Annotated in this window: 112 protein-coding genes (1 of these 112 running past the window's edge); 59 read left to right on the top strand and 53 right to left on the bottom strand. The window is 65.5% G+C overall.

What is annotated here, in order from left to right:
* The 3 genes in view from glmU to gor are tightly spaced (at most 47 nt apart) and all read left to right on the top strand, a layout consistent with a single transcriptional unit that may run on beyond the window.
* Positions 1 to 400 carry the final stretch of a bifunctional UDP-N-acetylglucosamine diphosphorylase/glucosamine-1-phosphate N-acetyltransferase GlmU gene (glmU, locus tag IPK75_00825; protein ID MBK8196881.1) on the top strand. Its footprint begins 974 nt before the window's first position, so the window shows 400 of its 1374 coding nt (coding positions 975-1374); its start codon lies off the left edge, out of view; its stop codon occupies positions 398 to 400.
* A 5-nt stretch (positions 401 to 405) separates the two neighbouring features.
* Positions 406 to 1107, top strand: a complete 702-nt coding sequence (gene rpiA / locus IPK75_00820) for a ribose-5-phosphate isomerase RpiA (GenBank protein ID MBK8196880.1) — start codon at positions 406 to 408, stop codon at positions 1105 to 1107.
* Between the two features lie 47 nt (positions 1108 to 1154).
* Positions 1155 to 2540, top strand: coding sequence for a glutathione-disulfide reductase (gene gor, locus IPK75_00815; GenBank protein MBK8196879.1), 1386 nt, complete (start codon positions 1155 to 1157; stop codon positions 2538 to 2540).
* A gap of 3 nt (positions 2541 to 2543) precedes the next feature.
* On the opposite strand, the gene IPK75_00810 is transcribed toward gor, so the two are convergent.
* Positions 2544 to 3854, bottom strand: coding sequence for an AAA family ATPase (locus IPK75_00810; GenBank protein MBK8196878.1), 1311 nt, complete (start codon positions 3852 to 3854; stop codon positions 2544 to 2546).
* A 153-nt stretch (positions 3855 to 4007) separates the two neighbouring features.
* On the opposite strand from IPK75_00810, the gene IPK75_00805 reads away from it, so the two are divergent.
* From IPK75_00805 to IPK75_00795, 3 genes are all read left to right on the top strand, one after another.
* On the top strand, positions 4008 to 5384 hold the full coding sequence (locus IPK75_00805) for a 3-deoxy-7-phosphoheptulonate synthase class II (protein ID MBK8196877.1): 1377 nt from the start codon (positions 4008 to 4010) through the stop codon (positions 5382 to 5384).
* A 75-nt stretch (positions 5385 to 5459) separates the two neighbouring features.
* Positions 5460 to 6176, top strand: a complete 717-nt coding sequence (locus tag IPK75_00800; GenBank protein MBK8196876.1) for a CPBP family intramembrane metalloprotease — start codon at positions 5460 to 5462, stop codon at positions 6174 to 6176.
* 87 nt (positions 6177 to 6263) lie between these two features.
* Positions 6264 to 8684 (top strand): serine/threonine protein kinase, encoded by a 2421-nt coding sequence (locus tag IPK75_00795; GenBank protein MBK8196875.1) that lies wholly within the window; start codon positions 6264 to 6266, stop codon positions 8682 to 8684.
* Here IPK75_00795 and IPK75_00790 read toward each other — a convergent pair.
* Entirely contained in the window at positions 8681 to 9232 is a 552-nt protein-coding gene (locus tag IPK75_00790; protein ID MBK8196874.1) for a sigma-70 family RNA polymerase sigma factor, read from the bottom strand. The two genes, IPK75_00795 and IPK75_00790, sit on opposite strands and share 4 nt — an antisense overlap.
* Here IPK75_00790 and IPK75_00785 point away from each other — a divergent pair.
* The 5 genes from IPK75_00785 (at position 9231) to IPK75_00765 (ending at position 12940) form a co-directional block, all read left to right on the top strand.
* Complete coding sequence (locus tag IPK75_00785; protein ID MBK8196873.1) at positions 9231 to 9410, top strand: hypothetical protein; 180 nt, start codon at positions 9231 to 9233, stop codon at positions 9408 to 9410. The two genes, IPK75_00790 and IPK75_00785, sit on opposite strands and share 2 nt — an antisense overlap.
* A gap of 41 nt (positions 9411 to 9451) precedes the next feature.
* The gene (locus IPK75_00780) at positions 9452 to 10057 is read left to right on the top strand and encodes a hypothetical protein (protein ID MBK8196872.1); all 606 of its coding nucleotides are present in this window, start codon (positions 9452 to 9454) and stop codon (positions 10055 to 10057) included.
* A 161-nt stretch (positions 10058 to 10218) separates the two neighbouring features.
* Positions 10219 to 11037, top strand: coding sequence for a hypothetical protein (locus IPK75_00775; protein ID MBK8196871.1), 819 nt, complete (start codon positions 10219 to 10221; stop codon positions 11035 to 11037).
* Positions 11038 to 11084: 47 nt separating this feature from the next.
* Positions 11085 to 11429, top strand: a complete 345-nt coding sequence (locus IPK75_00770) for a hypothetical protein (GenBank protein ID MBK8196870.1) — start codon at positions 11085 to 11087, stop codon at positions 11427 to 11429.
* Between the two features lie 77 nt (positions 11430 to 11506).
* A complete protein-coding gene (locus IPK75_00765; GenBank protein MBK8196869.1) occupies positions 11507 to 12940 on the top strand; it encodes a multidrug transporter in 1434 nt (477 codons plus the stop codon).
* 12 nt (positions 12941 to 12952) lie between these two features.
* Here IPK75_00765 and IPK75_00760 read toward each other — a convergent pair whose 3' ends face one another.
* From IPK75_00760 to IPK75_00750, 3 genes are all read right to left on the bottom strand, one after another.
* Positions 12953 to 13219, bottom strand: a complete 267-nt coding sequence (locus tag IPK75_00760; protein MBK8196868.1) for an HU family DNA-binding protein — start codon at positions 13217 to 13219, stop codon at positions 12953 to 12955.
* A gap of 99 nt (positions 13220 to 13318) precedes the next feature.
* Entirely contained in the window at positions 13319 to 14239 is a 921-nt protein-coding gene (locus IPK75_00755; GenBank protein MBK8196867.1) for a hypothetical protein, read from the bottom strand.
* A 4-nt stretch (positions 14240 to 14243) separates the two neighbouring features.
* The gene (locus IPK75_00750; GenBank protein ID MBK8196866.1) at positions 14244 to 15266 is read right to left on the bottom strand and encodes an NADP-dependent oxidoreductase; all 1023 of its coding nucleotides are present in this window, start codon (positions 15264 to 15266) and stop codon (positions 14244 to 14246) included.
* A gap of 156 nt (positions 15267 to 15422) precedes the next feature.
* On the opposite strand from IPK75_00750, the gene IPK75_00745 reads away from it, so the two are divergent.
* Together IPK75_00745 and IPK75_00740 are read left to right on the top strand one after the other, a co-directional pair.
* A complete protein-coding gene (locus IPK75_00745; GenBank protein ID MBK8196865.1) occupies positions 15423 to 16391 on the top strand; it encodes an alpha/beta hydrolase in 969 nt (322 codons plus the stop codon).
* 67 nt (positions 16392 to 16458) lie between these two features.
* Complete coding sequence (locus IPK75_00740; GenBank protein MBK8196864.1) at positions 16459 to 17379, top strand: Gfo/Idh/MocA family oxidoreductase; 921 nt, start codon at positions 16459 to 16461, stop codon at positions 17377 to 17379.
* Here IPK75_00740 and IPK75_00735 read toward each other — a convergent pair.
* The 7 genes from IPK75_00735 to radA form a co-directional block, all read right to left on the bottom strand.
* Positions 17376 to 18146 (bottom strand): hypothetical protein, encoded by a 771-nt coding sequence (locus IPK75_00735; GenBank protein ID MBK8196863.1) that lies wholly within the window; start codon positions 18144 to 18146, stop codon positions 17376 to 17378. The genes IPK75_00740 and IPK75_00735 overlap by 4 nt on opposite strands.
* Positions 18147 to 18221: 75 nt before the next feature.
* Positions 18222 to 18938: an SDR family NAD(P)-dependent oxidoreductase gene (locus IPK75_00730; protein ID MBK8196862.1), complete on the bottom strand. Its 717-nt coding sequence runs from the start codon at positions 18936 to 18938 to the stop codon at positions 18222 to 18224.
* 22 nt (positions 18939 to 18960) lie between these two features.
* Positions 18961 to 20412, bottom strand: coding sequence for an amidophosphoribosyltransferase (locus IPK75_00725; protein MBK8196861.1), 1452 nt, complete (start codon positions 20410 to 20412; stop codon positions 18961 to 18963).
* A 95-nt stretch (positions 20413 to 20507) separates the two neighbouring features.
* Positions 20508 to 21143 (bottom strand): hypothetical protein, encoded by a 636-nt coding sequence (locus IPK75_00720; GenBank protein MBK8196860.1) that lies wholly within the window; start codon positions 21141 to 21143, stop codon positions 20508 to 20510.
* Positions 21144 to 21225: 82 nt separating this feature from the next.
* Entirely contained in the window at positions 21226 to 22587 is a 1362-nt protein-coding gene (locus IPK75_00715) for an erythromycin esterase family protein (protein MBK8196859.1), read from the bottom strand.
* A 62-nt stretch (positions 22588 to 22649) separates the two neighbouring features.
* Positions 22650 to 23186 (bottom strand): CvpA family protein, encoded by a 537-nt coding sequence (locus IPK75_00710; protein MBK8196858.1) that lies wholly within the window; start codon positions 23184 to 23186, stop codon positions 22650 to 22652.
* Positions 23179 to 24564: a DNA repair protein RadA gene (gene radA, locus IPK75_00705; protein ID MBK8196857.1), complete on the bottom strand. Its 1386-nt coding sequence runs from the start codon at positions 24562 to 24564 to the stop codon at positions 23179 to 23181. Before radA ends, IPK75_00710 begins: the two co-directional genes overlap by 8 nt.
* A gap of 65 nt (positions 24565 to 24629) precedes the next feature.
* On the opposite strand from radA, the gene IPK75_00700 reads away from it, so the two are divergent.
* Positions 24630 to 25820, top strand: a complete 1191-nt coding sequence (locus IPK75_00700; protein MBK8196856.1) for a TIGR03862 family flavoprotein — start codon at positions 24630 to 24632, stop codon at positions 25818 to 25820.
* Here IPK75_00700 and IPK75_00695 read toward each other — a convergent pair.
* The 8 genes from IPK75_00695 to IPK75_00660 form a co-directional block, all read right to left on the bottom strand.
* Entirely contained in the window at positions 25817 to 26368 is a 552-nt protein-coding gene (locus tag IPK75_00695) for a HutD family protein (GenBank protein MBK8196855.1), read from the bottom strand. The two genes, IPK75_00700 and IPK75_00695, sit on opposite strands and share 4 nt — an antisense overlap.
* A 51-nt stretch (positions 26369 to 26419) precedes the next feature.
* On the bottom strand, positions 26420 to 26692 hold the full coding sequence (locus IPK75_00690; protein ID MBK8196854.1) for a Txe/YoeB family addiction module toxin: 273 nt from the start codon (positions 26690 to 26692) through the stop codon (positions 26420 to 26422).
* Positions 26676 to 27002 carry a type II toxin-antitoxin system Phd/YefM family antitoxin gene (locus IPK75_00685; GenBank protein MBK8196853.1) on the bottom strand — a complete coding sequence of 109 codons (327 nt, stop codon included), beginning with the start codon at positions 27000 to 27002 and terminating at the stop codon, positions 26676 to 26678. Before IPK75_00685 ends, IPK75_00690 begins: the two co-directional genes overlap by 17 nt.
* 183 nt (positions 27003 to 27185) lie before the next feature.
* Positions 27186 to 27629 carry a hypothetical protein gene (locus IPK75_00680; protein MBK8196852.1) on the bottom strand — a complete coding sequence of 148 codons (444 nt, stop codon included), beginning with the start codon at positions 27627 to 27629 and terminating at the stop codon, positions 27186 to 27188.
* Complete coding sequence (locus tag IPK75_00675) at positions 27626 to 28390, bottom strand: ATP-binding cassette domain-containing protein (protein MBK8196851.1); 765 nt, start codon at positions 28388 to 28390, stop codon at positions 27626 to 27628. Before IPK75_00675 ends, IPK75_00680 begins: the two co-directional genes overlap by 4 nt.
* On the bottom strand, positions 28387 to 29169 hold the full coding sequence (locus tag IPK75_00670; protein ID MBK8196850.1) for an ABC transporter permease: 783 nt from the start codon (positions 29167 to 29169) through the stop codon (positions 28387 to 28389). The genes IPK75_00675 and IPK75_00670 overlap by 4 nt, the downstream gene beginning before the upstream one ends.
* 7 nt (positions 29170 to 29176) lie before the next feature.
* On the bottom strand, positions 29177 to 30232 hold the full coding sequence (alr, locus tag IPK75_00665; protein MBK8196849.1) for an alanine racemase: 1056 nt from the start codon (positions 30230 to 30232) through the stop codon (positions 29177 to 29179).
* Positions 30233 to 30274: 42 nt separating this feature from the next.
* The gene (locus IPK75_00660) at positions 30275 to 31729 is read right to left on the bottom strand and encodes an MFS transporter (protein MBK8196848.1); all 1455 of its coding nucleotides are present in this window, start codon (positions 31727 to 31729) and stop codon (positions 30275 to 30277) included.
* 184 nt (positions 31730 to 31913) lie between these two features.
* On the opposite strand from IPK75_00660, the gene IPK75_00655 reads away from it, so the two are divergent.
* The 15 genes from IPK75_00655 (at position 31914) to IPK75_00585 (ending at position 44663) form a co-directional block, all read left to right on the top strand.
* Complete coding sequence (locus IPK75_00655; GenBank protein MBK8196847.1) at positions 31914 to 32345, top strand: hypothetical protein; 432 nt, start codon at positions 31914 to 31916, stop codon at positions 32343 to 32345.
* A 105-nt stretch (positions 32346 to 32450) separates the two neighbouring features.
* Positions 32451 to 33653: a DUF2336 domain-containing protein gene (locus IPK75_00650; GenBank protein ID MBK8196846.1), complete on the top strand. Its 1203-nt coding sequence runs from the start codon at positions 32451 to 32453 to the stop codon at positions 33651 to 33653.
* A gap of 91 nt (positions 33654 to 33744) precedes the next feature.
* Positions 33745 to 34233 carry a Na+/H+ antiporter subunit E gene (locus tag IPK75_00645; protein MBK8196845.1) on the top strand — a complete coding sequence of 163 codons (489 nt, stop codon included), beginning with the start codon at positions 33745 to 33747 and terminating at the stop codon, positions 34231 to 34233.
* Complete coding sequence (locus IPK75_00640) at positions 34230 to 34532, top strand: cation:proton antiporter (protein ID MBK8196844.1); 303 nt, start codon at positions 34230 to 34232, stop codon at positions 34530 to 34532. The genes IPK75_00645 and IPK75_00640 overlap by 4 nt, the downstream gene beginning before the upstream one ends.
* A complete protein-coding gene (locus IPK75_00635) occupies positions 34532 to 34912 on the top strand; it encodes a monovalent cation/H+ antiporter subunit G (protein ID MBK8196843.1) in 381 nt (126 codons plus the stop codon). The genes IPK75_00640 and IPK75_00635 overlap by 1 nt, the downstream gene beginning before the upstream one ends.
* An 8-nt stretch (positions 34913 to 34920) precedes the next feature.
* Complete coding sequence (locus IPK75_00630) at positions 34921 to 35541, top strand: DUF4040 domain-containing protein (GenBank protein MBK8196842.1); 621 nt, start codon at positions 34921 to 34923, stop codon at positions 35539 to 35541.
* Complete coding sequence (locus IPK75_00625; GenBank protein ID MBK8196841.1) at positions 35538 to 35990, top strand: Na(+)/H(+) antiporter subunit B; 453 nt, start codon at positions 35538 to 35540, stop codon at positions 35988 to 35990. Before IPK75_00630 ends, IPK75_00625 begins: the two co-directional genes overlap by 4 nt.
* Position 35991: 1 nt before the next feature.
* Positions 35992 to 36492, top strand: coding sequence for a cation:proton antiporter subunit C (locus tag IPK75_00620; protein ID MBK8196840.1), 501 nt, complete (start codon positions 35992 to 35994; stop codon positions 36490 to 36492).
* Positions 36489 to 38024 carry a monovalent cation/H+ antiporter subunit D family protein gene (locus IPK75_00615; GenBank protein ID MBK8196839.1) on the top strand — a complete coding sequence of 512 codons (1536 nt, stop codon included), beginning with the start codon at positions 36489 to 36491 and terminating at the stop codon, positions 38022 to 38024. Before IPK75_00620 ends, IPK75_00615 begins: the two co-directional genes overlap by 4 nt.
* Entirely contained in the window at positions 38021 to 39526 is a 1506-nt protein-coding gene (locus IPK75_00610) for a monovalent cation/H+ antiporter subunit D family protein (protein ID MBK8196838.1), read from the top strand. The genes IPK75_00615 and IPK75_00610 overlap by 4 nt, the downstream gene beginning before the upstream one ends.
* Entirely contained in the window at positions 39523 to 39963 is a 441-nt protein-coding gene (locus IPK75_00605; protein MBK8196837.1) for a hypothetical protein, read from the top strand. The genes IPK75_00610 and IPK75_00605 overlap by 4 nt, the downstream gene beginning before the upstream one ends.
* Positions 39963 to 41708 (top strand): Na(+)/H(+) antiporter subunit D, encoded by a 1746-nt coding sequence (locus IPK75_00600; GenBank protein MBK8196836.1) that lies wholly within the window; start codon positions 39963 to 39965, stop codon positions 41706 to 41708. Before IPK75_00605 ends, IPK75_00600 begins: the two co-directional genes overlap by 1 nt.
* A gap of 109 nt (positions 41709 to 41817) precedes the next feature.
* Positions 41818 to 42243 carry a MucR family transcriptional regulator gene (locus tag IPK75_00595; protein ID MBK8196835.1) on the top strand — a complete coding sequence of 142 codons (426 nt, stop codon included), beginning with the start codon at positions 41818 to 41820 and terminating at the stop codon, positions 42241 to 42243.
* Between the two features lie 241 nt (positions 42244 to 42484).
* Complete coding sequence (locus tag IPK75_00590) at positions 42485 to 42979, top strand: PAS domain-containing protein (protein MBK8196834.1); 495 nt, start codon at positions 42485 to 42487, stop codon at positions 42977 to 42979.
* Between the two features lie 58 nt (positions 42980 to 43037).
* Positions 43038 to 44663: an NAD(P)/FAD-dependent oxidoreductase gene (locus tag IPK75_00585; GenBank protein MBK8196833.1), complete on the top strand. Its 1626-nt coding sequence runs from the start codon at positions 43038 to 43040 to the stop codon at positions 44661 to 44663.
* Between the two features lie 311 nt (positions 44664 to 44974).
* On the opposite strand, the gene IPK75_00580 is transcribed toward IPK75_00585, so the two are convergent.
* Entirely contained in the window at positions 44975 to 45502 is a 528-nt protein-coding gene (locus IPK75_00580) for a PIN domain-containing protein (GenBank protein ID MBK8196832.1), read from the bottom strand.
* Entirely contained in the window at positions 45495 to 46352 is an 858-nt protein-coding gene (locus IPK75_00575) for a hypothetical protein (GenBank protein ID MBK8196831.1), read from the bottom strand. Before IPK75_00575 ends, IPK75_00580 begins: the two co-directional genes overlap by 8 nt.
* A gap of 368 nt (positions 46353 to 46720) precedes the next feature.
* On the opposite strand from IPK75_00575, the gene IPK75_00570 reads away from it, so the two are divergent.
* The 5 genes from IPK75_00570 (at position 46721) to IPK75_00550 (ending at position 49611) form a co-directional block, all read left to right on the top strand.
* A complete protein-coding gene (locus IPK75_00570) occupies positions 46721 to 47725 on the top strand; it encodes an IS1595 family transposase (GenBank protein MBK8196830.1) in 1005 nt (334 codons plus the stop codon).
* Positions 47726 to 47805: 80 nt separating this feature from the next.
* Positions 47806 to 48120 (top strand): hypothetical protein, encoded by a 315-nt coding sequence (locus IPK75_00565; GenBank protein MBK8196829.1) that lies wholly within the window; start codon positions 47806 to 47808, stop codon positions 48118 to 48120.
* A gap of 126 nt (positions 48121 to 48246) precedes the next feature.
* The gene (locus IPK75_00560) at positions 48247 to 48873 is read left to right on the top strand and encodes a hypothetical protein (GenBank protein ID MBK8196828.1); all 627 of its coding nucleotides are present in this window, start codon (positions 48247 to 48249) and stop codon (positions 48871 to 48873) included.
* Positions 48874 to 49024: 151 nt separating this feature from the next.
* Positions 49025 to 49369 carry a chromosomal replication initiator DnaA gene (locus IPK75_00555; GenBank protein MBK8196827.1) on the top strand — a complete coding sequence of 115 codons (345 nt, stop codon included), beginning with the start codon at positions 49025 to 49027 and terminating at the stop codon, positions 49367 to 49369.
* The gene (locus IPK75_00550) at positions 49366 to 49611 is read left to right on the top strand and encodes a hypothetical protein (protein ID MBK8196826.1); all 246 of its coding nucleotides are present in this window, start codon (positions 49366 to 49368) and stop codon (positions 49609 to 49611) included. Before IPK75_00555 ends, IPK75_00550 begins: the two co-directional genes overlap by 4 nt.
* Here IPK75_00550 and IPK75_00545 read toward each other — a convergent pair.
* Entirely contained in the window at positions 49602 to 50027 is a 426-nt protein-coding gene (locus tag IPK75_00545) for a SufE family protein (protein ID MBK8196825.1), read from the bottom strand. The two genes, IPK75_00550 and IPK75_00545, sit on opposite strands and share 10 nt — an antisense overlap.
* A gap of 95 nt (positions 50028 to 50122) precedes the next feature.
* On the bottom strand, positions 50123 to 51088 hold the full coding sequence (locus IPK75_00540) for a hypothetical protein (protein ID MBK8196824.1): 966 nt from the start codon (positions 51086 to 51088) through the stop codon (positions 50123 to 50125).
* Between the two features lie 151 nt (positions 51089 to 51239).
* On the opposite strand from IPK75_00540, the gene IPK75_00535 reads away from it, so the two are divergent.
* The 4 genes from IPK75_00535 to IPK75_00520 all read left to right on the top strand — a co-directional run bounded on the left by IPK75_00535 (position 51240) and on the right by IPK75_00520 (position 54060).
* Positions 51240 to 52829: a HAMP domain-containing histidine kinase gene (locus tag IPK75_00535; GenBank protein ID MBK8196823.1), complete on the top strand. Its 1590-nt coding sequence runs from the start codon at positions 51240 to 51242 to the stop codon at positions 52827 to 52829.
* An 81-nt stretch (positions 52830 to 52910) separates the two neighbouring features.
* A complete protein-coding gene (locus IPK75_00530; GenBank protein MBK8196822.1) occupies positions 52911 to 53231 on the top strand; it encodes a hypothetical protein in 321 nt (106 codons plus the stop codon).
* A gap of 46 nt (positions 53232 to 53277) precedes the next feature.
* Complete coding sequence (locus IPK75_00525) at positions 53278 to 53616, top strand: DUF1491 family protein (protein ID MBK8196821.1); 339 nt, start codon at positions 53278 to 53280, stop codon at positions 53614 to 53616.
* A gap of 84 nt (positions 53617 to 53700) precedes the next feature.
* Complete coding sequence (locus tag IPK75_00520; GenBank protein ID MBK8196820.1) at positions 53701 to 54060, top strand: hypothetical protein; 360 nt, start codon at positions 53701 to 53703, stop codon at positions 54058 to 54060.
* Positions 54061 to 54093: 33 nt separating this feature from the next.
* Here the strand turns inward: IPK75_00520 and IPK75_00515 are convergent, their stop codons facing one another.
* Positions 54094 to 54588 carry an SRPBCC domain-containing protein gene (locus IPK75_00515; protein ID MBK8196819.1) on the bottom strand — a complete coding sequence of 165 codons (495 nt, stop codon included), beginning with the start codon at positions 54586 to 54588 and terminating at the stop codon, positions 54094 to 54096.
* Positions 54569 to 54931 (bottom strand): winged helix-turn-helix transcriptional regulator, encoded by a 363-nt coding sequence (locus IPK75_00510; protein MBK8196818.1) that lies wholly within the window; start codon positions 54929 to 54931, stop codon positions 54569 to 54571. The genes IPK75_00515 and IPK75_00510 overlap by 20 nt, the downstream gene beginning before the upstream one ends.
* A gap of 147 nt (positions 54932 to 55078) precedes the next feature.
* On the opposite strand from IPK75_00510, the gene IPK75_00505 reads away from it, so the two are divergent.
* Positions 55079 to 56677, top strand: a complete 1599-nt coding sequence (locus IPK75_00505; GenBank protein MBK8196817.1) for a peptide chain release factor 3 — start codon at positions 55079 to 55081, stop codon at positions 56675 to 56677.
* On the opposite strand, the gene IPK75_00500 is transcribed toward IPK75_00505, so the two are convergent.
* Both IPK75_00500 and IPK75_00495 read right to left on the bottom strand, forming a co-directional pair.
* Positions 56674 to 57150: a hypothetical protein gene (locus tag IPK75_00500; GenBank protein MBK8196816.1), complete on the bottom strand. Its 477-nt coding sequence runs from the start codon at positions 57148 to 57150 to the stop codon at positions 56674 to 56676. The genes IPK75_00505 and IPK75_00500 overlap by 4 nt on opposite strands.
* Before the next feature lie 71 nt (positions 57151 to 57221).
* Positions 57222 to 59045 (bottom strand): ABC-F family ATP-binding cassette domain-containing protein, encoded by a 1824-nt coding sequence (locus IPK75_00495; protein MBK8196815.1) that lies wholly within the window; start codon positions 59043 to 59045, stop codon positions 57222 to 57224.
* 94 nt (positions 59046 to 59139) lie between these two features.
* Between IPK75_00495 and IPK75_00490 the strand changes: the two genes are divergently transcribed.
* The 3 genes from IPK75_00490 to IPK75_00480 all read left to right on the top strand — a co-directional run bounded on the left by IPK75_00490 (position 59140) and on the right by IPK75_00480 (position 62209).
* Positions 59140 to 59583, top strand: coding sequence for a PaaI family thioesterase (locus tag IPK75_00490; protein MBK8196814.1), 444 nt, complete (start codon positions 59140 to 59142; stop codon positions 59581 to 59583).
* Between the two features lie 105 nt (positions 59584 to 59688).
* On the top strand, positions 59689 to 60720 hold the full coding sequence (locus IPK75_00485) for a glycosyltransferase family 4 protein (protein MBK8196813.1): 1032 nt from the start codon (positions 59689 to 59691) through the stop codon (positions 60718 to 60720).
* A gap of 13 nt (positions 60721 to 60733) precedes the next feature.
* Complete coding sequence (locus IPK75_00480; GenBank protein ID MBK8196812.1) at positions 60734 to 62209, top strand: lipopolysaccharide biosynthesis protein; 1476 nt, start codon at positions 60734 to 60736, stop codon at positions 62207 to 62209.
* On the opposite strand, the gene IPK75_00475 is transcribed toward IPK75_00480, so the two are convergent.
* The 3 genes from IPK75_00475 to IPK75_00465 form a co-directional block, all read right to left on the bottom strand.
* Complete coding sequence (locus IPK75_00475; GenBank protein MBK8196811.1) at positions 62124 to 63092, bottom strand: hypothetical protein; 969 nt, start codon at positions 63090 to 63092, stop codon at positions 62124 to 62126. The genes IPK75_00480 and IPK75_00475 overlap by 86 nt on opposite strands.
* Positions 63093 to 63209: 117 nt before the next feature.
* Positions 63210 to 63884: a pseudouridine synthase gene (locus IPK75_00470; protein MBK8196810.1), complete on the bottom strand. Its 675-nt coding sequence runs from the start codon at positions 63882 to 63884 to the stop codon at positions 63210 to 63212.
* Entirely contained in the window at positions 63881 to 64924 is a 1044-nt protein-coding gene (locus tag IPK75_00465) for a class I SAM-dependent methyltransferase (GenBank protein MBK8196809.1), read from the bottom strand. The genes IPK75_00470 and IPK75_00465 overlap by 4 nt, the downstream gene beginning before the upstream one ends.
* A gap of 125 nt (positions 64925 to 65049) precedes the next feature.
* On the opposite strand from IPK75_00465, the gene IPK75_00460 reads away from it, so the two are divergent.
* Positions 65050 to 65640 carry a hypothetical protein gene (locus tag IPK75_00460; protein ID MBK8196808.1) on the top strand — a complete coding sequence of 197 codons (591 nt, stop codon included), beginning with the start codon at positions 65050 to 65052 and terminating at the stop codon, positions 65638 to 65640.
* A 6-nt stretch (positions 65641 to 65646) separates the two neighbouring features.
* Here IPK75_00460 and IPK75_00455 read toward each other — a convergent pair whose 3' ends face one another.
* Positions 65647 to 66549 carry an alpha/beta fold hydrolase gene (locus tag IPK75_00455; protein ID MBK8196807.1) on the bottom strand — a complete coding sequence of 301 codons (903 nt, stop codon included), beginning with the start codon at positions 66547 to 66549 and terminating at the stop codon, positions 65647 to 65649.
* 113 nt (positions 66550 to 66662) lie between these two features.
* Positions 66663 to 67913, bottom strand: a complete 1251-nt coding sequence (locus tag IPK75_00450; protein ID MBK8196806.1) for an acetyl-CoA C-acetyltransferase — start codon at positions 67911 to 67913, stop codon at positions 66663 to 66665.
* A gap of 167 nt (positions 67914 to 68080) precedes the next feature.
* Between IPK75_00450 and IPK75_00445 the strand changes: the two genes are divergently transcribed.
* Complete coding sequence (locus tag IPK75_00445) at positions 68081 to 69052, top strand: retropepsin-like domain-containing protein (protein ID MBK8196805.1); 972 nt, start codon at positions 68081 to 68083, stop codon at positions 69050 to 69052.
* Here the strand turns inward: IPK75_00445 and IPK75_00440 are convergent.
* From IPK75_00440 to IPK75_00430, 3 genes are all read right to left on the bottom strand, one after another.
* On the bottom strand, positions 69049 to 71877 hold the full coding sequence (locus IPK75_00440; GenBank protein ID MBK8196804.1) for a phosphoenolpyruvate carboxylase: 2829 nt from the start codon (positions 71875 to 71877) through the stop codon (positions 69049 to 69051). The two genes, IPK75_00445 and IPK75_00440, sit on opposite strands and share 4 nt — an antisense overlap.
* A 225-nt stretch (positions 71878 to 72102) precedes the next feature.
* The gene (gene dnaJ, locus IPK75_00435) at positions 72103 to 73263 is read right to left on the bottom strand and encodes a molecular chaperone DnaJ (GenBank protein MBK8196803.1); all 1161 of its coding nucleotides are present in this window, start codon (positions 73261 to 73263) and stop codon (positions 72103 to 72105) included.
* Between the two features lie 100 nt (positions 73264 to 73363).
* Positions 73364 to 74653, bottom strand: coding sequence for a penicillin-binding protein activator (locus IPK75_00430; GenBank protein ID MBK8196802.1), 1290 nt, complete (start codon positions 74651 to 74653; stop codon positions 73364 to 73366).
* A 47-nt stretch (positions 74654 to 74700) separates the two neighbouring features.
* On the opposite strand from IPK75_00430, the gene rsmI reads away from it, so the two are divergent.
* Together rsmI and IPK75_00420 are read left to right on the top strand one after the other, a co-directional pair.
* A complete protein-coding gene (gene rsmI / locus IPK75_00425; GenBank protein MBK8196801.1) occupies positions 74701 to 75576 on the top strand; it encodes a 16S rRNA (cytidine(1402)-2'-O)-methyltransferase in 876 nt (291 codons plus the stop codon).
* Positions 75563 to 75928: a YraN family protein gene (locus tag IPK75_00420; protein ID MBK8196800.1), complete on the top strand. Its 366-nt coding sequence runs from the start codon at positions 75563 to 75565 to the stop codon at positions 75926 to 75928. Before rsmI ends, IPK75_00420 begins: the two co-directional genes overlap by 14 nt.
* Before the next feature lie 3 nt (positions 75929 to 75931).
* On the opposite strand, the gene IPK75_00415 is transcribed toward IPK75_00420, so the two are convergent.
* A complete protein-coding gene (locus IPK75_00415) occupies positions 75932 to 76363 on the bottom strand; it encodes a hypothetical protein (GenBank protein ID MBK8196799.1) in 432 nt (143 codons plus the stop codon).
* A gap of 169 nt (positions 76364 to 76532) precedes the next feature.
* On the opposite strand from IPK75_00415, the gene IPK75_00410 reads away from it, so the two are divergent.
* From IPK75_00410 to IPK75_00400, 3 genes are all read left to right on the top strand, one after another.
* Positions 76533 to 78551 carry a PBP1A family penicillin-binding protein gene (locus IPK75_00410; GenBank protein MBK8196798.1) on the top strand — a complete coding sequence of 673 codons (2019 nt, stop codon included), beginning with the start codon at positions 76533 to 76535 and terminating at the stop codon, positions 78549 to 78551.
* Positions 78552 to 78673: 122 nt separating this feature from the next.
* Positions 78674 to 79078: a hypothetical protein gene (locus IPK75_00405; GenBank protein MBK8196797.1), complete on the top strand. Its 405-nt coding sequence runs from the start codon at positions 78674 to 78676 to the stop codon at positions 79076 to 79078.
* Between the two features lie 292 nt (positions 79079 to 79370).
* Complete coding sequence (locus IPK75_00400) at positions 79371 to 79952, top strand: NnrU family protein (GenBank protein MBK8196796.1); 582 nt, start codon at positions 79371 to 79373, stop codon at positions 79950 to 79952.
* 4 nt (positions 79953 to 79956) lie between these two features.
* Here IPK75_00400 and IPK75_00395 read toward each other — a convergent pair whose 3' ends face one another.
* The gene (locus tag IPK75_00395) at positions 79957 to 80337 is read right to left on the bottom strand and encodes a hypothetical protein (protein ID MBK8196795.1); all 381 of its coding nucleotides are present in this window, start codon (positions 80335 to 80337) and stop codon (positions 79957 to 79959) included.
* A 58-nt stretch (positions 80338 to 80395) separates the two neighbouring features.
* Here IPK75_00395 and panB point away from each other — a divergent pair, with 58 nt between their 5' ends.
* The 4 genes from panB to der all read left to right on the top strand — a co-directional run bounded on the left by panB (position 80396) and on the right by der (position 84959).
* Positions 80396 to 81223 carry a 3-methyl-2-oxobutanoate hydroxymethyltransferase gene (panB, locus tag IPK75_00390; protein ID MBK8196794.1) on the top strand — a complete coding sequence of 276 codons (828 nt, stop codon included), beginning with the start codon at positions 80396 to 80398 and terminating at the stop codon, positions 81221 to 81223.
* A gap of 80 nt (positions 81224 to 81303) precedes the next feature.
* A complete protein-coding gene (locus IPK75_00385; protein MBK8196793.1) occupies positions 81304 to 82032 on the top strand; it encodes a hypothetical protein in 729 nt (242 codons plus the stop codon).
* Complete coding sequence (locus IPK75_00380; protein ID MBK8196792.1) at positions 82029 to 83378, top strand: PQQ-binding-like beta-propeller repeat protein; 1350 nt, start codon at positions 82029 to 82031, stop codon at positions 83376 to 83378. Before IPK75_00385 ends, IPK75_00380 begins: the two co-directional genes overlap by 4 nt.
* 54 nt (positions 83379 to 83432) lie before the next feature.
* Entirely contained in the window at positions 83433 to 84959 is a 1527-nt protein-coding gene (gene der, locus IPK75_00375; GenBank protein ID MBK8196791.1) for a ribosome biogenesis GTPase Der, read from the top strand.
* 40 nt (positions 84960 to 84999) lie between these two features.
* On the opposite strand, the gene IPK75_00370 is transcribed toward der, so the two are convergent.
* From IPK75_00370 to IPK75_00330, 9 genes are all read right to left on the bottom strand, one after another.
* Positions 85000 to 86079: an NADP-dependent oxidoreductase gene (locus IPK75_00370; protein ID MBK8196790.1), complete on the bottom strand. Its 1080-nt coding sequence runs from the start codon at positions 86077 to 86079 to the stop codon at positions 85000 to 85002.
* Between the two features lie 16 nt (positions 86080 to 86095).
* Positions 86096 to 86479 (bottom strand): YbaN family protein, encoded by a 384-nt coding sequence (locus IPK75_00365; protein ID MBK8196789.1) that lies wholly within the window; start codon positions 86477 to 86479, stop codon positions 86096 to 86098.
* Between the two features lie 50 nt (positions 86480 to 86529).
* Positions 86530 to 87819 (bottom strand): MBL fold metallo-hydrolase, encoded by a 1290-nt coding sequence (locus IPK75_00360; protein MBK8196788.1) that lies wholly within the window; start codon positions 87817 to 87819, stop codon positions 86530 to 86532.
* Positions 87820 to 87897: 78 nt separating this feature from the next.
* On the bottom strand, positions 87898 to 89508 hold the full coding sequence (locus IPK75_00355; protein ID MBK8196787.1) for a GMC family oxidoreductase N-terminal domain-containing protein: 1611 nt from the start codon (positions 89506 to 89508) through the stop codon (positions 87898 to 87900).
* A complete protein-coding gene (locus IPK75_00350; protein MBK8196786.1) occupies positions 89505 to 90788 on the bottom strand; it encodes a 3-hydroxyacyl-CoA dehydrogenase in 1284 nt (427 codons plus the stop codon). The genes IPK75_00355 and IPK75_00350 overlap by 4 nt, the downstream gene beginning before the upstream one ends.
* A 121-nt stretch (positions 90789 to 90909) precedes the next feature.
* Positions 90910 to 92232, bottom strand: a complete 1323-nt coding sequence (locus IPK75_00345; protein MBK8196785.1) for an HlyD family type I secretion periplasmic adaptor subunit — start codon at positions 92230 to 92232, stop codon at positions 90910 to 90912.
* Positions 92225 to 93958: a type I secretion system permease/ATPase gene (locus tag IPK75_00340; protein ID MBK8196784.1), complete on the bottom strand. Its 1734-nt coding sequence runs from the start codon at positions 93956 to 93958 to the stop codon at positions 92225 to 92227. Before IPK75_00340 ends, IPK75_00345 begins: the two co-directional genes overlap by 8 nt.
* Before the next feature lie 54 nt (positions 93959 to 94012).
* Positions 94013 to 95077: a mannose-1-phosphate guanyltransferase gene (locus IPK75_00335; GenBank protein MBK8196783.1), complete on the bottom strand. Its 1065-nt coding sequence runs from the start codon at positions 95075 to 95077 to the stop codon at positions 94013 to 94015.
* Positions 95078 to 95205: 128 nt separating this feature from the next.
* Positions 95206 to 95712 (bottom strand): helix-turn-helix transcriptional regulator, encoded by a 507-nt coding sequence (locus IPK75_00330; protein ID MBK8196782.1) that lies wholly within the window; start codon positions 95710 to 95712, stop codon positions 95206 to 95208.
* A gap of 95 nt (positions 95713 to 95807) precedes the next feature.
* Here IPK75_00330 and IPK75_00325 point away from each other — a divergent pair, with 95 nt between their 5' ends.
* Positions 95808 to 96467 (top strand): glutathione S-transferase family protein, encoded by a 660-nt coding sequence (locus IPK75_00325; GenBank protein MBK8196781.1) that lies wholly within the window; start codon positions 95808 to 95810, stop codon positions 96465 to 96467.
* A 26-nt stretch (positions 96468 to 96493) separates the two neighbouring features.
* The gene (locus IPK75_00320) at positions 96494 to 97060 is read left to right on the top strand and encodes a DUF1993 domain-containing protein (protein ID MBK8196780.1); all 567 of its coding nucleotides are present in this window, start codon (positions 96494 to 96496) and stop codon (positions 97058 to 97060) included.
* On the opposite strand, the gene cysN is transcribed toward IPK75_00320, so the two are convergent.
* Both cysN and cysD read right to left on the bottom strand, forming a co-directional pair.
* On the bottom strand, positions 97057 to 98964 hold the full coding sequence (gene cysN, locus IPK75_00315) for a sulfate adenylyltransferase subunit CysN (protein MBK8196779.1): 1908 nt from the start codon (positions 98962 to 98964) through the stop codon (positions 97057 to 97059). The two genes, IPK75_00320 and cysN, sit on opposite strands and share 4 nt — an antisense overlap.
* A complete protein-coding gene (gene cysD, locus IPK75_00310; protein ID MBK8196778.1) occupies positions 98964 to 99866 on the bottom strand; it encodes a sulfate adenylyltransferase subunit CysD in 903 nt (300 codons plus the stop codon). The genes cysN and cysD overlap by 1 nt, the downstream gene beginning before the upstream one ends.
* Positions 99867 to 100109: 243 nt before the next feature.
* On the opposite strand from cysD, the gene glmS reads away from it, so the two are divergent.
* The 4 genes from glmS to IPK75_00290 are packed head-to-tail and all read left to right on the top strand — an operon-like array spanning position 100110 to position 104392.
* Positions 100110 to 101936: a glutamine--fructose-6-phosphate transaminase (isomerizing) gene (glmS, locus tag IPK75_00305; GenBank protein MBK8196777.1), complete on the top strand. Its 1827-nt coding sequence runs from the start codon at positions 100110 to 100112 to the stop codon at positions 101934 to 101936.
* Between the two features lie 47 nt (positions 101937 to 101983).
* Positions 101984 to 102565, top strand: coding sequence for a dTDP-4-dehydrorhamnose 3,5-epimerase (gene rfbC, locus IPK75_00300; protein ID MBK8196776.1), 582 nt, complete (start codon positions 101984 to 101986; stop codon positions 102563 to 102565).
* Complete coding sequence (gene rfbD / locus IPK75_00295) at positions 102562 to 103464, top strand: dTDP-4-dehydrorhamnose reductase (GenBank protein ID MBK8196775.1); 903 nt, start codon at positions 102562 to 102564, stop codon at positions 103462 to 103464. The genes rfbC and rfbD overlap by 4 nt, the downstream gene beginning before the upstream one ends.
* A 4-nt stretch (positions 103465 to 103468) precedes the next feature.
* Positions 103469 to 104392 carry a hypothetical protein gene (locus tag IPK75_00290; protein MBK8196774.1) on the top strand — a complete coding sequence of 308 codons (924 nt, stop codon included), beginning with the start codon at positions 103469 to 103471 and terminating at the stop codon, positions 104390 to 104392.
* Positions 104393 to 104408: 16 nt separating this feature from the next.
* On the opposite strand, the gene IPK75_00285 is transcribed toward IPK75_00290, so the two are convergent.
* The 4 genes from IPK75_00285 to IPK75_00270 all read right to left on the bottom strand — a co-directional run bounded on the left by IPK75_00285 (position 104409) and on the right by IPK75_00270 (position 111968).
* Positions 104409 to 108275 (bottom strand): M10 family metallopeptidase C-terminal domain-containing protein, encoded by a 3867-nt coding sequence (locus IPK75_00285; GenBank protein MBK8196773.1) that lies wholly within the window; start codon positions 108273 to 108275, stop codon positions 104409 to 104411.
* 195 nt (positions 108276 to 108470) lie between these two features.
* Positions 108471 to 109652 (bottom strand): methionine adenosyltransferase, encoded by a 1182-nt coding sequence (locus IPK75_00280; GenBank protein MBK8196772.1) that lies wholly within the window; start codon positions 109650 to 109652, stop codon positions 108471 to 108473.
* Between the two features lie 27 nt (positions 109653 to 109679).
* Entirely contained in the window at positions 109680 to 110540 is an 861-nt protein-coding gene (purU, locus tag IPK75_00275) for a formyltetrahydrofolate deformylase (GenBank protein ID MBK8196771.1), read from the bottom strand.
* An 18-nt stretch (positions 110541 to 110558) separates the two neighbouring features.
* The gene (locus tag IPK75_00270; protein MBK8196770.1) at positions 110559 to 111968 is read right to left on the bottom strand and encodes an adenosylhomocysteinase; all 1410 of its coding nucleotides are present in this window, start codon (positions 111966 to 111968) and stop codon (positions 110559 to 110561) included.
* Between the last annotated feature and the right edge of the window lie 44 nt (positions 111969 to 112012).

The raw sequence follows: 112012 nt of genomic DNA, 5'->3' as shown, positions 1-112012 counted from the left end.
GGTGCTGGCGGCGGGCGTGAAGATCGGCAACTTCGTCGAGACCAAGAATACGGCGATGGGCGAGGGCGCGAAGGCGAACCACCTGGCCTATCTGGGCGACGGGGCAATCGGGGCGGGCGCCAATATCGGCGCGGGCACGATCTTCTGCAATTATGACGGCTACCTGAAGCATCAGACGACCATCGGCGAGGGCGCCTTCATCGGATCGAACTCGGCGCTGGTGGCGCCGGTCAGCATCGGCGACGGGGCCTATGTCGGCTCCGGCAGCATCATCACCAAGGATGTGCCGGCCGACGCACTGGCCGTGGCGCGGGCGCACCAGATGACGCGCGAAGGCTGGGCGAAATCCTTCCGTACAAAGAAGGCTGCCGAGAAGGCCTCCAAGGGCAAGAAGGGCTGACGCGGATGGCGAGCGACATCGAGAAGCAGAATGCGGCGGCCGCTGCGATGGACTATGTCGAGGACGGCATGACCATCGGCCTCGGCACGGGATCGACGGCGAAATACTTCGTGGAACTGCTGGTGGACGAGATCGCTGATGGCCTGCTCGTGCGCTGCATCGAGACGAGCGTGCAGACGCGCGACCTGGCGCGCAGCCTGGGCGTGCCGTTGATCCCGTTCGAGCAGGTGGACCGGATCCACCTGACTGTTGACGGCGCCGACGAGGCGGGCCCGGGCGGCGTACTGATCAAGGGCGGCGGCGCGGCGCTGCTGCGCGAGAAGATCATCGCCAATGCGTCCGATCACATGGTCGTGATTGCGGATGCCTCGAAGGATGTTCAGGCGATCGGCGCGTTTCCGCTGCCGGTCGAGGTGACGCAGTTCGGCTATACGATTACGGCGAAGAAGGTGCATGACGCGTTGGTGGCGGCCGGCGTCGAGCGGCCGCGCGTCGAGCTGCGCCGGGCGAAGCAGAGCATGGACCTGCTGGTGACGGATGGGGGAAACTATATCCTCGATTGCCATTGCGGCCTGATCCCGGACCCGCCGAAAGCGGCGGCTTTCCTGTCGGGCACGCCGGGGGTGGTGGAGCATGGCCTGTTCATCGGGATTGCCCGCACCGTGATTTTCGGGACCGCCACGGGCGCCCGCATCATTGAATACTGAGGCCCGGCGCCTCACATTTAGGGGCCAGAATTCACAAGGATAATTCCATGACCGAGCGCGCCCATGACTTCGACCTGTTCGTGATCGGAGGCGGCTCCGGCGGCGTGCGTGCGGCGCGGATTGCGGCGCAGGCGGGCGCCAGGGTGGGCGTGGCCGAGGAATACCGGATGGGCGGCACCTGCGTGGTGCGAGGCTGCGTGCCGAAGAAGTTCATGGTGTACACCAGCAAGTACGGCAAGGATATCGAGCATTCTGCCGGGTACGGATGGTCTGTCGGAGACGTGTCTTACGACCACGGCAAGTTCATGATGGGCCTGCACGCGGAAGTCGACCGTCTGTCGGCAATCTATGACCGCAACCTCAAATCGGCGGGCGCCGAGGTGTTCCATGAGCGCGCCGAGTTCGTGGACAAGCACACGCTGCGCCTGACGACGAGCGGCAAGACGGTGACGGCGGCGAAGATCCTGATCGCGGTCGGCGGGCGCCCGTGGCGTCCGTCTGCGGAGGAACTGCCGGGCGTCGAGCATACCATCAGCTCGAACGAGGTGTTCGAGATGGAAGCGCTGCCGAAGCGGATGCTGGTGGCGGGCGGCGGGTATATCGCGGTCGAGTTCGCGCACGTGTTCGCCGGGCTCGGCGTCGAGGTGAGCCTCGTCTATCGCGGTGAGACGGTGCTGCGCGGCTTCGACGAGGACGTGCGTATTGCCGTGCATGAGGGTCTCAAGGAAGCGGGCGTGCGTGTCGTCACCAATACGGTCTTTGAACGGATCGAAAAGAACGATGACGGGCTCTGCGCGCACATGTCGAACGGCCACAGCGTGACGGCGGATGTGATCCTGATGGCGGTTGGGCGCGAGGCGAACACGGCCGGGCTCGGCCTCGACAAGGTGGGCGTGAAGACCGGCAAGCGCGGCGAAGTGATCGTCGACGAGTGGTCGCGCACCAATGTCGAGAATATCTGGGCGGTCGGCGACGTGACGGACCGTGTGAACCTGACGCCGGTGGCGATCCGCGAGGGCCATGCCTTTGCCGACACGGAGTTCGGCGGCAAGCCGTGGAAGATGGACCATGCGGACATTCCGACGGCGGTGTTCTCGCAGCCGGAAGTCGGCACAGTCGGCATCAGCGAGAGCCAGGCGCGCAAGGAACACGGCGAGATCGACATCTACAAGACGAAGTTCCGTCCGATGAAGAACATGCTGAACGGCGACCAGACGCGCACCTTCATGAAGATCATCGTGCGCGCCTCAGACCAGCGCGTGCTGGGCGTGCATGTCGTCGGCGATGACGCCGCCGAGATGATCCAGATGGCCGGCATTGCCGTGAAGATGGGCGCAACAAAACAGGACTTCGACCGCACCTGCGCGCTGCACCCGTCGGCGGCGGAAGAACTCGTCACGATGCGGACGAAATGGGTGCCGGAGGTGGTGTGAGGCCTAGTGCGCCTCGCCGCCGCCTTCGCTTAGGGTCTTCAGTTCCAGCGCAACCTGTTTAAGGCTGTCGCGGATGGCTTTGAGGCCGCCGCCGCGACCGGCATGGGCGAGGAGCTGGCGCCAGGCGGGCTGGTCTTCCTGCGGCGCTTTCACAGCGAAGTGGGCCGAGCGCGGCAGGGCGGCCGTCATCAGGCGTTTCGACAGCGGGAAGCCCGCGATCTGGTCGTAGACGCCGTTGCGGGCATCGCCTTCGAAGGTCGACTGCTCGTTGCGGTTCACGGCGTTGAAGAGCACCGAGAGCGAGGGGCGTTTGCCCGCTTCGACCTGGTCCTTGATGACGAGGTTCAGGAGGCGCACGCCGCGCAGGGAATAGATGTCGGCATGCATCGGCGCGATGACACGGTCTGCCGCTTCGAGCGCGCAGCGCGTCAGGAAGGTCGCGTTCGGGTTCGTGTCGAAGATGATGAGATCGTATTCGCTGCGATAGTGATCGATGGAGCGCAGGAAGTGCTGCTTGATCGCGGCGAGCGCGTCGCGGTCATTCGCGAAGGCGTATTTAGAAATCTCGAACTGGCCGGAGATCAGGTCGAGCCGGCCGGGCGGGCCGTCCGTACCCAGAATTTCGTGGACGTAGCTGTCGCGTGCCGCCGGCGTGAACGGCGCGATGGTGAGGCTGAGCCAGTTCTCGGCGGGCGAGGCGGCGTCCTTCGCGTGCAGGCGCGAGCGCTCGAACAGCGAGATGACCGAGCGGTCGACGCCAGAGGAGGCATCTGCGTCTTCCATCGAGAAGAAGGTCTGGGTGAGGTTGTATTGGGGGTCGAGATCGACCAGCAGCACGCGGCCGCCGAACTGTTCCTGCCAGGCACCGGAGAGCTGGGCGGTGACGGTGGTTTTGCCGACGCCGCCCTTGAGGTTCATGACGGCGACGACCGGGCATTTCTTGCGGTAGGCCTGCTGCGTCTCGGCGACGAGCTGTTCGAGACCGTCCGGCATGGCGGAGGAGAGGCGCAGGGCCGGCTGGACCTCGGTCTTGAAGAAGCCGGTGAGGCGGGCCTTGTCGATCTGGTAGGGGATGACCGGCACGCCGACGGCCTTGGCCGTCTCGATGTCCTGACGGACCGTTTTCGAGCGCACGGCGGCGGCCGAGACCAGCACGATGACAGCGAAGGCGGAGCTGATTTCGGCGTCTGCGGCGGCCCGGTCAGGCTCGCCCACAGCGTAGCGATCTGCAATAGCCGCAACGCGCAGCGCCTCGTGCAGCTGCAGCAAGGCATCGGGATCGGCGCCCGAATGGCTGATATAGACATGCGGCATGGCGCATCAGTCCCCGTCTTGAGCCCTTGATTCCCCAGCGCCTTTTACGCACCGGAACCCCCTCTGGGCCAGCTTTCTGCTGTGAAATTATGGTGAAACTTGAGCATCCGCCTGCCATGTGATTTATGCCCCGCAGATTGGAGCACACATAATATGGCCTGGACCCCCTCTGACTGGCGCAAACTGCCGGCGCTGCACATCCCGCAGGATTATCCTGATGCGGGCGCGCTGGCGGCTGTCGAAAACCGTCTCAGGAGCTATCCGCCGCTGGTGTTTGCGGGCGAAGCGCGCCGCCTGAAGGCGCGGCTGGCCGAGGTGGCCGCCGGCAATGCGTTCCTGCTGCAGGGCGGGGACTGCGCCGAGAGCTTCAAGGAATTCCACCCGGACAATATCCGCGACACGTTCCGCGTGATCCTGCAGATGGCGGTGGTGCTGACCTTTGCGGCGGCCAAGCCCGTGGTCAAAGTGGGCCGGATTGCGGGCCAGTTTGGCAAACCGCGTTCGGAGCCGACCGAGACCATCGACGGGGTGACGCTGCCTTCCTACCGGGGCGACAATATCAACGGCATGGAATTCACGCCGGAGAGCCGGATTCCGGATCCCGAGCGCCTCGTGCAGGCCTATTCGCAGTCGGCGGCGACGCTGAACCTGCTGCGCGCGTTCAGCCAGGGCGGCTATGCGAGCCTTGCCAACGTGCAGCGCTGGATGCTCGGCTTCGTCGACCGCTCGCCGCAGGGCGAACGCTACCAGAAACTGGCGGACCAGATTTCGGCCTCGCTGCGCTTCATGCAGGCGGTGGGGCTCAACGCCGAAACCGTGCCGCAGATGGCGCAGGTGGAATTCTACACGAGCCACGAGGCACTGCTGCTCGGCTATGAGGAAGCGATGACGCGCATCGATTCCACCAGCGGCGACTGGTACGACACCTCGGCGCACATGCTGTGGATTGGTCACCGCACGCGGCAGGTTGACCACGCACATGTGAACTTCTGCAAGGGCGTGAAGAACCCCATCGGCATCAAGTGCGGCCCGGGCATGGGTACGGACGAGCTGCTGCGCCTGATCGATGTTCTGAACCCGGCAGACGAACCCGGCCGCATCACGCTCATCTCGCGTTTCGGGTCGGAAGGCGTGGCCAAGGGCCTGCCGCCGCTGGCGCGCGCGATCAAGAAATCCGGCCGCACCGTCGTGTGGTCGTGCGATCCCATGCACGGCAATACGCTGAAGACGGGCACCGGCTTCAAGACGCGCCCGGTCGACCGTGTACTGAGCGAAGTGCGCCAGTTCATCGACATCCTGCCATCGGAAGGCTGCTATCCGGGCGGCGTCCACTTCGAGATGACCGGCCAGAACGTCACCGAGTGTATCGGCGGCGCGCAGGCGATCTCCGAGGAAGACCTCTCGAGCCGCTACCACACGCACTGCGACCCACGCCTGAACGGCGAGCAGGCGCTGGAACTCGCCTTCCTCGTGGCGGAAAAGCTGCAGGCGGTGGAAGCCGGCGGCGAGAGCACGCGCAAGGCGGGGTGAGCTAACTTTATTCGGCGGCGCCGCATCCGCAGGCCGTCCTGACTGCATCTGGGCAATGCAGCAGGCGGAGTGCGCATGGACGAATTTGTAAGGACACTGATCGAGACCGGCATTCTTGCTGGTCTCGGATTGATCGGCGCGCTGGTTTTCCGTAATGGGTTTCGCGCGCACTGGCTTGTCGCCGCACTGGTGATGAACCTTGCCTATCAGGCCCTGCTGACGCGCGGGTTCTGGACGATATCGGATCCATTTCCGGATGCGGACTGGAACTGGGCGGGCAAGCTGGCGGCTTTTGCGGGCACGCTCGTTGTGATGTCGCTCCCGGCATTTGGATGGGCGAGGTCGGGCGCGCGGCTGGAGCAGGGGCCGCGATGGCGCGGCTCGCTGCTGATGTTCGCTGCGCTCGCGGCGCTGTTCTTCTGGATGGCGATCAGCGGGGCGGACGGCGTGCCGGACAACGCCGAGACCATCGCCTTCCAGTGGACGATGCCGGGGCTCGACGAGGAATTCTTCTATCGCGGCACGCTGCTTCTGGCCTTGAACGAGGCGTTCCGGCCGAAACTGAACGTGCTCGGCGCGCCCATCGGCTATGGCGGCCTGCTGACGTCGGTTCTGTTCGGGCTGACGCATGCGCTCAGCTATGAGGCGGGGGCCATCGACGTCGACGCCCTGACGTTTGCGATGACCGGCGGGCCGGCGCTGTTGCTGCTCTGGCTGCGCGAGCGGACCGGTAGCCTGCTGCTGCCGGTGATCGCGCACAACATCGCCAACGGGGTCTCGACCCTGTTCTGAGGTCCGGGCGGGCGAATCCGCTTTGACCCGTTTTGCGCGCGGGATACGCCTAGGGCCGGACATGGACCTATCCGGGACCCGGGACAGATGCTGACACCAGACCGCGAGCGCACGGCGTTGCAGCTGTTTGCCGACGTGTTCGAACTCGACCACGAGGCGCGGCTCGACTGGCTGGTGGAGGCGTGCGGGGGCGATCCGGAGCTGCTGGGCCGGGTGATTGAGCTGATGGAGGCCGACAGCGAAGTCACCTCGCTGGCCGGCGAGATCGAAGGGCCGCCGCTGGAGCTGCCGCCGGACGAGATCGGCGTCTACAAGCTGGACGCGCTGATCGGGGCGGGCGGCATGGGCTCGGTCTACCGCGCGCACCGGGCCGACGGGCTGTTCGACCAGACGGTAGCAATCAAGTTCATGCGTGCGCGGCAGGGGGCGTTCGATCTCGGACCGCTGATCGATGCGGAACGCCGGGCGCTGGCGCGCATGGATCATGAATCGATTGCCCGCATCCTCGATGGCGGCGTGACGGGCGGCGGGCTGAGCTACCTGGTCATGGAATATGTGGCGGGTGAGCCGCTGGATGATGATTGCGAGGCAAGGGCGCTCAGTGTCGAGGCGCGCGTGGCGCTGGTGCGGCAGGTGGCGGGCGCGCTCGCGCATGCGCACCAGTCGCGCATCGTCCACTGCGATGTGAAGCCGTCGAACATTCTCGTGACGCCCGGCGGACGCGCGAAGCTGATCGATTTCGGTATCGCGCGGCTGCAGGAAGTCGTGGCGGCCGACGTGATTGACGGCGTGACACGCGCATATGCGAGCCCGGAGCGCAACCGCAAGCAGCCGGCGACGCTGGCGGACGATGTCTATTCGCTGGCGGTGACGCTCTACCAGCTGCTGGCCGGGCGGCTGCCCTGGCCCGATCCGGGACGGGCGGACCTCGATGCGCCCGCCGAACCTCTGGTGATCCAGGGCGCGGCCCGCAATCCGGAAGACCTTGCCGCGATCCTTGCCACCGCCTTGTCGCTTGATCCGGCGAAGCGCTATCGCAGCATCGAGGCGTTCGACGCTGACCTTGCCCGCTGGCAGGGCCTGCAGGCGGTCAGCGCGGTGCCGCGCACGTTTGCCTATCTAGCGAAGCGTTTCTCGCAGCGCCGGCCGGTCGTGCTGGCCTCGATTGCGGGCGGGGTCGGGGCGACGTTTGCGGCGCTCGGCATCATCACGCACCTCTACCTTGCGGCCGAGGAGTCGCGGCGCAACGCCGACCAGCGCTTTACCGAACTGCGCACGCTTGCGGGCTTCATGATCTTTGACCTCAACAGCCAGCTGGAACAGGTGCCGGGATCGACCCCGGCGCGGCTGGCGATGTCGGAGAAGGCGCAGGTCTATCTCGACACGCTCGGCGCATCGGCCGGCGACAATGCCGCGCTGCAGGCCGAGGCGGCCACGGGGCTCGTGCGGCTGGCAGAAGTGCAGGGCGTGCCCAGCCGGCCAAACCTCGGGCTGGGTGAACAGGCGGCCGCCAACCTCGAGCGTGCGATCGCCTCGCTGGACACGCTGCTGGCGCAGGCGCCGGAGGATGCGGGACTGCGCCTGTCGCGCGGGCGGGCGCTGTATTTCCAGGCGGTCCTGAAAGGCGCGATGGGGCAGGATACGGCGGCGCAGCTGGAGCTGGCGCGCAAGGCCGAGCCCGACGTGCTGGCGGCGCTGGCCGCGCCGGGTGAGACGCCCGTGGGGCAGATCAACTCGCTGCTGCTGGGTGTGCGCCTGACGGTGGCGGATGCGATCCAGACGCAGGGCGACCTCGAAGGCGCGCTCGCCATCCGCGAGGCCGAGGAGGCCCGCATCCGCAGCCTCGACGAGGACGGGCGCGCGGGCATGGATTTCGACTATGAGGCCGGCCGGATCGCGGCACTTCTCGGCGACAGCAATTACTATCTCGGGCGCATCACCGACTCGCAGGCGGCCTATGCGCGCTCTGCGGAGTTTTTCAGCGCCGGTCTGAAAGCGGCTCCGCTGAACCGCCGCCTGCTGACCGGGCTGCACTATGCGCACTATTCGCTGTCGAGCACGCGCGCCGACCTGGGCGACCTGCAGGGCGGACTGCGCGAGGCGGAAGAGTCGCTGACGGTCGCCCGCCGCCTGCTCGACTGGGACCCGACCGACCGGTTGGCACAGCGCCTGCTGGACATCTCCGAGGGCCAGATTGCGCTGATGCTCAAGTCGAATGGCCGGCCGGAAGAAGCGCTCGCGATCGTGGAGCGGCAGCTCGAAGGCTACCGCGCTTTCGCCGCGGCGCATCCGGAAGACGGCGACGCCTACAGGCGCGTGGCGGTGCCGATGCGCGGGCGCGCGGAAATGATGTTCGATGCACGCGGCAAGGCTGCGGGCTGCAAGGCGGCGGCGGAGGCGCAGGCGGCCTGGGACGCGGTGGAGGCGAAGTGGGGCCTTTCGGATTTCGACCGGCACAATGACCTCGACCAGATCGCCGAGATGCGCCGGATCATGGCCTGCCGCTAGCCGGCCTTCAGCGCATCATGCAGCCAGGCGCGCGCGACACGCCATTGGCGCTTGACGGTGGAGAGTGAGGTGCCCTCGGCTTCGGCAATTTCCTCCAGCGTCAGGCCGGAGAAGTAGCGCTTCTCCACCAGCGCCGCGAGGGCGGGATCGGCTTCGGCCAGCTTGTTGAGCGCTTCGTGGATCGCTTCGACATCAACCGCTTCCGACTGGGGCGCCGCGTTCTCGGCGATCTCCGTGATCAGCGTGACTTTCGGGCCGCCGCGCTTGCCGGCGTGTTCGCGGCGCACCTCGTCGATGAGGACCTGGCGCATGATATGCGCGGAGTAGGCGAAGAAATGCGTGCGTTCCTTCGCCGAGACCTGCCGCTGGCCGATGATCTTGATGGCGGCGCCGTGGACGAGTTCGGTGGGCGCTATGTGCTGGCGCGCCCGGTCGCCGGCGAGGATCTTGCGGGCAAGGATGCGCAGCTCGTCATACACTTCGGCGAGCAGGCGGTCGCGGTCACGGCTGGACAGGGCCGAGATGGCCAGTTCCGGTTCATCGCTCATGGGTCCCCGCGCCTCGTGTGCCGCGAAGCCGATTGGTGCCACAGGCGGCGGCGAATGCAAGCGGCTGCGCGTGGCAGGGGAACGACGCTATCAAGATGCTGATTTTATTGGAATTATGGATGAGATCGAAAAAATGCGCGATTTCCTGAACCGTTTTCCTTCGGGTCCGCGCCGGTGAAGGCAAGCGGGATGATCCGCCCAGACCAAAGGAACCGAACCATGAAAACGCTTCGCCTCTTCGCCGCCGCTGCCGCTCTGATGGCTGCCGCAGGCGCAGCTTCCGCGCAGGACTTCACCCAGATGGACATCACCGGCGCCTACAATAACTGGGCCGCCGGCCAGAACTACCAGATGCAGTCCGGCCTGAACGACATCATCTCGCAGAACATGCAGAACCCGCAGGTGATCGCGATGTACAACCAGTCGGTCGCCTCCGGCCAGTTCAGCGGCTCGCTGGAACAGTTCGCCTACAACTACGCCGCTACCGGCGGGTTCCAGAACGTGCAGGGCTACTACAACACCTCGAACGACATCGTGAACAAGGAGAAGAATGCCTGGGCGGGCTACCAGGGCGCGGTGACCAACTACAACAACGCCTACGGCGCCTATACCGGCGGCTTCTCGAACAACATGACCGAGGCCGGCAACGGCCTGATGGGCAACTCGACCTACTACGGCTACGGCAACGGCCAGACGCTGCCGCACACCTGGGGCTACGACACCTACAACTCCTACCAGGGCAACAGCTACTACGTCGACCAGTCGGGCAACTACTGGATGGCTGACCCGAACGGTTCGGGTAACTGGTATCCGCTGCAGCGCTAAGCTGAACCGGATTGCGCGAGGGGACCGCGCGGGCGCCGCTTCCGGAAGGGGGCGGCGCCTTTCATTTTGCCGGAATATCCGCAAGCGGATGACCCGGTTTGCCTCGCAAGCCCGCCTAGGAAAGTGGCGGCCGGGACTGCGCCGCACCGATGGAGAAAGCCATGACGATTACGAAGATGCTGAAACTGCTCTGTGCAGGGACGATCCTTGCCGCGAGCGTGCTGCCGGCAATGGCTGGGCCGCCGGATGCGGGCGATGTCGACATGGACGACATTCTCGCCCGAACTGCGGCGGTGCAGGAAAAGATGCTGGATGATTTCCATGCCAGCTATGGGCCGATCCGCTATCCGGCCGAAACGGCGCGGGCCTATGTCCGCATGGACGAAAGGTTTGGGGAATTGATGGACCGGATGGCTGTCTACTTTCTTGCAGATCCGGCGCAGCAGCAGGCCTACCGGGACGCGGTGGCAAAGGGGCGCTTTGAAGGCAGCGCCGAAGACCATGCGCGCTACCGCGCCCTCGCCTGGCTGATGGAGCCACGGTATGGCTACAATGCGCAGATTTACTCGCCGCCTAATATCCCGAACGCCGATGCGCTGATGGAAGTCTGGCGCGCGGCCTCAACGCGCGGTCCGCTGGCCTCCGATGCGCCGTGTACGAACAGGTGGACCGACCGCGCGAGCGTCCCGGAACTCGCAGCCGACTTCGAGCGCGCCGTGAACACCTATATGGGCTGGTACTTCGCTGATGCAGATATCTACACGGCGTTCAACATGGACGGGCAGCAGTTCATCGACCGGGCCAGCGAAAGCGCCTACGTGCGCGACCAGGTCGCCCGCTGGCTCGCCTCGGCCGATGCCACGCTGCAATACCCGGAGACCTGCGTGTTCACGGTCACGAATTTCGACGCCTGGTCGGTCTGGGACGCACAATACGGCGCGCAGCGTGAACCGTTTTCCGGCGGCCTTGCGCCGAAATAGTTAAAGGGCAGCGTGGGGCTGCCTTACCGACCCTCAGGAGACTGAACATGAAAGTCCGCACCGTCCTTGCTTCGCTTTTCATCACGTCGTTCGGCGCAGCGCCGGCGCTGGCGCAGGTCTGCGATCCGCCGTTTGATCCGTATGCGGGCTATGAAGTGGTGGTGCTGCCGCCGGCTGCTTCATATCCGCCGACCGCGTATGGCAATCCGTGTGCGCCTTATGCCTGGTGCGGGCCGCGCGATGCCTGGGGCCGTCCGGTCTACGCTGTGCCGGGCTACAGCGCCTATCCGGCCCCGCCCGCCCGCGAGCTGGTGGTGCCGCAGGTGAACGGCTGGACGGGCGCCGTCGAGATGCGGCCCTTGTCTTCGGCCGATATTCTGGTCGCCTATTGAGACCTGCCTTGATCCGGGCGTGATTTTGAGCCATCACGCCCGGCTGCTCAGAAACCGGGTCAAACAGGGAGGGCAGGATGACGACGTCACGGCTGCCCGCCTGGGCTCGCCCATCCGATATTGCGGACCTTCTGCGCCTGTCGGTGCCGATTGCGGTCAGCCGCATGGCGATGATGCTGATGGGCCTCACCGATGCGATCGTGCTCGGCCAGTTCGCGCCGCAGGAGCTTGCTTATGTGCTCTCCAGCTGGCTGCCGATCGGCGTGTCGCTGGGGCTCGGCCTTGGCATCCTGCTCGGCGTTCAGGTGCTGACTTCGGAAATGCTGGGTGTCGGCCGCGAGGCAGGCTCCGGCCGTGTCTTCCGTCGCGGCCTTGTCTGGGCCGTCCTGCTCGGGGCGGCGCTGACCGCGCTGCTGCTGCCGACCGCAGGCGCGCTGTTCCACTGGCTGTTCGTGACGATTGCCCCGGCCAGCGAGGCTGAGCGCGCGGCGACGCCGGAAGTCGTTGCGAGCTCCACTGCCTCGGTGACGCGCATTCTCGCCATCGGCCTGACCGGCCACATGATCACGCAGGCCTGCAGCTACTATCTCGAGGCGCTGCGGCGCCCGCTGATGGTGACGCTGGTGATGTATGGCGGCGTGCTGATCAACCTGTTCGTCGATCTCGCGCTGGTGGGCGGCTACTGGGGCTTCCCGCAGATGGGCGCCGACGGCGTCGCCTGGGCGACGACCGGCACGCGCTGGCTGATGGTGATCGTGTTCCTGGTGCTCGTCGCGCTGGTGACGCCGGCCTTCCGGCCTTCGCCGCCGGCCGCCGAGGGCGAAGCACGCCGGCAGTTCGATGTCGGCACGGGCACCGCCGTCTCGAACGTCGCCGAATGGGGCGGGTTCAACATCACCTTCATCATCGCGACCTGGGTCTCGATCGCAGCCAACGCGGTCTATGGCTATTCGGTGCAGATGATGGGCCTCTGCTTCATGTTCTACCTCGGCATCGCCTCGGCGACGTCTGTGCGGGTGGCGGAAGCGATGGGGCGCGGCAATGTGCAGGAAGTGCGTAATGCGGGGCGCCTGGGCGTGGTCGCCACCATCGTCATGGGCATCATCCTCGGCATCGTGCTGGTGGCATTTGCCGGGCCGATCTCGAAATTGCTGGTGCGCGAGGATGCCATCATCGGCGGCATTGCGCTCGCCCCGGCGATCGCGGGCCTGCTCTGGCTGGCAGCGATTGCGACCGTGTTCGACGGCCTGCAGGCGACGGCGTCCTTCGCGCTGCGGGCGCAGGGCATGGTCTGGCTGCCGAGCGCCATCCATCTGGGCAGCTTCTTCGTCGTGATGATCCCGGCCTGCTACTGGTTCGGCATCGTGCTGCAACTCGGCGCCTTCGGCGTGCTCATCGGCGCGGTGATCGGTGTGTTCGTCGCCGGCGTGCTGCAGGTGGCATTGCTGGAATGGAAAGCGGCGCGCCCCCTTGAGGAACGCGCCGCCGGATCGGTCTTGATGCCCCACTAGGGGGCGGAAAGATCAGATATCCTTGAGGACCGAAGCCGGCTTGAAAGCCACCGACGTCTTTTCCGGAATCTTGATCACTTCCTTGGTGGCCGGGTTACGGCCTTCACGGGCATTGCGCGTCTTGGCGACGAACGTGCCGAAACCAGCGATTGCAACCTGCTCGCGACCCTTCACAGAGCCTGCGATGGTGTCAAAGACAGCGTCCACAGCCTTGCCGGCGTCGCTCTGCGACATGCCGCAAGCGTTGGCGACTGCTTTGGTCAGTTCACCCTTGTTCATAGGGGTTCTCCTCTAGATTAAATGACGCTTGCACGCCATTGGGCCGACTTACCCACGATTCGAATCCCTTGGATACGCCGGAATCCCAATAGACACAGGCTATACGCCGAGAATCCAGCCCTCTTCGGAGGTAATGGTCCCGATCTGTTCCGGGGAAAACGATTTGCCTGTGGAAAAAGCGGCGCCAAGTGTCCCTTTTTCGTCCAGATCTGCGTAGTGGCGGGCAATCTGGCGGACCTGGGCCTCGTCGGCCACTTCTCCCTTTTCGGGCTTCGGCTTGACCAGGGAGGGGTAGATCTCGGCGATCACTACGTCGATTCCGTCGAGCATTTCCGCGGTCACCGGGCCGCCTTCACCCAGTTCGAACGGCCAGATGCGGGTGTTCGGCAGGGACTGGCGAAGCGCATGCACGTGCGGGATGCCGGTGAGGCTCTGGCTGCCGACCGAGCCTGCACCGTAAAGTTGCCAGCAGGACTTTGGCGACGCGCCCGGAAGCGCGCGCAGCTGTGCTTCGGCGAGGCGGTATTCGGCGACCGGCTTGTCGGGCGTGAACTCGGTCTTGGTCGTCGACAGCGTCGTCGCCTTGTCCGCCGGCGGCGTACCCCAGAACGGAAACGGACCCTTCGAGATCGTATAGTTGAGCCCCGCCGCGATGGCGAAGCGCGGGCGCGAATTGTTGTCCGGCTTGTCCTTGTAGCGCGAAGCGAGGAGCGCGTGCATGGCCGCCCACGGCGCCAGCGTGTCGGTCTTCAGGCCGAGCGCCTTCGCCGTGCCGGCCGGATAGCCGAGCGAGAAGTCGAACCCGAGCAGCACCTTGTCGCCGCGCTTCGTCAGCTTGGCGATCATGTCTTCGAGGAAGGCACGGGCATTCAGGCGCGTGTCGATGTTGACCGCCTTGAACTGCAGCTTCAGCCGCGCGTCCTTGACCAGCATGCCGATCCAGATCGAGTTCGGGCCGAGCGCCGGCTTCGAGGCCGCGCTCCAGTCCACCATGATGTATGCGTCAAACAGGGCAGCCATGGCGTCAGGCGAGCTTGACCAGCATCTTGCCGGTGTTGGCGCCGGTGAACAGGCCGAGGAAGGCGTCCGGCGCTTTCTCGATACCGTTCATCACCGTCTCCTCGAACTTCATCTGGCCACCGGCGATCCACTTGGCCATGTCGGCCAGGAAGGCGGGCTGAAGGTCGGCATGGCTGGATACGATGAAGCCTTGCAGCTTCAGCTGCTTGCCGACCGCCTGGATGATGTTGTGCGGGCCTTCCGGCTTGCCGGTCTCGTTGTACTGCGCGATCATTCCGCACAGCGCGAAGCGGGCGAGCGGGCGAGCGGCTTCGATCGCAGCCGTCAGGTGATCACCGCCGACATTGTCGAAATACACGTCGATGCCTTTCGGCGCAGCGGCGCGCAGCGCGGCGACGAGGCCGTCAAAGCCTTTTGCCTGCTTGTAATCGATCACATGGTCAGCGCCGAGCGACTTGACCAGCGCACACTTCTCCGCGCCGCCGGCCGAGCCGATCACGGTCGCGCCCTTGAGTTTCGCGATCTGCACAACGGTGGAGCCCACCGCGCCGGCCGCGCCGGACACGAACACTGTGTCGGATGGCTTGAACTCCGCAACGCGCAGGAGGCCCGCATAGGCCGTGAGGCCCGGCATGCCCGCCACGCCGAGGAAGGCGCTTTCCGGAAGGCCGGTGGCCGGCAGTTTCTGGACGGCCGCCGCTTCCGGCTTCGCCGTCCAGGCAGTGCGCCAGCCGAGGAAGGAGGAGACGAGGTCGCCGACCTTGTAGTCCGGGTGGGCCGATGCCGTCACGCGGCCCACGGCGCCGCCCTGCAGCGTCTCGCCGATCTGGAACGGCGGCACGTAGCTTTCGCGGTCATACATGCGCCCGCGCATGTAGGGATCAACCGACATCCAGGTATTCATGACCTGGATCTCGCCGTTGGCCGGCGCAGGCACGGGCACTGATTTCGACTGGAAGTCCGACAGTTTGGGCATGCCCACCGGGCGCGCCGCGAGAGACCATTCGGTTGAAGTCAGCTGGGTCATGTCCGTCACCTTTGCATTCTCTTGTCTGCGGTTCACATGAACCGTGAGACGCGCCGTGTGAAGGGGGCGCGGCGCGATTATCGGGCGCGGCGTCAATGCTTGTCGCGCGGGAATGGCGGGTTAGGATGCCCGAAAACCATGCCCGGGAGGCTTTCCATGAAATCGCGTCACCTCGTCGACCCCGAACTGCTCGGTGTTGCGGAAGCCTTTCCGCCGCTAAATCTCAGCCCGGCAACGCTGCCCGGCATGCGCGAGATGTCGAAGTCGATGGCGGTGATGGGCGATGCAGCGGCGCTCGGCGTGACGCGACGCGAGGTGAGCGTGCCCGGCCTCGCCGGCGCGCCGCCGGTGCGCTGCCTCGTCTACGAGCCGAAGGGCAAGGCTGCGGGCCGCGCCGCGTTCCTGCAGATCCATGGCGGCGGCTACGTGGCCGGTACGCCGGAGGGCTCTGACATCCGCAATCTCGGCGTCTGTTCGAAGCTCGGCATCGTGGTTGTCTCGCCTGACTATCGGCTGGCGCCTGAACACCCGTACCCTGCGCCGGTGGGTGATTGCATGGCAGCGCTCGACTGGATGGTGGCGAATGCGGCGACGCTCGGCATCGATCCGGCCCGCATCGCGGTTGGCGGTGACAGTGCCGGCGGCGGGCTCGCAGCGGCGACCGTGCTGCGCGCCCGCGACGAGGGGCGGCACAGGATCGCCTTCCAGCATCTCGTCTATCCGATGCTCGACGACCGGACGACCGGGCCGGGAGCCAAGCCCGATCCGCTGATCGGCGAATATGTCTGGACGCCGGACTGCAACGTGTTCGGATGGGGCGCCTATCTCGGCGGCGCTGCGCCGGCAGCGCCCGCTGTGCCCGCGCGCGCCACCTCGCTGGCAGGGCTGCCGCCCACCTGGATCAGCGTCGGCGCGCTCGACCTCTTCCTCGACGAGAACATCGCCTATGCGCGCCGGATCATGGCCGAAGGCGGCCTTGCCGAGCTGCACATCTATCCGGGCGCTTACCACGCCTTCCAGTGGGCGACCGAGGCGCGCGTCGCGAAGCGGTTCGAGGCCGACTATCTCGAAAGCCTCGCCACCGGGCTCGGCGTTCACGCCGCGCGCGCTGCCGAACCGGCTTGACGGCGGGGCGTGCTTGGCGCCCTTGCGGGGGCGGAAACGGGACTGACAGGACAAGGGCAGAGCGGACATGACCAAGCTGAAGGTGGGCGTCGCGGGCGCCGGCGTGTTCGGGAACTACCACGCGCAAAAGGCGGCGGCCTCGGCCCGCGCGGACCTGATGGGCATCTTTGACGTGGACCTCGCCCGGGCGGAGAAGATCGCCGAAACATTCGGCGCCAAGGGATACGACAACTACGCAGAGTTCCTGAAGGTCTGCGACGCGGTGGTGATTGCCGTGCCCGCCACCTGGCACGAGAAACTGACGCGCGAGGCGATCGAGGCGCATTGCCATGTGCTGGTCGAGAAGCCGCTGGCCCTGTCCGGCCTCGCGGCGCGCGACCTTGCGGACGAAGCCGCGGCGCGCGGGCGTATCCTGCAGGTCGGTCATCAGGAGCGGTTCGTTGCGAAGGCGATGGGCGTGCTGGCCATTCCGGAAACGCCGCTGCTGGTGGAGTCCGTGCGCTCCGGCCCGCCGGCGCCGGGCGGGCGCGCGGGCGACGTCTCGGTGATCTGGGACCTGATGATCCACGATCTCGACCTTGCCGCGATGATGCTGGGCCGGGAGTTCACCGGTGTCGAGGCGAACGGGCGGCGCGTCCACTCCAGCCATATCGACGAAGCCGAAGCCGTCTTCACCTATGCGAGCGGCGGCAAGGCGAAGCTGCGCGCCAGCCGCGCGGCGGAAATCCGTGAACGGACGATGCGTGTGGTCTATCCGTCAGGCGAGATCGACATCGACTTCCTGACGCGCAAGCTGAAGAACACGACGCCGTATGAAGTGAAGGTCGACATCGCCGCCGACCTGCCGGATCCGCTCGGCGCCGCGGACGAAGGCTTCTACGCCGCCTGCCTCGGCCTCGCGCGCAGCCCGGTTCCGGCACATGGCACGGTGGCGGCTGTGGCGATGGCGGAGGCGGCAGAAGCAGCTGTGCTGGCAGGCGTGGACTAGCGCCAGGCTTCCAGCGAGCGCGTCCAGTCGCCGAGCGGCTCGATCAGCAAGACCCAGTCGACGATCGAGAAAGTGACGAAGAGAATGAGGAATCCTCCGGCCACGGACACCGGGTGGAACCTGCGGGCACTTGTCCAGTCGTGGATCAGGATCGCCGCCCAGGCGATCCACACCAGCGCGATTTCCGGCGGAAAGGTCACCGGGAAGTAAGGCGCGATGATCGAGCCGAGCGTGCGCACCGGGGTGACGGCCGGCCCCATCGTTACGACGAAAGCCCAGAAGAAGAGGCGGCTGTGGGCAGCGCTGTTGCGGCGAAAGTGGATCGCGGCGGCGACAAGGCTGCCGAACAGGAGGAAGCCGAGCAGGTTGGGAATCACGAGCGGCTCAAGCGGGAAGGGCAGTTCGATGGCCCGCGCCGCGTAGAAGCCGGGTTGGCGAAGCGTTGCATAGACGCCAGCGATGACCACAAGTGCAGCCAGTGCAGCACCTGCGACGCCGAGCTGGCGGTGGAGACGGGTGTTGCGCCGGGCAATCAATGTCGTCTGTATAAGGAACATCGACTGCCAAGCCGTCATGATCAGGCCGTGCAGGATGAGGTAGGCCGGAAGGGGGGTGTCCCGGAAATATGGCCGGGCATAGAAGCTCGGCAGGAAGCCGAGGAAGACAATGGCCGTCATCACGGCGGAAGCGGCAAGGAAGAAGCGGCTGCGGGCCGGCCGTTTGCGGGCAGCGGGACGGTCCGGCAATTCCGTGTCGGCAGGCTGCATGCGGATGTCCCCCCAGCGGAGAGTATCCCGGAGGCGGTAAGCGGCGTCAATCCGGGCGAAATCGCCCCCGGCGGATCAGTTCGAAACGACTTCGCGGTAGACGATACGGGCGCCGGTGCGCGTCTCGCCAGCGCTGACGAGCTTGACGAGTTCCCTCGCGACCTCGTCAGGCGTCGGCAGTGTCATCGGGTCTTCGCCGGGCATCGCTTCGGCGCGCATGCCGGTGCGCACGGCGCCGGGGTCGAACAGGTTGACGCGTAGCGCCATCTTCTCGTTCTCGTCCGCCCAGGCTTTCACCAGCGCTTCGAGGCCGGCCTTGGACGCCTGGTACGGCCCCCAGAACGCACGCGGACGCGGCACGACGCCGGAAGTGACGAACACTGCGCGCGGCGCGCCCGACTGGTGCAGCAGTGGGCCGAGCGCGCGGATCAGGTGCGCGTTGGCGGTGAGGTTCACGTGGATCGTCTCCTCAAGGCTGCGCGGCCCGCAGGTCTCGAGCGGGCCGAGCGTGCCGAGCAGGCCCGCATTCGCGACGAATCCGTCGAGGCGGCCAAAGCGTTCGCCGAGCACCTTGCCGAGCGTTTCGATCCCTTTGGTGTCCTTCAGGTCCATCGGCACCAGCAGCGCCTCGGAACCCAGCGCGCGGATCTCGTCGTCGAGCTTCTCGAGCGCCGCTTTCGAGCGGGCAATGGCGATCACGAGGTCGCCTTGCCGGGCGAGTGCTAGCGCGGCGGCGCGGCCGATGCCGCGCGAAGCGCCGGTGACGAGAACGAGGCGGGGCGAATGGGTCATGGCGCGCCGTGTAGCGCGCGGCTTACACGTCGTCCAGCAAGGAGAGCTGGCGTTCCTTGTCGGCCTGGTCCTGCTGGTAGTCGACCAGCGGGGTCGGGTATTCGCCGGTGAAGCAATGGTCGGCAAATTGCGGGAGCATGGTGTTGCGCACCGGCTCGCCGATGGCCTTGTAAAGGCCCGGCACCGACAGGAAGCCGAGGCTTTCGACCTTCAGCTCCTTGACCATTTCCTCATGCGTGTGGTTCGCGGCGAACAACTCGGACTTGCCGGCCATGTCGATGCCGTAGAAGTCCGGGTTCAGGATCGGCGGCGAGGCGGAGCGGAAATGGATCTCGCGGGCGCCGGCCTCGCGCACCATCTGGACGATCTTTTTCGAGGTGTTGCCGCGCACGATGGAGTCGTCGACCAGGATCACGCGCTTGCCTTCGAGCACCGCTCGGTTCGGGCTGTGCTTCTTGGAAATCGCGGTCTGTCGGCCGGTCTGCGTCGGCTGGATGAAGGTACGCCCCACATAGTGGTTGCGAATGATGCCCATCTGGAACGGGATGCCGGACGCTTCGGAGAAGCCGAGCGCGGCCGGCACGCCGGAGTCCGGCACCGGCACGATCACGTCGGCCTCTGCAGGCGTCTCGGCGGCGAGCTGATGACCCATCCGGCGGCGCACTTCGTAAACCGAGCGGCCCTGGATGAAGCTGTCCGGCCGCGCGAAGTAGACATACTCGAAGGCGCACGGGCTCGGCGGGCGAGGCGCAAAGGCACGGAAGCTCTCGATACCGTTTTCGGAAATGACGACCACTTCGCCATTCTCGATCTCGCGCACGAATTCGGCGCCGATGATGTCGAGCGCGCAGGTCTCCGAGGCGAGCACGTAGCCGGTGCCGAGGCGGCCGAGCACCAGCGGGCGCAGGCCGATGGGATCGCGCGCGCCGATCAGCTTCTTGCCGGTCAGGCCGACGAGCGCGTAGCCGCCCTCGATCTGGTGCAGCGCGTCGATCAGGCGGTCGACAAAACGTTTCTTGGGGCTGCGGGCCACGAGGTGGAGAATGACTTCGGTGTCCATGGTGGACTGGAAGATCGAGCCGTTGCGCACGAGCTGCTGGCGCACGTCGCGGGCGTTGGTCAGGTTGCCGTTGTGGGCCACCGCAAAGCCGCCGAGCGCGAGGTCGGCAAAGACCGGCTGGATATTGCGCAGCATCGGCCGGCCCTGCGTGGAGTACCGGTTGTGGCCGATGGCGGCATGGCCGGGCAGGCGCGTGCGCAGGTCGCCGCCGAAATGCTCACCCACCAGGCCCATGTGGCGCTCGGAGTTGAAGCGCTTGCCGTCAAAGCTGACGATGCCGCAGGCTTCCTGTCCGCGGTGCTGCAGGGCGTGCAGGCCGAGCGCTGTCAGCAGGCTCGCTTCCTTGTTGCCGAACACACCAATAACGCCGCACTCTTCGCGTGGCTTGTCGTCATCATTGTCGAAATAGGCCATCGGAATTCCCGATTCGCTGTGGGGCGGCGCTGCCCGAGCGGGATATAGTTGGGTTTCCGCGGATGCGAAAGGGCAGACCGGCGATGTTCTTGCAGTCAGGCGGGGATCGGCTGTCCGTAGATCACCATCCGGCGCGCCTTGATCCCGACGGGCGGCTCGCACAGGGGCTGCGGCTCAAAACACGTCTCGGGCAGGTCCGCTGGATCAAACTGGAACACCAGCAGGCCGCCAGTCAGGAAGGTCGCATAGCGGCCTTCCTCAAGGCCGTACGCCAGACGGCCTTCGGGGTAGGCCTGCTGCACTTCTTCCAACGTCGAGCCGGCGCCGGTGCCGTGATTGTCGCGAATCTCGAGTGAGGCAATCTCAAGGCTATAGAGCTTGTCCTCAAGGTCGAACGTCGCGGTGACGACTGCGCCCGGCGCCAGTTCGACGTCTGCGGTCTCGTATTCTTCACCTTCAAGGCTGCGCGTGCCCCACGTCATGGGCGTGTCGTGAGCCTTCAGCTCTTCAGCGGTCATGCCGATCTGCAGGAAGCGCAATCCCGGCAAAGCGGCGTTCACTTCAAGCGGTGCTTCTTCGACGGGCTCGCCGATCGTCTCGACCGGCTCCGGCGAGGCCACACTTTCCGGTACGTCGCTGAGGCCGGCTGTGCCGTCCGGAGCGCTGCCGGGCTCGCCGCAGGCGGCGGCCATCAGCAGGGCCATCGTTGCCATTGGAATACGCAGCCGCATGACGGGAACTCCTCGGGTCGCCGGCCGGACCTGGCGCGGCGTTCGACGAAACAACCCGATGGCCGGCCAGCGGGTTCCCGTTTTAGAGCATGCGCGAGGCGGTCAGCTTGGGATGGTACACCACGAGGTCGAACAGCCGGGCGGGCGGAACGTGCGAGATATCGCTGTCGAGCGGCGTCTCGCTGGCCTTGGCGCCGTACCAGTCGAGGCCGATCTCCGTGCTGCGCCACTGCGCCGTCAGCGGGGAATCCGGCAGGTTGGCGAGGTCGAACCAGGCGGTTGTTCTGCTCGCCTCTGCCGTCAGGGCGTTCAGCGTGTCCGGCCGGGCGCGGCGGCGGATAAAGGCGAGGGGCGCATCCGGTCCGAAATCCTCTCCGGCCGGCAGCGCCAGGAAGGTTGCCTCCCCGAACTCCTGCACCAGCGCCGCATAGCGTTTGCCGAGCGCGTCGCGCAGGGCGCCGCCGGTCGGCTCGTAGCCGGCGCTGCCGCCGCCGGGCCGGCCGCCCGCCACATGCGCGTTGTGCGCCCACAGCACGGCCGGCTTTCCGCCGGCCAGCGCCAGCGCATTGTCTGCCATGAACACGTCGCGGCGGCTCCAGTATTCGGGCGTCGCGAGCGTGATGTCGGCGTCCGAGGTTTCCAGCTCGAACGCATTCAGCCCCTGCCAGGCACGGCGGGCGGTGAACGCCGCGTCCGGCAACCCGACGCGCTTCAGTTCGGCCTCCAGCATCAGGCAGGCCGCTTCGGCCTCGACGCGCTGGGCCGATGCAATCTGGTTGAGCATCCGGTCGTGGCGCAGGCTCCGGGCTTCTTCGGTCAGGATGGGCGCAAGCGAGGCGGCCAGCGCGTCGGCAGCTCCCGAGTCGACCTTCGACAGCGCAGCCAGCGCATCGCCCGCGTCTGCGCTGCTGGCTTGGCAATCGATGCCCAGCACCTGCACGCGCTGGTCGGGGTTGACCGCGTTCCAGCCGCGCAGCCAGGTCAGCAGGTCGGCCATAACTTCGGTCTTGAGGATCCGGAACAGCGGCGCTTCCCGAACTGCGTCTGCGGCAAGCAGCCCCGTGGGGGCGCCGGACGCGTAGGCATCGAACTGCGCGGCGCCGGTGCGGTTCGCTTCCAGCAGCACGACGCGCAGGTCATGATCCTCCACCATCCGCTGGATCAGCACGGCTTTCAGCAGGGCGTCCTCGTGCGAGCCGTGCGTCGCTTCACCCAGCCCGGCGATCTGCGCCGTGGAAAGACGCTTGGCCAGCGCCTTGATGCCGGGATCGGTCGATGTGAGGTTCCGGATGGTGACGGCCTGGGCCGCCAGCAGGTCGGCCATAGTCGGTGCGTGCCCGGCCGGCACCTCGCCGGTTTTCGTGGCACAGGCGCTCAGCAGCGCAGCCGACGCCGAAGCGAGCAGGAAATTGCGGCGCGACAGGCGGTCAGGGCTTGGCAGCAAGGTCTTCCTCCCCGTGGATCGGTGGACGCCTCAACCTAGCCAGTGCAGGCGCAGCATCAAGTTCAGTCGCCTGAGGCGGGTGTACCGGCTTGTCCGTGCTCGCTGACTTCCCGCGCCTCGCCGGTGACCGCGTCCGCCGCGCGGGCCAGGATCGGGTAGCTGATACTGTTCTGGATGAAGGGCGGCACGCGGTCGACACGGAAGCCGGCGTTCAGCAACACGGCAAAGAACACGAGCGCCACGCCGCCCCGGATGATCCCGAATACCAGCCCGGCGATGTGGTCGAACATGCCGATATCGCCATTGGTCATGATCGATTTGGACAGGCCATGGCCCAGCCAGGCGACGATGACATAGACGATCAGGAAGGCGCTGATGACCAAGATGATGTCCGGCGCGAGCGGATGGCTGCCGGGCGGCAGCAGGTCGGCAACCACACCGTGAAGCAGTTTCCGCGCGTAGTAGGCAGCGGCCAGCGCGCCGATGAACGCCCCCAGCGTGGCGAGTTCGCGCAGGAAGCCGCGCGCGAACGCCATGATGGCCGAAACGATGATGATGCCCAGCGCAATGCCGTCAAAAGCGGAAATGTTTTCAAGCATTTGCTGCGTCCGGGGCGAGAAGGTCGACGAGCGCGATAAGCCGCGCAATCGGCGCGAGCGTCAAGCCGCCGTCTGCCGCTGGGCTGCTGTCCGGCGCGAACGCCCGCTGGAAGCCCAGCCGTGCCGCTTCCTTGAGCCGCTGGTCCATACGCGGCGCTGCACGCACTGCGCCGGAAAGCGCAATCTCGCCGAAGAACACGCTGCGCGCGGGCACCGGATTGCCCGCCAGCGAAGACAGGAGGGCGGCAGCAGCGGCAAGGTCGCCGGCGGGCTCGTTGATCCGGTAGCCGCCCGCCACCGAGAGATACACGTCCATGCCGGCGAAATTCACGCCGCAACGCGCCTCCAGTACGGCCATGATCATAGCGAGACGCCCGGAATCGAAGCCGATCACGCTGCGCCGGGGCGTGCCGAACGGGCTCTTGGCGACGAGGGCCTGCACTTCGGCGAGCACCGGGCGCGAACCTTCCATGGCCGCAAACACAGCCGTACCGCCGCCGGGTTCGGCCTCGGCGGAGAGGAACAGTGCAGACGGCTCCTTCGCCGGGGTAAGGCCGAGGGCGTGCATCTCGAAGATGCCGATTTCGTCGGTCGGACCGAACCGGTTCTTCACGGCGCGCAGGATGCGGAACTGGTGGCCGCGCTCGCCTTCGAAATAGAACACCGCGTCGACCATGTGCTCGACGACGCGGGGGCCGGCGATGGTGCCCTCCTTGGTGACGTGCCCGACCAGCACCAGCGCCGCGCCGGACTTCTTGGCCCAGCGCACCAGCTCCTGCGCGCAGGCGCGGACTTGCGCGACCGATCCGGGCGCGGCCTCGAGGCTGTCCGACCAGAGCGTCTGGATCGAGTCGATCACCACGAAACCGGGATTGGCTTCCTTCAGCGCGGCAAGGATGCGGCGCAGGTCGGTTTCGGTCGCAAGCTGCACGGGCGAGTTTGCCACTTTCAGCCGCTTGGCCCGCTCCTGGATCTGCGCGGCGGCTTCCTCGCCCGAGACATAGACCGTCTTCACGCCGTTGCGGGCGAGGCGCGCAGCGGCCTGCAGCAGCAGCGTCGACTTGCCGATGCCGGGATCGCCGCCGATCAGCGTGGCCGAGGCTGGCACCAGGCCGCCGCCGAACACCCGGTCCAGTTCCTCGACGCCGATGACGATGCGCGGAGGCGTGTCGGTTTCGGCGTTCAGCGCTATGAACTCGGTCTTCGGTCCGCGCTTGGCGGTGGGCGTCTTCTCGGCCTTGAGGGCGCCGGGCGGGGCACTGACAGTCTCCTCGACCAGCGTATTCCACTCTCCGCAAGCCTCGCACCGGCCCGCCCACTTGGCGTGCACGGCGCCGCAGGACTGGCAGACGAAGGCGGATGTGGAGGCTTTGGCCATGCCGGAGGGTTATGCGGCTTCGGCCCGCACTGGCAAGGGCGGTGCGGCAGGGATAAAGGGGAGGGATGAAACACGTCGCGATCATAGGCGCGGGACCAGCGGGCCTGATGGCGGCCGAGGCGGCGCTGGAAGCCGGCGCGCGGGTCGACATCTACGACGCAATGCCGAGCGCGGGGCGCAAGTTCCTGATGGCCGGCAAGAGCGGGCTCAACATCACGCACTCGGAAGACGAAGCCTCGTTCCGCACGCGCTACGACGCGCCCGACGCGCGGCTTGCGAAAATGGTCGAGGCATTCGGGCCGGGCGAGATCGTCAAATGGATGGCGGGGCTCGGCATCGAGACGCATGTCGGCTCGTCTGGCCGGGTGTTCCCGGGCGGCGGCAAGGCGTCGCCGCTGCTGCGCCGCTGGCTGGCCCGGCTCGGCGAGCGGGGCGCGGCGCTGCACACGCGCCACCGCTGGACGGGGTGGGACGCGGACGGGGCCCTGGTCTTCGACACAATGACTGGGCGCGCCGCCGTGAAGGCGGATGCAGTTGTGCTCGCGCTCGGCGGGGCAAGCTGGAAAAGGCTCGGATCGGACGGCACGTGGGCCACGCTGCTGGAAGGCAAGGGCGTGGCGCTGGAGCCATTCGCGCCGTCGAATTGCGGCTTCATCGCCGGTTGGTCCGAAAAGATGCGCGCCCATGAAGGGGCGCCGGTCAAGAACGTCACCTTGTCCGCAGGCGGACAATCCGTGCGGGGCGACTTCGTGATCACACGCGTCGGCATCGAAAGCGGCGCGGTCTATCCGCTCGCCGCCGGGCTGCGCCGCGACCTCGCCGCTGACGGGCGCGCCGTGCTGCAAATCGACCTTCTTCCGGATGCGGATGAAGCAGCGCTCGCGGCACGCCTTGCGGCGGCGCACCCGAAGGACTCGGTTTCGAACCGGTTGCGTAAGGCGGCGCGGCTGGATGCCGCCAAGATCGCGCTCTTGAATGAAGTGATGACGGGCAAGCTTCCGAAAGAGCCCGAAGCCCTCGCGCGCCTGATCAAGGCACTGCCCCTTGTGCTCACGGGCACAGCGCCGATGGACAGCGCGATCTCGACGGCCGGCGGTGTGTCATGGGCGGCCCTTGATGACGGGCTTCAACTGACAGCCTTGCCCGGCGTCTTCTGTGCGGGCGAGATGATCGCCTGGGACGCGCCGACCGGCGGCTACCTGCTCACCGCGTGCCTCGCGACCGGGCGGGCGGCAGGGCAGGCCGCGGCACGCTAGACCCTGAAAATCCGTATCAGGAGTACCGGGCCGCCGGTTGCGTGGAGCTGCGTGTTTTCGACATCTTCAATCCGCAGCACGTCGTGGGCGGCGAGCGTCTGGCCTGCCACCTTCGCGGGCGCCAGGGCGAAGATGAAACAGGTGCCTGCGCCGCAGGTCACAGGGCCGCCCGGCGCAATTTCCGCGACCTCTGCAGCGAATGCGCCGCGCCGCGTCATGATGTTGAGATCGGTGGCATGCGTGCCCGCCGGGTCGCCCCGAACGGGCACGTCACCTGCAAACCGCACGCTCTCGCCCGGGCATAGGTCCCGCCGCACGCCGTTTATGTCGAGACGCAGGCTGCCACTCAGCAAGGTCAGGTGCCGGTCAATTCCCGGAAACACGGAGAACGCCCCGGCCGCGCTGACGACGGCCTGGCTGATCCGCCACTGGAAATCGTCCATGCCGGCGCCATCCGGAAACACGGCAATCTCCTGCGTCTCGCCGCCGCCATTCTTCCAGGGCACGGACAGACGGCCGGACGCGGGCAGGTGCGTCAATGCAGGCACGAGGGACAGTCCTTCGTATCGCATTCGGTTGATGCGCGGCTGCCCGAATTGTCAGTCGGCATAATGTCCCCGGCACTGCGCGATGAGCAGGATTTGATCCTTACCCGAACCATCGACCTTGTAGACCAGGCGGTGCTCGTCCGTGATGCGCCGCGACCACCAGCCGGACAGGTCACCCTTCAGAGGCTCGGGCTTTCCGATACCCTCAAACGGGTCGCGCTGGACTTCGCGGATGAGCTTCAGAACCTTCAGGCCGGTTTTCCGGTCCTTGTCCATCCACCAGTCGAGATCTTCCAGCGCTTCCGGCTCAAACGCGACGCGCATCGCGGATCATCGTCCAGAGCGCTTCCGGGTCTTCGTCCGCCAGTTTCGAGAAGGTGTCTCCGTCGATTTCGACGCGGCTCTTGCCATCCGAATTGATGGCTCGCAGCAAGCGCGCCGCACCTTCAGGATTCGAGAGGAGATGGATGGTCTCCAGCATGCCGTTCCAGTCGTCCATACTCACCATTACAGCCGCTCCCGCCCCCCGGCGCGTGATGGCGACGGGCGCATGATCGTCGATCACGCTGTCGATCACCTGTTTCAGGTTCGCGCGCGCTTCAGTGATGGAGATGGCGTCGGTGATGTGGGGCATGCGGGCAATATGTACGTAATTGCGTACAAATGCAATGGTTGGCGGCGGCGTGAGGCGTGTTGAGGCGGCGAATTGTAGGGTGGGTTAGGCCGAAGGCCGTAACCCACCGTCCAGGGGCGGGACAGAAGATGGTGGGTTACGCCTACGGCTAACCCACCCTACGAGGCGCGTGGCGCCTCTGGCTTATTCGTCCGAATGCCGGGCCAGTCTGTAAGCATCGGCCAGTTCTGAGAAGCGGTCCGTGTCCGAGATAAGCAAAATCACGACAGGGTCGAGTTCGTCGTTTGGCGCGGCGGCGCAGTGCCAAGAATACCAAAAGACTGCAGACAGCGGTTCGCTTGAGTGTTGTGTTGTCATCACGAAGGACTCATCAGGCCGTCCGGGCGATGCAATTTCGAGATCAACCTGAACCCAATCGACAGACTCCTCCCAGAGTTCGCAGTCGACTCCCCAACACATTACATAAAGGCACCCTTGGGAAATCAGCCACTTCGCGATCGAGGTTTGCCAATCGTCCGCAGAAGGAAGGTCCGCGACAATAACCACTTTGAATGGGGTGCTGAAAGTTCTGTCCGGGACATCGTTTCCCGGAATAAGGCGGATATAGACGATTTCCGGCTCGTTCATATCGCCGGCTGGATAGGTCCGTCAGCTCGTCCGTTCACGAACTGGTCGACATATTCGTTGCCGCTATGGTCGACATCCGACGCCTTGCCGCGCCAGATGATCTTGCCTTCGAACAGCATGGCGATCTCGTCGGCGATCTTGCGGGCGCTTGGCATGTCATGCGTGATCGAGACGGCGGCGGCGCCGAGGCCGCGGACCATTTCGAGGATCAGGTCGTTGATCGCATCGGCCGTGATCGGATCAAGGCCGGTGGTTGGTTCGTCGAAGAAGATCAGGTCCGGCTCGGAAATGATCGAGCGGGCAAGCGAGACGCGCTTCTGCATGCCGCCGGAAATCTCCGCCGGATAGAGCCCGGCAACGTCCGCCCCCAGACGAACCTTCTTCAGCGTCTCGATGGCGCGTTCCTTGGCATCCTTGCGGCTGAGGCCTTCCGAATTGATCAGGCGGAAGGCGACATTCTCCCAGACGGTGAGCGAGTCGAACAGCGCGCCGGACTGGAACAGCATGCCGATGCGCGCGCGCATCTTCTCGCGCGTCCGGCCGGTCGCCTTGGTCACGTCGGCGCCGTCAAAGAAGATCTTTCCCTTGTCCGGCGTCATCAGGCCGAGGGCATTCTTCAGCATCACCGACTTGCCCGAGCCCGACCCGCCGATCACGACGAGGCTCTGGCCGGGCGCAACTTCAAGGTCGACACCGCGCAGCACCTGCTTGGTGCCGAAGGACTTTTCGACCCCGTCGAGTTTCAGGATGGGCGCGCTCACAGGCCGATCTCCACGAACAGCGTGGACAGGAGGTAGTTGAAGGCGAGCACCAGCACCGCCGCGCCGACCATCGACAGCGTCGCAGCCCGGCCGACGCCGGTTGCGCCCGCCTGGCTGCGGTCGCCCTGATAGCAGCCCATGATCGCGATCACGGCGCCGAACACCACCGCCTTGATCAGGCCGACGAGGATGTCGTCACGGGTCACGAAGTCGAGCGTGTTGCGCAGGTAGACGGTCGAGTCGAAGCCGAGGCCGTAGACGCTGACCAGCCAGCCGCCCATCACGCCGATGATGTTGGCGATCATCACGAGCGCCGGCAACGTGATCAGCGCAGCCAGGAACCGCGGCGCATAGAGATAGCGGAAACGCGAGGCCGAAAGGGTCTCCAGCGCGTCGATCTGCTCGGTCACCCGCATGGCGCCGATCTCGGCGGCAATGCCGGCGGAGACTCGTCCCGCCAGCATCAGGCCGGTGATCGTCGCGCCGAGCTCGCGCGAGATGCCGAGCACCACGATGTTCGGCACGAACTGCTCGGCGCCGTAACGGCTGCCGCCCTCATAGATGTTGAGCGCCAGCGCCGCGCCGATGAACACGGCCGAGAGGCCGACCACCGGCAATGAGTAGAACCCGATCCGCACTATCTGGCGCAGGATCTCGCCGCCATACCAGCGCGGCGTGAAGGCCGCCGTCTTCACGCGTGCCGCAAACGAGGTCAGCCGCCCGATCTCGGCGAACAGGCCCAGCGTGATGCTTCCGATGATCTGCAGCGGATTGGTCATGACGGCCTCAGCGATAGTTGCGTTGCACCCGGGGGCCAAGGCCGGTCAGCAGCTCATAGCCGAGCGTGCCGCAAGCCGCTGCCTGCGCTTCCAGTTTGGCGTGCTCGCCCAGGAATTCAACGCGGGCGCCCGGCTTTATCGCTTTTGGCCCGTCCGTAATGTCGAGCGTGACCAGATCCATCGAGATACGCCCGGCCACCGGGCAGGCAATGCCGTCGATCCAGCCGCGCAGCTGGCCGGAGCCAGCCCGTGGCAGGCCGTCGGCATAGCCGATGGCGCAGGTCGCCAGCAGCCGGTCTTCGCTGAGCGGATAAGTGGCGCCGTAGCCGACGGATGTGTCCTTGCGCCCGGTGAACACGCTGACGACCGTCGCTTCCAGCACCACGCCGGGCTTCAGCGTCACGTTCGCCGGCGGCACGCTGCCGCCATACAGGGCAAGCCCGGGCCGCGTAAGGTCAAAGCCATATCCCCGGCCGAGGTAACATCCGGCCGAGTTTGCAAGGCTCGCCGGCGTGTCCGGGAAGGCATCTGCGATTTCCTCGAAATCCCGCCGCTGCTGCAGGTTCATCGGATTCTTCGGCTCGTCGGCGCAGGCGAGGTGGCTCATCACCAGCACCGGCGCGAGCCGGCGGATGGCGGTGGCTTCAGTATCAACCAGGCTCGCCGGAATGCCGAGCCGGTTCATGCCGGTGTCGACATGGATCGCGCACGTGCCGCGCGGCGCGGTCGACCAGAGCTTCAGGTGCAGCTCGCTCGACAGCACAGCCGTCAGTTCGGCGTCGCGGTAGGCGGCCAGTTCGCCCCGCATCGGCCCGTTCAGCACGAAGATGCGCGGGCCCTTGCCGAGCGCCTTGCGCAGGGTCACGCCCTCTTCGAGATAGGCCACAAAGAACGTCGCGCAGCCGGCCGTCTTCAGCGCGCGCGCCACTTTCGCCGCGCCGAGGCCGTACCCGTCCGCCTTCACCACAGCCGCCGTCGTTGCGCCCGGATGCAAGGCATCAAGGGTGCGCCAGTTGTCCGCAATATTGGACGTCAGCACGGTCGCGCGGGGCAGGAAGCTCATGCGATCAAGCGCTAAGCGAGATTGTGCGGAAAGTCATCCCGGCTATTTCCGGCCCTCATGGTGGGCCAGCCAGGCCGAGCCCTTCATGTTCCAGACCGGGGTGAAGAACACCATCCAGCCGATCAGCAGGATCATCCCCCCGGCCGGCACGACGGCGATCTTCTGCGGCCCGAACACGTCCACCAGTGCGCCCATCAGTGCCGCCCCGAACGGCGCCCCCGCCATGAAGCCCAGCTGGTAGATCGAAAGCACCCGAGCCAGTTTCTGCTTCGGCGCCGAATCCTGCACGATCGACCGGCTCATCGCGATCGAAATGCCCGCCGCGAGGCCCCAGACGAAGACGATGCCGAGGAACATCCAGTGCGGGATCGAGCCGATCATTGCGAGGATCGAAACCGAAGCGACAAGCTGCGCGAGCAGCAGCAACCGGCCCTGCCGCTTGATCCGCTTGAACACGGCCAGCACCGCCGAGGACACGAACGCGCCCATCCAGAAGGTCACGAACATGTCGCGGATCCCCGAAGAGCCGAAATGGTAGACGTCGCGGTTGACGATCGGCAGCACCACCAGGAACGAGCCGATGACAAACACGCCGACCCCGAACATCAGGCTGGTCATTGCCCACAGCTTCGGATCGGCGCGCACGGCGGTCACGCCCTCGCCGATGGCGGCGAACGTCGCCCGCACGCCCTTGCCGGTGCCGCGCACCTGCCGTCCGCGGGCGAGCATCAGCGCAAAGGCGGCGCCGCTGATCAACGCGGCGCCCTGAACGAACAGCAGCGTTTCAGCGGAAATCGGCCCGATGCTGAACCCGCCAAGCCAGGACGGCATCTTGGTCGCCCGGTCAGCGTATCCGGCCAGCACAAGGCCGACGATCTGCGCCAGGAACTGCGCCATCGTCGCAAGCGTCACACCGAGCTGCAGCGTCACGCCGGAGCCGACCCGCATGCGCCGCTCGACCACCTCGTTCACGATGGAATCGCGCGCCGGCATCATGAAGGCGCCGATGGTGCCGATCGAAATCGCGTAGAAGATCATCATCCCGTAAGTCAGCTCGCCGGGGCCGACATAGAACGCGAGCAGCATCGCCGGTGCGGCGGCCAGCAGGTGCAGCAGGATCAGCAGCCGCTTGCCGTCCGCCCGTTCGGCCACCACGCCGCCGATCAGCAGGAAGATCACCGAGGGAAGCGACAGGGCCATGTTGGCGAGGCCCAGCGCCAGCCCGTCGAGGTGCAGGTGGTCGCGCCCCGTGATCAGGTACGGAAACAGCACCATCTGCAGGCCGAAGGCCATGAACCAGCTGCACTGCACGGCGAGATAGGCCGGCAGCTCAATCTTCACGCCCCGGCGCAGGCGCATGGCGCGCCAATGCGTAGCGGTCGTCAGGAAGCTCGCGCCGGCGCCGAGCGCTTCGCTGAGGCCGCTGACCGGCGAGGCGACGCTTTCGGAGGCCTCCTCGGCCATCTCGCCGACCATCTTCTCGATGTCGCCGTTCATACGCAAAACTCCCGCCCGGTGCGGCGGGACAATAGGTAGGCAAGTCCGGCATGGAAAGGGGCGCACGCCTGCTGCGCCGCGACTTGTGAGCACGGTGCGAGGTTGCCTTGCGGGAGGCCTGCCGCTACGGTCCAGCGTCGGTAAGGGCGTCGAGGAGGCCTCTCCCATGAGCGCATTTCGCCTAATGGCCAGCTGGCTGCTGGCGATCGCTCTGACCCTGTTTTTCCTGCATATTACCATTCACCCCTGGCCCAATCCCGTGCCGGGCTACGTCAAGTTCTATGACGCGCCGGGCGAGCATCTCGCGTTTTCCGCGCTGGCCCGCAGCACCGGCATCACGCTGTTTGAGCCGGCCGGCCGCTTCGTCTCTGGCGTGATCGAGCTGGTGACCGCCTTGCTGCTGCTGATTCCGGCGACCCGCCGGTTCGCCGCCGGGATCAGCGTGCTGATACTCGGCGCCGGCGTCGCACTGCACCTGTCGCCCTGGCTCGGGCGCGAACTCGTGCTGCCGGAAGGCGGCACCGATGGTGGCACCCATTTCCTGGTTTACGTGATCTGCCTCGCGTTCAGCCTGCTGCTGCTGTTCGTGCACCCCGGCAGCCGCCGCAGCTACTGATCCTGGCCACAACCCACGCGGGAAAAACGCCAGAAAATTAAAGGCGGTCTACGTCTCATTAACGCTTGGATGGCAGGTTCCCGGAGTTAGGGCAGGCCTTTCAGAATGAGCGACACGTCTCAAACACACGCGCAGAAGCCGCAGAGCGCCGCACAAGATGCGCTGGTTCGCCGGCTGATTGACGTCGTGGCCATGCCCGGATCGCGGATCCCGCCGCAGGACAGGTCGATGGCGGGGGACATCCTGCTCGACATGCTGCTGCACGTCACCGACCGTGAGCGCAGCCTGTGCTCAGCACGCCTGGCCGTATGCCGCGATGCGCCGCGCCGGCTCCTGCGCTACCTCGCGCATTGCGCCTTCCCGGTGGCGCGTCCTCTGCTTGAGGAAAGCGACGCGTTCGACGCCTGCGACCTCGTGGAGATCATCCAGAACTCCTCGCTCGAGCACCGCCTCACCATCGCCCGCCGCCGAAACCTTTGCGTGTCGGTGACGGCAAGCCTCGCGCAGGTCGGTGAACCGGCCGTGGTGCGCGAACTCCTCGCCAACCGGAACGCGGTGCTCGCCGAAACCACAGTCGACCGCCTCGTGGCGCTGTCGCGCGAAGAGCCAGCGATTTGCGCGCCCCTCGCCGAACGGATCGAATTGCGCCCGTCCCACGCCATGGCGATGTTCTGGTGGGCCGAGGCCGCGACGCGCCGCAAGATCCTGACGCGCTATGCAGCCGACCGTACAGAGATGGTTTCGCTTTGCCGCGACGTGTTCGAAATGGCGGCGGCGGAAGGCTGGTCCGATCCGATCACGCGCAAGGCGCTGCAGCTCATCGAACGGCGCCAGCGCAATCGTGCGGCGATTGAACGCAGCCCTTACGACAGTCTCGAGGGCGCCGTCGCTGCGGCCGCCGCGAACGGCATCGACGCCGAACTCGCGCAGGAAATCGGCTATCTCGCAGGCATCAAGCCGGTGACTGCGGCGAAGATCCTGTCGGATGCCGGCGGCGAAGGGCTCGCGGTGCTCTGCAAGGCCACCGGCCTCAAGCGCGAATACGTGCGCATGTTGTGGACCGCGCTGCGCCGGCCGCTGGAATCGCCCACAGGAGAGGCGGATCCGGCGTTCCACAATGTCGCGGAAACCTATGAAGTGTTGTCGGTCGCGAAGGCACAGACCACGCTGCGCTACTGGAACTGGTCGCTGTCGTCCGCTTTTTCGCCGGGCGCGATCCGCCAGGCACAGGAGCTCGGAAATCCTGCCAATGAGGACGTAGAATACTCTACATCCCAGAGAACGGCACGACTCGTCTTCGGAAATTAGGCGCCCCGCGCCAAAATAGGCTTCCCAAGCCCGGCGCGGCCCTTTAGGTGAGGCGTTCACCAAAAGAGTTCGGTCCAGACAGAGGGGCGCTGTGGCGTACTTACTCGGAATAATTTTGGCGATCGTCGCGTTCTGGATTGGCAATTCCGGGCACTACACGCCGTTGATGCTTGGCTTCCTCGCCGTTTCCGTGCTGATCACGGTGCTGGCGTGCTGGCGCCTGAAGATCATCGACCGGGAAGGCGCGCCATACGTGCGCCTCGTGGGACTCGTCGCCTACTGGCCCTGGCTTGTGTGGGAAGTCGTCAAGGCGAACTGGGTCGTGATCAAAGCGTGCCTGCGCGCTGATCTCGATATCTCGCCGGCGCTCGTGAAAGTGAAGACCGTCTGCAAGAGCGACCTTGCGAAAGTCACCTTCGCCAACTCCATCACGCTGACGCCCGGCACGATCACGGTCGACATCGAAGGCGACAAATTGCTGGTACACGGCCTTTATGAAGGCAACACCGTTCCCGAAGCCTTTGAGGAAATGGATCGTCGCTGCGCCCGCGCGGCCGACCCGGTTGGAGGCGCCGCATGACGTTTGCTGCCCTGATTGCTCTTCTCGTCGGCGCGTGCATGCTGCTCGTCCGTGCACTGATGGGGCCGACACTTTACGACCGCGTGCTGGCGGTCAACTCGCTCGGTACAAAGACGGTTCTCGTCCTCGGCCTGCTCGGCTACGTGATGGGCCGTCCGGACTTCCTCGATATCGCCATCCTATACACGCTGATCAACTTTGTCTCGACGATCGCGATCCTGAAATTCTTCCGCTACCGGTCGTTCCAGGTGCCGCTCGTGCGCCGTCCGAATCCCGCCGCGCCGGGGGAGGACCGCTGATGGCCGAATTCATGACCCTCATCGCGGACACCTGGCAGACGGTGCGCTTCCCGCTCGGCGGCGCGGCCTGCCTTGCCGGGGCGCTCCTCTGCATCGTCGGAACCATCGGTGTACTGCGCTTCCCGGATTTCTACACGCGCCTGCACGCCGCCAGCATCACCGACACCTCGGGCGCCGGCCTGGTCATCTTCGGCATGGCGCTGATGGCGCCGCATTGGCTGGTGCTGGTGAAACTCTTTTGCATGCTCGGCTTCCTGATGCTCACCAGCGCCACCGGCTCGCACGCGCTTGCCAACGCCGCCCACATCGCCGGCCTGCAACCGAAGATCGGCCCGGTCGGGCGCCGCGATCCGGACGACCATGAGGAGGGCGGCCATTGACCGAAGTCATGATCGGCGGCACCGGCACCGCCCTTATCAACATCCTCTTCCTCGTCATCCTGTTCGTGGTGGCGATCGCCATCGCGCGCCTGCGCAGCCTGTTCGCCATCGTCATGCTGTCGGGCGTCTACTCGCTGGTTTCGGCCGCCTGGTACATCCTCGTTGACGCCGTCGATGTGGGCTTCACCGAAGCCGCCGTCGGCGCGGGCATGTCCACCGCCGTCCTGCTCGGCGCCATGCTGCTCACCGCGCGCACCGCGCAGCCGGAAAAGCCGTTCTCGCGCATCGGGCCGTTCATCGTCTGCCTCGTCACCGGCCTCATGCTGATCTACGCGACGATCGACCTGCCGCCGCTGGGCGATGCCAATTCGCCCGCCAATGCCGGAGTCGGCCTCACCTACCTGCGCATCAACTGGTACGACATGGGCGTGCCGAACGTCGTCACGTCGGTCCTCGCCAGCTACCGGGGCTTCGATACGCTGGGTGAGACCGCCGTGGTGTTCACCGCCGGCCTCGCCGTGGCCATGCTGCTCGGCTTCGGCGAGCGTTCGCTGGCGCAGACCCTGAAAAAAGCACCCAAGCCCGACGCGCGGTCCGCGCCCGCCCGGAAAGAGGGAGACGCGCCATGAAGGGTGACCATCACATGATCCTGCGGGTAATCGCCAAGTGCCTGCTGCCGCTGATCCTGATCTACGCGTTCTATGTGCAGTTCCACGGCGAAGTCGGGCCCGGCGGCGCCTTCCAGGCCGGCGTCGTGCTTGCTGTCGCGCTGATCCTCTACGCCCTCGTCTTCGGTCTCGCTGCCACCATGCGCGCCGTGCCGCCCTGGTTCACCCGTTCGCTCGCCGCGGTCGGGGTGATGATCTATGCGGGCGTCGGTTTCTGGGCGCTGCTGTCGGGCGGCGAGTTCCTCGAATACCAGGCGCTGTTCGGCGAGGAACCCGGCGGCCACCATGGCCAGCATGCCGGCATCATCATCATCGAGCTTGGTGTGTTGTGCGCCGTGTCGGGCGCCATGACGACGATCTTCTATGCATTGGCCGGCCGCGTTGCCGAAATCCGCGACGAGGACTGGTAGGATGTGGGAATTCATTCTCGAGCGCGCTGGCTACTGGGCCATCATCGGGCTGATGATGATCAGCCTGTTCATCGCCTTCTCGGCGGAGAACCTGATCAAGCGCCTGGTTGGCCTGTCGCTGTTCCAGACGACGATCTGCCTGTTCTACGTCACCCTCGGCAAGATCACCGGCGGCACCGCCCCAGTGCTGCTGCCGGCCGACATGCCCGATCATTATGCCGGCCATGGCGGCGCGGCGGCGGCTGACGCCCATCTCGTCGCCGGCGGCGGCGAGCGCGTCGCCGATCTCGTCCACACCTACTCCAACCCGCTGCCGCACGTCCTGATGCTCACCGCCATCGTCGTCGGCGTGGCAACCCTTTCGGTCGGTCTCGCGCTGATCGTCCGCATCCGCGAAGCCTACGGCTCGATCGAAGGCAACGACGTGCGCGCCATCGACATCGAAACCGCGCTTGCCCAGGAAGCGGAAGCCGAGAAAGACCTCCACGAGGCCACGGCATGATCATCGAAACCTTGCTCGTTACGGCGCCTGACTGGGCGATCCGTCACTCGACCGTGCTCGTCCCGATCATTCCGCTGATCATGGCGCCGGTCCTTGCGCTGAGCCCCAGCAGCCGCCTCTCGTGGCTGCTCACGCTGGCGACCACCGCGCTCACGCTCTACCTCGCCGTCATCACGCTCGGCGTCGTGCAGGCGACCCCCGGCGGCGTCATCAGCTATCCCATCGGCAACTGGCCGCCGCCCATCGGTATCGAATTCCGCGTCGATGCCCTGAACGCGATGATCCTGCTGATCGTCACGGCGATGGCCTTCCTCGCTTCGGTCTTCGCCTGGCCCACGCTGGTCGCCGAAGTGCAGAAGGAAAAGATCGGCCTGTTCCTCTGCGCCTTCCTGCTGTGCTTCGCCGGTCTCTCCGGCGTCGCCTCGACCGGTGATGCGTTCAACCTGTTCGTCTTCCTCGAGATCAGCTCGTTGTCGACCTATGTGCTCGTCGCGATGGGTTCCTCGCGCGACCGGCGCGCGCTGCCCGCCGCGTTTGACTACCTGATCATGGGTACGCTCGGCGCCAGCTTCTACATCATCGGCGTCGGCTTCCTCTATGCCGTCACCGGCACGCTCAACATGGCAGACCTCGCCGCCCAGCTGCCCGCGCTCAGCGGCAACCGCTCGGTCCAGGTCGGCTTCGCCTTCATCATCGTCGGCCTCGGCCTCAAGGCCGCCATGTGGCCGCTGCACCAGTGGCTGCCGAACGCCTATGCCTACAGCCCCAGCCTGATCACCATGTTCCTCGCGGCGACCGCCACCAAGGTCGCCCTCTACGCGCTGATCCGCTGGCTCTTCACCATCTTCCAGCCGGACTATGCCTTCGAACAGGCGCTGTTCACCTGGGTGCTCGCCCCGCTCGGCATTGCCGCGATGGTCGTCTGCTCGTTCCAGGCCGTGTTCCAGAACGATGTGCGCCGCATGCTCGCCTATTCGTCGGTCGCGCAGGTCGGCTACATGATCCTCGGCATCTCCATCGGCACCGCAGCCGGTGTCTCGGCGGGCCTGCTGCACCTGTTCAACCACGCCATGATGAAGGGCGCGTTGTTCATGGCGGTCGCCGGCGTGTCGCTGCACTACCAGGGCACCACGATCCGCGACTTCGCAGGCCTCGGCCGCTCGGCGCCGTTTACGATGGCGGCCTTCGCCATCGCCGGCCTGTCGCTGATCGGTGTGCCGCTGACCGCCGGCTTCATGTCCAAGCTGCAGCTTGGCTACGCCTTGTTCGACCACGGATGGTGGTGGGCCGTGCTGCTGGTCGTGTTCTCCAGCTTCCTCGCGGTCTTCTATGTCGGGCGCATCCTGCAGGCGGTGTTCTTCCTGCCGCCGGTCAATCCGCGCAAGCATCGCAAGGAAGCGCCGCTGCTGCTGCTCGTGCCGCTGTGGGCGCTCGCGCTCGCCAACATCTATTTCGGCATCGACGCCACGTTCCCGGTCGGTCTCGCCCGTGATGGCGCCGTCGCGGCCCTCGGCCTGGAGGCGTTCCAATGACGCCGGACTTCCTGATCGCCACCACGCTCGTCCTGCCGCTGGTGATCGCCGCCGGCATCGCCGCGCTCGGCAAGTTCCCGAACCTGCGCGAAGGCGTCACGATCATTGGATCGGTCGCCCTGTTCGCGGTTGTCATCCAGCTGACGCTGCTGGTCGCCGGCGGTGCGCGTCCGGAGCTCTACATCGGCGAAGCCGTCCCGGGTCTTGCCTTCGCGTTCAAGCTGGAACCGCTCGGCGCCCTGTTCGCCGTTGTCGCCAGCGGCCTCTGGATCGTCAACTCGTTCTATTCCATCGGCTACATGCGCGGGAACCGCGAGCGCAACCAGACGCGCTTCTACATCTGCTTTGCCCTCGCCATCTGCGGCGCCATGGGCGTCGCGATGTCCGGCAACCTGTTCACGATGTTCGTCTTCTATGAAGTGCTGACGCTGTCGACCTATCCGCTGGTCGCCCACAAGGGCGACGCGGCCGCCCAGCGCGGCGCGCGCATCTACCTGCTCACACTGCTCGGCACGTCGATCGGCCTCTTGCTCACCGCCATCATGTGGACCTGGGTGCTCGGCGAGCAAAGCCTCGAATTCGTCGATGGCGGGCTTCTCGCGAGCGCCAACCTGACGCCGGTCGTCTCCAGCGCGCTGCTCCTGCTGTTCGTCTTCGGCATCGGCAAGGCGGCCCTGATGCCGTTCCACTTCTGGCTCCCGAACGCGATGGTCGCGCCGACACCCGTCTCAGCCTTGCTGCACGCCGTGGCCGTCGTGAAGACCGGCGTGTTCGCGGTGATGAAAGTGGCCGTCTACATCTTCGGCGACGACCTGCTTCACGCGACGCCGTCGCGTGAGTTCCTGATGATCGTGGCCTGCGTCACCATCGTGCTCGCCTCTCTGATCGCGATGACCAAGGACAACCTGAAGGCCCGGCTGGCCTATTCCACCATCGCCCAGCTCGCCTACGTGACGCTCGGCGCCATGCTGGCCGACCGGGCGGGGATGATGGGCGGCTCGCTGCAGATCGCGGCGCACGCGGTCGGCAAGATCACGCTCTTCATGTGCGCCGGTGCCATCTATGTCGCCACCGGCATCAACAACATCTCCGACATGCGCGGCCTCGGCCGCAAGATGCCGATGGTGTTCATCGCCTTCTTCCTGGCCTCGCTGTCGATCATCGGCATTCCGCCGCTGGCCGGAGCGTGGCCGAAGTTCGAGCTGATGCAGGGCGCGGTCGATGCCGGTGTAGGCTGGGTGGCGGTCATCCTGATCATCTCGTCGCTGCTCAACATCGCCTACCTGTTGCCGATCCCGATCCTGGCGCTGATGCCGCCGCCCGGCACCAAGCCGCCGAAGGAGTTCAAACGCCCCGGCGGCGCGCCGGCGCTCACCGTGGCGGCGCCGATGTTCACCGCGATCCTGTGCATCGTGCTTTTCTTCGCCATTGATCCCGTCGCCAACTTCCTCGCTCCCGCCTTCGACGCGGTGGCCATCGTCCCGAATGAGGTTGTCCCATGACCGACGAAACCCCATCGGGCCGCGACACGTCCGGCCGCTTCGTCAAACGCGCCGCCGAACAGGTCAACGCGATGAGCCGCACCAATGATGAAGGCGTCCATCCGATGGCCAAGGTCTTCTTCGGCTGGACCGAAGTCAAAGGCATTGGCGCCATCCTGTTCTGGGTGATGGCCGGGCTGTCGGTCTTGCTGGTTCTGGCCGACCTTGTCGTCCACCGCCACGAGGAGATCCATTTCGCAAGCTCCGTCGGCTTCTACGGCCTCTGGGGTTTCCTGTCGTTCTCGTTCGTCGTGCTGATGGGCTGGCCTCTCGGCAGCCTGCTGCGCCGCGATGAGAACTATTATGGCGATGCCGGCGGCCCGCCCGCCGACGTCGATCCGGACATGGAAGAGATGCCGCCCGTCGCAGGCCATTCGGCTCACGGGGGAGACCACTGATGCCCGCCTTCCTCGCGTCTCTGAACCCCGGCTGGCTGCTGGTCCTTGCCGGCATCGTTTCGCTCTTCGTCACCGTGCGTGTCGTGCGCCAGGGTATTTCCATCCTGACGCCGATCCTCGCCATCCTGCTCCTGGTCAGCGCCCAGCACGGCGTCGACCTGATGAACATCGATGCGCTCGGCCTGCCGCTGACGCTCTACCGAGTCGACAGCCTGAATTTCCTGTTCGGCCTCGCCTTCCTGATCGCAGCGCTGCTGAACGGTATCTATGCGCTGCATACGGACAATCGCATCCAGGACGGCATGGCGCTCGCCTATGCGGGCGCCGCCATCTCTGCCGCCTTCTCGGGCGACCTGATGACGCTGTTTGTGTTCTGGGAAATCACCGCCATCACGTCGGTGTTCATGATCCTGCAGGCCGGCACCCGCGCGGCCTACTTCGCTTCGATGCGCTATCTCGGAGTCCAGGTGCTCTCCGGCGTTCTGCTGCTGATGGGCCTCACCTATGTCTGGAACGCCACTGGCACGCTGCAGCTCACCGCCTTTACCGGCCTCGACCAGCCGGGCGCGCTGATCATCTTCATCGCCTTCGGCATCAAGGCCGCGTTCCCGTTCCTCCACAACTGGCTGCAGGACTCCTATCCGAAAGCCACCGTCACCGGCGCCGTCGTCCTCTCCGCCTTCACCACGAAGCTCGCCGTCTACGCCTTCGCGCGCCTCTTCCCGGGGCAGGAGGAGCTGATCTGGATCGGCGCCGTGATGACCTGCTTCCCGGTCTTCTTCGCGGTCATCGAGAACGACCTGCGCAAGGTGCTCGCCTATTCGACCAACAACCAGATCGGCTTCATGATCTGCGCCATCGGCGTCGGTACACCGCTCGCCCTCAACGGCGCCGTCGCGCACGCCTTCGCGGACATCCTCTTCAAGGGCCTCCTGTTCATGTCGATGGGCGCGGTGCTGTTCCGTACCGGGACGACCAAGGCCAACGAACTCGGCGGCCTCTACCGCTCGATGCCGTGGACGACATTGTTCTGCCTCGTCGGCGCCATCTCGATTTCGGCGATGCCGCTCTTCTCGGCCTTCGTCACCAAGTCGATGATCCTGTCCTCGGTGGCCGCCACCGGCATGGTCGTCGTCTGGCTGATGCTGATGTTCGCCTCAGCCGGTGTGCTCGAGCACTCGGGCATCAAGATCCCGTACTTCGCCTTCTTCGGCCATGACAGCGGCAAGCGCGTCAAGGAAGCGCCGTTCAACATGCTCCTCGCCATGGGCATGGCCTCCTTCCTCTGCATCGCCATCGGCCTGCCGGCCTTCCTGCCGGGCTTCGGTTACGAGTGGCTCTACAGCCTGCTGCCATATCCGATCGAAGCAGCCAGCTACCAGCCGTTCACCGTCGGCCACATCCTGGCGCAGCTCCAGCTGCTCGCGCTCGCCGTGTTCGCCTTCGTGCTGCTGCAGCGCCTCGGCCTGTATCCGCCGGAAAAACCGGGCGTCATCCTCGACAGCGACTGGATCTACCGCAAGGTTGGCTACGGCATCGTGCGCTGGGTGGACACCGTCTGGGCCAAGCTCGGCCCCGCGATGACGCATGTGTTCCGCAGCCTGACGGAACGCACCTACGACCGCATGATCAACGCCTTCAGCCCCCGCGGCGCCCTCGCGCGCAACGGAACCGCCGCCGGCATGACCATCTGGACCACCGTGATTCTGGCGCTCGTGCTGCTGATCTCCTACCTGACATCCTGAAAATCCCTGCGACAACAGGGTGACAAATTTCCGCCATATTGGGACCTGACCACAGCGGGGTGGCGCACCATTGCCTGGCAGCGGGGCGCTCTTGCTGGAGGGGCAAGTGATGTCTTTTGAGGAAGAATTCGAGGTGCCTGCGGACGGTATGCATGTGGCTTATGCCACCGGCATCGTGTCGGCCTATGTCCGCAACAATTCGGTCGATACCGCGGCCCTGCCGGACCTGATCCGCAACGTGCACGCCGCGCTGGTGGGCCTCTCGCGCCCGTCTGCGCCGGTTGCCGAGCCGCCGACCCCCGCCGTGCCGGTGAAGCGCTCGATCTACAAGGACTATCTCGTCTGTCTCGAGGACGGGCTGAAGTTCAAGTCCCTGAAGCGCCACCTGCGCTCGAAATACGGTCTGTCGCCGGACGATTACCGCCAGAAATGGGGCTTGCCGGCGGACTATCCGATGGTCGCGCCCGGCTATTCGGAAAAGCGCTCGAAACTCGCCAAGAAAATGGGCCTCGGCCGCACCGCGCGCGAGGAGTGATGCCTGCCATCCGGGCAGGGCTGCCTTTGTAATATTCGTCCGCGATACATTACAAAACCCGGCCCCGCGCCCGGATTGCCGAGTCAGTTCAACGGTTTAGCCGAAGTGATTACCGGTCGTTCCGCCTGCGGAATGAAATGATCCGGCAACCAGTATTAACAAAATGCTTCCGGGACTCTTGATCCGCGAGTCCACTCGCGCAATAGGTGATTCTTGCGAATCACCACGGGGGTGGCGAGACATGTTCCAGAAGCCGCATTTTTCCGGCGTCACCGAGGCCCAGCGCCTCCTGATCGACCATTGGCACGCCTGCCGCGGCGTCGCCGGGCATGTCCCGCGCGATGCGATTGATCCGGGTACGGTGCGCTCCACGCTGGCCTGCCTGTCGATCGTCGAGATCAACGAGACCGGCGAGGGCCGTTTCCGCATTGCCGGCTCGCGCCTGCGCGACATCTTCGGTCTGGACGTACGCGGACGTCCCGTGGCGGAAATCGCCGGCGCGCATGGCGAGGGCTACGCCCTTGGCCTGCTGGCTGCCATCGAGCGCGGCGTGCCCGTCGGCGGCGTCATGGAAACCGGCGGCCGCCTGCATGCCTGGCTGCGCCTTCCGCTGGCGGACGATTACGGCAACCTCACCCAGGTCCTGTGCCACGATGAGCTGGTGGCCAACCGCCGGGCCCTGCTGCCCGCCGCCGAAGCGCCGTTCACCCCCGCCAAGCCCCGCTTCGCCGCCTGATCTGCGCGCCGCAGGAGGGGATTACATCGCGCCCGGCAAAAGTGCTAAGGGCTCGGCGATGTTGCGCATTTCCGAACTGAAGCTCCCGCTCGACCATGCCCCTGAGGCCCTCCCGGCGGCCATCGCGGCGCGTCTCGGCGTGGCGCCGGGGGATCTGCTGCGCTGGTCGGTCTGGAAACGCGCGCATGACGCGCGGCGCAAGTCCGCCATCCTCAAGGTCTACATCGTCGATGCCGAGGTGCGCGGCGAGGCGGCCGTCCTCGCCCGCCATGCCGGCGACATTCACATCAACCCCGCGCCCGATACCACCTATCGCCCGCCCGCGCCGCCGCCCGCCGGGCGCCTTCGCCCGGTCGTCGTCGGCACCGGCCCGTGCGGCCTCTTCGCCGCGCTCATCCTCGCCGAGCTGGGCCTGCGCCCGATCATCCTCGACCGCGGCAAGGATGTGCGTGCGCGGACGAAAGACACTTGGGGCCTCTGGCGCCGCAGCGAGCTGAACCCGGAATCCAATGTCCAGTACGGGGAGGGCGGCGCCGGCACCTTCTCGGACGGCAAGCTCTACAGCCAGATCCGTGACACCCGCTTCCTCGGCCGCAAGGTGCTCACCGAATTCGTCGCCGCCGGCGCGCCGGAGGAAATCCTCACCGAAGCCCACCCGCATATCGGCACGTTCCGCCTCGTCACGATGGTCGAACGCCTGCGCGCCAAGATCGAGGCGCTCGGCGGCGAATACCGCTTCCAGCACCGCGTCACCGACCTTGAACTCGCGCGCGGCCCCGGCGGCGCCCACCGCCTGCGCGGGCTTCATCTGCACACGGGCGAATTCCTCGAGGCTGACCAGGTCGTCCTCGCCATCGGCCATTCCTCGCGCGACACGTTCGAGGCGCTGCACGCGCGCGGCGTGCATATCGAGGCGAAGCCCTTCTCGGTCGGCTTCCGCATCGAGCATCCGCAGTCCTGGATCGACAAGGCGATGTTCGGCCCCTGCGCCGGCCATCCGGATCTCGGCGCCGCCGCCTATTCGCTGTCGCACCACTGCGCCAACGGGCGCACCGTCTACAGCTTCTGCATGTGCCCGGGCGGCACCGTCGTCGCCGCCGCGTCAGAGCCGGGCCGCCTCGTTACCAACGGCATGAGCCAGTATTCCCGCAATGAACGCAACGCCAATGCGGGCTTCGTCGTCGGCGTCACCCCTGCCGACAATCCGGACGACCACCCGCTCGCCGGCATTGCCTTCCAGCGCGCCATCGAGGCGCGCGCCTTCGTCGCCGGCGGCAGCGACTATTACGCCCCCGGCCAGACCGTCGGCGACTTCCTCGCCGGCCGCCCGTCCGCCGCCATCGGGGCGGTCGTCCCCAGCTACCGCCCCGGCGTGCGCCCGTCAGACCTTGCGCCCCTGATGCCGGATTATGTGATCGAGGCGATGCGCGAGGCGCTGCCGGTCTTCGGCCGCAAGATCCCGCGCTACGATGATCCGGAAGCCTTCCTCACCGGCGTCGAGACGCGCAGCTCCTCGCCCATCCGCATCACCCGCCGCGCCGATGGCCACAGCCTCAACGTCACCGGCCTGTTCCCGGCCGGCGAAGGCGCAGGCTATGCCGGCGGCATCCTCTCCGCCGCCGTCGACGGCATCAAGGTCGCCGAATCCGTCGCCCGCGCCATGGCCAGCGCGTCGGCGGAGTAGGGCAGGCACCACGATGAGGAACTTAAAAAGGCTCGTCCGAAAAAGGGAGACGCCGCCAGTCATCTCTGACCAGCGGCGCTCTTATTCACACCGGCGCATTTACCGCTCTGCCAAGCCACCGAAATGGAGGTGGCTGTCGGAATTGAACCGACCTAATCCGGTATTGATTGCTAGTTGGAGTTCAATTTCAAAAATTCAATGGCGTATGTTCTGCCCGACGTGATTGGGCAGTGCCCGTGAATCAGTCCGAATTAAGCCGCTGTGTTGTCCTGACAGACTTTCGGATGGCGCGCTTGATCGTGTGGGCTCATCTATCTTTCGTCTTGGTCGTCGTCTTCTTCGATCCCCTCCAAGAGAGGTAAGCGCCCCTTTTCTTCCGTGGGCTTCATTATCTGAAGAGCTTTGCCAGATTTGACGGTGAAATTGCCGGAAAGGTCTAGAAGGCGTTTGTCAAAAGTATGGAATGTGGAAACGTCGGACCAGATTGCAGAAGCTAAGTGGATCGCATCAGGCGGCTTGAGGCCTGCGAGCCCTGCGAGTTGCATCGCCTGAGCGCGAGAAGCGATTGGCTTGATCACATCCACTAAGAGAATGAACGGCTGATCAAAAAAAGCGGACAGATTGCCAGCTTGGCCCGTCGCTTCTTTCCGCTTGCACACTTCGGCAAGTGTGAAGGTCGACGTAACTATCTCCAAATTTCCGTCTTGTGCGTCTTTTAATACCTCTCGGCACATCTCGAATCGGCGATCAGTGAATTTAGAATCCGCCGTCGGCATTTCGCGCCCGATATATGCGATCCACGTGCACGCATCCCAGTAAATTCGCGGGAGTTTACGCACGTCGAATACTCTCCAAGAATTCTTCAGTAGACAAACCTTCTGTGAAGGTCGGGTCGACAATATCATCCATTGTCGGCAATCCGCGCTGATCCAAAATCTCTAAATGGTCGACGTGAAAAGACTTGATCTTGTCTTCGTGCTCGAAAGTTAGGAGGCCGAAAAGCCGAACTCTAAGTCCATTCCAGATTTCGCCGAGCGGTATGTAGTTGAGTTGTTGAAACGCGGCACCTTTGCCCGTGGCTTTGACCACGACGCCGTCGAGCCTTCGGCGAACATGTAAAATGGGCTTTCCGTTGCCGTCTCGCTCAATCTTGGAAATATATCCTTCGATGGCGCCGATCTCACGGTATGGGACGGGCACGTCCGTCGCCAAAATCTCTTGAGACAGCAACAATCGATCAGCCGCAGATCGGTCAATCGAGATCGGTGCCGCATTGATGAAGTCAGGAAAGTGAATTTCTGTGCTGGCGAGGCCATTTGTTACACGAGAGTGAAGGCTATGTGCCCGAGGAAGTACCGCGGGTGTAAAAAAGTCTGGGGCCAAGTTTCCTCGCCCCAGTTCGATGAGACCGTTGCTTGCAGCTCGCTCGACTTCAATCGCACGACGATCAATGTTGGTTGCAAAAGTGCTGGAATAAGGCGTCACTTCGAACGTGATTGGGCTATTGCTAGTTGCTCTGGTAATGCGCCAATCGAGTTCGGTTTCGCCGGTCGGAGCGATAGCTTTCTCGACGCCTCGAAGCACGTCCACAAAGTCCTTTACCTGTCCCAGAAGGTCTTCGGGCGTTGGCGCGTCTACGCCATCGATTCGGGAAGCCGCGATCACAATTCGAATTGTAAAAGACTTCATGTTGACCTTCGCGGCAGTTTTTACGCTTGCGGACTCGGTGTGTACACTGCGGCCATTAAAGATTTGCCGCCAAGTTGACCTGAACGTCAATCGGATGCCAAGCGGTCGACCTTGGTTTCTGCTGAACGTGTCTCAAGTCGCGTGATTGGCCCAGAAGTCACCTTAAGCTGGTCTACGTGGATGGCCAAATTCAAATGTTTACTTGGTCCGTGATCGATCCGCCCGGCTTCCCCCACTTATGCAACACCCCGCGCGCCGCATCCTGCAGCAGCCACGCGCCCCCGATTGAAAAACTAGGAAACTTATCCTAATTATATACTTGACAAAGCGGCGCCCTAAAACCATATTGTTCTCAACGGAGAACGATTATGACCAATCTCAACGCCCCGATGTTCCAGAACGAAGACGCTGCCCGCCAGCATCTGGAAGCGCAGCGCTGGCCGGATGGCGTCGTTTGCCCGCATTGCGGCTGCACTGGCGACACGCACATCACCGCTATCAAAGGCGCTTTCTCGCGCCCCTCGAAAGCTCACCCGGAAGGCGTTGAGCGTAAGGGCCTCTACCAGTGCAACGGATGCCGCAAGCAGTTCACCGTCACCGTGGGCACGATCTTTGAGTCCTCCAAAGTGCCGCTGCACAAATGGCTGCTGGCCACCTACCTGCTGACTTCATCCAAGAAGGGCATGTCCGCTCACCAGCTTCACCGCACGATTGGCGTCACCTACAAAACCGCTTGGTTCATGTTCCACCGTATCCGCGAAGCCATGGGCGAAACCGTTGACTCGTCCGGCCCGCTGGGCGGTGAAGGCAAGATCGTGGAAGCCGATGAGACCTATTACGGCCAAGTCGATAACCCGCGCAAAACCCGCACCGATGGCACGCCCTACAAGGGCTCCAAGAAGGGTCGTGGCCCCGCCAACAAGCGCGCCATTGTCTCACTGGTTGAGCGCGGCGGTTCGGTTCGCTCGTTCCACGTCAAGCAAGCCACGAAGGAGAGCGTGCGCGAAATTCTGGTCAAGAACGCCTCGCGCAAGTCGAAACTGTATACGGACGAGTCCAAGCTCTACACAACGACCGGCCAAGAGTTTGCGGATCACCGCACCGTGCATCACGCGTCTGGCGAATATGTGCGCGGCGAGATCCATTCCAACACGGTCGAGAACTACTTCTCGGTCTTCAAGCGCGGTATGCGCGGCGTCTACCAGCATTGCGGCGAGGCCCACCTTCACCGTTACCTGCGCGAGTTTGACTTCCGCTATAACCGCCGATCGGCCGTTGGTGTGGAAGACACCGAGCGCCACAACCAGCTGCTCCGCATGGTCGAAGGCAAGCGCCTGACCTATCGGCGGATTGGTGAAGCCGGTCTCGCATAGTCAGAAGGTCAAGCGCTTCAAGCGCTGGCGCGCGAAACAGAATCGCTTTTGAATTGACGCGGGCATAAAAGAGCGGCGCCGTGGCCAGAACAGAAGTTGAGCTTCTTCGAGAAGCTTTGGCGAAATTGGGCGATATGCACAACGTTGCCAAGGCTGAAATATCTGTTCTTCGGGCGATAGTATCGTCCCTCCTTGTAATTCAGCGAATGGACCCTCAGCACGGCGCCGAGCGGTTAGCAGTGCTTCGAGAAATGGCAGGGCAAGCGCTACCTCTTCCTGATGAGAAAGAGGCTTGGGCGAAGGAGGATCATGAGATGCTGGCATTGTTCACCGAGATATTTGACTCGGTTGAGTTTAGCACGGGCACCATGGACGGGCGGAGTACGAAGAATTAGCGCGGCTTTTTCTTAGTCTCATTCTTCGGCTCGCGCCCCTTCTTCATTTCGTCATGCGGCTTCGGCTTCTGCTTGATCAGTCGCCGGAGGGTTTCATCAAACTTCGCACCAGATTTTGGATCGGACATGGCAGAAGACCTCGATAAAAAATTTGCTTCGTTGAGTGGCTACGAAAAAAATACGCTCTTCATGTTCTCAGAACTTGGCCTGGCAATCACTGCTTGGAGCACCGTTGACCTACACCTAAACGAAATGTTCGCCATGATTGTCGCCGCAGAACACTTCCATTCGTGCGTCAGCTCATTTGAGAACATCGTTAGCTTCCGCACTAAGATTGAGGCCACGATCAACGCTTCCGAAGATCGATTCGGGAAAACGTCTGCACACCACTACGTTGTCAATCAACTACTGCAAACCGCCTTGAAGCAATCAAAGCACCGCAATTCTATCGCACACTCGTTCATGTCAGCTGACCGCGATGGCTTTGGCATCCTGCCTGTCGGGAAAATTGACATGAAGGACGATAAGTTTCTCAACAAGTATACTGAAGCGAAGATCAAGCGTTGCGCCGAAAACTTCGCAGCCCTCTCGGATGCGATGAACGCGTTTAATCACCAGATCGAAGCTGATAACGGCTGGACGCTATCGCAAGAATCTCGCCGACCACTGCCTCCTCTATTGAATCACATTTACCCTCATACAGGGCGAAGCTTCTCAAAACAGAGACCCCCTCTCTTACCATCTCCTGAGTAATCTCAATTTCCGGCTCGGTCGCCGGCGCCGGCCTGTCAGTCTTCGAATCGGTCATCTTATCCTACTTTGTCAGGTATATAATTAGGAAACTTATCCTACACCTCTGAAACCCGGTTATACTGCGGCCACACGCAGCAGGGAGCAGAAGTGCATGGACGAGTTCAACCCGAGATCAGACGCGGACCGCGCCGAGCTGGCGGCGGCGCTGGTCGGCTTTGCGCTGGGCCTGAAGACCGTGCTGATCCTGTCGGATGATCGCGGCTCGCCGGTCCACGCGCGGGCCCGGCATATCGCCATGTACCTCGCCTATGCGGGGCTCGGCATGAGCATGACGCGCGTCGCCATCGGCTTCGGGCGCGACAAGTCCACGGCGGCGCGCGCCTGCCGCCTGGTCGAGGACTACCGCGAGGATCCGGATTTCGACACCTGGATCGACCAGCTGGCCGTCGGCCTGCGCTCTGTGGCAACGGCCGTGCAAGGGGAGGACGTGGCATGACCCGCCGCAACGGATGGCGCCGCAAGGACCGGTTGCTGGAGCGCCCGCTGGTCACGCTGGCCCTGGCGCGCGGCGGCATGATCTTCGACCTGAACGGCGTCTGGGTCCTTTACCGCTCGCAGGATGCGCGGCGCATGCGCGTCGGCGTGGTGCCGGCAGGGCTGGCGACCGAACTCGAAGCTGAAGGCATTGCCGTGCGCGCAGGGGGCTTGCCTGCGCGCCTGTGCGCCGGTCAGGCCTGAGGCGCCTGCGCGGCGCGGGCGTCGGCCTTTATCCGCGCCAGCATCGAGGCGAGTCCGTTGGAGCGCTGCGCGGTCAGCGCGCCGCTGACGCCGATCTCGGTCAGGAGGGCGTTGGCGTCGAACGCAAGGATGTCGCCCGGCGGCTCGCCGGAATACAGGCGCATCAGCAGCGCGATCAGGCCCGACACGATCACCGCATCGCTCTCCGCCCGGATCACCAGCCGGCCGTCCTCAAGGCCCGTCACCAGCCAGACCTGCGAGGCGCAGCCGCGCACCCGCGTCTCCTCCGTCCGCTCGGCAGGGGCGAGCGCCGGGTTCGCCTTGCCCAGGTCGATGAGGTGCGCATAGCGCGCCTCCCAATCCTCCAGCCAGGAGAATTCTTCTCGGATGTCGGCAGCTTTGGATTCGATGCTCATTTGGGTCTCCATATGATTTGCGAGGCGCCAAAAAGAAACCCCGGGCGCCAGTGGCGACCGGGGTTTTGAGGGAGAGTGAGTGTGTGGAGTATGGACTATTTATAGACTGAGCCCAGGCAGTCAGCGACTTCAGTCAGCGTGTGCTGGCTGATGCAGTGAGGGATTTCGAATTCCTGGCCGACTCCGGCCACGCAGCCCTGCAGCTGCAGGTTCTGCATCTTCAGGCAGCTCTGAACCGCCGGTTCGAGCATCACCTTGGTCAGGCGCGCCTGGTCAACCGAGCCGGCCCCGATCACCCGCATCGCCGCGAGCGAGGCGATCTGGTTGGCAACGGCTTCCTTGCCGAAGGCAACCTTCTGGCGCTTGCCAGTGAAGCCGCTGGTCAGGAACGCCGGCAGGCGCACTGCGCCGGCAACGTCGTCCGCCGTGGCCGCCGCGTTGATCACGCCGACCTTGGTGTCCTTCGACAGCGGCGAGGCATCCGTCAGCGCCGTGACGATCAGGCTGTCAGCGGCCGTACCCTTGCCCTGCAGCACCTTCACCACGTCAGCGCGCTGCGAGCCGTTCCGGATGCGCGCCTTCGCCCAGCCGTAGCCCTGCAGCGAATATCCCTGTTCCTTGATCGTCGCCGCGGAGGAGTAAATGCGCGGCAGGTCCGCATCGGTCACCGCAATCGCGCCGCCGACCGCATTGTCGCCGCCTGCGAGCGAGCGGGCATAGGCGTTGCCGGCCGCAAAGCTCTTCATCACCGGCTCGCGGCCGTAGAAGGCTTCGATATCGCGAACGGTCGCAGCGAATTCCGGATCCTGCGCCGCCACCAGCGCGGAGTAAGACATCCAGCCCCGCGTCAGCTGGTCAGCATTGTAGGCGCCAAGCGTATTCAGCGCCGAATCGAGATCGCCGGTCGACTTGAACGGCTTGGCCGCAACGCCTTCGGCGTCCGACTGGTAGGTCATGTAAACAGCGGCGTTTTCCGAAATCGGATCCGCCTTCTGGGCCGATGCTCCCGCAACCAGCCCAAACCCGCAAACGACTGCGGCGATCACCCCAGAGGTCTTCATTCTAAACTCCCTCACGCGACACGCGATTATAGTTGCCCGAACTTCCCGGCAGGGGGAACCATGCCTTGTGCGATTTACACATTACAAATACAGCAGTCCGGGCACCTGATCCGGCAAGAATGCCTAAGATTTCTCTATGGGGTGTTAAGAGTTGGCCCCCGAAACGGCGCAGAAGCGGTTACAATTTATTCACCTGGCGTGGATCGCGCTCGGGCTCGCGGCGGCGATCTCGGGCGGCGTCGCCGGGGCGCCGCTGGCCAGCGTTGCGAGCGCGCTTTTGCTGGCCTTCATACCCGGCGTCGTCGGCCTCGCCTTCGCGGGTGCGGGCGACACCCTGCGGCGCGGACTCATCGTCATTTCCTGGCTGCTGTGCGGGCTCGTCGCGATCCTGCTGACCGGCGGCAGCGGGTCGCCGCTGATCGTGTTGCTGGTCGCCTCGCCGCTGGCCGCGCTGCAGGCAGGCGCGCTGCGGATGGCCGGCGAAGCCGGCGCGTTTGCGGCGCTCGCCCTGTTCGCGGTGTTTGTGGCAACGCCGCTCGGCGCCGTGCCGCCGCTGGCGCCCGGCGCCGCCGCGCTGGCGGCGCCTTTCGCGTTTTCCGGCCTGGTGCTGGCGTCGCTGCAAGTCTGGCACCTCGTCGCCGGGCAGCGCGCGGAGGAGGCGCGCAACGAAGCCGCGAAGACCGCGCCGGCCGTGCCCGCAGACCCCGAGCCGCAACCGATCGCCATGACCGGCATCAGCTGGATCGACGTTACCCCCGAAGGGCGCCTGCGGCGGGTGCAAGGCGACACGTTCGGGCTGGTGACGATGCGCCCCGGCTCGGCGCTATCGAGCCTCGTCACCGACCACAACTTCCCGCTGCCGGCCGCCGGCCGTGCGGGCCGCAAGCTCGTCACCATCGAACTCGTCTCCGGCCAGCGCGTGCGCGTGCTGGCGGAGCGCCATGCCAAGGGCTGCCATGTGCTGATGGTCGACGCCGCCGACGAAGCGCCGCCGACCTCCGTGAACGCGGTGCTGGAACTCGAGGAGAAGCTGAAGTCGCGCACCGCGTTCTTTGCCTCGCTCGGCCACGACCTGAAGACGCCGCTGAACGCGATCCTTGGCTATGCCGAAGTGATGCAGGCTGAACTGATGGGGCCGATGCCCAAGCCGTATGCGGACTATCCTTCGATCATCCACGAGAGCGGCACGGACCTGCTGCTGCTGGTCGACGACATTCTCGACCTCGCCCGCAGCGAAGCCGGCCAACCGCGCCTTGAACCCGAACCGGTGGACCTGACGGCCTCGGGGGAGTCCGTGATCCGCCAGCTGGCCGGGCACGCCGCGCGCGCGGGGGTGACCTTGAAGCTGAAGTCCGCTGACGAAGTCTGGGCCGAGGCGGATGCCCGCGCGGTTCGCCAGATCTGGCAGAACCTCGTCTCAAACGCGATCAAGTATTCCGCCAACGGAAAGTCGGTGACGCTCGAAACCCGGATCGATGGCGGCGCGGCGCAGCTCAGCGTCACTGACCGCGGCGCGGGCATTGCGGCAGCTGACCTTGCCCGCCTGACCGAACCGTTTGCGCAAGGCACCGGCGCGAAGCCCGGCACGGGGCTCGGCCTGTCGGTGGTCCGCCGCTTCGCCGAGCTGCATGGCGGGACGCTGAAGATCGACTCCCGGCCCGGCAAGGGCACGCGGGTCGAAGTCACGCTGCCACGCGCCTCCGAGGCCGACATCGTTCCCCTGGAAGACGCCGCCGAGTAGGCGCTTGCAGCGCGCATTTTTCAGTTTCCCGGCCTCACAAACCGTGTCACCGTTCCAAATCATTCGAACAGGGGGTTCCCAATGAAAACGTTTCTGGTGGCCGCAGTAGCGGCAGTTGCGCTTGCAGGTTGCGGCGCGGTGGGCGGCGGACACAAGGCCGCGATGGTCAAGGCCTGCGTCGACAGCGGCGAATCCGATGCCAATTGCACCTGCATCGCCGACAGCCTCGAGAAGAACCTCGACAAGGAAACCTTCAAGACCGTCTCGACGGCCATGGCCGCCGGCGAGGAAGAGGGCAACAAGATGATGGAAGCCCTTCCGGCAGACAAGCAAGGCGCCGTGATGGGCGCGCTGATGTCGGCCGGCATGGGCTGCATGATGGGCGGGGCCACCGAAGGCTGATCCCGCGCGGCTTGACGCCGGCGCCCTGACCGGGGGAGACTCGGACATGGACCGGTTGCCAGCACGATTGTGGATAGATGCGTTGATCCGGCGGGCTGGGCTCGCCGGATCAAGTGCATTCGTGGTCCAGCACGGCGACGACGAGCGCGGCGATGTGCTGGTCAAGGTCTCCCGGCTCGACGGCACGGCGGCGGCCTATGTCCCATCGATGGACATGGACGGCGAGCGGATCTTCCTGAACCTCCTGATCCAGGGCGTCGGCCCGGAAGAGGCGGCGGTCGACGACTATATCCGGCGTGCAAAGGCCCGCGACAGCGACCTCTGGACCGTCGAGATCGAAGACCGCGAAGGGCGCCATTTCCTGACCGAACGGGTCGAAGACTGAAACGCCGGTAACCGGCTGTTTACCCTAAGAATCCAACTTGCGATTCGCTGGACCAAGAGGGGCGAGACAGCGATGCTGTTCCTGATGAACGAGTTTGTGACCGAGATCGAAGCGCCCGAGCTGCGCTTGCTGAAACGCGGCCCGAGCCTCGGGTTCGAGGATGTGCATGCGATGCGCGCCCGCGAGGCGATCGAGCTTGCCCGCAGCCGGCTGCAGGCCTGCTACGACCAGGGCGCAGCGCCGGACCCCACGCTGGTGGCCGACCTAGCGGCGCTGATCATTGCCAAGACCGGCGCGAATGCGGCGCTGTTCCCGGTGCACGACGGCCGCGTGTCTGAGCCTCGCCTGACGATCCTGCCGGAGACGATTCTCGAGGCCGTGCGCCAGCGCCTCGCCGACGGCGCCGCCGCCGATATCCAGCAGTTCTGGCCGCGCGCCGCCTGAACCGGCCTGCGGGGCAGCATGCTCAATCCCGCTTCAGCATTCGCCGCTGGTCCCAAGCGATAACAGCAGCGCGTCGAGCTGCAGGAACTGTTCGGGCATCGTGCCTTCCATGCCGATAAAGGCTTCGTCGAGCGCTTCCTTCGAAGGATAGGTTTCGCTCAGCACCACCCGCGTCTTGTTTCCAAGGTCTTCGAAGGTCACGGTGGTCATGGCGGCATCGCCGCTTTCGTCGTTCGTCCAGACCAGGCGCACATTCGGCACGACGTCGAGGTACTTGCCGAAGAACTCCATGGCGGTTGCGGCGTCGTGCCCGAAGGCGATCCGGTAACCGCCGCCTGTGCGCACATCCATGTCGCAGGCAATCATTGGCACCCCAGTTGATTTCGGCGCCCACCAGCGCACGAAAAGTTCCGGCCGGGTCCACGCGTCGAATACGATGCGCACGGGCGCATCGAACGTCCGCGTAATGACGAGCTCTCGATCGGACCGGCGCTCAACCCCAGTGCGGCTATCGCTTCTTTCGCCCATTGAGCTTCTCCTTCTGTTTCAAGTCTTCGATCAACGTGTCCAGCGCGTCAAAGCGCGCCTGCCAGACTTCGCGGCGCCGTTTTATCCAGGCGGCCTCCTCGTCCAGTCCGCCTGGGTCGAGGCGGCATCTGCGTACGCGGCCAACCTTTTCGGTGGTAACCAGCCCTGCCACTTCCAGCACGGCGACGTGCTTCTTCATGCCGGTCAGCGTCATGCCGAACCTTGCAGCCAGCTCGCTGATCGAGGCATCGCCGGACTCGAGATGTTCGAGTACTCCGCGCCGGGTTGCATCCGACAGGGCGGCGAACGAGGCATCGAGGCGGGTTGGCAAAAACTGAACCATTTGGTTCAGCATTAGGCCACAATTGAACTGATCGCAAGGGCCTCACAGGCGTCGGGGCGCGGGGGCGACGGGCCGGAACAGCCAGCCCCTTCAATACACAGTTCAAATCGGATAGGGGCTCCGGCTGAGACCAGAGAAGCCTGAGCCATGAACTATATCGAAGAAGCCGCGCGCCGGCGCACCTTTGCGATCATTTCACACCCGGACGCCGGCAAGACGACGCTGACCGAAAACCTGCTGCTGGCAGGCGGCGCCATTCGCGCGGCCGGCGAAGTGGCGGCCCGCGGGCAGGCGCGGCGCACGAGGTCGGACTGGATGAAGATCGAGCGCGACCGCGGCATTTCGGTGTCGGCGTCGGTGATGACGTTCGAGTTCGACGGCTTCATGTTCAACCTGCTCGATACACCGGGCCACGAGGACTTCTCCGAAGATACCTACCGCACACTGACGGCGGCCGACTGCGCGGTCATGGTGCTGGACGCGGCCAAAGGCATCGAGCCGCAGACGCTGAAACTGTTCGAAGTGTGCCGCATGCGGGACATTCCGATCGTCACCTTCATCAACAAGATGGACCGCGAGGCGCTGGAGCCGATTGCGCTCTTGGACGAGGTGCAGGACAAGCTGCAGCTGGACACGGCGCCGCTGTACTGGCCCGCGGCCAGCGGCCAGCGCTTCTCAGGCATGCTGGACCTTGAGCGCGATGTCTTCCTGCAATTCGAACGCCGTCCGGGTGAGCCCGCGCGCATTGGTCCGGCCACGGAGATTCCGGGCGATGCCGCGAGCCTGAAGGCCGAGCTTGACCCTTACGTGGTCGCGGAGCTGACGGAAGGCGTGGACATGGCGCGCAGCCTGCTGCCGGCCTTTGACCGCGAAGCGTTTCGCTCCGGACACATGACGCCGGTCGTGTTCGGCTCGGCGCTGCGCTATTTCGGCGTGGCGGAACTGCTCCGTACGCTGCACAGCTATGCCCCGGCGCCGCGCGACCAGAAGGCAGTGAAGAAGGCCGATCCGATCAAGGTTCATGCCTCGGACCCGAACGTCAGCGGCTTCGTGTTCAAGATCCAGGCGAACATGGACCCCAACCACCGCGACCGGGTTGCCTTCGTGCGGCTCTGCTCGGGCGAATTCCGGCGCGGCATGCGCCTGAAGACCGCCAGCGGCAAGCAGCTGAACATTCACAACCCGATGATGTTCATGGCGCAGGACCGCGAGATTGCCGAAACCGCCTATGCCGGCGACGTGATCGGTGTGTCGAACCACGGCCAGCTGCGCGTCGGCGATTCATTGTCCGAGAGCGGAGAGATCCAGTTCGGCGGCATCCCGAACTTTGCGCCGGAATTGCTGCGCCGGGCGCGCGTGAAGGATCCGATGAAGGCGAAACACTTGCGCAAGGCGCTGGAAAGCCTTGCCGAAGAGGGCGTCACGCAATTGTTCACGCCGCAGATCGGCTCCGACATGATCGTCGGCGCGGTCGGCCAGCTGCAGTTCGAGGTGATGATCGAACGGATGACGGCCGAATACAGCCTCGAAGTGATGTTCGAGCCGGCGCCCTACAACGTGGCGCGCTGGCTGTCATCGGACGATCCGAAGAAGCTCGAGGAATTCCTCGAGAAGAACAAGTCCGCCTCCGGAACGGACCTCGACGGCGCGCCGGTCTATCTCGCCAAGAATGCCTGGGATGTCGGCTACGCGCAGGAAAAGAATCCGGCGATCCGGTTTACCGCCACGAAGGAACGGTCGGTCTAGTTGCCGTCGATTTCGGGGGCGGGGTCCTCTGCCGGCGCTTCGCCTTCCAGCGTGACGGCCGGCGCGGCTTCCAACGTGGTGACACCCCACAGGGCGGCGTCTGTGCGCGGCGAGACGCCGGAGGTGGCGAGCAGGTTCTCTTCCGACTTGCCGCCGCCGCGTTTCAGTTCGCAGCGCGCCGGGGCGCCGCCATAGGCTTCGACGAACGACCAGGCGTGGCAGGCGTCATCGTCGCCGCAGCTGATCTGGCAGGCGAGGGGGGTGGTGCCATCGATCACGGCGTAGGTCGCGCCGTGGCGGTAGCGGAAGCGTTCATGGCCGCGCTCCGCCGGGCCAAGGGCACCGGACTGGGACATGCCGTTGGCTTGCAGCGGGTCGACGTCGGGCGAGGAGACAGCCTTGCGGGACACGCCGTCAGCGGCGGCGACAAGGCCGATACAGGCGGTAGCAGCAAACAGCACGGCGAGACGCATGGGACACTCCTGCGGGAACATAGCAGGGCGGACCATAAAGGCGGCACGTTAACGAAGCGTTTGCCTTGGCCTCACGAGCCGATCAGGCCGGCGCGTTTTTCCTCGATTTCCAGCCATTCCATTTCGACCGCATCGAGCTGGTCGCGGGCGGCGCCGATGCGGGCGGACTTGGTGTTGAAGGCGGCGGCGTCGCGCGCATAGAGGCCGGGGTCGGCCAGCTCGGCTTCAAGCTTGGCGATCTCGGCCTGCAGCTTCGGGATCAGCGCGTCGATCTCCTTCTGGCGGTGTTCGTCCTTGAAGGAGAGCTTGGCGGCGGGCTTCGATTTCGGGGCGGCCTGCGTGGCGGCGGCTTTCGGCTTGTCGGCCTTCGCGGCGGATTTCGGACGCGCGCCTTTCAGCTGCTGCTGCGCATCGCTCCAGCCGCCGGCCGTCTGGATCCATTCGCCGCCGCCGAGCGGGCAGAGGCAGCTGGTGACAGTGGCATCGAGGAAAGCGCGGTCGTGGCTGACGAGGATCAGCGTGCCCTCATACGCCAGCAACATGTCTTCGAGCAGGTCCAGCGTCTGCATGTCGAGATCGTTGGTCGGTTCGTCCATCACGAGGAGGTTCGACGTTTGCGCAAGGCCGATGGCGAGCGCCAGGCGGTTGCGTTCGCCGCCGGAGAGCGCGCCGACAGGCTGGCGCAGCTGTTCCGGGCGGAACAGGAAGTCCTTGGCATAGGCCGCGACGTGGCGCTGGTGGCCCTGCACGTTGATCGAGTCGCCGCCCATCGGGGCGAGGGCCTCCCAGACGGAGTCGGACGCGTTCAGCGTGTCGCGTGTCTGGTCCTGATAGGTCACCTGCAGCGTGCTGGAATGCCGCACCGTGCCGGCATCGGGCGCGATCTCTCCGAGCAAGAGGCGCACGAGCGTGGTCTTGCCCGCGCCGTTCGGCCCGATGATGCCGATCCGGTCGCCGCGCAGGATGCGCAGGTTGAGGTCTTTCGCGATGACAAGCGGACCGTCCGCCGTCTGATAGGTTTTCGACAGGCCTCTGACTTCGATGACCTTCTTGCTCAGCGCCTCGCCCGCGTCAGCGCTGAATTCGGCGGTCGATTTGCGGTCGGCCAGGGCGGAGCGCATGTTGGCATGGTCCACCTTCATCTGGCGCAGGCGCGCGAGGCGGCCCTGGTTGCGCTTGCGCCGGCCGGTGACGCCGCGGGCGAGCCAGTGCTGTTCATCCTTCAGCTGCGTCGTCATGCGGCGCATCTGGCGTTCGTCTTCGAGTTCAACCTGTTCGGCCCATTCGTCGAACTTCACATACCCGTCGGGGCTTTTCAGCACCTTGCCCTGGCGCAGCCAGAGCGTGTTGGTCGACACGGTCTCAAGGAAGCGCCGGTCGTGGCTGACCACCAGCACGACGCCGTTGAACGCCTTGAGGCGGCTTTCGAGCGCTTCGATCATCGGCACGTCGAGATGGTTTGTCGGCTCGTCCAGCAGCAGGATGGTCGGCGCCTGCGCGAACGCCTTGGCCAGCGCAGCCCGGCGCTTCTGTCCGCCGGACAGGGTTTGCGGATCGGCGGACGGGTCGATGTCGAATTCCATGATCTCGGCTTCGGCGAGATACGCGCCGTCGAGGCCTTCTGAGACGTAGTCGAGTACGGTGGCGAAACCCGAGAGGTCAGGTTCCTGAGGAACGGTGGCGTAGGTGATGCCGGGCTGGCGCCAGACTTCGCCGGAATCGGGCTCGATCACTTCCGAGATGATTTTCATCAGCGTCGACTTGCCCGCGCCATTGCGCCCGACCAGCGCCGCGCGCTCGCCTTTGGCCAGCGACAGGGTCACGCCTTCGAACAGCCAGCCGCTGCCAAAGGACAGGCGAACGTCGGTGAGGGATATCAGGGGGGGCTGGGCCATGACCGGGGAGATAGCGGCTCGGGCCGCCGGGCGCTAGGGCTTGCCGCGAGGTGAAGGCTGGACGTGTGCAGCCAGCGCCGACACCCTCAGTTCCATGTCAGAACTCACGCCGCCCGAAGGCTACGCGCCGCATTTCCGCAAGTCGCGCTTCACCGATCCCTGGGAGCCGCTGTTCTCCAGGTCGGGCGAGCGCGAGGTCTCGATCGGCCTCCGGCTCGGCGAGGCGCATTGCAACTCGCGCGGCCTGGTGCATGGCGGGTTGATTGCAGCCATCGCCGACAATGCGATGGGCCTTTCCTGCGGCGCGGCGCTCGCCTCCGAAGGTCACGCTGCGCCCGGCGGCCTCGTCACCGTCACTCTGTCGACTGACTATCTCGGCACCGCCCGGCTCGGCCAATGGTTCGCCACGCACACCCACTTCGTCAAGACCGGCCGCAGCCTCTGTTTCGCCGATTGCCTGGTTCAGGCGGACGGGCGCCCGATCGCCCGCGCCAACGCCACCTTCAAGGTTCTGGGCAAGGTTCCGGGCAGCGATTAACCCTCGCTTGGCGTCTGGCCGCCATATTGCAGACTTGCGGGAAAGCCCCCGTTCGTCCGCCGGCGCAGCCCATTGCGACCGGCGCCCTGCCTCAGGATCCTGCCCATGTCCGGCAAAAATCTCGTTGTCCTGCGCGACCGTGTGCCGGTTCGGGACGCCGGCTTCGATCCCGCCGCCGCGCCGCGCGCCGATTACGAGCTGATCCGCCAGCTGGTTTCCGGGGAATACGTGGCCGCCTCCAGCCTCCAGCCGGGCCTCGCCAAGTCGCTCGCCGGCTCCAGCGCCGCCTTCGGTGCCGCCTTTGCGGCGATGGGGCTTCGGGGCGACACACGCGCAATGTTCACCACCGGCGAGGACATCGCCTTCCGCCTCCTGCCGCTGCTGAAGCTTGCCGGATGGAAGGGTAAGCTGTTCAGCGTCATCCACGCCGCCCACAGCCCGAAATGGCAGCTCGCCGCCCGCCTGATCGGGGCCGGCCATGTCGGCGCCTACTATACCGTTGCGAAGACGCAGCGCGACATCCTCGTCGAGAAGTCAGGCCTGCCGGCGGGCAAGGTGCATTTCCTCTACGACTCCGTCGATACGGACTTCTTCGATCCTGCAAAGGCGGAGACCGGTGCCGGCGGATATGCCTTCGCATGCGGGCTCGAGAACCGCGACTATGACACGCTCGCTGCGGCGGCCGCACAGGTCAGCCGGCAGGTGCGCGTGCAGGCGTCCGGCTATTTCCCGCAGGAAGGCGCGGCGGATGCGGGCGTGCCGGCAAATCTCGAGATCAGCCGTACACGGATCAGCTATCCTGACCTGCGCGCCCGCTATGCCGCCGCCGATTTCGTTGTCGTGCCGCTGCATGCCGTGCCTTATGCGGCGGGCGTCAACGGCCTGCTGGAAGGCATGGCGATGGGCAAGGCGGTGATCGTCACCGAGTCGCCCGGCCTCGCCGACTATACCGGTCTCGATTCGCTCGTGCGCGTGCCCGCCGGCGATCCCGCGCGCCTCGCCGAGGCCATGCAGGCATTGTGGCAAGACCCGGCCGCCTGCGCCGAGATGGGCCGCGCCAACCGCGACTGGGCCGTGAGGCATGCGTCGGTGGAAGACTACGCTGCCACCATCTCCGGCCACATGCTGGCCACCTGAGGACGCAGGCGCGATGCTGAAGAAGCAGATCCTCAAGGGCACATCCTGGCTCCTCGCCGGGCGGCTGGTCAGCAACCTCCTCGGCCTGCTGAGTACACTGATTGCCGCGCGCCTGCTGATGCCGGAAGACTTCGGCCTGATGGCCATCGCGATGAGCGTGTTCGGCATTGCCGGCGCTGTGGTCGAGCTGCCCGTCGGCGCGGCGCTCGTTCAGATGAAGGATGCGCGCAAGGAAGATTTCGACACCGCCTGGACCATCAACGTGCTGCGCGGCGCGATGGTGGCGGGCCTGATGCTGCTCGCTGCCTGGCCGGCGTCGCTGATTTCGGGCGACCCGCGCCTGTTCGGCCTTGTCGCCGCGCTCGCCGCCTATCCCATGCTGCTCGGCCTGCGCAATTCCTGGTTCGAGCAGTATATCCGCGACATGGACTTCAGCCGCGAAGCGCTGATCGACGTGCTCACCAAGGCCGTGTCGATCAGCGTCACCGTCTGGGTCGGCCTCGCCACGCGCAGCTACTGGGCGCTGCCCGCCGGGCTGATCGCGGCTGGTCTGGCCAACACCGTCCTGTCATTTGCCCTGCGCCCGCAATTGCCGGCATTTGGGCTGAAATCCTTCCGCAAGTTCTTCGGCTTCTCGATCTGGGTCGGCCTCGGCAACGTCGCCGACAATATCCGCGATGCCTCGACGACCCTGATGCTCGGCCGGTTCCTCGGCACTGCAAAGCTCGGCGCCTTTTCGGTCGGCTCCCAGTTCGGCGAGCGGCTGGAACTGGTGCTCTACGCGCCGATGGAGCGCACCCTGTTTGCGGCCTTCAGTTCGATCCAGGACGATCCCGCCCGTGTGCGCCGGGTCTATCTCACCAGCATCCATTCCTGCTTCGCGATCATCCTGCCGGTCTGCGCCGGGATGGGCTTGCTCGCGCCGGAGATCATTGGCCTCGCGCTCGGCCCGCAATGGCCGGTTGCGGCGCTGGTGCTGGCATTCGCTGCCCCGATCACCGCCGTCTACCTGCTGGCCGGCCTCAGCAACTCGCTCGCCAACGCGCTCGGCCATCCCCGCGCGCTGTTCCGCTTCAAGGCGATCTCGGCGAGCCTGCATGTGCCGGCGCTGGCGGTGGGCCTGATGACGGGCGGGCTCGTCGGCGCGCTCTGGGCCTGCGCATTCACGGCTTTCGTCTGGTATCTCTTCAGCCTGCATGTGATCGCGCGGCTCACCGGTCTCACCATCCGGACGCAAATGTCCGCCGTCGGACGGTCAACTGCGGCCGCGCTCGCGATGTGCGCCGCAGTGCTGGGCGCGCGGGCGGCCGTGTTTGCCGGGGCGGGCGACAGCGCCGGCGAGCTGGTTTTGCGCGGGGCGCTGCTGGCCTTGCTGGGCGCGCTGACTTACGCCGCCGCGCACCTCACGCTGTGGCAGCTGTCCGGGCGGCGCGAGGGAATAGAGGCGACCGCTTTCTCGTTCCTGCATGGGCGGTTCGCTCGTCCGTGAAAATGCCTGTGCGGTAGTCCGGATCCATCAGCATGCGGCCGACCTCGTCCGCAAACGCGCGGATCATCACGTCAAAATCGGGCATGAAGGGGCCCTCGGCCGGGGCCTGGCCGATGCCCAGCGTCTTGTTGGCATCGAACACAAAGGGTTCGCCGTCGATCATCACATAGTCGATCTTGCCATAGTCGAGCTTCAGCCGGCGGCGGAGGTTCAGCAGGCGCGGATGCGGCACGAAGGGCAGGCAGCTGACATGCTCGTCTTCGGTGATGATGGCGTCAGCCGAGCGCTCGATGTTCTCGAAATGCTGGCCGCCAAGGAAGATGTATTCCCGCAGCAGGTTCTTGTCGCCGTCCTTCTCGAGCATCAGCTTCTGTACGATCATGCCGGGCGCGAAGTAACCGCGGGGCACGTCGGCGAGGTCGGGGAAGATGCGGTAGTCGGATTTTGCCGCGATGAGCTGCGCGGGCGCCCGCGTCAGCAGCCGGCGGGCACGGCGCAGCGCGCGTCCCGGCAGTCCGAGTTCGCCGCGCTCCGGCGCGCCGCCATAGTTCAGGTCCGACTTGACGATCACTGGCGCGGGATAGGGCGCGGCGCCATCGAGCAATCCGTCCACGAACTGGCTCTTGCGGATATCGAGCGCCAGCGCGTTGATGCGTATGGGATAGCGCTGCGCAAACTGGGCAACCTGGCGCGGCACCACGGACAGGTCGACGTGCACGAAGATCGCGTCGGCCGGCACGAACTTCGAGGTGCCGTGCAGGTGGACGATGTCGACGCCCATGCCCGCAAGCTGCTGGGCGAGTTCCACCACGACATAGTGATCCACCCCGCGCGGCGTACCGGCGCTGTGGAGGATCGCGAGCCGTTTGCGGCTGTCGGTCATGGGAAGTGTCTCAGTCAAAAGCGGCGCCGCAACGTGCGCTCACGTCAAGGCCTTCGCGCTTGAATAGCAGGAAGTGGTTAAAGGGTGCCGGGCCCGATCGATCAAATTTGCAAGGTTTCAGGCGCGCAGGGCGGCTGCTTCGGCGGCCGTCAACAGGCGCCAGGCGCCCTCGGCGAGGCCGTCCAGATGCAGGGGGCCGAACTGCGCGCGGTGAAGGCTTTCGACATGGTTGCCGGCGGCGGCGAACATGCGGCGCACCTGGTGATAACGTCCTTCGGTCAAGGTCAGCCGCGCCGATTGCGGGCCGGTCACCTCAAGGCGCGCGGGCAGGCAGGGCTTGTCCTCGCCGCGCAGCACCAGCGTGCCGGCGGCGAACAGCGCGCCTTCGTGCCCCTCCAGCGGCCGCGCGAGGCGGGCCTCATAGGATTTCTCGAGTGCGGACTTCGGCGAGATCAGCCGGTGCAGCAAGGCGCCGTCATCGGTGAACAGGAGAAGGCCGGTCGTGTCCGCATCCAGCCGGCCGACCGAGGAAACCTTCGGATCGCGCAGCTGGAAGCGCGCGGGCAGGAGTTCGTACACGAGCCGCCCGGCATCCGAGTGCGAGCAGGTGAAGCCGGCCGGCTTGTTCAGCATCAGGATCATTCCGGGCGGCGGGTCCAGCGGCTCGCCGTCGAAGCGCAGCTCCTCGCCCCAGCCCGTCACGCGGCCGCGCCGGATCGCAGTCTCCATGTCCTTGCGCGCGCCATAGCCGAGACTTGCCAGGTATTTGGCGAGCTTGCGCGTGTCGTTCATTTCGGACGCTTCGGCCGCGCGGCGCGGATGATCTTGTAGCCGGCCTCGTCTTCCAGCATCTCGTGCTCCTTGAAGCAGGCGGACAGCTCCGCTTCGTAGGGCAGGTGCCGGTTGGCGACGAGCCACAGCGTACCGCCCGGTTTCAGCGTCTGCGATGCCGCCCGGATGAAGCCCCGGCCCAGCGCCGAATTGTCGGCGCGGCCCGTATGGAACGGCGGGTTCATCACGACGAAGTCGTAGGCTTTCTCGGGCAGGTCCTTCAGCACGTCGGCCCAATGCGCCGTGAAGCGGCCCTCGAAGGGCGCGAGCGTGGCTTCGATGCATCCGATGGCGCGATATTCGGCCTCGTAGAGGTCGATGCGATCCACGCCCGGGCAGTGCGTCAGGATCTCGCGCGACAGGAAGCCGTATCCACCGCCCAGATCGGCGCCGATGCCCTTGGTCTGTTCGGGCACGGAATCGGCGAGCAGCTCGCTGCCGGGGTCCACCCGGTCCCAGCTGAACAGGCCCGGCCGGCTGTAGAGACCGGGTTCGATCTCGCGCACGGAATCCTGCGCGATCCAGTCTTCGGCCTCCTCGACATTGACCAGCGATGCCTGCTTGCGCGCCCAGAAGGCACGGCACTTGTGCTTCGACAGGCTGTCGGCCTCGCCGGAGATTTCGGCCAGCTGTTTCTCGCCGGTCTTGCCGCCCAGCGTGTTCGGCAGGCAGGCGAGCACATAGCCGCCCTCCGGCGCCGCCAGCAGCGCGCGGGCATAAAGTGCGCGGGCCTGGTCGCGCTGGCGCGGCGGGATCACGATGGTCAGCCCGGCCGCCGGCACGTCCACCGAGTCGACGGCCAGGACGTCGAAGCCGGCCGCCTTCAGCGCATCATGCGAGGGCTTGAAGCTGGTGCGGCAGACCAGCTGCTCCTTCGGCAGCTGCATCAGCCACGGCCCCGGCTCGGCATTCAGCACGAGGATCGGCCCGCTCGCCGGCACCGGCACCGCGCCGCCCTCAAGGGCAAGCAACAACGTATCGAAAACAACCTGGTCCATCATCGCCGGAGCGATAGCGGTCCGGCGCCCAAGAGGAAAGGTGCCAGCAGCGCTTTTGCGCGGTGCGCCGGCCCGGCGTTTACTTCGCACCGGGACGGGAATAGCATTCAACCCCAATGATAGACCGCATGCTCCTCCTCGCCCTCGCCGCCGCCGCTTTCGGCGCCACCCCGGCCATTGCGAAGCCGGCGGGGCGGGCGGAAATACATGTCAACGTGACGGACAATGACGGCGCTCGCCAATACTGCGCGGGCGAGACGGTATTCGCCCTGCCGGTCAATGACCGGTCCACCGACGTGATCGAAAGCGTCTACGGCTCGACCGAAACCGGCTTTGCCTCGATCTACGCGACGCCGGAACTGATCATCCGCCGCCGCGGCACCGATTATGTCGGCGGCACGTCGCCGGACGCGACCAAGCTCTTCCGGCGCACCTTCAAGGGCCAGAAGCGCGGCAAATGCGACGATCTCGATGTCGCGACCTTCGAGGACCTGAAGGCCGGCGCCTGGTACCTGATCATCCCGGTGTTCTGGCAGGACGACACAATCCCCGGCCGCTTGCGCGATGTCGTCCTGCAGGGCGGCGGGCGCAACGACATCTACGTCAAGATCCCGATCAACTATCGGGGCGGTACATTCCTTGTGCGGACGGAAATCGGCGCCGGCGAAACCACGGCCTTCATCCTTGAAAACCAGATGGTCGACCCCGCGCCGGAATAGCGCGCGTCAGCGGCAGCCGGCCGCCCAGTCCGCGACCGTGTTGATCAGCGCCTCGCGCGACCATGAGAAGGAATGGTCGCCGGACAGCACCACACCGGTCGTCTGGATGGCCGGGTCGGCTTCGTAGGCGGCGATCAGCGGCCTGATCACGCCGTCGAGTGACACGGACGCATCCTTGTCGCCGCCAATGATCAGCACCTTCTTGCCTTCCAGCCCGGGCGTCAGGTTCTGAAGCTCGAACGTGCCCGCATTGGCGCGGATTTCTGCGACGCCGGCCTCGCCTGAATAGCCGTGCAACATCTGCAGGCTGTCGGAATAGGCGCGGAAACCGGCTTCGAATTCGGGGCTCTCATCGAAGGCCGTTGCCCGCGCGCCGATGTTCGCCGGCGCGATGCCGGCGGCGCAGGCAATCGCCGGATCGCGCGCCGCCCCTTGCAGCGCTGCAAACCCGCCCATCGAATGGCCGATGGTGATCAGCTTGTCCGCATCCACCCGGTAGTCGGCGGCGTGGGCGCGTAGGAAATCGGCGGCGGCGCCGACATCTTCGATCAGGTGCGTGAAGGAATAGGTGCCTTCGCTGCCCCAGGCGCCGCGATAGTGGAAGAACAGCACGTTGAAGCCATCACGGCGCAGCGCCTGCGCCAGGTCGAGGTTCTTCTCGTTGCCCGGAAAGCCATGCAACAGGATCACGGTCGGATGCGGGCCTGCGCCATTCGCAAGATAGATGTGGCCATTCAACCGGTCGCCGTGGCTGTCGAAGAAGACTTCCGCGATGCCGGGCGGATAGGTTTCGTCGATGCTCACCGGATCGGCGAAGCGCGCGCTCGCCCCTACGGGCGCCGCAGCAGGCGCAGTGGTGCAGGCGGCAAGCAGGGCCGCGCCAAGGGCGGCCATCACGGCATGTTTCATCGGAATTCTCCTTAAGCTCTGGCTAGCACGCCGCGCCGTGCCGGGACCAGCGGCGAAAGAAAAACCCCGCCGGCGTGAACCGGCGGGGCTTGGTGTTCTAGATACGGTCAGGATCAGGCGTCGATGCGCTCGATGATGATCGCAGGCGCCATGCCGCCAGCGGCGCACATGGTGACGAGGCCGTAGCGGCCGCCCGAACGCTCGAGTTCGTCGAGCGCGGTGCCGATGAGGATCGAACCGGTCGCGCCGATCGGGTGGCCGAGGGCGATCGCGCCGCCGTTGATGTTCACTTTCTCACGGTCGAGTTTCAGGTCACGGATGAACTTCTCGGCGACGACCGAGAAAGCCTCGTTGATTTCATAGACGTCGATGTCGGTGGTTTTCAGGCCGGCCTTCTCGAGCACTTTCTTGGCAGCGGCGACCGGGGCGTTCAGCATCAGGGTCGGGCAGTCGCCGATGTTCGCCGTGGCGACGATGCGGGCGCGCGGCTTCAGGCCGTGCTTGTCGGCATAGTCTTTCGAGGTGACGAGGATGGCGGCGGCGCCGTCAACCACGCCCGACGAGTTGCCGGCATGGTGCACGTGATTGATCTTGCCTTCCAGCTGCGGGTACTTGCGGGTCACCATGTTGCCATAGGTGTTGCCTTTGTCGTCGACCGGGATGTCCATGTACATGTTGAACACGGTCTTCAGGCCGGCGAGGCTTTCCATCGTCGTCTGCGGGCGCGGGAATTCCTCATGGTCGAGGGCCAGCGTGCCGTCGACGTTGTAGACCGGCACGACCGACTTGTTGAAACGGCCTTCGGCGATGGCGCGGGCGGCGCGCTGCTGGCTGGTGACGGCGAGCGCGTCAACGGCCTGACGGTCAATGCCTTCCAGCGTGGCGATCGCGTCGGCGCAGACGCCCTGCTGCGACTGCGGGTGCTTTTCGCGCAGGCGGGTGTTGCCGGCGTCCATCGTCGGCGGGTTTTTCGGGTCAGCCGAAGCGGCCGTGTAGCTCATCATTTCGCAGCCGCCGGCGATGACGCAGTCTTCCATGCCGGACATGACCTGCGCTGCAGCGAGGGCGACCGAGGTGATGCCCGAGCCGCAGAAACGGTCGAGCGTGACGCCCGAGGCCTTGATGTCGAAGCCGGCATCGAGCGCGGCCATGCGGCCCATGTCGGCGCCCTGCGCGCCGCGCTGGCTGGAGGTGCCCCAGATGATGTCGTCGACGGTGGCGGTGTCGAGCTTGTTGCGCTCGGCGAGGGCGCTGAGGACGGTGGCGGCGAGGTGCTGCGGGTGCATGTGCGCAAGCGCGCCCTTGCCAACCTTGCCGATGCCGCGCGGGGTGCGGACGGCGTCAACGATATAGGCTTCGGCCATTGTGGAACTCCCTTTTCTGAACGCCCTTTGGCTCCGGGCTTTGGATGGCATCGCTTTACGCGAACGTAAGCGTAAGAGAAAGCCGTGACGCCGGGGCAGCCGCTGCCACGCGAAAACCTGTCGCACCACGTCAATCCATGGCATACTCCGTCCGGGAGAAAACGCACATGGCAAAACGCCGTGCTTTCGGAAACTGGGTGCTGGCCGGCGCGCTCTTGCTGGCCTCGCAAACTGCTGGTGCGTCGGTCACCGAGCGCCTCGTCATCCCGTTCGAAATGAACCGGTTCGACCACATGATCGTCGAACTCGAACTCAACGGCCGCACCTCCACCACTGGCGTCGTCGATACCGCCGCCACCTTCGCCATGGTCGACAGCGCCGTGGCGATGCGCGGCGGTGTCCCCGCGCCCGACGCCGCGAGCCGCATGGTCAACATTCTCGGCGTCAACGGCGACCAGGATTACCCCGTCGTGCAACTCGCCACCGTGGCCGCCGGCAACCTGCGCATTCATGCCGTCGACGCCGCCTACAATGAAGCGATCCAGGTGCCGGGCGCCGCGCTGAATGTCCTGCCGGCGTCTGCCTTCCCGGGCGACGTGCTCGAGTTCGATTTCGAATCCCGCACCATCTCGGTCTATGACGGCCAGCCCGAGGTGAAGCGCACCCACTATGCCGACGCGATGGACTATACTGATCAGGGCGGCCTCCTGTTTGTCGATGTTCGCATCAACGGCCGGCTCGGCCGGGCGCTGATCGACACCGGATCGAGCTTCTCCTACGTGAACACCACGTTCGCCCGCGAGGCCGGCATGCGGCGCAATGACGAGCTGACGCATCTCGTCTTCGGGGCGACCGGCGAAAGCGAGACCGCCTGGGTTGCCAGTGCACGGAAGATCAAGCTGGCGGACTTCTATGTGAAGGGGCCGAACCTGATGGTGTCCGATCCGATCCTGCTTGACCGGCTGGGACTGGTCGACGAGCCCGTGATGGTGCTCGGGCTCGACTTCCTGTCGAAGTTCCGTCTGCAGTTCGACCGGCGCAAGCACCAGCTGATCCTCAGCATGCCGGACGACAGCGCCGGGTTCAATCTCGACCTGTCCGCTGACGCGACCCGGCTGAAGTCCGGGAAGCCGCGCTAGCCGAATGCTCCGTAGGCGTGCGTCAGCGCGAGGCTGATGGCATGCAGGCTGCGGTCGATCTCGTCGAGCGGGCCGATCAGATCGCGGTGGATCCGGTCATAGCCATATCCTGATGTCTGGCCCGAACCCGGCTCGTCCAGCTGCCCCAGCGCATCATCCTCCGTGTGCGACACCGGGAAGATCTGCCGCAGCAACGCGACCGCGTCGGCGATCTGCAGATCGGCAACCATGCGGATGATATCGCGCTGGCTCGCATCATGGCGCTCGGAAATGCGCGGCACGCTGCCGGCCAGCGCCACCGCCTTCATGATCAGCGCCTGCCGGATCGCATGCAGCACGTGCATGTCGAGGCGCCCTTCATGGCGCGCCTCGTCGGAGGCGGCGCCGTCCACATGCGCCAGCAACCGGTCGAAGCGCGCAAGGTCGATCGACAACAGATTGGCAATCCGGTGGATCGAGGCCGCCGTCTCGTCGGTGCGCAGCACGTAATAGGCGGCCCGGTAGGCGCTTGCCTTCTCGGGCGCAGCGCCGCGCGTATGGGCGATCCACACGGCCGGATCGAACAGGTTCGCATACGCCCTGAGCGCCGGCAGGCTGGTGCGCATCCGCGCCGCGCTCGCCAGCAGGATCAGGCTGTGCATGCGCGGGCTTTCATTGATCAGCGCGGCCAGCCGTTCGCTCTCGCGCTGCAGGCTGGAGCCGATGCCGGCGGCGGTGTTCAGCGGAATGCCGAGTTGCTGCAGCGTGGCATTGTGCGAGATCGCCCGCAGCGCCGCAGGCCCCGTCGGCCCGCCGCTGCGCTTCTTCTGGCGCGAGCCCGCCCGCACCACCAGCCCGCTCGCGAACGATCCGAGCAGTCGGCCATAGTCGGCATTGCCGAACAGGCGCTCATGCCAGGCGCGCAGGGAGCGGTAGAAGTCCCACACAAGGTCCGTACGCGTATAGAAAGTGTCGCTCACACCGGCCGGCGCCGGGGCGAGCCGGCTGGCGCACCAGGCTGCATAGCTCGTCCCGGCGAGTTCCGGAGTTGCAAAATGCAGGAATCCGTCGCCGCCCTGGAAGCTCACCTCATGCAGCAGGGGCACGCCGCGCGCTGCCGCGCCCGCCCTTGTCCAGGGCGTGAGCAGGTGGTCAAAGCGCTGCTCGAACGTACCGGGCCAGGCGCCGCGCCCCATCGACTCGCCATGCGTGTTGAAGATCAGCAGCGCGATGCCGGGCGCCTTTGCGGCAAGCGCGCGCACGATCAGGTTATGGATGCGCTCGATCGCCATCGAGGCGGCCACCTGTCCGATGAACCGTCCGGAGTCGGAGAATCCGAGCTGGATCGACAGGTATCCGCGCGCCTTCACATAGGCGAGGAATTCCGGCTCCTCCAGCAGCCGCTCGATGAACCGGCCGCCGGTTTCCAGCGCCTCCGGCGTTTCGAACAGGGGCGAGATGTCGAGTTGTCCGTCCACGCCGTATTGGCGGGCGAGGTATAGCGCGCCCATCACGGTTGCGGGGTTCTCGCTCTCCGCGATGAGGAAGCGGATCACCGATCCGGAATCGATATGTTTCAATATCTGCGCGCACATCATGAACTGGCGCCGGGCGGTCGACTGTTCGCGGAACAGGTCCGCGAAATTCACCGACAGCGGCTTCGACCGGCGCGCCTTCTGCGCCAGTTGCGAAAGCGCCACGCGGCCGAGTTCGCGGTCTTCGGTCTCCAGCCCGAGGTCGCGGGCCAGTACCGTGCGCACCTGCGCGGCGTTGACACGCAGGTGGATGCGCGCCGTGCCGAGCTGCTGCGCCTCGATCTGCGCCTTCAGCACCATCAGCCGGGCGGCCGTGTCATCATCCACCGCGCCTAGGGCCGCGGTGATCACGCCGGTCAGTTCGGCGGCGTCGGTCAGCTTGTCAGCATGCGGCGCTGTCAGCGCATTGGCCGCCTCGACGAGGCTCGCTGCGATGCTCAGGTCGTTCGCAAACCGCGCCGCATTCGCACCCGCGAGCTTGGCGCTGCGTCGCAGCCGGCGGGCGAGGCCGGCCAGCGCCGCGGGCGCTTTCACGCCTTCAAGGATGTCATCCAGCGCGTCGGCATAGCGCGCCAGCTGCGCCGCCTTCTCGCCGAGCCGCAGGTGCACCGACCGGTACCATGGAATGTCGGTGCGCCCGTCGAGGTCGTACCCGACCCAGCTCGCAAGCGTCGGCAGGAAGGGTTGCAGCTTCTTCCAGTCTGCCGGGAAGGCCTTGCGCGCCGCGGCAACAATTTCGGCGCCATAAGCCGCCTGCGCGCCCGCTGCATGGCGCAGCGCCTCCTGCACTTCCTGATGTTCGGACTCCAGCGTGATCGACTGGTTCCAGGGGCGGGCGTCCGCCTGCACCAGCTTGTGCAGCGCCGTGCGCGTTGCGGCGGCGGGGCGGGTCACCACGGCAGCAAACTCGGCGCGCAGCGCCCGCGACAGGGCGAAGGTCGGATGCGCCGTGAACACGATGCCGCCCGTTGGCGTTTCGGCCGCCTCGCGGAACGCCTCGAAGCCGGCAGCCGCCAGCGCCGCCAGCCGCGCGCGCACCGGCGCCCAGGCCGCCTCGGTGTCCGCGCCGGCATGCTGCGCGCGGAACTGCGCGGCCCGCTCGCCCAGCAACACTAGGTGCACTTCGTCGGCCAGCCGCGCGAGGTCGCTCACCGAATGCTCGCCCGACTCCAGCTTGCGGAACAGCGACTGTGCCAGCGAGAACACGGAATTGGTCAGCGGGTCGGCGTCGATCCGGGAGGCCTCCCGGCGGAGGATGTCCTGCGCCCAGTCGAGGCTGGGGGCGGCGGTCTTGCGTGTGCGCTGGGTCATGACCGCCCACAAACTCAGGAATTGCAACGTTGTCAAATAGGGCCGGAAAGGCTTCGCCGGTTTCTTTGGACCTGCCGCCAACCTGAGCGCCCCGGCTCATATTCAGACGATGCTGTGTCTTACGCGAGCGGCAATGCGGCTTTCTCGGAAAGCCCGCGCCTCGTGCGCGTCCACGCCGTCATGTGCCCGCGGCCGGTGCTTGTTCAGTAGGATGCGCGCCGCCGCCTAGCTCGGGCGCTTCTCGTCGCCGTCGTGGCCGCCCCAGAAGCGCTTGATGCGCCCGAGGAAGCCTTCGCTTTCCGGGTGGCAGTCCGCGCCGGAGCATTCCGTGAACTGACGGAGCAGCTCCTTCTGGCGCGCCGTCAGGTTCTGCGGCGTCTCGACGAACATCTCGACATAGAGGTCGCCCTGCTGCGCGCCCTGGCGCACGCTGGGCATGCCCTTGCCGCGCAGGCGCAGCTTGCGGCCGGTCTGCGCGCCTTCGGGAATCGCCACACGGGCGCGGCCGCCATCGATCGTCGGGATCTCGATCTCGCCGCCCAGCGCCGCCGTCGCCATCGGCACCGGCGCGCGGCAATAGAGGTTCGGCCCGTCGCGTTCGAAGATGTCATGCTCGACCACTTCGACGAAGATGTAGAGGTCGCCCTTCGGCCCGCCGGCGGTGCCGGCTTCGCCTTCACCCGTGAGCCGGATGCGCATGCCGCTTTCGACCCCCGCGGGGATCTTCACCGAGATCTTGCGCTCTTCTTTCACCTGTCCGGCGCCGCCGCACGTCTTGCACGGCTTGCGGATCACGGTGCCGCGGCCCTGGCAGATATGGCAGGTGCGCTCCATCGTGAAGAAGCCCTGCTGGGCGCGCACGCGGCCATGCCCGGCGCAGGTCTCGCAGGTTTCCGGCTTGGTGCCGGGCGCAGCGCCCGTGCCATCACACGGCTTGCACGCCACCGCCTGCGGCACGTGGATGGTTTCGTCCTTGCCGAAATAGGCCTCGGCGAGGGTGATCTCGAGATCGTAGCGCAGGTCGGCGCCGCGCTGCGGTCCGCCGCGCTTGCGGCTGCTGGCGAAGCCGCCGCCGCCGAACACCTGGCTGAACAGGTCCTGGAAAATGTCTTCCGGATTGACGCCCTGGCCAAAGGGCGAGCCGCCACCGGCCCCGCCATTCTCGAAGGCGCCATGCCCGAACCGGTCATAGGCCGCGCGCTTCTGGGCGTCGGACAGCACGGAATAGGCTTCGCCGACTTCCTTGAACGCGTCCTCAGCCGCCTTGTCGCCGGGATTCTGGTCGGGATGGTACTTCATCGCAAGCTTGCGATAGGCCGCCTTCAGCGCCTTCTCGTCGGCGCCGCGCTCGCAGCCGAGCACATCATAATAATCCCGCTTGCTCATGAGGTCGCTGCCAAATACCCGAATTTCCGCCCTGAGGCCGGTGATTTGGGGCGTGTTGCGACCGCGCGCAAGGGTAAAGGCTCAGGCCGGCCCGGGCGGATCAACTACCGCCGGGCGGGAATCTGGTAACCCCTTTTTCGACGACCGAGGCGCCGCTGGAGCGGATTTCCTTGACCGCAAGGCCGCGTTCGGAGGTGCCGTCGAGGCGGAACCGGAACAGCCCGTTCACCCCCATGAAACCGTCCGGATCAGTTACTCCGCCGTGCTTCATGTTGTTTTCGCCGGCCAGCGTGATGGCGAGGGCCGCGGCGTCATAGGCCGCTGCGGCGAGGTCCGTCGGCGTGCGTCCATAGATGCGTTTGTAGGTGTCCTTGAAGCTTTCCATGTTGTCGGGATCAACCGCCGAGAACAGGGCGCCGGAGAGGGCCGGTTCGCGCCAGATCGACGAATCATCCCACACGCTGGTGCCAAGGAACCGGGTCCGGCCGGGGTCCACACCGTTGACCACCAGCAGGGGCGCAATGGCGAGAAGTTTCTGTCCGCGTTCCGGCAACAGCAGGCCGACCTGGCTGCGCTCGGCCTTGATCAGGCCGGCGATGCGCGACACTTCCGAGCTCGCGCTGCCCGCCGGGTCGTAGAAGCCACTGCCGATCACGGTCCAGCCATTCTTGCCCGCTTCGGCGCGCATGGCGGTCTCCACCTGCCGGCCATAGGCTGAATCCGGGCCGAGCATTGCAAACGTGCGCGTGCCGCGGCTGGCGGCATAGTTCATGATCCGGATCACTTCCTCTTCCGGCATCACCGAGGCGAGGTAGGCCCCGCCGCCCGCCACGGTGCGGTCATTCGAGAACGCCACCACCGGCACGGACTTGCGCAGCGCGGCGTCCTTCACCGGGCCGACGTTGGCCGCAAACAGCGGGCCGAGGATGATGTCGGCGCCTTCCTTCAGCGCTTCATCCGCGCGCGCTTCGGCGGTCGAGGCGCGCCCGGCCGTGTCCATCGGCATGATCAGGAAATCGGTGCCGCCATTCTCGAACAGCGCCAGCTCGACGCCGGCCAGCATGCTCTCCGCTTCGGCGCGTACCGACGCGTTCGGGTGCGAGAACGGCAGCAGCACGGCGGCCCGCTTCACGTCCAGGCCCGCCATGAAGTCGGGGGTCAGCCCGCCATCGCCGCGCACATATTCTTCCGGCGTGGTTTCCACCACCGCACTGTCAGGCAGGGGTTCGCCGGTCACCGGGTCGACGCGCGCCTGTCCCGAGCCGATCGAGACCGGCGGACGGGTCGGCGTCGAGGCGCAGGCACTGGCCAGCAGCAGCGCCGCGAGGGCAACGCCCAGAGCCGGGCTTGGCGCTTTGGAGTTCCTGGGCGATGGTGAACGCGATGTCATCTTCTGATCCTTCTGGCGCCGGCGCGATTCCCGACCTGCATGAGTCTATGGGCGCACCGCGCACCGGGCAACAGCCCGTGGCTGTAGCGCCCGGCCTTTATGTTGTCTCCACACCGATCGGTAACCTGCGCGACATCACGTTGCGCGCGCTGGATATCCTGGGCGGTGTCGAGGAAGTGCTGGCTGAAGACACCCGCGTGGCCTCCAAACTGTTGTCCGCCTACGGCCTTAAGGTCCGCCTCAGTCCTTACCATGACCACAATGGGGCGGAACGCAGGCCGGGCCTCCTGAAGCGGCTGGAAGAGGGCGCCCGCATCGCGCTCATCTCGGATGCCGGCACGCCGCTGGTCTCCGACCCGGGCTGGAAGCTCGTGCATGAAGCGCTGGAGCATGGCATCAAGGTCTGGCCGGTGCCCGGCGCTTCGGCCCTGCTGGCCGGCCTCGTCGCCAGCGGCCTGCCAAGCGACCGTTTCCTCTTCGCGGGCTTCCTGCCGCCAAAATCCGGCGCCCGCCGCACCGAAATCGAAAGCCTCAGGCAGGTGCCTGCCACTCTCGTCTTCTATGAGAGCGGCCCGCGCCTCGCCGATACGCTGGCCGACCTCGCCGCCGTCCTCGGCCCCCGCGACGGCGCCGTCGCGCGCGAACTGACCAAGCTGTTCGAGGAAACCCGGCGCGGTACGCTGGCAGACCTGGCCGCCCATTATGAACAGGCCGGTCCTCCGAAAGGCGAGATCGTCCTGCTCGTCGGCCCGCCGCAGGCCGCCGCCGCCAGCGCTGCCGACCTCGACGCCGCCTTGCGCGTGGCGCTCGCCGAAATGCCCACCAAGGAGGCCGCCGCCGCCGTCGCCGGCGCGCTCGGCCTGCCGAAGCGCGAGGTCTACCAGCGCGCCCTCCAGCTCAAGGCGGGTGATGGGCAAACGTGAAGCCGCCGAGGCGCGCGGCCGAAGGGCCGAAGCGCTGGCGGCCTGGTGGCTGCGGGCCAAGGGCTACACCATCCTGTCGCGCCGCGTGAAACTGCCTGTCGGCGAGATCGACCTCGTCGCGCGCAAGGGCGACGTCATCGCCTTCATCGAGGTCAAGGAGCGCGCCACGCTCGACGCCGCCCTCGGCTGCGTCACGCCCGCCGCCTGGCGCCGCATCTCGCGCGCCGCCGAAACCTGGATGGCCCAGCGTCCGCGCCTCGCCGATTGCGGCTGGCGCTACGACATCATCGCGATCGCGCCGGGCTATTTGCCGTCCCACCTGCGCGACGCCTGGCGACCTGGGATGGCCTGAGCCTCACTCCGCCGGCGGCGGCTCCTGGATCGAGACGAGGTAGCTCAGCAGCACGTCCATGCCGAGGTCGCCGAACACGAAGTCCGGCATGTCCTCATGGCCGACATGGATGCCGTTGCGAAAATCCTCGGCCAGCGATGCCGGATTGTAGATCGACAGCACGTAGCGCAGCGGCGGCGCGTCGGCCCGCAGGCTCGCATCCTGGTCGAGGCCGTGGCAGTTGGAGCAGTTGTGCAGCGCGATCTCGCGCCCATCGGAAATCGACTCGGCGTCGGTCGGGATGCCAAGGGCTGCCGTATCGATCACCGGAGCGGCCGGCTCGGCTGCTACAGCCGCCGTCTCGGGCTCTGGCGCGGGCGCGGTTTCCGCCCCCCGGTCACAGCCCGCAAGCCCGCCAAGGCCCGCCGCGATCAGCGCAATTGCAATGTAACGCATCGGTCTGCTCCTCCCTCAGGATACCTCCCACGGATAGCACGGTTTTGCCCTGCGCGCGCTAGGGAACTATGCTGACGCCGGTGCCTTCACATGGCCGTAATCTTCTTACAGTTAGGCTGGCGCTTTCACGGCTGGTTCAGCCAGATTTCCCGAGAATGCCCGGCCAAAGATGACCAACCATTTCCCGACCCCTCCGAAGCTGCCCCGGGTCATCCGGATCCCTGTGCCCGCCGTCATGCAGGGCCGCAGCGCCTGGGTCCAGTATGCCATCGGCGCAGTCTTCCTCGCCGTGCTGGTCGGCGGCCTCTGGGCCGGCTGGAAGTGGCACAGCCTGCACGCCGGCATGCCGAAGCTGCCCTCTGACATCGCCGAGATGTGGAACCTCAACCGTGAACCGGCCATCGAGTTCGTCGACCGGGACGGCAACACGCTCGCGGTCAAGGGCCCGCGCTACGGCCGCGCCATCGCCGTCGCCGGCCTGCCGCGCCACATCCCGCAGGCCTTCATCGCCGCCGAGGACAAGCGCTTCTACGAACATGACGGCGCCGACGAGGCCGCCATCGCCCGCGCCGCCATCTCCAACGCCGCGGCCGGCGAAACCGTCTCCGGCGCGTCCACCATCACCCAGCAGCTGGTCAAGAACCTGATCCTCGACAGCCGCCAGACGATGTCGCGCAAGGCGCAGGAAATCACGCTCGCCCGCCAGCTCGAGAAGCGGATGACCAAGGACGAGATCCTGTCGATGTATCTCAACCGGGTGTATTTCGGCTCGGGCCTCTACGGTATCGATGCAGCGTCGCGCTACTATTTCGGCAAGCCGCCCGAGAAGATGACGATTGCCGAAGCCGCGCTGCTCGCCGCGCTGCCCAAGGCGCCGTCAAAGCTCAACCTGCGCGAAAACCTCGAAGGCGCAAAAGACCGCCAGCAATACGTGCTGAGGGAAATGCGCTCGATGAAGTTCATCAGCAAGCAGGAGGAAGCCGCCGCGCTGGAGGCCGAGATCAACATCATCGCGCCGCCGGTCTATGACGCCGAACTCGGCTATGTTCTGGATGTCGCCACCGAGAAACTCGCCGCGATCCTGCCGCGCGTGCCGGGCGACGCCGTTGTCACCCTCACCATCGACCCCAAGCTGCAATCGCGCGTCGAAAAGCGCGTTTCCGAACGCCTCGCCAAAGACGGCCCCGCGCTGAAGGCGACGCAGGCCGCCGCCCTGATCCTCGGCCGCGACGGCCGCGTCGTCGCCCTCACCGGCGGCGCCGACTACAAGACCTCGCCGTTCAACCGCGTCACGCAGGCGAAGCGCCAGCCGGGCTCCAGCTTCAAGCCGTTCGTCTATGCCCTCGCGATGGAAGACGGCTACTCGCCCTATGACGTGTTCAACGACCGGCCGATCAGCATCGGCAAGTGGAAGCCGACCAATTACAACGGCGAATATATCGGCCCGATGACGCTCAGCGAGGCGCTGACCCGGTCCACCAACACCATCGCCGCCGAACTCGGCAACGAGTCGAACCCCGCCCGCGTCGCCGAAATCGCCAGGCGCTTCGGCATCAAGAGCGAGCTGCAGGCCTTCCCGTCGCTCGCCCTCGGCAGCCAGGAAGTCTCGCTGTGGGAAATCACCGGCGCGTATGGCGTCTTCCAGTCCGGCGGGCGCCGGATGGAGCCCTACCTGATCAGCAAGGTCACCGACACGCGCGGCCATATCCTGTTCGAACAGCCGGACACGCCGGGCGAACGTGTGTATGCGGAGGATTATGCCGCCGACATGAACGCCATGCTGACGCGCGTCGTCAATGCCTCCTTCGGCACCGGCCACAATGCGCGCTTTGGCAACTGGACGGTCGCCGGCAAGACCGGCACCAGCCAGGACTGGCGCGACGCCTGGTTCATCGGCTTCACCTCGCAATATGTCGGCGGCGTCTGGGTTGGCAACGACGATGACAGCCCGATGCGCAAGGTCACCGGCGGCGGCCTGCCGGCCGATATCTGGTCCGACCTCATGGAAATGGCCCACGAGGGCCTGAAACCCTCACCCATCTTCGGCGCTGGCACGACGCTCGTGCTTGATCCGGCTGCGGAGGACCGCATCGCCTTCTATCGCGGCATGTCGCAGGCTTTCGCCAGCGCCGCCGGCAGCGCCCGCACGGCCAACGCCAATGGCGAAATCTTCGAGCAGGCGGAGTAGGGGCACTTACGCAACGCTTTTGCCCCTTCCGGAAAACAAAATAACAAGCCGCGCCAAGCGCTTGTAAAATAGTTCGCCAAAACTTACGCCACCCCTCCGCACGCGGAGTTATACTGCGTGGCATGTACTCCATCGCCCGCCTCCGCAGCCACCCGCACTTCGCGCCCTTCTTCGCGCATGTGCATCCGCTGTGCTGGCTGATCCTCTGGTGGGAACTCAACCGGCTGATGCGCTGGTTCAAAGCACACGGAATCGGCAACGCGCTCTATTCGGTCAACGAATGGGGCTTCGTCGACATCCACTGTGTCGTCGCCAAGCCAGACCCGAACGCCTACAAGCCCCCACAGCGAACCTTCCGTCCCCTGACGGACCCCTCGTGGGAGTCTGCCGTTCCGGCCTGTCTCGACATTGAGGCGCTCGCTGCCGCCACCCTCCTCCGCTATGCGGGGGCTTGCCGTGACCAGCGATCGCACTGCGATCGCCCCGGCAAGAATTCAGGCAGTCTCATCCTTCTCGACACATCTTAGCTCAGGCCCACCTCGAGAAGCTCATCCTGAGCGAAGTCGAAGGATAGAGCGGGCTCATCGCCCGGCCCAAAATCCACACATCCCACCCGTGTCATCCCGGCGAAAGCCGGGACCCAGTCCTCGCGCAAGCCCTCGCTGGATCCCGGCTTTCGCCGGGAAGACACGAACACTGCAACTTGCACCCCCAAACCGGCCGGCTCACCCCCGCGTCCGGCCGCACGTGCTTGCGCGCCCGCTTCCGCCCGGCCTGCAATCGCGCTAGCCTCGCGCAAAATGCCGGGGAGGCAACCACATGACCTATCTGATCCTGGGACTCGTGATCTTTTTCGGGGCGCACCTGTTCAGCGCCTTCCGCAGCCGGGAGCCCGGCAAGGATATCAAGGCGAAGCTGGGCGCGGGGCCCTACATGGGCCTCTACAGCCTCGTCTCGATCGCCGGCTTCGTGCTCATCTGCATGGGCTACGGCGCAACCCGCGGCGCCGGTTACGTCTACGCCGCGCCGGACTGGGGCCGCCACGTCAATTACGCCCTGATGGTCCCGGCGCTCATCCTGCTCGTCGCCTCACAGATTCCGGCTGGCTATATCAAGAAGGCCGCCAAGCATCCGATGTTGCTGGCGGTGAAGCTCTGGGCCTTCGGCCACCTGCTGGCGAACGGCGAGCTGAACTCGGTCATCCTGTTCGGCAGCTTCCTTGCCTACGCCGTGCTCGACCGGATCATGGTCAAGCGCCGGGGCGACAACGGGCCGGGCCCGGATGTGGTCGCCAAGCCGCTCAATGACGGGATCGCCGTTGTGGTCGGCCTGATCGCCTATGTCGCCATCGCCCACTACCTCCACCCGATCCTGTTCGGGGTGACCGTCACCGGTCGCTGACGCGCTAGCGCCGCCGTCCGAGCAGCGGCGCCAGCACCATCACCAGCAGGCCGAGCGGAAACAGCTCGCCCCGGGTCAGGTCGTACTGACGGAGATAGTCGGCCACCGGCACGCCGAGGAGGCCGACGGCCAGCGTGCTCTCCAGCAGGACCAACACGAGCGCGCCGCCGAAGCCGATTGCCAGCGGCGGCGGGCTGGCTCTCCGGGCGATCAGGATGCCGAGCAGGGCAACGCTGCCCGCGACCAGCGGGAACTCGGCGAGGTGACCCCATCGCGCGCCGAAGGCCGGGATCAGGACCAGCTCGCGCAGGGCGCCGAACAGGAAGCCGATCACGAACGCGCCGCCGCCATAGGCGAGGCTCCAGCGGATCAGCTTGTGGTGCATCAGCGTTAACCCTGCTCTTTCCTTGCGACCCGCGCCGGGGCGGGCTAATCGCTGCGGCATGTCAAAGCAAACCAAGACCGCCCGCAAGACCGTCAAGGACATCACGGCCGCCAAGGGCGCCGTGCCGCTGGTCTGCCTGACCGCCTATGACGCGCCGACCGCCGCGATCCTCGATGACCACGCCGACCTCCTGCTGGTCGGCGACAGCGTCGGCATGGTCGTTCACGGCCTGCCATCGACCGTCGGCGTGACCATGGAGATGATGATCCTGCACGGGCAGGCAGTGATGCGCGGCAGCGAGAAAGCGCTCGTCGTCGTCGACATGCCGTTCGGCTCCTACGAGACGAACAATGACTCCGCCTTTCTGAACGCCGCCCGCATCATGAAGGAAACCGGCTGCCAGGCGATCAAGATCGAGAGCGGCACCTATGCCGCCGGCCAGATCGCCCACCTTGTGGAACGGGGCGTTCCGGTGATGGGCCATATCGGCCTGCGCCCGCAGGCGATCAACGTCGATGGCGGCTTCCGCGCCAAGGGCCGCACCCATGCCGAGCGCGACCGGGTGATCGCCGAAGCCCGCGCCACTGCCGAGGCGGGGGCTTTCGCCCTGGTCATCGAAGGCGTGGCGGAGGACCTCGCGGCTGAAATCACCGCCGAAGTCAGCTGCCCGACCATCGGGATCGGCGCCTCGGCCGCCTGCGACGGGCAGATCCTCGTCACCCATGACATGCTCGGCCTGTTCGACTGGACGCCAAAATTCGTGCGCCGCTACGCCGATCTCAGCAAGGCGATCAACGAGGCCGCCGCCGCCTATGCCGCCGACGTGCGCGCCCGCACCTTCCCGGGCAAGGCGGAGACCTACAGCCTGCGAAAACCTGAGGCCTAACAGCGCTGATCCGTTGCAGGCGGCCCCTGCGGCGTCTAGGTTCGCGCCGAATCCATGACCCTTGCCCGCCGGAGCCCCGATTGTCCGACATTTTTACCGAAGTCGATGAAGGCGTCCGCCAGGAAAAGCTGGCGAGCTGGTGGATCAAGTGGCGCCCGTTCATCTACGGCGCCATCGGCGTGCTGATCGCGTCCGTGGCGATCAACGAGTTCATCCTGAAACCGCAGGCCGCTTCCGCCCGCGCCGCCCGGGCGCAGGAACTCGAGAACGCGGTCAAGGCGCTCGAGGACGGCAATTATGAAGAGGCCCAGGCCGCATTCAAGGGCATCGTCGACAGCGGCTCGAAACTGGCGCCGCTCGCCGCCCATTACCTGGCACGGACCCAGATCGAAGGCATGGGCGACCCGGCCGCCGCCGCAGATACGCTGGCTGCGTTCGGCGGCACCGAAGGCGGCCCCTATGAGCGGCTTGCCCTCCTGAAGGCTGCCTACCTGCGGGCCGACACGCTCAGCATGTCCGAACTCGAAACGACGCTCGGCGCCCTCAACTCGGAAGACAGCGCCCTTGGCGCGCTGGCCCGCGAACTGGTCGCCGCCAAGGCCTACGCCGACGGCGACATCGCCCGCGCCCGCGCCGAGTTCACCCGCCTGAAGTTTGACGCCGCCGCCCCGCCCGGCGTGGTGCAGCGCGCCGAGATCGCGCTTGATGCCTTGCCGGTTGCGCCGGAAGCGGCGAACCCCGAAACAACCGCGCCCACCGAGGCGCCAGCAGATGCGGCTCAACCGACGCCGCCGGAGAACGGTCAATGACAATTTCCAGAACGGCCATCGCCGCGACCGCGCTCGCGTCGCTGCTGGTGCTCAACGCCTGCAGCTCGCTGCCGAGCTTCGGCAGCGAAAAGAAAGCTGAAGCCGCGGCGGAAGAGAAAGCCGGCCGGATCACGATGGTGCTCGATGACGAGCGCATCGCGCCGAGCCCGACGCTGACCGGGGTCGCGATCGAGCTGCCGGAAGCCAAGGCCATCGACAGCTGGCCTGAAGCCGGCGGCGCGCCGACCAAGGCGGTCGGCCACATCATCGCCGCCCCGGAAATGGACGTCGCCTGGCGCCGCTCGGTCGGCAAGGGCTCGTCCAAGAAGAGCGCGCTGACAACCCCGCCGGTCGCCAGCAACAGCCTGATCTTCACCCTCGACTCCACCCAGACCGTGCGCGCCTCGCGCCTCGACAACGGCTCGCAGGCCTGGTCGAAACGCCTCAAGGGCGCCTCCAAGCGTGACAAGTCCGCCATCGGCGGCGGCCTCGCACTGGCCGGCGACACGCTCGTCGTCGCCAGCGGCTACGGCTTCGTAGCCGCCTATGACGCCGCCTCGGGCGCCGAAAAATGGCGCCGCGAACTGGGCGGCCCGATGACTGGTTCGCCGACCATCGACGACGACCGCATCTTCGTCACCTCCAACAACAATGAAGTCTTCAGCATCGAACTCTCCACCGGCGAGACTGTCTGGACCGACCAGGCGATTTCCGAATCCGCCCGCGTGCTCGGCAGCTCCAGCGTCGCGGCGGTCGAGGACTTCGTCATCGCGCCGTTCTCCTCGGGCGAGATCATCGCCTACCTCGCCGCCAACGGCCGCCGCCTGTGGACGGACGCGCTGACCCAGGCCGGCCGGTTCACGCCGATCTCCGAGATCAACGATATCGGCTCTCGCCCGGTGCTCGGCGCAGGCCTCGTGTTCGCGTCCAGCCAGTCCGGCACCAGCGTGGCCATCGATGGCCGCAGCGGCGCCCGCGTCTGGACCCAGCCGGTCGGCTCGACCCGCGCCCCGGCGCTCGCCGGGCGGTTCCTGTTCGTCATCGGCACCGGCAACGAGCTTGCCTGCCTCGATGCGGCCACCGGCGAAGCCTACTGGGTGACCCAGCTGCGCACCTTCCAGGACGAGAAGGACAAGAAGAAGCGGATCAGCTATTCCAGCCCGATCGTGGCCTCCGGCCGCGTCGTCCTCGTCTCCTCGCGCGGCGAAGTGCTGGCCTTCTCACCGGCCGACGGCACGCAGACGGGCTCTTTGAAGCTGAAGGATACCGTGTATATCGAGCCGATTGCGGCGCAGGGACGGCTCTATGTCCTCACCGACGACGCCAAATTGATCGCCATCGACTAGGGCCAGCGCCGGAAATCCGCTACAGCCCTCTGATTATCCAGGAGGGCTGAGGCCTTGCCATTGAAGCTCGCCATTGTCGGACGCCCCAACGTCGGCAAGTCCACCCTGTTCAACCGGCTGGCCGGCAAGAAGCTCGCGCTGGTCGACGACCAGCCGGGCGTGACCCGTGACCGCAAGATGGCGGAGGGCTGGCTCGCCGGCCTGCCGCTGCTGCTGATCGACACGGCCGGGTTCGACAATGTGCGCGATGACAGCCTTGAGGCGCGGATGCGGGCGCAGACCGAGGCGGCGATTGCCGAGGCCGATGTCGCCCTGTTCCTGATCGATGCCCGCATCGGTGTGACGCCGGAGGACGAGACCTTCGCCGCGCTGCTGCGCAAGGCGAACATGCCGGTGGTGCTGGCCGCCAACAAGGCGGAAGGCAAGCAGGGCGAGGCGGGCGTGTTCGACGCCTTCCGTCTCGGCCTCGGCGAACCGGTGGGCCTGTCGGCCGAGCACGGCGAAGGCTTTGCCGAACTCTATGAAGCCATCCGCAACGCGCTCGGGCCGGAAGCCTTCGAGCGGGCGCTGGAAGAGGCCGAGCCGAATTATGCCGCCGGAGCCGGCGACGACATCCTCGAGAAACTCGCGCATATCGATATCGACGACGAGACCCTGTCGGACGACGACCTCGTCGCTGCCATCGAGGCCGCCGATGTCGACACGCCTGAGGAAGAGCCGGCCGTGCCGCGTCCGATCCGGCTGGCCATCGTCGGGCGTCCGAATGCCGGCAAGTCGACCCTGATCAACCAGCTCCTGAAATCCGACCGCCTGCTGACGGGGCCGGAAGCCGGCATCACCCGCGACTCCATCACCATCGACTGGGAATGGGAAGGCCGCCAGATCCGCCTCGTCGACACGGCAGGCCTGCGCCGCAAGTCGCGCGTGCAGGAAAAGCTGGAGCGCATGTCGACGGCGGAAACCATCCGTTCACTGAAATATGCGGACATTGTTGCGCTCGTCATGGACGCGCATGACGCGCTCGAGAAGCAGGACCTGCAGATCGCCGATCTGTGCCTGCGCGAAGGGCGCGGCCTCGTGCTCGTGATGTCGAAATGGGACTCAGTCGAGGACCAGGACGGCGCGGCGCGCCACATCCGCGACATGGCCAACCGCCTCGTGCCGAATGGCGGCGGCGCGCCGGTCGTGTTCCTGTCCGGCCTGACCGGACGGCACGTCGACCGGCTGATGCCAGCGGTGGTGAAGGTCTACAAGGACTGGACCGCCAAGGTGAAGACCGGCGACCTCAACCGCTGGCTGCGCCACACGGTCGAGCACCACCCGCCGCCGAGCGTGCAGGGCAAGCGCATCAAGCCGCGCTACATGGCGCAGATGAAGGCGCGGCCGCCGACCTTCGTGCTGATCGCCTCGCGCGGCGACCAAATGCCGGAAGGCTACAAGCGCTATCTGATCAACGGCGTGCGCGAGGCCTTCGACATGCACGGCGTGCCGATCCGCCTGTTCGTGCGCCAGGGCAAAAATCCGTATGCTGGCAAAATCGGCCCCGGCGGCCCGCCGCGCTACAAGCGGCCGAAGGAGTAGGATCGCTCCGTCTGCGAACAATCTGTTCGCGGCATGATCTTCACGTCACTGCTTCCGGCGACACTCTTACAAGGGTCTTGCCGAATGTGTCGCCGGCGAGCATGGCGCGGAAGGCTTTTGGGGTCGAGGGCAGGCCGTCCCAGATGTCTTCGCGGTAGTGGATGCGGCCGTCGCGCAGGAGGCCGGCCATTTCGGCGAAGAAGCGGTCCTGATGGCTATCGACGAAGTTGCCGACGAACAGCGAATGTACGCCTACGGACTGCCGGGCGAAGGTGGCCGCACCGGCGGCTTTCCAGGCTTCGATGATGTCGCCTTCGGTGGCGCCATACTGCGAGGCGAGGCCGCAGAGCGTAATGCGCGCGCCGGTGTTGAGCAGCGGCAGGACGGCTTCGTAGACGGCGCCGCCGACATTTTCGAAGTAGACGTCGATCCCGTCCGGGCAGGCGGCGGCGAGCTGGTCCCGGAAGTCAGGCGCGAGGTGCGAGACGCAGGCGTCGAAGCCGAGTTCGCGCACGACATAGTCGCACTTCTCGGCGCGGCCCGCGACACCCACGACGCGGCAGCCGCGCAGCTTTGCCAGCTGGCCGACGATCTGGCCGACGCCGCCCGAAGCGGCTGAGACAACGACGGTTTCGCCGGCCTTCAGATCGCATTGCACATAGAGGCCGCTCCAGGCGGTGAGGCCCAGCATGCCGAGCAGGCCGACGGCGGTGGAGAGCGGGGCGGCAGAGGGATCGAGCTTGCGCGGGAACATGTAGCCGAAAGCGCCGATGCCCTCGCCCGTGAGGCCATAGCTCTGCCAGCCGTTTGTGTTGAACAGGTAGTCGCCTTCCTGCCATCCGGGCGCACGGCTTTCGACGACCTGCGAGACGGTGCGGCCGTGGCAGACCTCGCCCGGCGCTTCGACGCCGCGGCGGCGGCGGCCCCATTGGTAGGGGTCGAGCGAAAGATAGATCGTGCGCGTGAGGAACTGGCCGGGACCGGGCGACGGCGCGGGTGTTTCGCGCCAGGCGAAGTCCTCGTCCACCGGCCAGCCGCCCGGCGGGGTCCGGGCGAGCACCCAGTGCGGATTCAGTCTGTTCACGCCATTCCTCCCGCGCTGCACCGGCCAGCAAGCCATGCGGCTTCCGGGCGTGTCAATCGCCGGGTGTCCTGTCCGGCGGCGAGGGCCGCGAGAGAATGAATGCCGCGACCGCCGCGAGCGCCACAAGCTGGACGGCGAGCCAGGGCAACGGCACGCGCAGCGCGACCGAGATGACGACCACGACCGCGAGCGCCGCCATCGCCGAGATCTTGGCGCGCCGGCCGATGGCGCCGTAGGCCTGCCAGTTGCGGATCAGGGGACCGAACAGGCGGTGTTTCATCAGCCAGTCGTGCCAGCGCTTCGAGGAGCGCGCGAACGCGTAGGCGGCAAGCAGCACGAACGGCGTGGTCGGCAGCAGCGGCAGCACCACGCCCAGGGCGCCGAGGCCGAGGGCGAGGATGCCGAGCGCAAACCAGGCGGCGCGGCGGACGGTCATGGCGGGGTCGCGAACATCCGGCCAAGCTGTGGACCAGCGCCGCCGGACTTTCAATCCGGCGCCTTCGCCCGCGAGGCATTCGCGGCCGAACCGAAGATGCCTTTGGCCATCAGCGAGGTCTCGCTGTCGCGCCGCTTCTGGAAGACATCGGCGCGGTAGGCGTGGACGGCGGCATTGTCCGGATCGGCGAGGGCGGCCATTTCGGCGAGGTGGCAGGCCAGGCGCAGGTCCGTGTCGCAAAGATCAGCGGCGCGCTTTGCCAGTGACAGGGCGCCGCCGGCGAGGCGGGCCATTTCTGCGGCGAGGTCCTGGTCGCGTGCCGGTTTCAGGTTGGCCGGGTTGCCGTCGTACCAGCCGCCGTACAGGCGCCAGATGTTGCGCACGATGAATTCCGGCTCGTCATAGGCGGGGCGCAGGTAGGGCTTCTGCAGCACGGCGGGATCGACCTTCACAGTGTGCACGATATCGTTGAGGCGGGCGCCTTCGTTCATCAGGGCGAGCGTGTCGTTGACGAGCTTGTCGAGCACGTCGGCGACTTCCGTCAGCACCGACCTGATACGTGCCTTGCCGCCGATTGGCAGGCCGTGTGCGGGCAGGAACAGCTCGGCGCCTTTGCCAGCCATGTCGCGCAGGGCGGCCGCCCATTCGCGCGGATAGCGCTGAGCCTTCTGCGGGTTGCCGGCATTCGGGAAGTTCCAGATGAAGAAGTCGCCGGCGCAGATCGCCTTGTGCTTCGGGATCCAGGCCCAGGTATGGTCGTCGGTCTCGCCCTTGGCGTGGTGCAGGTGGATGTCGAGGCCGCCGACATCGAGCGTGAGTGCGTCGCGGTAGATCGTGTCCGGCGTGGGCGTCGAGGCCGGCAGGAACCGGGCCTCGCCGGCGAGGTCATAGCCGCGCCGCTTGAACTGGCCGAACTGGCGTTCGTTGATGACCTTGTTGTAACCGTTCGTCAGGTTGTAGCGCTCGAAGCGCTTCTGGACATTCTCATGCCCGACGATGCGAGGCGCCGGCGCGCGGCAGGCTTCGCAGTCGTGGACATAGGCGCCGCAGCCGCCGACATGGTCGATATGGCCATGCGTGTAGACGATCGTGTGGAAGGGGTCGGGCGACCAGCCGCGAATGGCTTTGACGGCCTTCCCGCCGCCATTCTCGTTTGACGTGTCGAAGGCGACGAGCCCGTCATCCGTGCGGAAGACGACCGAGTGCGAGAAGGCTTCGACCATCGCGACGCCGTCGCCGATTTCGGACAGCTCGTGGGTGATCCGGTTGAGCGGCCCGGTCTCGGCCACGCCCTTGCCCTCGTCGATCACGCTGCGCGACAGCGCCAGCAAGTCAGCCATTTGATCCTCCCGGTCGTACTTGTTTTGTGGGGATTATGCGCCGCAGTGGCGGCGGGCGCAATCAAGCGCGCCGTCCGGTCAGGGGATGGCGGCTGCGGCTTTTGCGGCGATCATGATGGTGGGGGTGTTGGTGTTGCCGGAGGTGATGGTCGGCATCACCGAGGCATCGACGACGCGCAAGCCGTCCAGGCCGCGCACGCGCAGGGCTTCGTCGACGACGGCCATCGGATCGGAGGCCGGACCCATTTTTGCGGTGCCGACCGGGTGGAAGATGGTGGTGCCGATGTCTCCGGCGAGATCGGCGAGTTCGCGGCCTTCGGAGGCCTTGCCGGGCACGAATTCCTCCGGCCGGAAGCGCGCAAGGGCGGGCTGCTGCATCAGACGGCGGGTGACGCGGATGGCATCGGCGGCGACGGCGCGGTCTTCTTCCGTGGACAGATAGTTTGGGTCGATGACCGGCGGCGCTGCCGGGTCGGCGGACGTGATGCGAACCGAGCCGCGCGACGTCGGGCGCAGGTTGCAGGCGGCGACAGTGATGGCGGGGAAACGGTGCAGCGGCTCGCCAAACCTGTCGAGCGAGAGCGGCTGGACGTGGAACTGGATGTTGGGCCTGTTCTGCGTGTCATCCGACCGCGTGAAGATGCCGAGCTGCGACGGCGCCATGGTGAGCGGCCCGCGGCGGCGGACCGCGTAGTCGAGCCCCATGCCGGCAAGGCCGATGGGCGAATGGTAGGACTGGTTGAGGGTCTGTGCACCGCTGACCTTGTAGATCGCGCGCTGCTGGAGATGGTCCTGCAGGTTCGCGCCGACGCCGGGCGCGTCGGACGACGGGTCGATGCCGCCATCCACGAGAACAGAGGCCGGGCCGAGGCCGGAGCGCTGCAGGATCTGCGGGCTGCCGATGGCGCCGGCGCACAGGATGATCCCGGCGCGGGCGGAGACGCGGAACGGGCGCCCATGTTGGCGGAATGCCAGGGCGGCGGCGCGGCGGCCGTCGAATTCGATCCGGTCGGCGAGGCAGCCGGTCTCGATGCGCAGGTTCGGGCGCCTCCGGGCCGGGCCGAGAAAGCCGCGCGCAGCGGACCAGCGCCGGCCAGCCTTCTGGTTCACATGGAAATAGCCGGCGCCTTCATTGTTACCAGTATTGAAATCATTCGTGGACGGAATGCCGAGCTCGCCGGCGGCATCGCGTACCGCATCGAGGATCGGCCAGCTGACGCGGGGTGGCTCGACGCGCCAGTTGCCGCCGGTGCCGTGGTGTTCGCTGTCGCCCAGAAAGTGATCTTCGATCTCACGGAAGACCGGCAGCACGTCGCGCCAGCCCCAGCCCGGCAGGCCAAGGCTTTCCCAGGCGTCGTAATCTTCGGCCTGTCCGCGCATGCTGATCATGGCGTTGATGGCGGAGGAGCCGCCGAGCACCTTGCCGCGCGGATAGGCCAGGACGCGCCCGTGCAGGCCGGGTTGCGGCGTGGTCGAGAACATCCAGTCCGAGCGCGGATTGCCGATGGCAAACAGGTAGCCCACCGGCACGTGGAACCAGATCCAGTTGTCGCGCCCGCCCGCCTCGAGCAGCAGGACGCGCCGCGACGGGTCGGCCGACAGACGGTTCGCGACGACGCAGCCGGCCGAGCCTGCGCCGACGATCACATAGTCATACTCGCCAGCGAAAGGCTGGGCGGCCTCGCTCATGCGCCGGGCTGCACGTCGATGAAGCGGCCACCGTCCTTTGCGAGACGCTTCAGCGTGGCGGACGGCGCGAAACGCTCATCCTCCTTGCCCAGACGTTCCAGGGTGGCGAGGACGGCTTCGGCGCCGACCATGTCGCCGTAGAGCATCGGGCCGCCCTTGTCGGCCGGCCAGCCATAGCCATTAAGCCAGACGACATCGATGTCGGACGCGCGCTGCGCCTTGCGTTCCTCGAGGATCTTGAGGCCTTCGTTGATCATCGGGTGAATGCAGTCGGCAATGATGACGTCCGCGCCGGGGGCCGAGCCGGCCGCGACGCCGGTCACCTCGGCGATGATCTTTGCGGTTACGGGCGACGGGACGGGGCGGCGGCTTTCGTCATAGTCGTAATAGCCGGCGCCGGTTTTCTGGCCGCGCCGGTCGAGCTCGCAAAGGGCGTCGCGGATCGGGTTGGCGGTTTTTGCGCCTTTCTTCCAGCCGATGTCGAGGCCGGCGAGGTCTGACATCTGGTAGGGGCCCATGCGGAAGCCGAAGGCGTTGAGTGCGGCGTCCACGTCCCAGGGCATGACACCCTTGTTGACCAGCTTCTGCGCCTGCGCCTGGCGGGCGAACAGGATGCGGTTGCCGACGAAGCCGGGGCAGACGCCGACGAGGACGGCGACCTTGTTGATCGTCCGTGCAAGGTCCATGCAGGTGGCGATCACCTCGTTCGAGGTGTGGTCAGCGCGCACGATCTCCAAGAGCTTCATCACGTTGGCGGGCGAGAAGAAGTGGAGGCCGATCACGTCTTCCGGGCGTTTCGTGGCGGCGGCGATCTCGTCGATGTTGAGGGCCGAGGTGTTGGTGGCGAGGATGGCGCCGGGTTTCGCGGTGCGGTCGAGGTCGGCGAAGATGCGCTTCTTGAGGTCCATGTCCTCGAACACGGCTTCGATGATCAGGTCGCAGTCAGCGAAGGCGCTCATGTCGAGCGTACCGGTGAGGCGGGCCATGCGCTCGCCGACTTCCTCGGGCGGGAATCGGCCATTGTCGGCGCTGCGCTGGTAGTTGGCGCGCACGACGCCGAGGCCGCGGTCGAGCGCTTCCTGCTTCTGTTCGAGGATGACGACGGCGATGCCGACGCTGGCAAAGTTCATCGAGATGCCGCCGCCCATCGTGCCGGCGCCGATGACGCCGACCTTGCGGATCGGGCGGCGCGGCGTGCTGGCGGGCACGTCGGGGACGATCCAGGCCTCGCGGCCCGCCTGGGCGATGTAGGTGGAGACCTGTTCGGGTGTCATGGACATGGCCGGCATCTGATTTTCCTTTTCTTATCCTCCCCACCGCGCGGCGTGCGCCTGCGATGACGGCGGCACCTTACGCCGCGTGGCCGGGATTGGAAGGTGGGGCGCGGGCGCTTGCGTGCGGCTATTCGCGGAAGGTGCGCGAGACGGAGTCCATCAGCGGCTTCACGAGGTAGGAGAGCACGTTGCGGCTCTCGGTACGCAGGCTGACTTCGACCGGCATGCCCGGCACCAGCTGGAATTTCGATGAGGCGAGGGCGTCGTCGGGGATTTCGACCATGGCTTCGTAGAAGGTCGCACCGGTGTTCTCGTCGGCAAAGGCGTCCGCCGAGACGTTGATGACCGAGCCCGTGAATTTTGGCGTTTCGTCCTGGTTGAAGGCGCTGAAGCGCAGGATCGCAGTCTGGCCGACGCTGATCTTGTCGATGTCGACCGGGCTGATGCGCACCTTGGCGATCAGGCGGTCATTCTCCGGCACGATGTACATGATCGGCTCGGACGGGCGGATGACGCCGCCGACCGTGTGGGCGCGGATGCCAAGCACGCGGCCGGCGCGCGGGGCGGTGATGTCGAGCCGGCCGGACCGGTCGAGCAGCGCGGTGCGTTCTTCGGCGAGTTCGCTGATCTGGGTCTGCACGTCGCGCAGTTCGGTCAGCAGGGTTTCGGTATTGCCCTGGTCGAGCCGGGCGATCTCGCTGCGCGCTTCACCGATCTGGACGCGGGTGGCCGCGATGTCGGAGGTCAGGGCATCCTTCTCGCCCTGCAGGCGGGCGCGGTCTCGCTTCAGGGCAAGGACGCGGGTGATGACAGCCTGGCCGCGCTCCATCAGTGTTTCGAAGCGGCTGATCTCGTCGTCGACAAGAGCGATCTGGTCGTCCTTGGCGCTGATCTCGTTCTGCATGCCGGCGATGCGGGTGTTCAGCTGGTCGATCCGTTGGCGGAGGATTGTGCCCTGCGTGCCGAGATTGTCGCTGCGTGCGCCCATCAGTGATTTCTGAGAGGCGAGCACGGCCTGCATGTCGGGCCGGTCGGCGAAGGCTTCGAAACCGGCGCGCAGAACGAGCGTGTCGGTGCCGTCGCGCTCGGCGACGAGGCGCGCTTCGGTGCCGAGCAGGCCATAGAGACGGGCCTCGAGGGCCTGCAGGGAGGCGGATGTGGAGGTTGCGTCGAGCGAGAGCAGTTTCTGGCCGGCGGTCACGGCGTCGGCTTCGCGCACGTAGATCTCGCGCACGATGCCGCCTTCAAGGTGCTGCACGGCCTGCTGGTTCGACTCGACCGAGATCTGGCCGGCAGTCAGCACGGCGCCTTCGAAGGGGGCGAACACGGACCAGGCAATCAGGCCGCCGAAGACGAGCGCGATGATGCCCCAGCCGACGACGAGGTATTGGCGAAGCAGGGCGCCGCGCGGGCTGGCGGGCGGCGGGGCGCTCAGGGAGACGTCAGCCATGGCTGCCTTCCCCCGGGCGGATGGTGCGGACGTTCGAGGCGGTCTTCGGCAGCACCTTGGCGAGCACTTCGTCGGCGGGGCCGAACTCGCGCACCTTGCCGTCGTCGATGACCATCAGCTTGGTGCAGTGGACGATCGCGTTCGGCCGGTGGGCGATGATGATGACGGTCGCGCTGCGCGCCTTGGCCGAGGCGATGGCGGCCTGCAGGGCGATCTCGCCGGGGCCGTCGAGGTTCGAATTCGGCTCGTCGAGGATGATCAGGTTCGGATTGCCGAACAGCGCGCGGGCGAGGCCGATGCGCTGGCGCTGCCCGGCGGAGAGGTAGGCGCCGCCGAGGCCGATGTCGGTGTCGTAGCCGCTCGCGAGGCGCAGGATCATCTCGTGGCAGCCCGCGGCCTGAGCGGCGGCGATGATCGCTTCAGGCGCGGCGTCGTCGCGGAAGCGGCAGATATTGTCGCGCACGCTGCCTGCGAGGAGGTCAGCTTGCTGGGGCAGGTAGCCGATCTGCGGGCCGAGCGTGTCACTTGGCAGGCTGGCGATGTCGGCGCCGTCGATGCGGACATGCCCGGAGCGCACCGGCCAGGCGCCGGTGAGCACGCGGGCGAGGGAGGATTTGCCGGCGGCGCTGGGGCCGAGGATGCCGAGCACTTCGCCCGGCTCCAGCGCAAAGCTGAGCCCTTTGAGCACCGGTGCGGTGTTGCCTGGCGGTCCGGCGTAGGCGTTCTCGACCCGCACCGCCCCGCGGATGGGCGGAAGCGGCATCTGGGGCGCGCTGGCGGGCGCGGCGGCAAGTGCCTGTCCCAGCGACGACCAGCTCTCGCGCGCAGAGGCAATCACGCGCCACTGGCCGACGATCTGCTCGAGCGGGCCGATCGCCCGGCCCATCAGGATCGAGGCGGCCACCATCGCGCCCGCCGTCGACTCGCCGGCGATGGCGAGCCAGGCGCCGATGCCGAGGATCGCTGATTGCAGGAACAGGCGGAATGCCTTGGTGCCCGACGTGAAGCCGGTGAGGATGCGGCCCGACCGCGAGAACGCGCTGTCGCCGCCATCGAACAGGCGCTGCCAGCGGGCACGGACGGCGGCGTCCATGCCGAGAGCTTTCAGAACCTCTGCATTGCGGGTCATTTCGGCCGAGCGCAGGTAGCTGCCGCGCTCGAAGTCCTCGCTCTCCTTCGTCAGGCGTGCCGAGACGCGCTCGTTGAGTGCGGCGGTCGCGACCAGCACGACGGCGCCGAACAGGGCCCAGAGACCGAACAGCGGATGCAGCATGAACAGGACGGCGAGGAAGAGCGGGCTGAACGGCGCATCGAACAGGGCGCCGGGCACCGGGCCGCCGATGAAGCGGCGCAGCTGCCGAAGGTCGCGGATCGGGCGGTCCGATGCGCGGCCCGGGTCGGCAAGGCTGAGCGTCATCGCGGCGGTGGCGGCGCGCTCGCTGAGCGTGCCTTCAAAGCGTGAGGCGGCGACACTGAACAGGCCCGAGCGGGCCCATTCGAGAATGCCGAGCGTGCCGTAGAGAACGAGCACGAGGAGGGTGAGCGCCAGCAGGGTCGGGATGGACTGCGAGGCGAGCACGCGGTCGTAGACCTGCAGCATGTAGAGCGGTCCGGTCAGCATCAGCACATTGACGAACAGGCTGAAGCCGGCGGCATGCCAGAACACGCCGCGCGCGCCGCCGAGCGCGTCTTTGATTTCGCGGGATGAGGCCGGACTGGTCTTCATGGCCAACAGGTCTACCAGAGTTGTGCGGCTGTGTTCAGGCGCAATTTCAGGGGATCAGAGGTAGTCCTTGAGGCCGAGATCCTTCAGCGCCTTGACCACTGCGCCGACATCCTGGGCGCGGTCCTTCCGTGTGATGAGGATGCGGTTGCCTTCAACCGCGACGACAAGGCCTTCGACGCCGACGAGGGCGACCAGCTGGCCTTCGGCGGCGTGGACGAGACAGTCCGGCGAGTCGATCTCCAGCGCAGCGGGCGAATTCTTGCGGCTGGAAACCGCGCCGATCATCGACCAGGTGCCGATGTCGTTCCAGGCGCAGTCCAGCGGGGCCAGCACGGCGGCGTGTTCGGTATGCTCCATGACGGCATAGTCGATGGAGATCGAAGGTGTGGCCGCGAAGGCGGCGGCATCAAGCAGGCGGCGGGCACCGGAAATGTGGGCGAGGCCGAGGGCACGGTCGGAGCCTTCGAGCACGCCGGGGGCGTACCGGGCGAGCTCGGTCAGCATGGTTTCCGGCTTGAACAGGAAGATGCCGGCGTTCCAGCTGTAGAGGCCTGAGGCGAGGTAGGACGCGGCGGTTTCGGCGTCCGGCTTTTCCTTGAAGGCGGCGATCTTCTGGACCTGGCCGGCGAGGCGTTCACCGGACTGGATGTAGCCGAAGCCGGTTTCCGGACGGTCCGGAGCGATGCCGAACGTGGTGATGAGACCGTTTGCGGCGGTGTCGGCCGCTTCGCGCACAGCATTCACGAAGACGTCCGGCCGGCCGATGAAATGGTCGGACGGGACGAGCAGGCCGAGGCTTCCTTCGTGGTTGTCGGCGAGGTAGCGCGCGGCGACAGAGGCGACGGCGGCGGTGTTGCGCCCGGCGGGCTCCAGCAGGATGGCGGAGGCGGTGACGCCGATCTCGGCGAGCTGGGCTTCGATCAGCTCCGCGAAGGCGGCGTTGCCGATGATGACCGGTTCGGGATGGAAGCCGGTCTGGCCATGAAAGCGCAGCACGGTTTCCTGGAAGACGGACTTGTCCGAGACCAGACGGTGGAATTGCTTCGGGCAGGACTGGTTCGAAACGGGCCAGAGGCGCGTGCCGGCGCCGCCGCACATGATGACCGGATGGATCGACATAGTTCCTGTTTACCTTGTTCGCTGCAGCGCCTTGGAGATAACGCCCTGATCGGCGCGCCGGTTCACCGCGAAAGTTTGCAACATCCGCGCCGGATGGCAAACGCGCGTTGCGGTGTGGGCAGAAGGCATCAGGCGCCGCCCTTCCGGGCCTTGCGCGCCATTGCCTTCTGGTAGGCCGCCTGAAGCTCGGCAAAGACCGAACGGGCAGGTCGCTTCGCACCGAGGTGCAGGTGGCGCAGTTCATCCATGAAGGCAGCCCAGAGCGGCGGGCCGCCTGTCTCGAGCAGTTCGGCGCGCACCGACAACTCGCGGCTGGGGCGCGTGTGGCGCCGGCCCCAAGCGCCCATCTGGGCCAGCAGGGGAACCAGCTGGATCGAGGCTTCGGTCAGGCTGTAGATCGCTTTTTGCCGGTGGGCGGGATCGGGCACGCGTGACAGGAGGCCTGCGGCGGTGAGGCGCTTCAGGCGGTCTGACAGGATGTTGGAAGCGATGCCTTCCTCGCTATGGGCCAGCAGGTCGCCGAAACTGCGCCGGTTGCCAAACATCACGTCGCGGATGACGATCAGGCTCCAGCGGTCGCCGAGCTGTTCGAGCGTCAGGTTGATCGGGCAACCGGATTTTCCAGTCTGGGGCAAGGTGATCGCTCCGGGATTTCTGCTTGCAAGATGCAACCGGCCTGCGTAAAGTTCAACTGCTTGCAACATGCAATCAGTTTGCGAAGGAGTTTACCATGGCGCTCATCCTCTATGGTCATCCGTTCTCATCCTACACGCAGAAGGCGCTGATCGCGCTCTACGAGAACGCGACACCGTTCGAATTCCGGGAGATCGGGCCGGATCACGCCGACAACATTGCCGAGTGGCAGGCCCGCTGGCCGATGGGGAAGTTCCCGCTGCTGGTCGATGGGGACAGGCAGTTCGTGGAGACGAGTATCATCGTGGAATACCTTGATCTTGCCTATCCGGGGCCGGTGCGCCTTTTGCCGGAGGACAGGATGGCGGCGCTCGAAGTGCGCTTCCTCGACCGGTATTTCGACCTGCATGTCATGGACGCGCAGCAAGTGGCCGTGGCGAGCACGCTCGGCCAGATTCCGATGAAGCCCGAGGATGGTCTCGCCTTGGCGAAATCCCGTCTTGAAACGGCCTATGCCTGGCTCGACAAGACACTGGCGGGACGCACCTGGGCGGCGGGTGAGGATTATACGCTGGCGGATCTCGCGGCCTCGCCGTCGCTCTTCTATGCGGACTGGGTTCACGAGATTCCGGAGAAGTATGCAGCGCTTCGGGCCTATCGCGCGCGCCTCCTGGCGAGGCCTTCGTTCGCGCGGGCGGTGGACGAGGCGCGGTATTTCCGCAAGTATTTCCCGCTCGGTGCGCCGGACCGCGATTAGAATTGAACAGCTGAGGAGCAGGCCCGATGGCGACAACGCTTTACGATCTCAGTGTGCTGACTTTCCTGCAGACGATCAGGGCGCTGGGCGGCGTGCTCGACCGGGCGGCGAAGCATTGCGCCGTGACCGGATCTGACCCCGACGATTTCGTTTCCGCGCGGCTGTATCCCGACATGGCACCTTTCTTCTTCCAGATCGAAGCGGTGAAGAACCATGCCGTCTGGGGGCTGCAGGCCGTGAAGACGGGCGTGTTTGAAGTGCCACCGCTCGCGGGGGCTGTGCCGTTCGCGGACCTGCGCGCGATGATCAGCGAGGCCGCGGCGGCCCTGGAGGCGCTGTCGCCGGAGGAGGTCAACAGCTGGTCTGACAAGGACCTCGAGATCGTCCTGTATCAGCCGGTCGATGTGGAGAACGCCACGACGTCAGGCTGGGGGCCGCAAACGCTGGCGTTCACGCCGGCGACTTATCTACTTTCGTACACGCTGCCCAACGTCTATTTCCACACGGTGACGGCCTACAACATCCTGCGCACGCACGGTGTGCCGATCGGCAAGTACCATTACCAAGGACAGCTTCGTACCCGGACGGACTAGATCTCAAACGTTCCGCGCAGGGCGAGGAATTTCAGGATTTCCTCAGCCGCCTCTTCGGCTGTGCGGTTGACCGTGTCGATGCGCAGTTCCGGGTTGAGCGGCGGCTCGTACGGACTGTCGATGCCGGTGAAGTTGGCGATCTCGCCGGCGCGGGCTTTCTTGTAGAGGCCTTTGACGTCGCGTTCCTCCGCGACGCTAAGCGGCGTATCGACGTGGATTTCGATGAACTCGCCCTCGGCCATGAGGCTGCGCGCCATCTGGCGTTCGGCGCGGAAGGGCGAGATGAAGGAGACGAGCACGATCAGGCCGGCGTCTGACATCAGGCGCGCCACGTTGGCGACGCGGCGGATGTTCTCCACCCGGTCGGCATCGGTGAAGCCGAGATCACGGTTGAGGCCATGTCGGACGTTGTCGCCGTCGAGGATGAAGGTGTGCTGGCCCATGCCGAAGAGGCGCTTCTGCAGCGCGTTCGCAATGGTCGACTTGCCGGAGCCGGACAGGCCGGTGAACCAGAGAACGGCGGGCTGCTGATGTTTCTGCTCGGCGAGGGCGTCGCGGGTGATGTCGAGGGCCTGCCAATGGATATTGGCGGCGCGGCGCAGCGAAAAGTCGATCAGGCCGAGCGCGACGGTGTCGTTGGTCTGGCGGTCGATCAGGATGAAGCTGCCGGTGAGGCGGTTCTCCGTATAGGGATCGAATGCGATCGCTTGGTCGAGCGCGAGGGTCGTGACGCCGATCTGGTTGAGTTCGAGCGTGCGGGCCGGCGTCTCGGCCATCGTGTTCACGTCGATGCCGTGTTTGGGCGCGTTGACGGTGGCGGAGACGGTTTTCGTGCCGGACTTGAGGAAATAGCGGCGGCCGGGCAGGAGCGGGTTTTCGCTCATCCACAGCAGCTTGACCTGGAACTGGTCGGAGACTTCCGGCGGCTGCGCACCGGCGGCGATGACGTCGCCGCGTGAGGTGTCGACTTCGTCAGCGAAGGTCAGCGTGACGGACTGGCCAGCGACGGCTTCTGCAAGGTCGCCGCCCTGCGTCACGATGCGGGTGACGGTGGTTTCGCGGCCCGACGGCAGGGTGCGGACCTTGTCGCCCGGCTTGACGCTGCCGGAGGCAATCTGGCCGGAGAAGCCGCGGAAATCGAGGTTCGGGCGGTTCACCCACTGAACCGGCATGCGCAGCGGCAGGGACTCGGCGCCGCGCGCGATCTCGACGTTTTCAAGGAAGTCCATCAGGCTCGGGCCGGTGTACCAGGGCGTCTCGGGCGAGCGCTCGGTGATGTTGGTGCCGGCGAGGGCGGAGATCGGGATGGGCGTGATTTCGAGTTGGCCCGGAAGGGCCCTGGCGAACTCTTTGTAGTCGGCGACGATCTGGTCGTACACGGACTGCTGGTAGCCGACGAGATCCATCTTGTTGATGGCGAGCACGAGGTGGCGGATGCCGAGCAGGGTGGCGATGATCGAATGGCGGCGCGTCTGGGTGAGGATGCCCTTGCGGGCGTCGATCATCAGGATGGCCGCATCGGCGGTGGAGGCGCCGGTGGCCATGTTGCGGGTGTATTGTTCGTGGCCGGGCGTGTCGGCCACGATGAACTTGCGCTTCTCGGTGGCGAAGAAGCGGTAGGCGACATCGATGGTGATGCCCTGCTCGCGCTCGGCGGCGAGGCCGTCGACAAGGAGGGCGAAGTCGATATTGTCGCCTTGGGTGCCGTCCCTTTTGGAGTCCGCTTCGAGGGCGGCGAGCTGGTCTTCGAAGATCATCTTCGAATCGTAGAGCAGGCGGCCGATCAGGGTCGACTTGCCGTCATCGACGGAGCCGCAGGTGATGAAGCGGAGGAGCGACTTGTGCTCGTGCGCTTCGAGATAGGCGCCGATATCGGACGCGATGAGATCGTCGTGCAGGCGCATCAGAAATAGCCCTCCTGCTTCTTCTTTTCCATGGAGGCGGCCTGGTCCTTGTCGATGGCGCGGCCCTGGCGTTCGGAGGTGGTGGTGAGCAGGATTTCCTGGATCACTTCATCCAGCGTGGTCGCCTTGCTTTCGACCGCGCCGGTCAGCGGGTAGCAGCCCAATGTCCGGAAGCGGACGGATTTGGTGACGGCGTTCTTGGCGATGTCGGCGGGCACGCGGTCGTCGTCGAGCATGATCATCGTGCCGTTCCAGTCGACGACGGGGCGGGGCGCGGCGAAGTAGAGCGGCACGAGCTCGATCCCCTCGCGGCGGATGTATTGCCAGATGTCGAGCTCGGTCCAGTTGGACAGCGGGAAGGCGCGCAGGCTTTCGCCCTTGTGCAGGCGGGTGTTGTAGGTGTTCCAGAGTTCCGGGCGCTGGCGCTTCGGGTCCCAGCGGTGGCCGGCGGTGCGCACCGAGATAATACGCTCCTTGGCGCGGGATTTTTCCTCGTCGCGCCTTGCGCCGCCGAAGGCGGCATCGAAGCCGTATTTGTCGAGCGCCTGTTTCAGCGCCACGGTCTTCATCACGTCGGTGTGGTAGGCCGAGCCGTGGGTGAAGGGGCCGACGCCTTCGCGCACGCCGTCCTCGTTCATATGGACCAGCAGTTCGAGGCCGAGTTCCTTCGCCTTGCGGTCGCGGAAGGCGATCATCTCGCGGAACTTCCAGCCGGTGTCGACGTGCAGCAGCGGGAAGGGAGGGCGCGAGGGATAGAAGGCCTTCAGCGCGAGATGCAACATGACCGCGGAATCCTTGCCGATCGAATAGAGCATCACGGGCTTTTCGCACTCGGCGGCGACCTCGCGCAGGATGTGGATGCTTTCGGCTTCGAGCCGGTCGAGGTGGGTAAGGGCGGACAAGGGACGGATCCTGCGGATTGGGCGTTGCGGTCCCGTTAGCCCTCCTTTTCGGTTTAGGAAAGCCAGCCGTGCGGCTGCGCAGCTTGCATTGAGGAAAACTAAAGCCAGACTGGCCGGGACGGGCGGCGCGAAACGGCCACATTACATGTCATAAACCAACATAAATCGTCATTGTGCAGCCAGACTCGCGGGGTCTATTGAGGCTCTCATTCGCCAATCGGGCGAAGCGTGGGAGTGATGATCATGTGCGGAATCGTGGCAATTGCCGGCAAGGCGCAAGTGGCAACCCGTCTGGTGGATGGACTGAAGCGGCTGGAATATCGCGGCTATGACAGCGCGGGCATCGCGGTGGCCTGGGACGAAGGCATCGAGCGGCGCCGGGCCAAGGGCAAGATCCATTTCCTGCAAGCCCGCCTGCATGACGATCCCGTGGAAGGCTTCACTGGCATTGCGCATACCCGCTGGGCGACGCATGGCGCCCCCAACGAGACGAATGCCCACCCGCACATGTCGGGCGGGGTCGCGGTCGTCCACAATGGCATCATCGAGAATTACCGCGAGCTGCGCGAAGGACTGGAAGCCAAGGGCCGGACTTTTGAGTCCGAGACCGATACCGAGGTGATTGCCCAGCTGATCGCGCAGAATATCAGCGACGGCATGGACGAGGTCGACGCATTCGGTGCGGCGCTCAAGGAATTCACCGGTGCCTTCGCGATTGCCGCGATCTTCGCCGACAAGCCGGAGCTTGTGATCGGCGCGCGCAAGGGCTCGCCGCTCGTTCTGGGATACGGCGAGGGCGAGATGTATCTGGGCTCGGACGCCATCGCGCTGGCGCCGCTGACGCGGGATGTGACCTATCTTGAGGAGGGTGACTGGGTCATCCTGAAGAAGAACAGTTTCGACATCCGGAATGCGCGCGGCGACCGGGTGAACCGGCCGCGTGTGACCTCGGCTGTGAACGACGCGCTGATCGAGCGCGGCGAGTATGACCATTTCATGCTGAAGGAAATCCACGAACAGCCGGAATCGCTGGCGCGCTCGATCCTTCCCTATATCGACCAGCAGGCCCGGGCGATTGACGTGAACCAGGTGGCCGCGAGCATCTTTGCCGAGGCCGACCGGGGCGTGGCGATTGCGTGCGGCACGGCCTACTACGCTGCTTTCACGGCGAAATACTGGTTCGAGCAGATCGCCAAGCTGGCGTTCGAGCCGGATATCGCGTCCGAGTTCCGCTATCGCAAACCGGTGCTGCCCACGAGCGGCTTCTCGATGTTCGTCAGCCAATCCGGCGAGACGGCCGATACGTTGGCGGCGCTACGCTACTGCCGCGAGAACCGGAAACCCGCGATTGCGGTGGTGAACGTGCCGGAAAGCTCGATTGCACGCGAAGCCGGCGCCATCGTGCCGACGCATGCCGGGCCGGAGATTGGTGTTGCGTCGACCAAGGCCTTTACGGCGCAGCTGTCGGTGCTGGCCGTGCTGGCGCTGTCGGCGGCCAAGGCGCGCGGCCACCTGCTGCCGGGCGATGAGATCAACTATGTCAAAAGCCTGCTGGCGCTGCCGCGCAAGGTGACGGAGGCGATTGAATCGCAGGGGCAGATCAAGGAGATCGCCAAGCTGATCGCGGGCAAGCGGGACGTGCTGTTCCTCGGTCGCGGGCGCTATTATCCGCTCGCACTCGAAGGCGCGCTGAAGCTGAAGGAAGTGTCCTACATCCACGCCGAGGGCTATGCGGCCGGCGAACTCAAACACGGGCCGATCGCGCTGATCGAGAAGGGCCTGCCGGTCGTGGTTGTGGCGCCGTATGACGAGCTGTTCGAGAAGACGATATCGAACGTCGAGGAAGTGCGCGCACGCGGCGCCGAGGTGATCCTGATTTCGGACGACAAGGGCATCAAGATGGCCGGCAAGCGCGCCGACCATGTGATCCGCCTGCCGGATGGGGACGACATCTCGCTGCCGATCCTCGCCGCCATTCCGCTGCAGCTGCTGGCCTATCACGTCGCGGTCGTCAAAGGCACGGACGTGGACCAGCCGCGCAACCTCGCCAAGTCGGTTACAGTCGAGTAACCGGCGGGCGCGTTGCGGGCCTGCAGGGGCGTGCTATAGCGCCTCTCATGAGCCTGAGCGTCACGCCCGATCCGGTGCTGCCGGAAGTCCTGCATGTCCGGCCGGTCCGGCATGGGGATGCGCGGGGCTGGTTCAGCGAGACCTATAGCGAAGCGGCGTTCCGGGCGGCGGGCATTCCGGCGCATTTCTTCCAGGACAATCACTCGCGCTCGGCCGAGGCCGGCACGCTGCGCGGGCTGCACTACCAGGCGCCGCCACATGCGCAGGCGAAGCTGGTGCGCTGCATCCGTGGGCGGCTGCTGGATGTGATCGTCGACATTCGCGCCGGCTCGCCGAATTTCGGGCGGCACACGGCGTTCGAACTGGACGAGACGAACGGCTTGCAGGTCTTCGTGCCGGAAGGTTTCGCGCACGGGTTCTGCACGCTCGAGCCGGGCACCGAGGTGATCTACAAGGTGACGAGCCCCTATGCGCCGCAGAGCGATTTCGGGATTGCGGCCGATGACCCGGCGCTCGGTATACGCTGGCCTTTTGCGCCCGGCCGGCTGACCTTGTCGGAGCGGGACCGGAAGCATCCGCGCCTCGCGGATGCGCCCGCGCACTTTGCCTTTTCGGGGGCCGGCGCATGACGATCCTCGTGATCGGCAAGCAGGGACAGCTCGCGCAGAGCCTCGCCGCGGCGGGTCGCAAGGACCTCGTGTGCATGGGCCGCCCGGAGGTCGACTTCACCGAACTCAGTTCGCTCGGGCGGGCGCTGGATTCGGCAAAGCCGAGCGTCGTCATCAATGCGGCCGCCTACACGTTCGTCGACAAGGCGGAGAGCGACGCGGCGACGGCGTTTTCGGTCAACCGCGACGGGCCGGCGGCGCTGGCGATGCTGTGCGCGGCGCGGGGCATTGTGCTGATCCATGTGTCAACGGACTGTGTGTTCGACGGCGCCAAGGACGGCCCTTACGAGCCGGATGACCTGCCTGCGCCGCTTGGCGTGTACGGACAATCGAAACTGGGAGGCGAGCAGGAGGTGGCGGAGGCCTGCCCGCAGCACCTGGTCGTGCGCGTGTCCTGGGTGTTCTCGGAATATGCGGGCAGTTTTGTGCGCACCATGCTGACGCTCGCGATGACGCGCGACGAGGTTACCGTGGTCGATGACCAGGTGGGCTATCCGACCTATTGCCCGGATCTCGCGGCAGGCCTGCTGACGATGGCGGATGCCGCGGTGAAGCCGGGTTTTGCCGGGTGGGGCACGTATCATCTGGCTGGCAGTGACGAGACTGACCGGGCAAGCATGGCAGACGCGATCTTCGCCGCCAGCCGCGCGGTGGGTGGGCCGTCAGCGCAGGTCGTCGGCATTCCGACGGCGGAGTATCCGACACCGGCAAAGCGGCCGCTGAATGCGCGGCTGGCCTCGACGAAGGCCTTCCGCACCTTCGGTATCCGCACGCCGGACTGGAAGGTGGGGCTGGCCCGGAGCGTGCGGGTTCTGGTGCCGGAGCTTGCGGCGGCGGCTGCGGTGAAATCAGGGGGATAGGGCGATGGTTGTTGCAGGCATCGGGGAGATCGAGGCGCGCGTCATCCAGACGCTGCAGGAGAAGGGGCCGCGCATCGGCAAGGAGCTCGCGCTGGACCTGCCGGACGTGCCGAGCCTTGCGCTCTGGCAGGCCTGCTACAAGAGCCGTGAGCTGCACCTGTCGCACTTCGCCAGCTATTACCTGCGCTTCGATATCACGCGCGGCGACCAGGTGCGCCTCAGCCCGTCCATCCTGCGCGACTTCCTGTCGTTCACGCTGTTCGGCTTGTCGGACCAGCGTGAGCTGATGATCGAGCGGCAAGGGACGTTGTCGAATACGCACCGCGAGATCAGCAAGCAGAAGATCGCCGTCGCGCAGGACGTGATGAGCAACCTGCTGGTCCAGATGCCGCGTGAGGTGCGCGCCAACCTGTGCGCCTTCATTGCCGGCGACCTTGCCTATTTCCTCGCCCACAACGAGCCGCGCGAACATGCCGGGATCGGCGAGATGATCAAAGGCTCGGATATCGACATCATCGTGATCCACCAGGACCTGAGCGAGGAGATCGTGGCCGGCATCGAGAACGAGATGTCGTCGCTCAAGAACTTCTACCTGCGCCACCCCAACCATCGCCACGAGATCGATTTCATCGTGAAGTCGCGGGCCAAGATGGAACGCCAGTTCCGCTACACCGACATCCACGACAAGATCGCCAGCAAGATCGCATACGAGTCGATGTTCCTCGGCGGGTCGCTGCCGCTCTACATGAACGTGCGGGATACGATGAAGCGGACGGGGGTGGATGAACTGATCGAGATGGACTTCGCCCACGCCCTGCAAGACCGGAAGAACGCCATGCGGGCCCTGCTGGCCCATACCTCCGGCGAACTGGACGACGAGACGAGGTCGCTCTTCTACTTCTCGCAGGAGCGGGTCGAGTTTAGCTAGGATTGTAGAAGCTGCTTCAACCGGCGTTCCAGTCAAAGTGGCTATTTTGATTGTCGTGGAAATCAAAGGTGTCGCCGAATGGTAAATCGACGAAGACTGCTACAAAGGATTCCGATCCGGGATTGTGGATTTGAACGTCCGGCGCTTCTCCCCATCCAAATTCAATTGTCTCGGAATGTGTAGGCAAAGACGAAAAATCGAACGAATCCGAAGTCGTATCGGCCAGACTATGATCGCCGTTGCTAGGCTCCATCGCTGACACAAGTTCAAAGTCCTGAGCAGTAAAACTCGAAGCCTGACGTTGGTAAAAGACGACTGAAGCGCCGGAAGCAAATGTGAGCACTGCATTGCCGCCCGATTGTGAAATTGCCGCAAGCACGTTTGCGACGCTGGCAAAGCCCGACCCTACCAACCTGACCTTGTCGGAACCATGTGCGAAGTCGACGATAACGTCCTGATCCACATTGTTGTATTGCCGCACTACGAACAGATCGGCACCGCCCCCCCCAATAAGTTGATCACTGCCGAGTCCACCATCGATTGTGTCGTTGCCGTCGAAGCCGGCAAGGCTATCGTTGCTGTTGGAGCCAATCAGCGTATCGCCAAAATTCGAACCATAGACCTGCTCAATTTGAAAATATGTATCTCCCGTCGCGTCTCCACCGGTTCCTCCAGTCTGAAGGTTCACGCTGACGCCTGAAAGCGCGTAGTAGTAACTTGCAACGTCATAACCGGATCCGCCAATAAGCGTGTCCGCGCCATTGCCGCCGATGAGCGTATCGTTGCCGCCTCCACCATTTAACGTATCGTTTCCGTCAAAGCCGACGAGCCATTCATTTGCGTCACTACCTGTCATGCTATCGGCAAAGAACGACCCGTAGAACATTTCGTTGTTTACGTAAGTGTCTCCCGCCGCCTCTCCGCCTGTGCCGCTCACAGCAACATTGAACGTCACACCGGCCCCCGCGTAATAGTAGCTCACCGTGTCGAAGCCCTCGCCTCCGTCAAAGAAGTCAGCGCCGGCGCCCCCAACCATCGTGTCGTCGCCGCTGCCACCGTTGAGGGTATCATTGCCTTCAAAGCCGACAAGAAAGTCTGGAGAAACTCCACCCGTCATGATGTCGGAGAAGGGGCTACCGTAGAACATCTCAATGCTGACATAGGTATCGCCCAGAGCGTCGCCGGCGGTTCCGCCAGTCGTTACACTGAAGTTTACTCCGGTCGGCGATGTGTAATAACTCACGATGTCATATCCAGAACCGCCATCGAGCAAGTCGGCGCCAGCGCCTCCGATCAATTGATCGTTGCCGCCATTCCCGAACAGTCTGTCATCGCCGCCAAATCCTATCAGGAAATCGCCGGCGCTATCGCCCACCATCTCGTCATTGAAATTTGAACCATAGAACATCTCTATACTGATAAATACATCACCGGAGGCTTCCCCGCCGGTGCCGCCGGTCACAACGTTGAAGGTAACGCCGGCTTGAGCATAAAAATAGCTTGCGATGTCGAAGCCCTCACCGCCATCCAGAGTGTCGGCGCCTTCTCCACCAATAATCACATCGTCAGAAATGCCGGTCGAAATGAAATCATTGCCTGCAAACCCTGCAATCTGATCGTTTCCGTCAGATCCCTGTATGGTGTCGCCAAACTGAGATCCGTAGAACATTTCAATGCCGGAGTAGCTGTCTCCAGCTGCTTCTCCGCTGGTTCCCCCGGTCAGTACGTTGAAATTCACACCAGTGGTCGCATAAAAATAGCTTACAATGTCAAAGCCGGTGCCCCCGATCATTTGATCCGCACCTTCGCCGCCGATGAGAACATCATCGCCGTCGCCCCCATCCAGCACATCGTTACCCTGAAGGCCTACTAGAGTGTCCGAACCTCCGAGTCCGAAGATCTGGTCATTGCTTGCGGTGCCCACGAGATAGTCAGCATTCGGAGTACCAGTCAGCGTTCCCGGCGGAGGCGGAGGCGGAGGCGGAGGCGGGCTGCCGGAAAGGATCAGGTTCGCCTGTGTCAGCTGCCCGGTGGAGACGCCCTGAAGCAGGATGGTCTGCCCGGCCGCGAAGGTCAGAAGCGTGCCGCCGGCGGAAGCTGTCCGGCCATTGAACGCCGCCAGTGCGGCAGCTGAAGAGAACGCCGTCAGATCGATGCGATCAACCGCGACCGAAAAATCAGTGATGGTGTCGGCGCCGCCGTTCGTCAGATAGACGAACGTGTCCGCGCCGCCGCCAAGCGTGATCGTGTTGTTGGCGTCATTGCCTGTAATCGTGTCTCCGCCCGCACCGCCGACCGCGTTCTCGATGATCGTCCCTGCGGCGATCGAGATGACGTTTGAATAATTGACCTGGCCAGCAATCGGGCGATCCCCAAGGCTTGAGAATGTGCCGGGGCGCAGGTCAAGGATCTGGGGCTGCGAGAAGCCGGAGAGGTTGATCGTGTCGACCCCCGCGGTGTCATAGATTGTCATCGAAGGCGGCCGGCGATACGTGCCTTCCGCCTGGACGAGCACAAATTGCGACCAGTCGATATTGGTGCCGGGCGCCGTCGAATTGAAACCGAACGTCGTGTTGCCTGCGTTCGTGCCGCCGGGGCGCGCACCGTAGAGCGTCTGGGCCGCGACAATGTCCGCCTGCTGAAGACCGAGCACGAAGCGGTAGCTGCCGTGGCCGGATTCCTGCTGGTCAAAATACGACATGACCGTCTGGGCCCAGTTGTCGTTCGTGTAGATGTTGTCGGTGCCCCAGTCGGCTGTGCCGTTGTATGGCCCCGCATGGCCGAGGCCGAGCGCGTGCCCGATCTCGTGGATATAGGTCTGCTGGGTGTAGCTGTCGAAGGCGGTGTCGCCGCTCTGCCAGTTGCTCGTGATGACGACCGTGCTGGCGGTGATGAAGTTGCCCGTGAACGTATTCTGCGCATACGCCGCAGCTGCCGTCGGATCGGCCGGATCCGGATCGGGGTCGACGTTCGTGAATGTGATGTTGCCGCCGCTGGTGACGCGCGTGAAGGTGAGCGGCGTTACGGCCGACCACATCGCCAGCGCGCGCTCCGCAAGGGTTTGTTGAGCAGCTGTCAGCGCCTGGATGTTGTAGGTGATTGTGGTCTGGTTCCAGTGGCGCCCGGCCGACGAGCCTTGCGTAACGAGGTAGTTGGCAATCTCGGCAACCGTATAAGTCGGCAGCGGCGGCGCCTGGATTGCCGTCAGCGTGTAGGTTCCCGTCGACGTCGCCCCGCCGGCATCGATCCAGCCGTGCGCGTTGACATAAAACACCCCTGACCGGGTCGGCGTGAAGCGCAGGGTGGAGTTCAGGCCGACGCCCCCGTCGTCGTTGAACGCAGCCTGCGAACCGGTCGAGTTCATGATCTCGAGATAGGGGTCGCCCAGCGCATTCGCGCCCGATCCGTTGAGCGTGAATTCGTAGGTGACACCCGCTTCGAGCTGGATTGCAAACCAGTCCTGGTCGCCGCTGACTTCAATCTGGCTGACAATCGAATCGCCGAGCGCAATGGTTCCCGCGGTGGTGGTCGTGCCGCCGGCTTCGCCGGGGATGAGCACGGTCGCCTGCTCAGGGCTGCCATCCGGGGCGAACTGCGTGCCTTCGGAGACGAGCCGCGCGCCGATTTCAACGGTCGCTGCGGCCAGCGAGATCTTGTGCGCCATCAGGTCAGCCGAATGGTCCTGCCCGCAGGGACAGCAATTGAGCGCGTGCGACGAGTAGGCGAACGTGGCAAGCCGCTCGAGCGCTTCGAAAGACGTGCCGAGACCGTCAAAGAATGCCGGCGTCGCACCGATCCGGAAGGCGCCGCCGTCCGACCAATCTGTTCCGTCCAGCGAACGGAATTCGAGCCCATCAAGATCCTGACGAGAGTCAAACGGCATTGTATTCACTCCAGAAAACCCAGGTCCCGCCCCCGAAACCTCGAAACACTAGCCTAGCTTGCAAAATGCAGGCGCGGCAAGACAACATTCATCGGTCACGGTTAACGTGATCGTGCCTGAACACGGCATGACTGACGGTGTTTCTACAGGGGCGGGAGTCAATTCGCCTGTAGGAGGTATTCGCGCACCTTGCGGTTAATTCACCAGCCGCTTCAACTCGTCGGCGAGGTCGGTTTTTTCCCAGGTGAACGTGCCGTCATTGCCCGGCACCCGGCCGAAATGGCCATAGGCGGCAGTCGGGCTGTAGATCGGCGCACTGAGCTTCAGGTGCGTACGGATACCCTTCGGTGAGAGGTCGAACAGTTTGCGCAGCTCCGCCGCGATGCGCGCTTCGTCGGCTTTGCCGGTGCCGTGCGTGTCGACGTAGATGGACAGGGGCTGGGCCACGCCGATCGCATAGCTGACCTGGATGGTGCAGCGCTCCGCCAGGCCCGAGGCCACGATGTTCTTGGCGAGGTAGCGCGTGGCATAAGCTGCCGACCGGTCGACCTTCGAGGGGTCCTTGCCCGAGAAGGCGCCGCCGCCATGCGGCGCCGCGCCGCCATAGGTGTCAACGATGATCTTGCGGCCCGTCAGGCCCGAGTCGCCATCCGGCCCCCCGATGAAGAAGCTGCCGGTCGGGTTGACATAGAACTTCTCCTCGGGCGGGAACCAGCCCTCCGGCAGCACGGACTTCACGACAGGGCGAATGATCTCGCGCAGCGCTTCCTGGCTCACATGCTCCTTGTGCTGGTGCGAGACGACCACGGCATTGACGCCTACCGGGCGCGAGCCCTGGTATTGCAGCGTCACCTGGCTCTTGGCGTCCGGCTCGAGTTCCGGGTGCTTGCCCGAATGGCGCAGCTCAGCGAGGCGCTCGAGGATCTGGTGCGAATAGACCAGCGTCGCCGGCATCAGCTCCGGCGTCTCGGTCGTGGCGTACCCGAACATGATGCCCTGGTCCCCGGCCCCTTCTTCCTTGAACAGACCCTGGCCTTCCTCGACGCCTTTTGCGATCTCGGCCGACTGTCCGTGCACGTAGTTCTCGACGCGCATGTTCTTCCAGTGAAAGCCGTCCTGCTCGTAGCCGATCCGCTTGACCACGGCGCGGGCCGCTTCGTTCATCTCATCGGGTGACACGACAGCGCCATTGTTGGTGCGCACTTCGCCTGCCAGCACGACAAGGTTGGTCGTGCAAAGTGTCTCGACTGCGACTTTGGCAGTCGGATCGCGCGACAGGAACAGGTCAACAATCGCATCCGAGATCTGGTCCGACACCTTGTCCGGATGGCCTTCGGCAACGCTCTCGCTGGTGAATTCGTGGGATTTCAATGGCATGTCGGATATCCTCAGGGAGCTGATGGTTTAACGGGCGAACACGACGGTCCGGCCGGAATTCTGGAAAACGCGGTGTTCGGCATGCGCCTTTACCGCGCGTAGCAGGGCAATGCCCTCGATGTGGCGGCCGGTCTCGACCATGTCTTCCGGCGAGAAGGTGTGGTCGATCGCTTCGGTCGCCTGGGTGATGATGGGGCCTTCGTCGAGGTCCGCGGTCACATAATGCGCCGTCGCGCCGATCACCTTCACGCCGCGCGCGTGCGCCTGATGGTACGGCTGCGCACCCTTGAAACCCGGAAGGAAGGAGTGATGGATGTTGATGATACGGCCTTCGAGGCGCCGGCACGCTTCCTGGCTGAGCACCTGCATGTAGCGCGCCAGCACGATGAGTTCGGAGCCCGTCTCTGCAATCACACCATCAAGCCGCGCCTCGGCCTCAGCCTTGGTCGCGGCCGTCACCGGAATGTGGAACCATGGCAGGTTCCAGTGCGCAAAGTTCGCCTTCAGCGAGTCGTGATTGGATACAATCCCCGTCACCTCGATCGGCAACTCACCGCGCCGCGCCGCATAAAGCAGCGTATTGGCGCAGTGATCCGACTTCGACACCAGAAGCAGCGTCCGCATCCGCTCCGCAGACGGACGGATCAGCCATTCAGCGCCAAGGTCGTCGCCCAAGGCTTTCATCCCGCTTTGGACCGCGTCCAGCGAGCCCTTCGCCCCGTCCGGGGTGTTGAACACGAGACGCGCGAAGAACCGCGCCGTTTCCGGGTCACCGAACGTGCGCGAGGCCGCGATGAAGCAGCCATGCTCCTCCATCAGACGCGCAAGGCGCGCCACGATGCCCACCCCGTCAGGGCAGGACAGCGTGAGGATGAAGTCCTGCGCCACGCGCGTCCCCGTCAGCGCCTAGTAGCGGTAATGTTCGGGCTTGAACGGACCAGCCGTCTCGACGCCGATATACTTCGCCTGTTCGCCGGAAAGCTCGGTCAGCTTCACGCCCAGCTTTTCGAGGTGAAGGCGCGCAACCTTCTCGTCGAGGTGTTTCGGCAGCGTGTAGACCTTGTTCTCGTACTGGTCGCCCCGCACGTGAAGCTCAATCTGTGCGAGCGTCTGGTTGGTGAACGAGGCTGACATCACGAAGCTCGGGTGGCCAGTGGCATTGCCCAGGTTCACAAGGCGGCCTTCCGAGAGCAGCAGCAGGCGCTTGCCATCCGGGAAGGTAATCATGTCGACCTGCGGCTTGATGTTCGTCCACTGATAGTTCCGCAGCGCCTCGACCTGGATCTCGTTGTCGAAGTGGCCGATGTTGCACACGATGGCCATGTCCTTCATCGCGCGCATGTGGTCGAGCGTCAGGATGTCCTTGTTGCCGGTCGCGGTCACGAAGATGTCGAACTTCGGCGCTGCCTCGTCCAACGTCATCACTTCATAGCCGTCCATCGCCGCCTGCAGCGCGCAGATCGGATCGATCTCGGACACCGCCACGCGTGCGCCGGAACCAGACAGCGAAGCCGCCGATCCCTTGCCCACATCGCCGTAACCCGCCACGAAAGCCTTCTTGCCGGCCATCATCACATCGGTGCCGCGGCGAATGCCGTCCACCAGCGATTCCTTGCAGCCGTACTTGTTGTCGAATTTCGACTTGGTGACCGAGTCGTTGACGTTGATCGCCGGGAACGGCAGCTCGCCGCGCTTCTCCAGCTGGTAAAGGCGGTTCACGCCCGTGGTCGTCTCTTCCGAAACGCCGCGAACGCCGGCCTTGGTTTTCTTGAACCAGCCGGGCGAGGCTTTCATGCGCTTCTTGATCTGGGCAAAGAAGTATTTCTCTTCTTCGGAGCCCGGCTTGTCGAGAATCGAGGGGTTCGCCTCGGCCTTCTCGCCAACGATCAGGTACATCGTCGCGTCGCCGCCATCATCGAGGATCAGGTTCGGGCCATTGCCGTCCGGCCACTGGAACATGCGGTCAGTATAGTCCCAGTACTCTTCCAGCGTTTCGCCCTTGTAGGCGAACACGGCGGTGCCATTGTCAGCGATCGCCGCGGCGGCATGGTCCTGCGTCGAGTAGATGTTGCACGACACCCAACGCACCTTTGCGCCGAGCGCTTCGAGCGTCTGGATCAGGACCGCCGTCTGGATCGTCATGTGCAGCGAGCCGCAGATGCGCGCGCCTTTCAGCGGCTGCGAGGGGCCGAATTCGGCGCGGGCCGCCATCAGGCCCGGCATTTCGGTTTCGGCAATCGCAATCTCCTTGCGGCCGAATTCTGCCAGCGAGATGTCCTTGACGTAGTAGTCCTTCGCCTTGTCCTGAACAGCCATATCAACGATCCTTTATATGCTTGGCCGCGCGGTTAACACGAGCG

It is taken from the genome of Acidobacteriota bacterium (genome assembly GCA_016712445.1).
Classification (GTDB): domain Bacteria; phylum Pseudomonadota; class Alphaproteobacteria; order Caulobacterales; family Hyphomonadaceae; genus Hyphomonas.
The sequence above is the reverse complement of the archived record's forward strand: the minus strand, read 5'-3'. Positions and strand labels throughout refer to the sequence as shown.

Coding starts and splice junctions, on each gene's coding strand:
- rpiA (MBK8196880.1), top strand. CDS start 406: ATGGCGAGCGACATCGAGAAGCAGAATGCGGCGGCCGCTGCGATGGAC.
- gor (MBK8196879.1), top strand. CDS start 1,155: ATGACCGAGCGCGCCCATGACTTCGACCTGTTCGTGATCGGAGGCGGC.
- IPK75_00810 (MBK8196878.1), bottom strand. CDS start 3,854: ATGCCGCATGTCTATATCAGCCATTCGGGCGCCGATCCCGATGCCTTG.
- IPK75_00805 (MBK8196877.1), top strand. CDS start 4,008: ATGGCCTGGACCCCCTCTGACTGGCGCAAACTGCCGGCGCTGCACATC.
- IPK75_00800 (MBK8196876.1), top strand. CDS start 5,460: ATGGACGAATTTGTAAGGACACTGATCGAGACCGGCATTCTTGCTGGT.
- IPK75_00795 (MBK8196875.1), top strand. CDS start 6,264: ATGCTGACACCAGACCGCGAGCGCACGGCGTTGCAGCTGTTTGCCGAC.
- IPK75_00785 (MBK8196873.1), top strand. CDS start 9,231: ATGGGTCCCCGCGCCTCGTGTGCCGCGAAGCCGATTGGTGCCACAGGC.
- IPK75_00790 (MBK8196874.1), bottom strand. CDS start 9,232: ATGAGCGATGAACCGGAACTGGCCATCTCGGCCCTGTCCAGCCGTGAC.
- IPK75_00780 (MBK8196872.1), top strand. CDS start 9,452: ATGAAAACGCTTCGCCTCTTCGCCGCCGCTGCCGCTCTGATGGCTGCC.
- IPK75_00775 (MBK8196871.1), top strand. CDS start 10,219: ATGACGATTACGAAGATGCTGAAACTGCTCTGTGCAGGGACGATCCTT.
- IPK75_00770 (MBK8196870.1), top strand. CDS start 11,085: ATGAAAGTCCGCACCGTCCTTGCTTCGCTTTTCATCACGTCGTTCGGC.
- IPK75_00765 (MBK8196869.1), top strand. CDS start 11,507: ATGACGACGTCACGGCTGCCCGCCTGGGCTCGCCCATCCGATATTGCG.
- IPK75_00760 (MBK8196868.1), bottom strand. CDS start 13,219: ATGAACAAGGGTGAACTGACCAAAGCAGTCGCCAACGCTTGCGGCATG.
- IPK75_00755 (MBK8196867.1), bottom strand. CDS start 14,239: ATGGCTGCCCTGTTTGACGCATACATCATGGTGGACTGGAGCGCGGCC.
- IPK75_00750 (MBK8196866.1), bottom strand. CDS start 15,266: ATGACCCAGCTGACTTCAACCGAATGGTCTCTCGCGGCGCGCCCGGTG.
- IPK75_00745 (MBK8196865.1), top strand. CDS start 15,423: ATGAAATCGCGTCACCTCGTCGACCCCGAACTGCTCGGTGTTGCGGAA.
- IPK75_00740 (MBK8196864.1), top strand. CDS start 16,459: ATGACCAAGCTGAAGGTGGGCGTCGCGGGCGCCGGCGTGTTCGGGAAC.
- IPK75_00735 (MBK8196863.1), bottom strand. CDS start 18,146: ATGCAGCCTGCCGACACGGAATTGCCGGACCGTCCCGCTGCCCGCAAA.
- IPK75_00730 (MBK8196862.1), bottom strand. CDS start 18,938: ATGACCCATTCGCCCCGCCTCGTTCTCGTCACCGGCGCTTCGCGCGGC.
- IPK75_00725 (MBK8196861.1), bottom strand. CDS start 20,412: ATGGCCTATTTCGACAATGATGACGACAAGCCACGCGAAGAGTGCGGC.
- IPK75_00720 (MBK8196860.1), bottom strand. CDS start 21,143: ATGCGGCTGCGTATTCCAATGGCAACGATGGCCCTGCTGATGGCCGCC.
- IPK75_00710 (MBK8196858.1), bottom strand. CDS start 23,186: ATGCTTGAAAACATTTCCGCTTTTGACGGCATTGCGCTGGGCATCATC.
- radA (MBK8196857.1), bottom strand. CDS start 24,564: ATGGCCAAAGCCTCCACATCCGCCTTCGTCTGCCAGTCCTGCGGCGCC.
- IPK75_00700 (MBK8196856.1), top strand. CDS start 24,630: ATGAAACACGTCGCGATCATAGGCGCGGGACCAGCGGGCCTGATGGCG.
- IPK75_00690 (MBK8196854.1), bottom strand. CDS start 26,692: ATGCGCGTCGCGTTTGAGCCGGAAGCGCTGGAAGATCTCGACTGGTGG.
- IPK75_00685 (MBK8196853.1), bottom strand. CDS start 27,002: ATGCCCCACATCACCGACGCCATCTCCATCACTGAAGCGCGCGCGAAC.
- IPK75_00680 (MBK8196852.1), bottom strand. CDS start 27,629: ATGAACGAGCCGGAAATCGTCTATATCCGCCTTATTCCGGGAAACGAT.
- IPK75_00670 (MBK8196850.1), bottom strand. CDS start 29,169: ATGACCAATCCGCTGCAGATCATCGGAAGCATCACGCTGGGCCTGTTC.
- alr (MBK8196849.1), bottom strand. CDS start 30,232: ATGAGCTTCCTGCCCCGCGCGACCGTGCTGACGTCCAATATTGCGGAC.
- IPK75_00660 (MBK8196848.1), bottom strand. CDS start 31,729: ATGAACGGCGACATCGAGAAGATGGTCGGCGAGATGGCCGAGGAGGCC.
- IPK75_00655 (MBK8196847.1), top strand. CDS start 31,914: ATGGCCAGCTGGCTGCTGGCGATCGCTCTGACCCTGTTTTTCCTGCAT.
- IPK75_00650 (MBK8196846.1), top strand. CDS start 32,451: ATGAGCGACACGTCTCAAACACACGCGCAGAAGCCGCAGAGCGCCGCA.
- IPK75_00640 (MBK8196844.1), top strand. CDS start 34,230: ATGACGTTTGCTGCCCTGATTGCTCTTCTCGTCGGCGCGTGCATGCTG.
- IPK75_00635 (MBK8196843.1), top strand. CDS start 34,532: ATGGCCGAATTCATGACCCTCATCGCGGACACCTGGCAGACGGTGCGC.
- IPK75_00630 (MBK8196842.1), top strand. CDS start 34,921: ATGATCGGCGGCACCGGCACCGCCCTTATCAACATCCTCTTCCTCGTC.
- IPK75_00625 (MBK8196841.1), top strand. CDS start 35,538: ATGAAGGGTGACCATCACATGATCCTGCGGGTAATCGCCAAGTGCCTG.
- IPK75_00620 (MBK8196840.1), top strand. CDS start 35,992: ATGTGGGAATTCATTCTCGAGCGCGCTGGCTACTGGGCCATCATCGGG.
- IPK75_00615 (MBK8196839.1), top strand. CDS start 36,489: ATGATCATCGAAACCTTGCTCGTTACGGCGCCTGACTGGGCGATCCGT.
- IPK75_00610 (MBK8196838.1), top strand. CDS start 38,021: ATGACGCCGGACTTCCTGATCGCCACCACGCTCGTCCTGCCGCTGGTG.
- IPK75_00605 (MBK8196837.1), top strand. CDS start 39,523: ATGACCGACGAAACCCCATCGGGCCGCGACACGTCCGGCCGCTTCGTC.
- IPK75_00600 (MBK8196836.1), top strand. CDS start 39,963: ATGCCCGCCTTCCTCGCGTCTCTGAACCCCGGCTGGCTGCTGGTCCTT.
- IPK75_00595 (MBK8196835.1), top strand. CDS start 41,818: ATGTCTTTTGAGGAAGAATTCGAGGTGCCTGCGGACGGTATGCATGTG.
- IPK75_00590 (MBK8196834.1), top strand. CDS start 42,485: ATGTTCCAGAAGCCGCATTTTTCCGGCGTCACCGAGGCCCAGCGCCTC.
- IPK75_00585 (MBK8196833.1), top strand. CDS start 43,038: ATGTTGCGCATTTCCGAACTGAAGCTCCCGCTCGACCATGCCCCTGAG.
- IPK75_00575 (MBK8196831.1), bottom strand. CDS start 46,352: ATGAAGTCTTTTACAATTCGAATTGTGATCGCGGCTTCCCGAATCGAT.
- IPK75_00570 (MBK8196830.1), top strand. CDS start 46,721: ATGACCAATCTCAACGCCCCGATGTTCCAGAACGAAGACGCTGCCCGC.
- IPK75_00560 (MBK8196828.1), top strand. CDS start 48,247: ATGGCAGAAGACCTCGATAAAAAATTTGCTTCGTTGAGTGGCTACGAA.
- IPK75_00555 (MBK8196827.1), top strand. CDS start 49,025: ATGGACGAGTTCAACCCGAGATCAGACGCGGACCGCGCCGAGCTGGCG.
- IPK75_00550 (MBK8196826.1), top strand. CDS start 49,366: ATGACCCGCCGCAACGGATGGCGCCGCAAGGACCGGTTGCTGGAGCGC.
- IPK75_00545 (MBK8196825.1), bottom strand. CDS start 50,027: ATGAGCATCGAATCCAAAGCTGCCGACATCCGAGAAGAATTCTCCTGG.
- IPK75_00540 (MBK8196824.1), bottom strand. CDS start 51,088: ATGAAGACCTCTGGGGTGATCGCCGCAGTCGTTTGCGGGTTTGGGCTG.
- IPK75_00530 (MBK8196822.1), top strand. CDS start 52,911: ATGAAAACGTTTCTGGTGGCCGCAGTAGCGGCAGTTGCGCTTGCAGGT.
- IPK75_00525 (MBK8196821.1), top strand. CDS start 53,278: ATGGACCGGTTGCCAGCACGATTGTGGATAGATGCGTTGATCCGGCGG.
- IPK75_00520 (MBK8196820.1), top strand. CDS start 53,701: ATGAACGAGTTTGTGACCGAGATCGAAGCGCCCGAGCTGCGCTTGCTG.
- IPK75_00515 (MBK8196819.1), bottom strand. CDS start 54,588: ATGGGCGAAAGAAGCGATAGCCGCACTGGGGTTGAGCGCCGGTCCGAT.
- IPK75_00510 (MBK8196818.1), bottom strand. CDS start 54,931: ATGGTTCAGTTTTTGCCAACCCGCCTCGATGCCTCGTTCGCCGCCCTG.
- IPK75_00505 (MBK8196817.1), top strand. CDS start 55,079: ATGAACTATATCGAAGAAGCCGCGCGCCGGCGCACCTTTGCGATCATT.
- IPK75_00500 (MBK8196816.1), bottom strand. CDS start 57,150: ATGCGTCTCGCCGTGCTGTTTGCTGCTACCGCCTGTATCGGCCTTGTC.
- IPK75_00495 (MBK8196815.1), bottom strand. CDS start 59,045: ATGGCCCAGCCCCCCCTGATATCCCTCACCGACGTTCGCCTGTCCTTT.
- IPK75_00490 (MBK8196814.1), top strand. CDS start 59,140: ATGTCAGAACTCACGCCGCCCGAAGGCTACGCGCCGCATTTCCGCAAG.
- IPK75_00485 (MBK8196813.1), top strand. CDS start 59,689: ATGTCCGGCAAAAATCTCGTTGTCCTGCGCGACCGTGTGCCGGTTCGG.
- IPK75_00480 (MBK8196812.1), top strand. CDS start 60,734: ATGCTGAAGAAGCAGATCCTCAAGGGCACATCCTGGCTCCTCGCCGGG.
- IPK75_00475 (MBK8196811.1), bottom strand. CDS start 63,092: ATGACCGACAGCCGCAAACGGCTCGCGATCCTCCACAGCGCCGGTACG.
- IPK75_00470 (MBK8196810.1), bottom strand. CDS start 63,884: ATGAACGACACGCGCAAGCTCGCCAAATACCTGGCAAGTCTCGGCTAT.
- IPK75_00465 (MBK8196809.1), bottom strand. CDS start 64,924: ATGATGGACCAGGTTGTTTTCGATACGTTGTTGCTTGCCCTTGAGGGC.
- IPK75_00460 (MBK8196808.1), top strand. CDS start 65,050: ATGCTCCTCCTCGCCCTCGCCGCCGCCGCTTTCGGCGCCACCCCGGCC.
- IPK75_00455 (MBK8196807.1), bottom strand. CDS start 66,549: ATGAAACATGCCGTGATGGCCGCCCTTGGCGCGGCCCTGCTTGCCGCC.
- IPK75_00450 (MBK8196806.1), bottom strand. CDS start 67,913: ATGGCCGAAGCCTATATCGTTGACGCCGTCCGCACCCCGCGCGGCATC.
- IPK75_00445 (MBK8196805.1), top strand. CDS start 68,081: ATGGCAAAACGCCGTGCTTTCGGAAACTGGGTGCTGGCCGGCGCGCTC.
- IPK75_00440 (MBK8196804.1), bottom strand. CDS start 71,877: ATGACCCAGCGCACACGCAAGACCGCCGCCCCCAGCCTCGACTGGGCG.
- dnaJ (MBK8196803.1), bottom strand. CDS start 73,263: ATGAGCAAGCGGGATTATTATGATGTGCTCGGCTGCGAGCGCGGCGCC.
- IPK75_00430 (MBK8196802.1), bottom strand. CDS start 74,653: ATGACATCGCGTTCACCATCGCCCAGGAACTCCAAAGCGCCAAGCCCG.
- rsmI (MBK8196801.1), top strand. CDS start 74,701: ATGGGCGCACCGCGCACCGGGCAACAGCCCGTGGCTGTAGCGCCCGGC.
- IPK75_00420 (MBK8196800.1), top strand. CDS start 75,563: ATGGGCAAACGTGAAGCCGCCGAGGCGCGCGGCCGAAGGGCCGAAGCG.
- IPK75_00415 (MBK8196799.1), bottom strand. CDS start 76,363: ATGCGTTACATTGCAATTGCGCTGATCGCGGCGGGCCTTGGCGGGCTT.
- IPK75_00410 (MBK8196798.1), top strand. CDS start 76,533: ATGACCAACCATTTCCCGACCCCTCCGAAGCTGCCCCGGGTCATCCGG.
- IPK75_00405 (MBK8196797.1), top strand. CDS start 78,674: ATGTACTCCATCGCCCGCCTCCGCAGCCACCCGCACTTCGCGCCCTTC.
- IPK75_00400 (MBK8196796.1), top strand. CDS start 79,371: ATGACCTATCTGATCCTGGGACTCGTGATCTTTTTCGGGGCGCACCTG.
- IPK75_00395 (MBK8196795.1), bottom strand. CDS start 80,337: ATGCACCACAAGCTGATCCGCTGGAGCCTCGCCTATGGCGGCGGCGCG.
- panB (MBK8196794.1), top strand. CDS start 80,396: ATGTCAAAGCAAACCAAGACCGCCCGCAAGACCGTCAAGGACATCACG.
- IPK75_00380 (MBK8196792.1), top strand. CDS start 82,029: ATGACAATTTCCAGAACGGCCATCGCCGCGACCGCGCTCGCGTCGCTG.
- IPK75_00370 (MBK8196790.1), bottom strand. CDS start 86,079: ATGGCTTGCTGGCCGGTGCAGCGCGGGAGGAATGGCGTGAACAGACTG.
- IPK75_00365 (MBK8196789.1), bottom strand. CDS start 86,479: ATGACCGTCCGCCGCGCCGCCTGGTTTGCGCTCGGCATCCTCGCCCTC.
- IPK75_00360 (MBK8196788.1), bottom strand. CDS start 87,819: ATGGCTGACTTGCTGGCGCTGTCGCGCAGCGTGATCGACGAGGGCAAG.
- IPK75_00355 (MBK8196787.1), bottom strand. CDS start 89,508: ATGAGCGAGGCCGCCCAGCCTTTCGCTGGCGAGTATGACTATGTGATC.
- IPK75_00350 (MBK8196786.1), bottom strand. CDS start 90,788: ATGTCCATGACACCCGAACAGGTCTCCACCTACATCGCCCAGGCGGGC.
- IPK75_00345 (MBK8196785.1), bottom strand. CDS start 92,232: ATGGCTGACGTCTCCCTGAGCGCCCCGCCGCCCGCCAGCCCGCGCGGC.
- IPK75_00340 (MBK8196784.1), bottom strand. CDS start 93,958: ATGAAGACCAGTCCGGCCTCATCCCGCGAAATCAAAGACGCGCTCGGC.
- IPK75_00335 (MBK8196783.1), bottom strand. CDS start 95,077: ATGTCGATCCATCCGGTCATCATGTGCGGCGGCGCCGGCACGCGCCTC.
- IPK75_00325 (MBK8196781.1), top strand. CDS start 95,808: ATGGCGCTCATCCTCTATGGTCATCCGTTCTCATCCTACACGCAGAAG.
- IPK75_00320 (MBK8196780.1), top strand. CDS start 96,494: ATGGCGACAACGCTTTACGATCTCAGTGTGCTGACTTTCCTGCAGACG.
- cysN (MBK8196779.1), bottom strand. CDS start 98,964: ATGCGCCTGCACGACGATCTCATCGCGTCCGATATCGGCGCCTATCTC.
- glmS (MBK8196777.1), top strand. CDS start 100,110: ATGTGCGGAATCGTGGCAATTGCCGGCAAGGCGCAAGTGGCAACCCGT.
- rfbC (MBK8196776.1), top strand. CDS start 101,984: ATGAGCCTGAGCGTCACGCCCGATCCGGTGCTGCCGGAAGTCCTGCAT.
- rfbD (MBK8196775.1), top strand. CDS start 102,562: ATGACGATCCTCGTGATCGGCAAGCAGGGACAGCTCGCGCAGAGCCTC.
- IPK75_00290 (MBK8196774.1), top strand. CDS start 103,469: ATGGTTGTTGCAGGCATCGGGGAGATCGAGGCGCGCGTCATCCAGACG.
- IPK75_00285 (MBK8196773.1), bottom strand. CDS start 108,275: ATGCCGTTTGACTCTCGTCAGGATCTTGATGGGCTCGAATTCCGTTCG.
- IPK75_00280 (MBK8196772.1), bottom strand. CDS start 109,652: ATGCCATTGAAATCCCACGAATTCACCAGCGAGAGCGTTGCCGAAGGC.
- IPK75_00270 (MBK8196770.1), bottom strand. CDS start 111,968: ATGGCTGTTCAGGACAAGGCGAAGGACTACTACGTCAAGGACATCTCG.